Genomic DNA, 110,212 nt, shown 5'->3' on the forward strand with positions numbered 1-110,212 from the left:
GTGCGGGATGGTCGAGGCCGTCGGATTCACAGCCGCGGAGTTCACCGACGACACCCGCGTCGACACCACGGCCGAGGACGCGCATTCCCGAGACCTGTTCCGCCGTCTCGTCGTCGCCCTGGTTCTGTTCGTTCCGCTGGCCGATCTGTCCATCATGTTCGCCGTCGTGCCCGACACACGCATCACGGGGTGGCAATTCATCCTGCTGGCGCTCGCTGCCCCGGTCGTCCTGTGGTCGGCGTTGCCGTTCCACCGGGCAGCGTTGTCCGGATTCGCGCACCGCACCACCACGATGGACACGTTGGTGTCCACGGGCATCATCGCCGCCACCGGGTGGTCCGTCTACTCGATGTTCTTCCAGACCTCCACGGCGGATCAGACCCGGGGCATCTGGGCGGCCATCACGTCGAGCGATGCGATCTACCTCGAAGTGGCAGCCGGCGTCACAGTGTTCGTACTCGCCGGCCGCTACTTCGAGGCAAAAGCCAAACGCCGCGCCGGCGGCGCCCTTCGAGCTCTCGCCGCTCTGGGAGCTCGGGATGTCTCGGTGCTCGTCCGCGGTGGCGGCGAACTACGGATTCCCGTCTCGGAACTGAAGGAGGGGCAGCAGTTCGTCGTCCGTCCGGGGGAGGTGATCGCCGCGGATGGTCTTGTCGTGGACGGACACTGCACTGTCGACACCAGTGCCATGACCGGTGAGTCGCTTCCCGTCGACAAGGAGGTCGGCACGGCGGTGACCGGCGGCACCGTCGTGCTGGACGGACGTCTCGTCGTCGAGGCCGCCGCGGTCGGGGCCGACACCGCGCTGGCCGGCATGATCAGGTTGGTCGACGCCGCCCAGTCGGGCAAGGCCGATCTGCAGCGCCTGGCGGACCGCATCTCCGGCATCTTCGTTCCCGTGGTGTTCCTGCTCTCGGCCGCGACATTCGCCGGATGGGTTGTCGGCAGCGGCGACATGAACGCAGCGGTCAGCGCTGCACTCGCGGTCCTGATCATCGCCTGTCCCTGTGCGCTGGGCCTGGCCACACCCACAGCGTTGATGGTGGCCTCCGGCCGCGGGGCGCAACTGGGGGTGTTCATCAAGGGACATCAGGCGCTGGAGGCCACACGCACGGTCGACACCGTCGTCTTCGACAAGACCGGGACCATCACCACCGGAGCGCTGACGTTCGAATCGATCGTCGTCGCTCACGGGGAGAACGAGGACGATCTGTTCCGACTCGCCGGAGCCGTGGAGGTCGCATCCGAGCACGCGATCGCGGCCGCGATCGTCGGCGCCGCTCGTGACCGACTGGGGACACTTCCGTCGGTCGACGATTTCGTCGCGCTCCCCGGACTGGGGGCACGAGGGCTCGTGGACGGCCGAGCCGTGGAGATCGGACGGCGGCGATTGTTCGAGGACAGGCAGTGGCCCGTTCCCGGAATTCTCGCCCGTGCACAGCACGAGAGTGAGCAACTCGGAGCGACAGCCGTCTATCTGGCAGTCGACGACCGAGTGCGGGCAGTTCTCGTCGTCTCCGACACGGTCAAGCCGTCCGCCGCGGCGGCCGTCGCGCAGCTGCACGCGCTCGGGCTCCGCACTCTGCTCGTCACGGGAGACAACGCCTACGCCGCGCAGGCAGTCGCCGACGCCGTGGGCATCACCGACGTCGTCGCCGAGGTGCTCCCCGAGGGCAAGGTCGAGATCGTCTCGTCGCTGCGCGAGAGCGGCCGCACGGTCGCCATGGTGGGCGACGGCATCAACGACGGACCGGCCCTCGCCACAGCGGACCTCGGTCTGGCGATCGGTGCGGGGACCGATGTCGCCATCGGTGCCGCCGACATCATCGTCGTCCGGGACGACCTCGGCGCCGTGGTGGATTCCCTGGGCCTGGCGAAGGCCACGCTCGCGACGATCAAGGGAAACATGGTGTGGGCGTTCGGCTACAACGTCGCCGCCATCCCCGTCGCAGCGGCCGGACTGCTCACTCCGCTGCTGGCCGGGGCGGCCATGGCGTTCTCCTCGTTCTTCGTCGTCTCGAACTCTCTGCGACTACGCCGTTTCACAACCTCCAACTCGGTCACCGGCGAGCGGGAATCGCCGCGCTGAGGGTTCGCGGGAACTTTCTCGATGGAGCGGCCGACTTCTCTTCCATCACCACTCCACGAAAAGAGAGAACCACATCGTGTCCAAGACCGACCGTGTCCAGCGTACTGCGCTGGCGGAAGCCGAACGCAGACGTTCGGTGCTCATCCGCGCCGGAATCACCGCCGCCCTGGTCGTTTTCGCGCTGGTCGTGGGCATCGTGGTCATCTCCGGCCGCGACACCCCCGGCGCAGCGGCTGCGCCGGCGTCGGTCACCGACACCGGCGCCCTGCGCGCAGCCGAGCCCGACGTCGAGACCCTCGGCGGCGGGCAGACACCCACACGAGTCCTGACGATCTACGAGGACTTCCAGTGCCCGAGCTGTCGAGCCTTCGAAGCCACCTTCGGTAGTGCTCTCGACGAGCTCCGCACGAGCGGGGCCGCGGCGATCGACTACCACCCGATCGCAATTCTCGACAGGATGTCGACCACCGACTACTCCACACGCGCTGCCAACGCGTCCCTGTGCGTGGCTGATTCGTCGATGGACAACTGGCTGCGCTTCCATTCGTCAGCCTACGAACAGCAGCCCGCCGAAGGTGGTGCCGGACTGACGGACGATCAGCTCACCGAGATGGCCGTGGCGGCGGGTGCACCCGAGACGGTCGGCGAGTGCATCGCCGACGGAACCCACACCGACTGGGTCGCCTCCTCCACCCAGTCGGTGCTAGAGACCAACGTGAATTCGACTCCGACCGTCCTGCTCAACGGCGAACCCCTCCAGCTGACAACCCCCGAGGCACTGACCGCCGCCGTGCTCGCGATCTCGTGACCGACGTCCTCGCGAGCACCGAGGTGTCCGGACGCCCCCCGCTCGGCCGCATCGCGGGCGGGGGGATCCTCGTCGCCGGGGCGATCGGACTCCTGGCGGCGCTGGTGTTGGTCATCGAGCGATATCGGCTGTTGCTCGATCCCAGCTATGTACCGTCCTGCAGTCTCAACCCGGTTCTGTCGTGCGGGTCGGTGATGACCACGCCGCAGGCCGAGCTGTTCGGCTTCCCCAACCCCATCCTGGGAATCCCCGCGTTCACGGTGGTGGTGGTGACAGGCGTCCTCTGTCTCGGCGGTGTCCGTGTCCCGCGGTGGTACTGGGCAGGGTTGGCGATCGGACTGTCGGCCGGGGTGGTGTTCGTGCACTGGTTGATCTTTCAGAGCCTGTACCGGATCGGCGCACTGTGTCCCTACTGCATGGTCGTGTGGGCGGTCACTGTGCCGCTGTGGGTGGTCGCGGTCTCCCGCGCGACGCAGTGGGCACCGTTCGTCAGATGGAGATGGACCATCGTCGCGCTCTGGTTCACCGCAGTGATCCTGTTGTGCGGGGAACGATTCCTCGACTACTGGCAGACCCTGCTCTAGCTCGGATACGGCACTGTCCCAGCCGCATCGACGCCGACGACGACCGCGAGCAGGGCAATCGCCAGGATTCCGACCAGTCGCGCGTCCCGCCGGTGTTCGACCCGTGCTCCCAACCACGACGCCAACGCGACGAGAACGACGAGAACCACGAGATGGACGTCGATCATGCGCGCACGTTCACTTCCGCGTTCTCGACAACTGGGCCAGCATCGCGTTGTAGGCCGCGAGCTCGTCGTCGTCGGTGCGATCGGCTGCCCGGTCCTCCCGCACCTCGGTCTTCCTGTCCTGGCGCGCCCACTGCGTCACCAGAGCGAGGACGACCATCACCAGCGGGACCTCGCTCGACGCCCACGCCAAGCCCCCGCCGAAGCGCTGATCACTCGCGAGGTCCTGGACCCAGGGGAGGTCGAGGTACCGATAGAACGTACCGCCGATGAGACGGTCCATCGTCATCACCGCGATACCGAAGAACGCGTGAAAGGGCATGGCCGCGAACAGCAACGCCAGCCGACCGAGGTGCGGTAGACGCTTCGGGCCCGGATCGATCCCGATGATGACCCAGTAGTAGAGGTACCCGGTGACGATGAAATGGATGTTCATGAGTTCGTGACCCCAGTGGTACCGCACCAACTCGTCGAACAGTGGGCTGAAGTACACCGCGAACGGTGAGAGCACGAACAGTCCGACGGCGACAGCCGGGTTGGACAGAACTCGAAGTAGCGGTGAGTGCACGACCATGACGATCCATTCGCGCGGCCCGGGGGCGTTGCCGTCCCGCGCGGCCGGCAGTGCGCGGAGCGCAAGAGTGACCGGCCCGCCGAGAACGAGCAGCACAGGAACGAACATGTTCAACGTCATGTGCACGCCCATGTGGACGCCGAACATCGCCGAACCGTAGGCGCCCACCCCGGAACTGGTCGCCACCAACAGGGTCAGGCACCCTGATGCCCAGGCGACGGTGCATCCGAGCGGCCACGGGTCGCCGCGCCTGCGCAGGCGGACGACGGCCCACCCGTACAGCCCGGCCAACAGGACCGCGCCTGCGCCGGTGACGAAGTCGAAGCGCCAGAACGAGGCGAACTGCGAGAGCGACGGGGGACCAGTGGGCTGAAACCCGAGAAAGACGTCATAGACGGTGGACGCGGTGACCAGAAAAGCCGGAGCAGGCCGCACGGCCATGAGCACGACCAGCGCCCAGACGAACACCAGGATCACCGACGACGCCTGTGCCGACACTCGCATGTACCGATCGGACGGAGGACGCCGAACAGCCGCAGTCACGGCGAGGACCGCGGAGACCAGGACGAGTGCCCCTGCCACGAGGGCGAATCGGCCGTACTCCGAATTGAACACAGCTCCCGACGGAAGGAGGATGACGGCCACCACGATCGCTGGTCCCACGGTGAGAACCGCCGCGCACGAGGCGACGACACGATGCCGGGACACGGCCAGGTCGCATTCGCGCGCGTCGCGTCCGTCCACGCGCAGGATCATCGAGCGCAACGAGATCGCGGCGCCGGTCCACACGGAGAAGGCGACCATCGCCACGATGACTGCGCTGGTACCGATGTCGTGATCGCGGCCCTGCCCGGCGTTGCCGATCACCCAGGCCGGGAGAATCCCGATCACGGAGACAGCGGCCGACGCGGCTAGCGGTACCCAGTTCAGAGTCCAACGCGTGAGGACGACCACGGCGAGAGCGGCGACTGCGCTCACCATCCACGCCTTCGGTGCCTCGTTCGGCGCCACGAGGTCGAGAAGTGCGCCGCGCCGCACGGCATCGCCCAGACCGATCCCGGTGGCATCCGCCGCGGACACCGGAATCAATGCTGCGGACGACATCAGCCAGACGGAGCTGGAACGCGCGGCGATCAACAGTGCCGCATAGCCCTCCGGGCCGATGCGCCCGGACTTGGTGACCCGTGTGCAGGTGAGTGCGTGCACCAGCGCCCCGAGCGTGACCGCGCCGGACAGGGCAGCGACGAACCGCAGCACCACGTACAGCTGAGAGGTGACGATGCCGGGATACGAGTCTCCGCTCGCGAGGTAGCGGGTGTCACCGGAGACCGCGGTGACCGACACGACGAGGCCGACTGCGACGACGATCGTCGCAGTGAGCACATGGGTCGAGAGTGTGCGAGAGGGCCGCGACGACGCGTCTCCTGACGAACGCATCCCCGGTGTCATCGGCCGCTGCACTGGTCACGGTGGGTCGAGGAAGACGTCACATCACTCCCATCATGATGGCCATCCCGCCGGCCATGGCCACCTCGCACGCGGCGGCGACGGTCTGCGGCTGGTACACGCGTCCCACGGTGGCCACTGCACCGCGCTCCGCGGTGGTGGGGGCCAGGGCGGCGTCCTGTTCGACTGCGAACATGCGGTGGAGCCAGAGGATCGCGGCCGCGGCGAACGCCAGCGTCAGAGCGAAAGATACGAGGGAGACCCACTCCGAACCCGCGCTCGTCCGAGCAGAAGTCTCCATCGCCGCGTGATGGGCGTGCGCGGACGCGTCACCAGCCATCGAATCGCCACCGGAATGATCGTGTGCGGCGGTGTCGGGCAACCACCCGGCCATGACGACCACCATCCACACCATCGCGGCCATCATGAATGCGTGATAAGCGGCCATCACGGGACCATGACGACCGACGTCCACCCGTCGCCGCACACTCGCGAGAACACCCTGCGCGGCCGTGAACACGAACCACAGGGTGGCCGCACCGAAGAAGACACCCTGGGGGAGCAGGGGTACAACAAGGCCCCACGGCCACGCCATCGCGATCATCGCCACACACATCGCCAGGTGCAGGCCGTGATCGATCACACCGCGGGTCCGCCCGACGTGGGCCAGCCGCGACACGCAGTAGCCGGCGGCGGCGACGAACAGGGCCGTACAGATCCAGCGCAACGTGCCATCGGCGATCACGACCGGTCCTCGTCCACGATCGAGGTGGGCATCACACGTGGCTGCATGCGCGGTTCGTTCCTCTGCTCGGGCCGCACGGGCGCGTAGGCCCGTGATCGTCCACCAGTGGTCGGGTGCCGCGTACCGAAAGTTCCCGACAGTCCCGGTTCGACTCGACGACCGCGCTCTCGAAGCCGAAACCGATGCACCACAACCGCACTCGTCCGGACGAATTCCCGACGGAGGGGAACCCGACCGCGCCCACAGCCGACTACCGAGGCATGAACACTCGTACCTTCTCGACGGCGCTCGTCGCTGTGGCCCTGGTGGCGTCCGCGTGCACACGGACCGTGGACGCACCCGATCCGACGGCGGACGGAGGTGCCGTCCGGCCCGCGCCTTTCCCCGTCACGGTGGCGGACTGTGCCGGTGAGCCCACCACGTTCGACGGGCCACCGGCGACGGTGGTGACAGCCAATCTGGCCGCACTCGAGCTGGTGATCCGTCTGGGGCGGGCGGACAGTGTCGCCGGAACCGGGTGGGCGTCCGGAGTGTCCACGCTCCCGGACGACGTCCGCGAGGCCGCGGAGACGGTTCCCGTGTTGTCGACCGGTGGCATTCCCAAGGAGGTCCTGCTCACCACCGGAGCGCAGGCGTACATCGACGCCTTCGGATCGATGCAGATGATGGGGGGAGACGGATTGTCCGAGGAGGAGATGACCGCTGCCGATATGCGACACGTGGTGCTGTCGTCGAGTGCCTGCGCAGCGACACTCCAGGGTGCCCGCACGGACCTGGACGCCGTCTACCGCGACATCGAGAGCATCGGCGCGATCCTCGACGCATCTGCCCCCGCAGCCGACCTCGTGGCCGACATGAAGGACACGATCGCCGAGGTCGCCGTCGCACATCCACCGCGGGACGACCGACCGACAGTGTTCTACTACTCGCCGGACCACACCACGCAGGGGATGACCACGGTCGGCGGTAAGCAGATCGCGAACGCCATCTACGAATTGGCCGGAGCCCGTAACGCATTCACCGACGATGCGACGAGCATGCGACCCGTGTCCTGGGAAGACGTCATCGCCGCCGACCCTGATTTCATCCAGATCGCTGTCAGGAACAAGGCATCCGCCGCGGAGCAGTCCGCCGCGTACGCTGCAGCGCTCGAAACTCTCCGCAGCGATCCGCGAGCGCGTGACCTTCGCGCCGTCCGCGAGCAAAGTTTCATCGACCTGGGTGCGGAGGAGACCACGCTCCCCGGCATCGCCAACGCGGCCGCCGTGGCGACCATCGCGAACGCCGTCGATGGTTCGTGACCGCGGTGCCGCGCTGCTCACCGGCGCCACCACGGTCCTGCTCGTCGCGGGATTCACACTGGCGGTGAGCTACGGATCGACGTCGGTTCCCGTGTCGACCGTGTGGTCGACCGTTCGAGGAGGTCTGCTCGGTACACCCTTCGCCCCCGGCACGATCGATCTCATCGTGTGGCAGGTGCGCATTCCACGCCCCATCCTCGCCGTCGTCGTGGGTGCCGGTCTGGGGACGGTCGGGGTCGCCGTGCAGGCGCTGGTGCGCAACGATCTCGCGGATCCGTACCTCCTCGGTATCTCCTCGGGAGCCTCCGTCGGTGCCGTGTGGGTGTTGGTGTTCGGGGGTGGCGTCGTCGGGACGCTCGTCGGCATCATCGGATCCGCGGTGGTCCTTCCCGTTGCGGCGTTCCTCGGTGCTCTCATCGCCCTCGCGGTCGTGTGGTCGGTGACCAGAGCCGCGGGCGGCATCGGCGGAGCCTTCGGGCCCACCCGACTCGTCCTGACCGGAGTCACCGTCGGCCAGATCCTCACCGCGATCACCAGTTTCATGGTGCTGCAGACCGACGACCAGGCGCAGACCCGCAGTGTCCTGTTCTGGCTGATGGGCTCGCTCGGCGGGGCCACCTGGTCGCAGCTACCTGTCACCGTCATCGGGGTCGCACTCGGCGCGGCAGTGCTCTACGGCCGTGCCCGCCACCTCAATGCTCTCGCGCTCGGCGACGAGACCGCGTCCTCTCTGGGCATCTCCGTGCTCCGTGTCCGCCGGGAGGTGTTCGTCGTCGTCAGCCTGATGACGGGGGTCATCGTCGCCGTGTCGGGAGCGATCGGATTCATCGGGTTGCTCGTCCCTCACCTGTGCCGCTTCGTCGTCGGCGTCGACCATCGCCGGCTGCTTCCCGCCGCGGCTCTGGTCGGGGCGACGCTGATGGTGTTCGTCGATCTGTCGTGCCGTGTCGCAGCGCGTCTGGTTCATCAGGAACTGCCCGTGAACGTGGTCACCGCCGCGCTCGGAGGCCCGGTCCTGCTCGTACTTCTCATGACACGGACCGGCCGCCCATGACCGACACCGGACCACCGCCAGTGTCGCTGTCGATCGAGAAGTTGTCGGTTCGACTGTCCGGCAACGACATCGTCTCCGATGTCTCCGTCCTCGCTCGGGCAGGGTGCATCACCGGGATCATCGGACCCAACGGCAGCGGCAAGTCGACCCTGCTCCGCACGGTCTACCGCCACGTGTCACCGACGCACGGGCGCATCGTCGTCGGTGATCGCGACCTGTCGGCCATGTCCACCGAGGCGTCGGCCCGCCTCGTCGCCGCGGTACCGCAGGAACGAGAGGGCGCACCGGGTGCGACCGTACGTGACGTCGTCGCGCTCGGCCGGATCCCGCACCAGTCGAGCTTCCGCCGCGAGTCGTCGGAGGACCGCGCGGTGATCGATCGAGCTCTCGCCGATGTGGAGATCGAGGATCTCGCAGCCAGGACCTTCCAGTCGTTGTCCGGCGGGGAGAAGCAGAGAGCGCTGCTGGCTCGATGCTTCGCTCAGGGGGCCGGGGTGTTCGTGCTCGACGAGCCGACCAATCACCTCGACCTCGCGCACCAGGTACAGATGCTGGCGTTGCTCGAGCGCACGGGCTGCACCTGCCTGATCACGCTGCACGATCTCGGCGTCGCCGCTGCGGTGTGCGACGAGGTGCACGTGTTGTCGAAGGGCGCCATCGTGGCGTCAGGTCCGCCCTCGGCGGTCCTGACCGGTGCGCTGCTCCGAGACGTGTTCGGCGTGCGTGCGGCAATCGGAAGACATCCGCTCACCGGAGGCGTGCAGATCTCGGTGGACTACCTGAGCGAAGCGACATGACGGTGAGCCCGATCGTCCGTAGCGGTGACCGTTGGATCGTCGTCGTCGCTGCCGGGATTCTCTCGTTCACGGCGATGATGGAGATGTCCGCGTTGAATCTTGCTCTGCCGGCGATCGCTCGACACACGGGGACGACGACAACGGTCGCGCAGATCGCCATCATCGGATATCAGGCGATGCTGACGATCTGCCTGATTCCGGCCGGGCGTTTCCTCGCCGCGCACGACGCGCGCCGCACTGTCCTCGGCGCACTGACTCTCTTCGCCGCCACCGGAGTGCTCGCCGCGTTCGCGCCCGGCGACGAGATCGGCATCGTGTGGACCACGGCGTGGCGAACGCTGCAGGGTGCGGCGGCGGCGGTTCTGTTCGTCTGCATGCCGCTGCTGTCGACGGGAGCGGTGTCCCCGCAGCGTCGAGCTCGTGCCCTGAGCGTGACCACAGGACTCGGGTCACTCGGGATCGTGATGGGCCCGGTTCTGGCCGGTCCGCTCATCGACAATTTCGGTTGGCAGTCCGCGCTGCTCCTCAAGATTCCGGCGTGTGTCGCCGCCGGGTGGATTCTCGCGCGGACGCCGCCGGGGTCGCTCGCCGGGGCACGTGGCCGACCGCCGCGGAGCGACGGTGGCCGGCCGGAGGACGAGACACCGACGAAACACATCGTGCTGGCTGTGGGTCTGGTCGCGAGTGCTGCATCCGTGGTCCCGCTAGGGGTGTCGATCGCCCTGCAAGCGGCAGGCGGGTCCGCCACCGACGCAGCGATGGTCATCATCGTCCAGGCGGCCGCCATGGCTGCGGTCGGTCTCGTCGCGGGCATGCTCGCCGATCGCATCGGACCGTCTCGACTCGTCGTGATCGGGGTTGCGGCGGTGACTGTCGGACTCGTCGCGATGGTCCTGCACCGCGGCGACTGGAGCATCGGCGAGCTGGCATGGCGATTGGCGCTGGTCGGGGTAGGCATGGGGCTCTACGGAGGCCCTGCGCAGGCATGGGTGATGTCCTCGGTCGCTCCGGCACGGGCCGCGATCGCGGCATCGCACATGCAACTCGCCAGAACCACAGGCTTCATCGTCGGGCCTCTCGTCGCGGCGTCGCTCTGGACGGCGCCCGTCGTACCCAATCCCGCTCTCACCGTCGCCGCCGCGGTCGCCGCGTGCGCCGCCATCCTGCTTGCCCACCACCGAACTCACCATCGCACCACGTCACGAGAGGACACCCGATGACAGACCGCACCCTGCTGGACGGATCTCGCTACCGCGCCGACCCGTATCCGCTGTTCGCAACCCTGACCTCGTCCGGGACCGTGCACGCGGTCTCCTTCCCGGCGCTCGACGCCTGGCTGATCACCGGACACGCCGCTGCACGACGCGCGCTGACGGACCAACGACTGGGGAAGGACCACGCCAGAGCGAACTCCGAGTTCCTGGCCAAGGCGTCGATCATGCCCGAGCCGCAACGATCCCGGCTGCAGAAGCACCTGCTCCACAGGGACGAACCGCACCACACACGGATGCGATCACTGGTCACAGACCACCTCTCGGCACGCCGATCCGAAGCCCACCGCGATGCGATCAGAGCCGACATCGATGCTTTGATCGACGCGATGCCGGCGACGGCGGACGATCGACCGGTGGATCTGGTCGCTGCCGTCGCCGAGGCGCTGCCGATGCTCGCCCTCGCTCGCGCGATCGGGCTACCGGATCATCTGCGGGACCGATTCGAGCCCGAGTGGCGGACCGTGGTCGCTCCGGTTCCGCCAGGACACCCGCGACGAGAGCGCTACGAGAACAACCTCGTGGAACTGCAGGACTACATAAACGACGTGGTACTCGAGTCCCGTGACGAGACCGTGCTCGGCGACATCGTTCGCGCCGCCGACGCAGCGATCATCACTGTGCAGGAACGAGACTCGATGATCTTTCAACTGTTCGCCGCCGGCCAGGATCCGGTGGCCGCACAACTCGAACTGGCCCTCGTCGGAGTGCTCGAACGCCCGGTCGTTCTCCAGCAGCTTCGGAACCATCCCGACCTCGTACCGTCCGCCGTCGAAGAGCTGCTCCGCCACGATTCGGCCTTCAATCTGACGACGTGGAGGTTCCTCGAGGCGGACGGTCACATCGACGGTGTGGCGGTGCCGGCCGGTGACTCGGTCATCGTGGCTCTGGGAGCGGCCAATCGGGACCCCGAGGTCTTCGAGTGTCCTCACGACGTGCGCATCGACCGATCGCCGAATCCGCACCTCGCATTCGGATACGGGCGTCATGCGTGCCCGGCAGCGGGTCTGGCGCGCGTCGAGCTGCAGGAAGCGTTGACGGCATTGATCATTCGCTTGGACGGGCTCAGGCCTGCTTACGACCGCAACGACGACCTCGACTGGTCGAGTTCACCGATCACCCGGGCTGTCGCCGCGCTGCCGGTGCACTACTCGTGCCGACGGAGTGCGAGCGCATGACCGTCACGCTTCCCCGTCATCTGAGAGACGACGTGACGATGGCGGAGAACATTCTCGAGATACTTCTCGGTCGCCGCCGCGCGGTGCCCGGCGAGGCACCGACCGCGGTTCCGGCAGCGCTCGAGGCGTCGACGCAGTTCGCGCAGATCATGGCTCACGTTCTGCAGCAGCGTCCCATTCGGATGACGCTGCCCGCCTTTCCCTGTAAGTCGCCGAGTCCGGACAAGGTGTGTGGAGTTCTGCCCGACGAAGGAGAACGTCTCGCCCTGATGGAGCTCGATGATCTGTGTCGGCGCATCGGCGAGATCTACGAACCGGGGGCGACACTGACCATCTGCTCGGACGGTCACGTCTTCGCCGACCACATCGGTGTGGACGACGGCGCCATCACCGAGTACGGCACCGCCCTGCGTGCACTCCTCGACGCCCAGCGCCTCGGCCATCTCGAATGGTTCGATCTCGGCGCACTCTGGCCGGGTCGCACCTTCGAGGACAAACGAACACTGCTCGACACCGCCTGGTGTGACGGACCCGAGGAAGTTCGAGCACGCGCCCGACACGACGAGGCAGCCGCGCGGCAGCTCAGAGGGGTGATCAAGTTCCTGGCCGAGGACGCTCCGAGCGGTGACGGCCACACCAGGTCGTACCGACATCGCCGAGCGAAGATCGCTGCGCGACACGTCGTGTCGCGAAGTCAAGGGTGGGGTCGGGTGATCGCCGCGCACCTCCCGAATCACGTGCGTCTGTCGATTCACCCGCAACCGCGCGGAGCGGACAAGCTGGGGATTCGACTGCTCGACCATGCTGATGCGTGGACCACGCCGTGGCATTCCGTGGTTCTCTACAACGCCGATGGAATGCCTGAACTGGTACGCCACGAACACGCGCGGCGCTGCGGCATCCCCCGATTACGCGACGGACGCATCTCGCACTACGTCGTCACGTGACTCAGACAACCCCTTCGGCCGGTCCTGCAGCCGCCCCCTGCGGCGGTTACAGGACCGGCCGAAGGGGGCGTTCGTGACAATCCGCGAGGATGTGCTGTCAGGAACCGGCCCAGACGCAGTCGATGAAGAACCGCCATCCGCCATCGGATCCGCGGTGCGCCACGTCTGCGCTCCGACCCGTCGTCTCGGCCGAAGTTCCGTCCGGCCCTACTACGGTGATCGCGTAGTCGTTGAGAACGAGGGCGTGGTCACCCACCTGTTGAACCCACGTCACGTTCGACTTCACGCTCGGTGGCGGATCGACCATGGCGGTCACCACTGCCCTGATCTCATCTGTTCCTCGTGCCACAGTCCCGAACTCCGGTGAGAACGTGGCATCGTCGTCGTACATCGACATCAACCCTTCGACGTCGCCTGCATTGAGGTACTGCGAGTAGATGCGCACCAGGTCGGTGGGTGTCGCAGCCTTCTCGTATGTGACTGGGGGGGGTGGACATTCTGATCCCTCTCTCATCGGGTGGACGGTGTAGGTGGTCGGCTCAGAAGTAGGGGTCACGGGTGGGCGGTTCCAGGCCGAGTTCGAGGCGACCGTAGAACTCGCCGACGGTCTGGAAGTTGAAGACGACATGGGTGGCGATGGCATGGGCGTCTCGCCATGCTCGCTGGATCGGGTTGCTCACGTACATTCCGCGCGCCCCGGCCATGCGCTGCATTCGATCGAGGGCAGAGAGGATCACCTTGACCGAGTAGACGTTGTCTCGTCGGCACTCGACGCGCGTCTTCAGATCCAGAGCGGCGGGATTCAAAATTCGACGGCCGGTGCGCTCGAGCAGCAGCTGGGCGGAGTCGAGTTCGACTGCGGTCTCCGTGAGTTCCGCCTGTGTGGAGGGATGCTCGGCAACCCCGGCGCCGGTCACGCTGGAGGCGCGGGACTTGGTCCATTCCCGGAGGTACTCGTAGGCGCCGCGGGCCGCGCCGAGTGCGACGTACGCGGCGTTGTACGAGAAGCCGGGGGCCAGGGGAACCTGGTACAGCGAGCTTCCGAGGGACTCGACGCCCGGTCCGACGCCGTCACGGGCCCACTCGAACGGCATGACCCGGTGGGTGGGAACGAACGCATTCTCGACGACGGTGTCGTGGCTGCCGGACGCGGACAGGCCGACGTTGTGCCACGTGTCCTCCCACGTGAAATCGCCCGGGGCGATCAGGAACATGTGGAGCTTGGGCGGTGTCTGGCCTTCGATGAAGGCCCCCAGGATGGTCCACTCGTCGTGGATGATGCCGCTGCTCCACGGCCAACGGCCGTCGAGCACGTAGCCTCCGTCGACGGCTTTCGCCTTGCCCATCGGAGCGAAGATTCCGCCGATGCTGACATCGGGTCCGTCGGACCAGACGTCGGCCTGTGCCTGCTCGGGGAAGTGGGACAGAAGCCAGGAGTGGGCACCGAGGAACGAGGCGAGCCATGCAGACGAGGTGCAGCCTCGGTACCCCCGACGGGGGACTGCTGCGCGGCGGTGTCCGAGGAACACGACACGGCAGCGACAGCCAGAACGGCGAATGCCGCTGGGAGAGGGGCGCGTCCGGCGGCAGTGCGCGAGGAGGGAGTGGGAACGGTGACGGGCGGTGTACACCGGTACGCACAGGTGTTCCCAGGTGCTCAATGGCGACCGAAGTCGGGACCACTCGGGTGCCGTAGATGCCCAACCTGCCGTGCGACGGTTGGGCAGCTCGTGACGATCAAGCCCACGCTCAGAGATCGGCCACCAGCGGTGCGACCTCCGTTCCCAGTAGCTCAATGCCGCGGAGCAGATCACTGTGAGCCAAGCGGGGATTGGTCATCTGCAGGGACAGCCGATCCACACCGCCGAGCTGTTCGCCCACTCGCGCGATCTTGTCGGCCACCGTCTGCGGGTCACCCATGAAAAAGGCACCGTTAGGTCCGGACGTGGCATCGAACTGCGCTCGGGTCGGTCGCGCGAATCCTCGCTCCCGCGAGATCTTCGTGAACATCTCGTTCCACCCGGGGTAGATGGTGTCCGCCGCCGCCTGCGTGCTCTCCGCGACGAACCCGAACACGTGCAGGCCCACCTTCAGCTTCTCCGGCGCATGACCTGCCTGTGCACCCGCGCGGCGGTACAGATCGACGAGCGGCGCGAACTGGCGCGGCTCACCGCCGATGATCGCGATCATCAGCGGCAACCCCAACAGACCTGCGCGAGCGAATGATTCGGGACTGCCGCCGACACCCACCCAGATCGGCAGAGGATCCTGCATGGGACGCGGATAGATGCTCTGCCGCGTCAGCGCCGGCCGGTGCTTGCCCGACCACGTCACCTCGACGTTGTCCCGGATCTGCAGCAGCAGCTCGAGCTTCTCGATGAACAGCGAGTCGTAGTCGGCCAGGTCCAGACCGAACAAGGGAAACGACTCGGTGAACGAGCCGCGGCCCACGACCAGATCCGTCCGCCCCTTCGAGATCAGATCCAGGGTGGCGAATTCCTGGAAAACTCGCACCGGATCGTCCGCGCTGAGTACCTTGACCGCACTGCCCAGCCGGATTCGTTCCGTGCGAGCTGCCGCGGCCGCGAGGATGATCGATGGAGCGGAATCGAAGTACTCGCTGCGGTGGTGCTCGCCGATCCCGAACGAGTAAAGACCCACCCGGTCGGCGAGGGTGATCTCCTCGAGCAGGTGCTCCATTCGCTCGGCAGCGCCGATCACGCGGCCGTCGGTCGGGTCGGTCACGGAGGACACGAAGCTGTCCACACCTACATGCATTGCTGAACCTCTCGGTCGGGGCCACGACGTCGACCCTGGTTTAGTTTACAAGTCAACCATCTCGACCGAGAAACTGTTCCCAGGGCAGGGACTCGCACCCTGGACCTTTACTGACACTCGACGGCTGTGCCGCCCCGCAACCTGGCACCCGGGGCGCCAACTGGGACAAGAACACAACACAGCTCGACGAGCACCACCTCGCGCAGTACAGCCAGACACAGCTACCTCTACCGAGCCGGAAGAAACACTCCATGACCGAGCCTCTCAGCTTCAAGGTCGTGGTATCGAGACGGCGGCGATACGCCGCAGCGACGGATGGACCGTGTACAGCCCTTCTCGGGCTGAGCGCACTGATCGGTCGGTTCCCCGAGCAACGCCACAGCGAAGGACAAGTGTTCTACGCCTGCTGCGCCAGTTGGTGTTCACCTTCCACGCAGCCGCTGCACCGCTGAAAGGTCAGGTCAGATCAGGCGGTGGCGTGGTGGGACGGCCGGCAGCAGTGTCGCGAAGCCACTGCGGTACCTCTCGTCCGCTTCGCTCGCGGATGGCGATGGAGGCGCGGGCAGCGGCAGCAGCCACCCTGGGCCGCTCGGCCGGTCGGTCACTGCGTTCCTCGGTGGCGGTCATCGGGGGTCCTCCTGCTGCTCGCTCTGGCTGTCAGTGTCCTCGGTTTCGGTCGGCGGCACCAGCGCCCGCCGTGCCGCTGCACGGTCGGTGACAGCGACCAGAACGTCTTCCTCGGTCCTGGTGGTCAGCGCCGAGTCGGTGACCGTGGCGTAGATGTCCCAGCCGAGTTCGGCCTCGTCGCCGTTGTCACTGGTGTGCGTTCGAGGCACCATGTGATGCGTTGCCAGGCCTGGGCGCGCTTGTCTGCGACAGTGCGTTGTCGGACGGTGAGAGGAACGCCGACGACGGCGAGGACCAATAGACGAGATGTGGTACGTCGTCTCTATGCACGTCGCTGGGGTCCGGTCGTACCCGAGGGTGTCGGCGTGGTCATGGTGGCGTCCTGTATTCACTTGGCCGCGGCCCGAATGACTTTGCTCGCAGTGCGTTTGGGTGGTCTTGCTGTTCCGTCTGTGGGCGATCGCCTTGATGATCGGAGCTGAGCTGCGAGTGATCGGCACACCGGGATGCCGGACGGCGGTTCGCCGTCCAGGGTCTGTTGTATTCGCGAGGAAAGTAGGGTTCGCGCCGCGGCTCCGTCGTGGCTCACTGCGCTGCACTCGATCGTGTCATGGTGCTCGCCACAGGGAGTCTCGATCGATGCTGTCGGGTGAGCAGTGGCCGGCGAGTGCCATGACGAGGTCGAATTCGGCAACGATATTGGCGACGACGTCGGCGGCACCGGCGGCACCGGCCAGAGCGAGTCCGTACATGTGCGGTCTGCCGATGCACACGGCGTCGGCGCCCAGGGCGAGTGCCTTGAACACATCCGACCCTGATCGGATTCCGGAGTCGAACAACACCCTCACGCGTCCGTCGACTGCGTCGACGACCCCCGGCAAAGCGTCAGCGGCTCCGATCGCTCCGTCGATCTGTCGTCCCCCGTGGTTGGACACCATGATTCCGGCGACGCCGAGATCGACGGCGCGTCGGGCGTCGTCGGGATGCAGAACGCCTTTCAAGACGATCGGCAGGGACGTGCGGTCCTGCAGTCCGGCGATGTCGTTCCAGTTCAGGCTTTTCGCGAGTAGATGTCGGTGAACGTCGTCCCCGCGGTGCGCGGCTCGGGCGACAGGAGATTGGCCACGGTGCTGCCCGGTGCGTTCCGTGCGATCGAGAACAGGGTGGACAGCGCGGACAGTGCACTCGACGGGCCCGTGATGGGGAGCTTCGGCTTTTCGGCGCCGGCCGCCAGGCGCTCCGCGACGATCGAACGGAACCGAGCATCCGAGGTGTACTGGCTGATGCCGATACCACGTGAGAACGGTAGCGATCCAAGGTTGAGGTCCTGTGGTCGCCATCCCAGCAGTGTCGTGTCGAGGGTCACCGTGATCGCGCTGGCACCGGAGCGCTCGGCCCGCGTGAGCAGGGAATCGACCAGGTCGTCGTCGGTCGACCAGTAGAGTTGGAACCACCTCGGGGACCCGGGCGCGATCCGGTCCATGCCGGCAGCGACCTCCTCCATCGCGACGGACCCCTGGTTGGAGAAGATGTAGGGAAGTCCCAGTGTGGCGGCGGCTTGGCCGATCAACAAATCTGCCTATCGATGCACTGCGCCCCCGGCTCCGACCGGAGCGAACAACACGGGTGCCGGAAGCGTGAGGCCGAGGAGTTCGCTTTCGGTGGTTCTCGCAGACACGTCCCGAAGGACCCGAGGCACGATGTTCCATCGGTCGAGAGCGCGGCGGTTGTTGTCCATCGTGGTGCCGGAGCCGGCCCCACCCGCAATGTAGGCACGCGCTCGGTCGGACATCTTCGTGAGTGCACGCCGTTCCAATCCAGGGAAATCCGTGGGAACAGTCGGTGTTCGTCCGGCCACCCCCGCTGTGTAGATGTGGTTCTGGCGTTCGCGTCCGGTGGAGAGTGGCATGTGCGGATCCGTTCCCGAGTCGTGGCCCACTTGGTCGGCATTGCCGTCGACCGATCGATGGTGCGTCGGCATGGCGGGGACGGTACACGAGCTCGGATTAGCGAGGAATGCGCAGCTCAAGGGTGTGCAGCGGCACAAATTCGGTGAGGTGCCCGTGTGCGCGGTTGCCCTTGCGTCCTCGTCCGCCTCGTCGTTCACCTACAAGGTTGTGCGCCGTCTCGTCATGAAAGCCGTTGCCCGTGCGACCGGGGCAACTGACAGCAATGATTCCCGACTGCTATTGCGGTCTCATCGGAACCGTGATGGTCATGTGACTCTTGATCCACGCTACTGAGGTGGGATTCATGGTCCCACTGGATTACCGAGTTCGGCCGGGGACAGTCACTGGGTCCGGGGTCCGAGTCCCTTCTGGTTCAGATGCTACTCACTACTATTTTTCGAGACCGTGGACCACAGGTCTGACGGCGAGGTGCCGATGTGACGTCGACACGGCGTGCCTGTCCGGTGATGAGTTCGGCAGCGCACCCGAGTCGACACGGCATGACTACACACACGCTCGCCGTTTCCGGCGCCACCATCACCTACGACGTCCATGGTCCACTGACCTCGGATACACCCCTGTTGCTCATCGGTTCACCGATGGATGCGAGTGGGTTCACTACGCTCCGTACGCATTTCATCGATCGACCGGTCGTGACCTACGACCAACGCAACACCGGCCGCAGCGTCTGTGGCGAACCCACGGCTGCGGTCACGCCGTGGCAGCACGCCGCCGATCTGGATGCGTTGATCACAGCGCTGGGGTCCGGACCTGTCGACGTGTTCGCGTCGAGCGGCGGCGCGGTCAACGCCCTCGTCTGCGTCGAACGCCGGCCGGGCGCGATCCGAACTCTCGTCGCCCACGAGCCACCCGCCGGTGGTGCACTCGCTGACCACAACCACATCTCGGCTGCCTGCACGCACATGGTGGAGTCCCACGACGCGGCGGGGACGGGGCCGGCGATGGCCGAGTTCATCCGCCTGGTGATGCACCGCGGTCCTGTCGACGACGCGTACCTCGCAGGGCCGGCGCCGGACCCGGCGCAGTTCGGACTCCCGACCGAGGACGACGGTTCTCGTACCGATCCGCTGATGTCGAACATGCGTGGACTGGGCGTCGATTACGTGCCCGACGTGGAGCGTCTGACGGCAGCGTCGACTCGCATCGTCATCGCAGTAGGCGAAGAGTCCGGTGGGCCTGAGGACGGCGAGATGGCCGGTCGTGCAGCGTATGCGGTGGCCCGTCTGTTGGGCCAGGACGCTGTCGTCTTCCCCGGCGGACACCAGGGGTTTCTCGGTGGTGAGTACGGTCAGACGGGCCGGCCCATCGAGTTTGCCGCAGCGCTCCGGACGTGGTTGGACTGTGCTGGATGAGGCGTGCCCGAGTCTGGGTGCGGCAGCAACGGCAACTGCAGCACAGTCGGATTCTCGGAGCGAAAAGCACGCGAAGTGACCCGGCAGTCGGAGAACCTGCGCACGAGGTTCGCGCTCATTGCCGAGTGATCGTTACCGCTGCGAACAATATCGTCGAAACGTTGACTCGGTCCCGATACGAGGTCGATTCTGAGTAGATGACAACCACCAACGAATCGGAGCATCTCGCGGCGGTGCAGGACCGGCTCACCGCCGCCCTGCCCGGGGTGAGCCGACACGACATCGAACAGACCGTGGCGGCCGAGTATGCCCGCTTCGAGGGACGCTCGGTGCGCGACTTCGTGCCGCTGTTCGTCGAGCGCAACGCACGAGAGGCACTGCGCTCCGTCGCACCGCACTGACACCACCTGTCGCACAGCAGTACACGGCCGCCCAGAACGTGGGCGACCGTGCACGGTGCGGCCATTCACCGATCGGATCGCGCTTGCTGCGGCGCGGATCAGATCGGCCCGGGGTGTGTCAGCTGAAGAAGCTGAGTCCGTCGAGGAAGTCGCCGCTGCCGCCGAAGATGTCGGACAGGGCGCCGAGGAAGTCGACGAAGCTTGCGAGGTCGGTGATCATGGGAGCTCCCGTGGTCGAGTGGTGGTGGCAGGAATGCCTGTTCATTGGTACCGAGCATTGGTGAACGAACGGTGGATCGTCGGTTGTCCCAATGGGGTTGCCGCCGTGAACGGTTCCGATCAGACCGGGGTGATCACCAGCAGCTGAGCCCAGTACGCGGCGGTATGCTCACCGAGGTAGGGGAGCAGGGTGTCGAAGAGGATGTAGGACAACGGGGGACTCCTCGGGTCGGGTCGTGGTGGGGCTGCGCCGAGTGAGGGGTGCCCGCTCCGCGGGTAGTCGGAGTGGCGGTGCGGTGAACAGCGGGTGTCGACTCGGCTCACCGCCGGGTGGGACGGCTCGTCGGCCGCGATGATGGTGCGATGAGCACGAGTCAGGCCGAGGGCCTTCGCGGGATGATCGAGTTCGCGCGTCGGTGGTTGCCCTACGGCGGCGGTCCTGACGAGGAGATCCTCGTGACGTTCGGTGTCCCCGGGTACCAGTTCCACGAGCGGCTCGCTCGTGTCCTCGACAGCGGCGACCCGACGGTGGCGCAGGCGTTGTCGGCGCCCGAGATCGCGGCGCTGCGCCTGCAGTGCCGTACCCGCTCGCTGCATCGTCACAACGTCCCCGCCTGGCAGTGACCCACTGGTCCTCGAAACGCCTCGTCAGCTGCCGCTGAGTCGTCCTCGGCGAGACTCACCGCGACTGCGCGAGGTGGGATGCTTCCGGCCATGACCGGTCGACATGTGGGACTCGCGTTGTTTCTGGTGGTGACGGTTGCTCTCGCGTCCTACGGCGTCCTGACCACTCCTGACCCGAGGTCGGTCGCCGAGATCGGTTCGGCCGATCACTTCGTCTGCGCGTTGCCACAGGACGTCGGCGGCTATCTGGCGGCCCCGCCGCCGCAGCAGAGCGTCGCTCCCCGTCCGGCGCGGGGCACGGTGCCCGAGGGGTTCGAGCCGGTGGCAGCCGTGGTGTGCGACATCGGTATCGGAGACCACGTCGATGCCGACGGGACCGTGACCTATGTCGAACGCCGCTACGCCGGGGACTTCGGCAGCGCTGTGCGGGAGCTGAACGGGCCGCCCACACGTCGCTCGATCTTCGACGCCGAATGTCTGGCGTCCGTGCTCGCTGCGGCGCCGGTCGACATGTGGCTCGTCGACGTGGACGGCCGCGCCGTACAACCGTCGTACCCGCGTGGTGACTGCGGCCTGGACAATACCCTGGGACTCGCCAAGATTCTCGAGCTCCCGGAGGTAGAGGCCACCGAACACCGCGTCCGCCTCGATGCTGCCGGGATCACCTACTTCTACTCGTGCTCGCCGATCGTCTCGACACCGGTGCCGGGGTCTCGGTCGCTACTCGACCTGACGTTGACACCGTCCGGGTTCTGCCGCTTCGACACCGCCGGACCCGATCTGATGTTCACCGGGGCGGATCGGTACGAATCCGAGCCGTACCTCGACTGGAACGCCGCCCTCATCGACGTCGAGCCCGCCGGTCCCTGCGGTGAACGCGCGACGTCGCTGGCGACCACCTCGACGCAGTCCACGATCGGGGACGAGTTGGTCATGATCGACGTCCTTATCGAACTCGACGGGTGCCGGCGCATCCTGGGCGACGGCTTCACTCCGTTGTCGGCGCCCGCCTCTGTCGTCGACTCGATCGTCAGCGCAGCGTCGTGACCTGACGTCTGTCGGCCACGTCGGGTCGAGCCCTGACGGCCGTGGTTTCCGTTGATCGCCGTTCACAGAGCAGAACGTGGTTGGGGCGCACGTTTCACCACTCGACGCCTGCATGGTTGCGCGTCGACCACGACCGTGGCATCGGATCACGCCAGTCCGGCCAGCAAAGCTTTCAGTCGAAGATCCGCCGACGGACATTGGTGTCCGCGAGGTCCACGAGTTCGTCGGCCCGGCCGGACAAGATCGTCCGAATGCCGTACAGCGTGAAGCCTTTTGCCTGTTCCAGAGTGATCTTGGGAGGGATGGAGAGTTCCTGCGCCGCGGTGACGACGTCGATGACGGCGGGACCGTCGTACGCGAACGCGTCGGTCAGAGCCGCCTCCAAATCCTGCGGCTTCTCCACTCGTCGGCCGAACATCCCCAGAGCCTGTGCCACAGCAGCGAAGTCGGGGTTCTTCAAATCGGTGCCGTAGTTGACGATGCCGGCAGCCTTCATCTCGAGTTCGACGAAGTTCAACGACGAATTGTCGAAGATGATGACCTTGACCGGCAGACCGCTCTGCATCAACGTGATCAGCTCACCGAAGCCCATCGTCAACCCGCCGTCGCCGGCGAAGGCCACCACCTGCCTACCCGGCTGAGCGGTCTGCGCACCGATCGCCAACGGGAGAGCGCAGGCCATCGACCCGTGATTGAACGACCCGAGCAGCCGGCGTTTGCCGTTCATCGTCAGGTATCGGGCGGCCCACACGACAGGCGACCCCACGTCGACGGTGAAGACGGCATCGTCGTCGGCCAGCTCGTTCGCCATGCGCGCCAGATACTCCGGCCGGATGGGTGTGCGGTGCCGGTCGTCCACAGCGAACGAATCGAGATTCTTGCGTGTCTTGCGGTAGTGCTTGACCGATGTGTCCAGATGCTTGCTGTCCGTCTTGGCGTGGACACGGGGGAGCAGAGCGTCCACGGTGTCGGCGACGGTACCCACCAAGCCGACGTCCAGGGTCGCTCTGCGGCCCAGGTTCTGGCCACGGATGTCCACCTGGATGATCTTCGCGTCGTCGGGATAGAAGTTGCGGTACGGAAAGTCGGTGCCCAGCATGAGAAGAACGGCGGCATGCGAGATCGCGCGGTACCCCGAGGCGAAGCCGAGCAGCCCCGTCATCCCCACATCGTAGGGATTGTCGTACTCGACGTGCTCCTTGCCGCGCAGTGCGTGCACGACAGGAGCCTGCAGCGCGCCGGCGATCTCGAGCAGTTGTCGATGCGCACCCGCCACACCGGCGCCGGCCAGAATGGTGATGTTGTCGGACGAGTTCAGGATCGACGCGGCCTCGTCGAGCGAGGCATCGTCGGGTCGCACGTGGGACGTGGTCGCGCGGATGGCCGGGGTGGCCTTTCTCTGTTCGGCATGCGCCAGCAGCACTTCGCCCGGGACGACGACCACTGCGACACCGCGTTCCTCGATCGCCGCCCGCATCGCCATCGCGAACACGTGTTCCGCCATCTCCGGGTCACTGACCAGTTCGCAGAAGACGCTGCACTCCTGAAAGAGGTTCTGCGGGTGAGTTTCCTGGAAGTACTGCGATCCGATCTCGCTGCGCGGGATGTGCGCCGCGATCGCGAGCACGGGAACCCGGCTGCGATGTGCGTCGAACAGCCCATTGATCAGGTGGAGATTGCCGGGACCACAACTGCCGGCGCACACCGCGAGTTCGCCGGTGATCGCCGCGTCACCGGCTGCGGCGAAGGCGGCAGTCTCCTCGTTGCGGACGTGCTGCCACGTCATGCCGTCGTTCCGGCGGATCGCGTCGGTGAAGCCGTTCAACGAATCGCCCGGAAGGCCGTAGACGTGGGTCACGCCGCTCTCGGTCAGGGTCTGCACGAAATGGTCTGCCACGGTCGCCATGGCGAACAGTATGCGCCGGATCCGCACCGGAAGCGTCGTGGAACGGGTAACCGATCGTCCTGGCTCGGACACTCGTGGAGATCGGTGAGGACCGGCGAAAGCGCTGTGTTCGAATACTGCAGCAGGTGCCCGGGCGAGCTCTGGGGACAGCCGGGCCTGTGTCGTCCCGGGGAGCGTCAGAATGGATCCATGCAGAGAAAGACGACGAGCGGAAGGCGGTGAGCAGCATGACGGACGACGCGCCGACCGATCGTGGGCCCGTGTTCGACGGTGTCCGCATCGGTAGGCCTGCGACGGGCGCGTTGATCGACGCCGGGTATCGCACGGTGCTCGACCTTCCGGCGGACCTCGCGGTGTTGTCCGCGCTGCACGGAGTGGGGCCGTCGGCGATCAGGCGGTTGGCCGAGGCGCGCGACGATCGGCGTTGACGGGAACGATCCCTTCCACCTCCAAGGTATAGCGCACGGTGGGGCTTGCGGCAAGCCCCCGCGGTCGGCGCAGAATGGCTCGCTCGATGCCATGACCTGCACGTTTCCCCGATCGGAGCCGACCTGTGGACACCGTGTTCGCCCTGCCCCCGCACCGCCGAGCCAAGGCCGACCCCGCCTCGATCGCGGCGGATGATCGACATCTCGCCAGAATCGACGCGGCCCTGCGTCGGTCCCTCGCGGATCTCGAACGACGCCTCGCCCGGACTCGCGCCGCCCCTGGCCGATCCGGCCAGGACGCGATGGAACGCGACCTGGAGACACATCGACTCACCGCTGAGATCCGCGCAGTGCGTCGTGTCGGGCGGGACATGTGTCTCGGGCGACTCGTGCCGGCGGACGGAACGGAGCCGGTGTACGTCGGGCGGCGCGGACTCCTCGACGAGGCCGGTCATCCTCTGCTCGTCGACTGGCGCTCACCAGCAGCAGCACCGTTCTTCGCCGCGACCCCGGCACGTCCGATGGGTGCTGCCTGGCGGCGTCGTTACCGGTGGACCGGAGGACGAGTGAGCGATTACTGGGACGAGGTGTTCACCGCTGAGATCCCCGACGGCGCCGTGGCATTGGACGATCGGTCGGCCTTCGTCGCCGATCTCGGGGCGGCGCGGTCGTCCCGCATGCGCGACGTGCTGGGCACCATCGCAGCGGACCAGGATGCGATCGTCCGCGCCCCGTCCAGAGGAGTGCGTGTGGTGGACGGCGGCCCCGGAACGGGAAAGAGCGTGGTCGCGCTGCACCGTGCGGCCTACCTTCTGTATGCGGATCCGCAGGTCGGGCACCACCGCGGCGGGGTCTTGGTGATCGGACCGCACGGGCCCTACCTGTCGTACGTCGCCGACGTGCTTCCTGATCTCGGAGAGGACGGCGTCCGGGTGTGCCTGCTCGACGAGATGGTTCCCGAGGGCCGGAATGCAGTAGCGGAGGCCTCACCACGCGCCGCCGCGGTGAAAGGCTCCGCGTCGATGACGGAGATGATCGATCGCGCGATCCGCTTCTACGAGACTCCGCCCGCGAACGACATGGTCGTCGAGACCGAGTGGGGTGCAGTGCTGCTCCGGGCAGCCGACTGGGCGGAAGCCTTCACGGCACCCGACGCGGAGACTCCGCACAACGATGCGAGAGAGGAGATCTGGGCGGCGCTGAGCGATATCGTCGTCGACCGCCTCGCCGGCGACGTGTCGGCCGCCGAGCTGACGTCGTCGCTGCGGGCGATCGACGAGCTTCGCGACAGCGTCGAGTCGTCGTGGACGGTGATCGATGCTCCCGATCTCGTCGCCGACCTCTGGGCCGTGCCGGCATACCTACGCCATTGCGCGCCCTGGTTGGACGAGGACGACAGGGCCGCGGTCCGCAGAGACCTCGGTGCGCCCTGGACGACTGCGGATCTCCCTCTTCTCGACGTCGCTCGTCGCCGCCTCGGAGACCCACGGGCGACGACAATGCGCGTGCGCCGTGCCCGGACGATCGCCTCCGAGCGTGCGCGCCGACGCGCGGTGGTCGACGATCTCGTCGAGTCCGACGATTCGGAGCTTCGTGTCATGTCGATGCTCCGCGGCGACGACTTGCAGAATATGCTGGACTACAACGAGTTTCCGACGGGCGAACCGGATCGGCTTGCTGGTCCGTTCTCCCACGTCGTCGTCGACGAGGCCCAGGAACTGACGGATGCGCAGTGGCAGATGATCCGTGCCCGCTGCCCGTCGGGCAGTCTCACGGTGGTGGGTGACCGCGCGCAGGCCCACAGCGGTTTTCCGGAATCCTGGGAGGCGCGGCTGGCGCGTGTCGGATTCACCGACGTGGCGGTGTCCACGCTCGACGTCAACTACCGCACACCGGCCGAGATCATGGCCGCGGCCGAACCGGTCATCAAAGCGGTCCTCCCCGACGCGAACGTGCCTCGTTCGGTCCGCAGCACCGGGGTGGTCGTTCGCCACGCCGGAGTGGACGACCTGGACGCGATTCTCGACGAGTGGGCCGCGGCCGGCGAGGGCGTGGCATGCGTCATCGGTATGCCGGCTCGGCCGGACACCGAGCGGATCCGTTCTCTGAGCGCACGGTCGGTCAAGGGGCTCGAGTTCGATCTTGTCGTCCTCGTCGAGGGGCCGGGTGTGGACAGCGCCGTCGACCGATACGTGGCGATGACGCGGGCGACGCGGCAACTCGTGGTGCTGAGCTGATCGACTGGTGCGGGTGGGATGGTTCCGAGACGGCATTCCTGGTGTCCCTCGTCGGTCGAGACCTCGTCTGTCTCAGGGTGGGGTCGGGGTGTTCCCGGATGTTCGGGCGAGCGGAACGTTCCTAGTGTCGATCGTGTGCAGACACCCTCGGAGACGACGCGCATGAGTATGCCTGCGGCGGTGGCCTTTCTCCTCGCTGCGGCAGCCGGGCTGCTGCATGCGGCCGCGAGCGCGTACTGGGCGGTGGGAGGTCGATGGCAGCTCGCCTCGGTGGGGGACTGGGCGGTGACCCTGGCCGACGACCGACCGGTGGCGAGCGGTCTCGCGCTCGGTGTCGTCGCTGTCGTGAAGGCCGGCGCTGCTGTCCTCCCGTGGGTGACCGAGCGGGTCCGAGGCCACCGTTATCGGCAGGTCCGCGTGTGCGGGTGGTGCGCGGGCGGTGCGCTGTTCGTGTGGGGCGCAGTGTCGACGGTGTCCGCGGTAGCGGTGCTCGTCGGCGTCATCGTGCCCGACGGCGGGTACGACCGGACCGCGATGATCGGGCATGCCGTGGTCTGGGATCCGCTGTTCACGGTCTGGGGAGCAGCGCTGCTGACCGGGTTGTGGTCCACCACGCACCGGGCCACAGCGCTGACGGGAGTACGACGATGACCGCGGCACGACGAGTCGTCGCCGTGTTTCTGGGCGCCCTGACACTGCTCGCACTGTCGATCTGCCCAGCGGCCGGTCGAGGGCACGACGAGGAGTCGTTGCAGGGCCTCGTCACTCGGTGGGCCTCGGAGATCGGTGCACCGGGCATGGCCGCACGGATCGTCGACAGCGACGGTGCACGGTCTACGGCATTCGTGGGAGTCGACGGGGACGGTCACGACATCGACGGGTCGACCCCTTTCGTCTGGGGGTCGGTGTCGAAGCAGTTCGCGGCAGCGACAGCGAGGGGCCTCGAGCGCGAGGGCGTTCTCGACGCCACCAGCCCTGTCGTCGAGGTGGTCCCGCAGGCTCGCCGAGTGCTCTCCGACCCCGCAGTGACCGTCGACGACCTCGTTCATCACACCAGCGGGCTGCCGCACGACATCACCGTCACCGACGAGTGGACCCGAAGGGGTTCCGCGACAGACGCCGTCACCGCCCTCGACGCGCCGAAGGGGGCCGGTCCTCGTGGTGAGTTCCGGTACTCGAGTCTGAACTACCTGCTCCTGCAGGCTGTGATCGAGCAGGCGGGAGGGTCCTCCTACGCGGACGCCGTGCGCCGCGTCGTACTCGATCCCGCCGGCAGTGACGCCATCACCGACCCGCAGTTGTTCGTCGACAGTGTTCCGCGGGGACACGTTCCGTTCTTCGGTTCCACCCGCCCGGTCGACGTCGGTGTCGATTCGGCGGGGTTGGGATACGGCTACCTCGCCGGCTCCATCGATGACCTGGGACGCTATGCGTCGTGGCGACTGCGGGAACGTCACGACGACGAAGCCCGGTATCGCGAGGTGCCGACAGCTCAGGGTTCGACCTACGGTGACGGCCTGTTCCACGAGAGGATCGATGGCCACGATGTCTGGTGGCATGCGGGTGCGGTGCCCGGCTACTACACTTACGTCTCTGTGATTCCGTCGCTGGACACAGCAATCGTGGTGGCGGCGAACCGATACGGTGAGATCGAGGCCGATCGACTCGCGGCCGTCGGCCGGAACCTGACGACGTCGGTGACGGGTGGACGGACGAGCGAGCTACCCGAGTCCTCGGCGTCCACCGTGCTCGGAGCGCTCGCTGCGATCATCGCGACGCTGGTGGTCGGCATCGGCGTTCACGCGGTCCGCATCGTCTCGGGCAGGACGCCCCAGCGGACCAGAGGAGTCGCCGTCGTGCGCGGGGTCGTTGCGGTCGGGGTAGGGACAGCGGCCGCTGTCGCCGTCCTGTTCGGACTGTCTTCTTCGACCGGCGCGGGGTTGTCGGTGGCAGGCAGGTGGGCGCCGGACGTGGCTCTGTTGGTGTGGGTATTGCTCGTGGCGATCGCTGCGGCCGCCGTGGTCGACGTGCTCGGGCAGGTCGTGGGGTGCCGACGTGTCCGTGGGGCGCAGTGAGGTCAGACATCGGGAGTGTCGCTGGTGTGCACTCGCCGACGCCCTGTCCGGCGTTCACACGAGGTCGCGGCGGCGCAGAGCCCACGATGCGGTGGCCAGAAGTGCTGTGGCCACGATGACGAGGATGAACGCGGCAGAGTGGAACCGGCGCGCCGACGTCGGCGGGAAGATGCGTGTGCGGTGCTGTGTCGCGCAACCACTGGGGAGCGCCGATGAGGGTACCGAGCGGCCCCAGCAGCAGGTCGAGGACGACTGCCGCCCACCCGACTGCGATCCACCGGCTTCCGAATCCGTATGCGGCGTAGGCGATCGCGGCGACGGCAAGGGTTGCCGGCAGCTGCGACACCGCTCCGACGAGCACGTCGACGACACCGGGGCCGTCTCCGCCGACGGCAGCAGCCCCGGTGACGAGCCCGACACCTGCCAGAAGCAACACGAGGGTTGCCGTGACTGTCGCCGTGGCGGCAGCGGCGAGCAAACGGGACACAGGGGAGACGGCGGTAGCGAGGAGTATTTCCGCGCGACCCGTCCGGTCGTCCTCGCGCAGGTGCCCGACCACGGTGTCACGCCGAACTCGTGGGCGAAGGCAGCGATGAACCCGCTGCTGGTGCTGTAACCGACTGCTGCTGCCGTGTCGGCGAGGTGTGTCCCCGCCCGAGAAGGTCGGCCGCAGCGATCATGCGAGCGCGTGTCCGCCAGCATCCGTAGGTCAGTCCCGTATCGGCGGCGAATGCTCGCAGGATCGTTTTCTTTCTGACTACGGCACCAACAGGAGCTTTCAGCGCTACACGAGAGCGATCAACGCTTTCGCCGCGGCCCTGGACAATTCCACCGTGTCGGAAGGACAGTAGAGCCGGACTGCCCGGACGCACCGATGCGTCACGTACGGCGTTCGCTCTGTCCGAACACACGTCGACGAACGACGGCGCCGGCGACACTACACACCGCAGCGCAGACAAGGCCGCTCGCGACGGCGACGCCCGGTGCGAGGGAGGTCAATCCCGCAACGAGTGACACCCATGCGAGGACCACTGCGCCGGTCTCCAGGCGCGCCGCCAGGACTGGCCCTGTTCTCCGTCTGTGCGCCGACACCGCCTTCAGGTACAACCCGTAGGCGGCATAGACCGTGGTGTACGCACCGATGCAGAACGCGAACACACCCATCGCGAACCACCCGGGGACAACGTCGTAGGGAGCGTCGCCGAGGGCGGACATTGCGGCGACCGAGATGGGCACCACCAATGCCGTTCCGATGTACAGGAGGACGGCGAGGCCCAGCACCGAATCCTTGGGCGACGACGTCCACGACATCGCACCACTGTAACCAACTGATCGGTCTAGATCGTGCTCGCCGCTGCCGCGCACGGGCGGGTCACGGCGTGTCCGTGCGAGACCTGACCGAGAGAATCGCTGCGACCAGGGCTCCGACCAGCAGGAGGAGCACCACGTCGTCGCTGCGATCGGCCGCCGACGTGCCTCCCCACGTCGCCACGCGCACGATCACCGCGAGCAGGTAGAGGCCGATCGCGGCGGTGCGTGGATTTCCCATGACGGCACCGTATGCCTGTATCGACGCCGCATCAACGCCGAAGACGAACAAGTGGCAGCGCACGAATGGTCTATCGCTCGACGGTGTCAGGTCCGGTGCGCTGCCCCTCTGGAGAACTTTCAGCCGAATGTGCCGATCCTGCTGCGGGTATCGGCACCGACTCTTGCGCTGCGTCGCGGGACGTGTCATTCTCGGACGCATGACAACCGGAAAGGCGGACACCGCCACCCTCGCGTGAGCGCCGCAGCAACACCCTTCGCGGTCAGGGCAGGAACCGCATCGTCATCGATTCATCAGATGGCATCCGTACCCACGTTGCGGGACACGTGGCTCGCGCTGGGTGTGTCCACTCTGCCGTCCGACAGGCCGACCGCCGAGGCCGCCGTAGCGGATCTGTACAGGCATGCAGGGTTCCGTTGTCCCGAGTTCGTGTGGGTACCGTCCCCACCGGCTGGCGCCGAACTGGTTGTCTCCGAACAGTTGTCGGGTACGAACTCCCTGACGTCCGGTGCTGCCGCTCGAATCGCGTCGACCGTCTCACGGTCACGCGAACGCATGGACAACCGCACGGGCGGGGTGTCGCGACGATGGCCTTCCGACAGTCGCTCCCTCTGGGCTGCACGCACGCAGCCACTGGCGGAGTCCGCGCGGCAGGGGATCGCGCCCGACGAGTTGCTGCGAATCGCGGTGTGGGATTCATTGCGCACCAGCCTGTTCGATGGAGTGGCGGCCGCTGTGCGGTCACTCGTTCAGCGACCGACGGGAAGCGTGGCGTGGTACGGGCAGCAGGAAGCGCACCGGCTCGCGTACTACGACATCCATCGCACACTGGGCATCTCTGCCTTCCGCGGTACGGATCACGCATCCTCGATACTCAGACAGCCCTCGCGGGGGCGACCGGCTGGTGGTGGGCATTCGACAATGTCTGCGTCATGTCCGAGCGACCTGGAATTCTTCAGACCGAACCTCTTCCGGGAGCGGTGCACAACGAACGGCGACTGCACGGACAGAACGAGCCCGCCGTCCAGTTCGCCGACGGACGATCCGTTCATGTCGATCACGGGACCATCGTTCCCGAGTGGGTGATCGCCGAACCCACCGTCGAGCGCATCGCACGCGAACGCAACATCGAGGTACGCCGGTGCGCCATCGAGCGCATCGGGTGGGACGTCTACATCGACGAGGCCGGACTCGAGCTCGTCGACCGGACGGACGATCCGGGGAATGCCGGCGCCCCGCTGTCGCTCTACGCCACGCCGACCAGCTGGGTGGACGACGGCGGAATCCTGCTAGTGGTCAACGGTTCTGTCGATCGGGACGGTCGGCGGCGACGCTACGGGTTGCCGGTTCCGAACGGCATGACGTCCGCGCTCGACGCCGCCGGATGGACCTACGGCATCACCGGCGACGACTACTCCTGTCTCGTGCGCCGCACGTGACCACATTCCGACGACCGAGGTGACTTCGATGACCACGACCATGACTTTGTCCACACTCACGGCCCTGACCGGCCTCGACGTCTTCGACTATCTCGATCGAGACGTGTCGATACCCGTCGTCGACGGGCTTCAAGCTCAGGGCGATCTGATCGTCGTGCCGCGCCCGATGATCGTCCACGTGCAGGCAGTTCGGGGCACGCGGGCCGGCGACGTGCCCCTCACCGGCGTCGAACTGCTTCGCAGCGCCGCCGGCGGCAACCCTCACAGCCTCGTCTGCGAGGAAGGCCATTGCATGTGGTCCACTCCGGTGTTCGATCCGAACGGCCTTGCGTTGGGCATCCTCGACACCGAGGTCACGGCGTACCTGATTCATCCCGAACACGGTGCGACAGGAATTGCGCCCGGCTCCTACGTCATCAGCAGGCAACGCGAGCGTGGAGTGGGTCGACACTTCCGATCAGCGCGGTTGGTCGCGGATTGACGCACGCGACCAGCCAGGGGCGCGGCTGACACCGCGCCCCTGGTGACGACAGGATCAGTCGGTGACGGCCACGAACTCGTTCGGAGTGACGTCGAGTTCGCTGCTGACGGTGACGTCACCGGTGGTCAGATCCACGGCGTGGATGCTGTCGGTGTCCGGTTCGGTGACGTAGGCGGTGTCGCCGGTGATGGAGATGCCGGGGTGTGCGTCCTGGTACTCGCTGGGGCCTTCCCACTCACCGATGACAGGGTAGGAAGCGGTGAACTCGCGCGTCTCGGGATCGAAGACGTGCAGGGCGCCGTCGGTTCCGATGATGTAGGCCTTGTCGTCGGGTCCACGGGAGACCCCGCGCCAGGTGTACTCGGCACCGTCGGGCATCTGGACGACGTCCAGCGTCTTCGCCACGGTGTCGATGACGGTGACCGCCTGCAGCAGTGAGCCTTCCGCGTCTGCGTCGTTCTTGTAGTCGCCGACGACCAAGGGGCTGGTCTCGCTGACGTACGCGTTGCCCGTACGCCCGTAGGGCTGGTCCGGAGCGTCGAGCTTGGTGATCTCGCCCTTGTCGTAGACCAGGACACCGTTCTCGCAGCCGAATACGACGATCTCGTTCTGTGCCGTTCCCTCGCCGTGGACGCCGGGGCACTGATCGTTGCGCGCGATGACCGCACCGGCGGCATCGCGCACCTCGATACCGGTGCGTCCGTTGGCATTACCAACGGTGGTGAGGAACGTGCCGTCCTCGAGAACGACCGAGACTCCGTGATGCGCCTCCACACCGGGAATGCTCTCCACCTCGGGGAGACCGTCGCTCGACTCCAGTGCTGCCGTGTCGAAGATCGTGGTGTCGCTGGTACCGTCGGCGTACAAGATCGTCTTGCCGCCGTGCCGGACGACATGGCCCGCCTTCTCCGCCTCGAAGACCGTGTCCGTGAGCTGTGGTGCGTCCGTGGTGCCCGCGGCGGTGTCGAGTACTTGGAAGCCCTTGCTCGTGGTCACCATGACGTTGCGCCCGTCGCCGGCGAGGTTGAGGCGTGTGTAGTCCTCGGAGTCGAAGTCCGCGACGGTCTCGAGGGTGGCGGCGTCCAGCACCTGTACGCCGCCGTCGTAGGAGACCGCGACACGAGGGCCGGCCTGCATCGCTGCGGTGGTGCTCGTGGTGGAGTCGGCGGCGGTCGTGGTGGTTCCGGAGGAGCACGCCGCGAGAGTGACGACCGCGCCGAGCGCGAGCACAGTGGAGCCTGCCCGCCGGAAGTGATTGAGACGCATGTGAATCCTTTTCTGTGTGGGAACGATACCGATCAGGGGGAGAGGCCGGCGGCGATGCGTTCGGTGTTGACGCGCATCAACGTCAGATAGTCGGGGGCGCCGCCGTCGGGACCGGTGAGCGACTCGGTGAACAACTGCACGACGTCCACGCTGATGTCGGCTTCACTGGCGAGTGCCTGAACGAGTCGGTCGGGCGAGGACGATTCTGCGAAGACGGTGCGGACACCGGTGGAGTCGACGGCATCGACGAGATCGGACAGGTCGGACGCCGACGGTGCGGCGAGGGTGGTGCCGCCGGGAATGACCGCCCCGACGACCTCGAAGTCGAAACGGTCAGCGAGGTAACCGAAGACATGGTGGTTGGTGACGAGCGCACGCCGTTCGTCGGGGATCGCGGCGAACAAGGCGGACATCTCCTCGTCGAGACTCTGCAGCTGTCCTCGGTACTCGGCCGCTCGTGTCGACATGGTGGCCGGATCCACTCCGTCGAGATCGCCGAGCACCGGTTCCAAGGAATCGACGACGGCGATCATGCGGGCAGGATCGGTCCAGAAGTGGGAGTCCGGGCTGCCCGCCGCGTCGCCCTCCCGGTAGTCGAGCACGTCGATGACGTCCCCGGCGACGAACGTCGGAACCTTCTCTGCGGCTGCGGCGTCGAGATGCTGCTGTAGTCCCTCCTCCAATCCCAGCCCGTTCGAGACGACGAGGTCCGCCGAGCGCAGACGCGCGCCCTCCTGCGCGGAGATCTCGAACGAGTGTGGGTCGGCGTTCGGCTTCATCAGCGTCACGACCTCTGCCTCGTCGCCGACGAGTTCCTCGACGACGTCGCCGAGGATGTTCGTGGAGACCATGACCACCGGACGGTCGTCGGCTGTCGCCGAACATCCAGCGAGAAGGGCCACCACAGCGACTGCCGCCGCGGCCAGGAGACTGCCCGTCCGGTGTCCTCGCATCATCAGCGTCCCGTCTCGGCCGTGAAGGCCGGTTCGGACGCGGTCTCGAACGTGCGGGAGACGCGGGCGTCGTCGGCGTAGTCGATCTCGTACAGCTTCCGTTCGGTGGGCGCGCTGAGGTAGGCGCGCTGCTGGTCGGCGATCAGAGTGGGTGTCTCACCGGCGGCCTGTGATGCGGCGACGAGCGCGCCCGTCTCGGCAACGACCGAACCGTCGGCTCCGTCCAGCACGAACACGCGGCCGTCGGCCGAGAGGCCGAGAAGATGGTCGTCGCTGTCGTCGACCGCCGACACATGCGTCAAGCGAGTGGGAGCGGGAAGGAGCGTCCACGACCTCTGGCGGGTGTCGAGTAACCAGATGCCCTGATCGCCGGCGAGGCCGGCGACGGTGGGGCGGCCCTCGCGATTGTCGAACGACGTTGCGGGAGGGGCGGACACGTCAGTCGGGTACGGGATCTTTTCCACTGTGAGTTCGTCTCCGGTGGCGGACGCGAGCAGCGCGCCGTCGAAGCAGCCGATCACGGTGCCGACACGCGTGGTGATGGTGCCGGCGGCGTCGGGGCACGACTCGACGAGACCGGTGCGCTTTCCGTCCGAGGTGTGTCCGACGACTGTCCGTGAGGGGCCGACCCCGTCGGTGACGAGGGCGAACGATCCGACGGGCACGACCATGCCGTCTCCCGGCGGGTTCTGCAGCCGGAACGACTCGGAGATCTCGCCCTTCGACAACGCCGCGGTGTCGAGCAGGACGGCGTCGCCGGAGTCGGGGAAGTAGAGCCCGGTTCCGCCCGAGGTGGATTGATTCGACGTGGCCACGGTCGCGTCGCCGGCGCCCTCGACGGTGCCGAGGAGCCGGGGTTCGGCGCGGTAGTAGTGGAAGTGGTCGACGTGGTCCCAGGTCCAGACGCCACTGTCCACGATCTCGATTCCCGCGTCCGTCCCGGCGAACAGGTAGCGTCCGTCGGTGCTCATCGCCTCGGGTGCACCGATGGTGCCGAGGTCGGACACCGATTCGTCCAGTAGGTCCAGGTGCGAGATCGAGCCGGTGGGATCGATGGTCGTGAGGCCGAGTCGTGGCTCGGCGAGTTCCGCGGCGTCGGCGATCGCTCCGTGGCCTTCGGCGGGTACCTCGTCGGCGGGGATCGTCGGAGCCTGCTCGGTGGAGCACGCGGTCAGGCCGACGACGAGGGCGAGAGCGGTGGTCGTGATGTGTTGTCGCACAGTGTCCTTTCGGGTGGATCGGGTCGGCCGGTGTCAGACGGAGAGCGCCGGCGCTGATGTCGTGCGTCCGATCGACGCGGTCGCCGCCCTTGCCGCCACCGACAGGCCCGACAGCGCGATCGCCGTCGCGGCGACCGTGGCGCCGGCCGCCGTGGCCGCGTGCCACGAGATGAGCAGACCGACGAACACCGACAGCACACCGATCGAGGCGGCCGCCACCATTCGAGTCGGTATCCGAGTGGTCCACTGCCCGGCGGCGACGGCAGGTGCGAGCAGGAGTCCGACGACCAGAAGCGAGCCGACAGCCTGGTAGGAGGCCACGACAGCAAGCGTCACCAGGGCGACCAGAGCAGCCTGTGCCGCGCGGGGAGCAAGGCCCAGTACCGACGCGATGCGGGGATCGAGCGCGAGCGCCACCAACGAGCGGTGGAAGCCCGCGGCCACCGTCATGCCGACCACCACAGCGACGGCCAGGAGTGCGATGTCCACGGACGTGATGGCCAGGATGTCTCCGAACAGGATGGACGTGGCATCGGTGGCGAAGCTTCCCGAATGGGAGATGATGATGACTCCCAGTGCCAGCATCGAGACGAACAGCATGCCGATGCTCGTGTCGTAGGAGAGGGATCCGCGACGCTGGAGCGCAGCGATGCCGAGGCTCATCACGACCGCGCTGAGCGCGCCGCCCACCAGCGCGGGCGCCCCCAGGACCGTCGCCAGGGCGACCCCGGGCAACATCCCGTGCGCGAGGGCTTCTCCCAGAAAAGCCATGCCGCGGATGACGACCCACGTACCGACGACCCCGCACAGCACCGCCACGAGTGCGCCCCCGACGAGGGCGCGTTGCACGAAGGCGAGCGAGAAGGGCTCGACGAGCGCCTGAATTGTCACGCTTGGGATCGTAACGATAGTGATAGTGGTTTTCAAAGTCGTTAAGGTGAGTCCATGAGCCAGATCGACACGACCCGACTCGCTGCTCGGCTGCGCAGTGCCCGCGTGGAGTTCGACAAACACGTGGCCATCGACGGGGTCGACCTCGATGTCGTCGCGGGAGAGGTGACGGCGATCGCAGGTCCGAACGGTGCCGGCAAATCCACACTGCTGGAGATGATCGCGGGAACGCGTGCGCTGACGTCCGGCACCCGAGTCGCGACGCGGGCACTAGGATTCGTTCCACAGCGCGCGGCGGTCCCGGACCGACTGCCGGTGACGGTGCGGGACGTCGCGACAGTCGGCGTCTGGGGCGGGAGGCGGGCGTGGCGCCGTCTCGATGCCGAGTCTCGCCGTGTCGTCGACGACGCGCTCGATCGCCTCGGTATCAGCGAGCTCGCAGACAGGCCCTTCTCCGCGTTGTCAGGCGGTCAGAGACAGCGGGCGTTGCTCGCGCAGGGCCTTGCGCGTCGCGCTGATCTTCTGCTTCTCGACGAACCCACGACGGGTCTGGACGCGACGAGCGGGGATCGCATTCGGGACGTCATGAGGGCTGAAGCCCGGCGCGGCGTGGCAGTCGCCTGCGTGTCTCACGATCCGCTCGTGATCGACATGGCCGATCGGGTCGTGAAGCTCGAGGCGGGGCGGGTGGTCCGCTGATGGGCGTTCGAGTGTCACCGATCGACCGTGGATGCCGAACGGGTCATCGATTGTGGACTGTCGCCCCCGTCCACCGGGGTCGGAAGTCCACGACCGCTACGACTCAGGAGGCGCTCTGCTGCTTGTGGTTCCGACGGTCGACACGTGCTGCAACCCCCGCTGCGACGACGGCCGCGCACATCGCCACCACGACCGCGAGTACCGAGCGGGAACCCACGGTCCCGGGGTCGAGAACGAGAATCCGGTCGGCACTACCCGTCCATCCGAACTCGTACGGACGGTCCGGAGGAGCGGACAGTGTGACGACGGCGAGCATGGTCGGGATCAGCAGGCCCACGGAAGTGATCGTCGGATCGGACGGTCGGGACGACAGTAGCGAATAGACGATGGCAGCAGGCAGGACCACGGCATACCCGACGGTGGACACGAGGCCGTACGGGAACAGAGCCGACGCGCAGACGAGCGCGAGGATGCAGCAGCCCACCGGAGTGGAGGGTGCCCACCGCGCTGCGAGGGCGCCGACGGTGAAGCCGGCGATCGCGAGGAGAACGAGCCACCACGCGTTCCACACCATTCCTCCGACGAAGGTGCAGGCCACGGCAAGCCCTGCGCACAAGAATGCACCGCTGTCCGCGGAACCGATGGCTGCCCCGACGATCACGACGACCGTCGCTGCCGCGGCCACTGTCCACTGACCGACGGACGCACTGTAGTCACCGAGGAGCGCGTACACGACCCACAGCAGACTGACCGCAGCGGCCATGCGCCAGTGCACAGTTCGGGGACCACGGGTCACGACGTGCGGCATCGAGATCGTGCTCGCGAGTAGCACTGCGGTCACCACGAGCACCGGGATCGGCACGACCGGCTCGGGGAAGAATGCGTCGCCCGGCAGACTCACCGACCATCGGAAGTGGTCCGGATACTGCTGCGCAACGAGTGGGGAGAAGCGGTAGGCCGATGCGGCTCCGAGAGCCAGAGCGACGAATGCGGTGCGACTGGTGTGGGCCAGTGTCACCGCCGTGACGAGGATCAGTCCGGATCCGACACCGGCCACAGTCACGGACCACGCCGTGGAGATGTCGACCGCCGCCGGCGTTGCCAGGACGGCGGTGCCCGCCGCGCCGACACCGGTGATCAAGCCCCGCCGCGAGTGAGTGAACGCCACACGGACAGCCGTCAATACCACCACGACTGCGACGACGCCGGCCCACGCGGGACTGAGGAACACAGAGCTGACAGGAGAGTCGCGCTCTGCCACCATCAGATCGGTGGGCGGGGTGGACATCACCGCGAGACACGCTGTGTAGGCGCCCGTTCCGGCGGCGGCGCTCGCCCGAGGGTCGTACTGTCGCCACTGCACGGCGACCAAACTACCGCGGTGACACACGGAGGCAGCGATGAGTACCGACCACGAGCAGCCGGACGACCCACGCGCCCACTGGCGCGTTCTGCCGGAGACGGTGTCACCGACCGACGACGGAGTGCAGACGCAGACGACGCAGGTCGATCTCGATGTGCCGCCGTCGTTCGATCCGATTCAGGGAATGGTGCGCACGTACCGCTGACGACGGCCGCTGCCGCCGGCCGACTCAGTCCCGGCGACCCACCACCGGGTTGAGCTCGGAGTCCGCGAGTCCGCCCGGCTCGATGCCGGGGAGGAACTCGCGCCACGTACCGCTGATCAGGGTCGGCGATTCCACGACACGGGTGCCGTCGGCGAAGTAGGTGGTGGCGAGTGCTCGACGCGGCTGCGTCGTCCGGTTCGGGCCCGCAGTGTGGAAGCACAGCGCGGAATGGAACGACACGTCTCCCACTGCGAACGGCTCCGCTTCCACCGCGACGTCACGCTGGAGGAAGCGTTGGGTGACGGCCTCGTCGTACGACGTGCCGACCTTGACGAACTCCAGATCGGCGACCTCGTCCAACACGTCCCGACCGCGGGCGAAGGACAGCGGACCCATCCGGCCCGGGATGGCCGACATCGGCATCCACGCGGTGACGGCGTCGGTGGTCTGCAGGGGGAAGTGTTCGGCGTCGTGATGCCACGGCGTGCGCCCGCAGCCGGGCTCTTTGGACAGCGCATTGTCGTGGTACAGGCGCACTCCGGGCACGTCGAGCAGTGCCGCAGCCAGACCGCCGATGCGGGGCGAGAGCGCCACGGTGCGCATCAGATCGTCGTGGAGCCACATCTGCTCGAGCGCGGTGAATCGCCCGGCGACGTCGTCACCGTGCTCCGCGCGCAGCAACTCCTCGAGTCGCTCGGCGAGGCGGCGCACCACCGCCGGCGACAGCACTGCGGGCAGTCGCACGAAAGCCTGCCGTGCGAAGGCCTCGACGGAAGCGGGATCGAGGGCGTAGGGCTCGGCCAGCTCGCGCTCGATCTGCTCGTCCGTGGCGGCCTCGACATCGGGCAGGCCGGGACCCTCGACCAGTTCGGCGGGCGCCGCATCGTTCGCGGCCAGGGTGACGTACCAGTCCCACCAGTCCTGATCGTCGCCTGCCCAGTCCTGATCGATACCGCCGTCCCGGTTCTGTTCGGGCAGGCGATCATTGGTGGTCGAGTCGTTCAGAGCCACAGCAGCGCCGCCTCGTGTGAGAAGGTGTAGGAACCGGACGCGTCGCGGCATGAGGCCAGGTACTCGCCCAGCACCGGAGCGGCTTCCATCTCTTCCAGCGACACCGAGTCGTCGAACGCGCAGCGCTGGAGAAAACCTTCGGCGATGCCACGGTCGGAGGTACCGGTCGTGTAGGTGACGCGCTGATCGCGTACGTCCGCGCCGGCTCGTGTCAGTGCGTCGCGCACCTGCTCGGCGGTCGTGTACGGCGTCGCCTCGCGCACCCCGGCGCGGAAGGCGTCGTAGAACGCGAGGTAGTGCGAGGCCGCCGTGGCCTGTGCGACCAGGCCCAGGCCTCCGGGAGCCAGTGCGGCCACGAATCGTTCTGCCGCAGCGTCCAATTCGTCCGGCGGCAGTGCGTAGAGAGCGTGGGTGGCCCAGACGACGTCGTAGCCGGCGTGATCCGCGGGGAGGTCCTGCAGGGTCATCACCAGGTCATGCCGGGCCGCGAACGGCGCGCCGAGCGCGCCGCGTGCCTCGGCGACGGAGAACGCGGACGGGTCGAGAAGGTCGTAGGCCAGCTCGGGAACCGCCGACAGGTCGGTGTAGCGGCGCAGCGCGGTGGGGAACTTTCCGCTGCCGCACGCCACGTCGAGCAGCGACCAGCCCTCGTGCGCGCGGTCGCCGAGGAGCGTCGGCCAGTCGGCGGCCAACGCCAGCTGCCGGTAGTCCTCGGTCGCGAGAGCGTAGAACGCCTCCATGCCCGTGCGACCGGCTTCGCTCCAGTGCTCGAGGCTGCGCTCTGCTGTGTCTCCGCTGCTCATGTCACTCCTCCTGAAAGGAGCCGACCGCAACACACCGGATGAGGCGTCGTGATTGACTCGTATCTGATGTCCAACATAGCTGCGCCACCGCCCACCGAGCTCGCCGCAGTGCTTCTCGACGGTGTGCGCGCCGTGCGGCGGGGAGCTCCGGCCCTGGCCGGCCTCGAACCCGACTCCTACGCCCGCCTGCATTCCGCTTTCGAACTGCTCTCCGATCAGCGCGATCTGATCGCCGAGCACCTTGCCGGCAGGCTGGGTACCAGGGGGGACGGACCGATCTCGGTGCTGTCTGTGGGATGCGGTGACGGCGTGCTGGACGTCCGTCTCGCCGCCGGTCTGGTGTTGGCGGTGCCAGGGCGCCCCGTGCGGTACGTCGGAATCGATCCGTGGATCGGCAGTGTCGAGCGCTTCACCGCCACGATGGCCGCGCTGGGTGCCGACGAGCTGAGTGCCGACGGCCACGTGGCGTCGTTCGGTGACTCCCCGGTGGACGACGAGACCTTCGACGTCGTGATGTTCGTGCACTCGATGTACTACGTCGCCGACGTCGGGGCGACCCTGCGCGCTGCTCTCGCGCTGCTACGTCCCGGCGGCGAACTGTGGGTGGCCGTCGCACCGTCGGCCGAGCTGAACGCGCTGGTGGGAGTTCTCGCACCTCCGCTCGAGGGTCATCGACAGTGGTTCAGCGGTGACGTCGGAGACGCCTTCGTCGACGCCGGGATCGTCGTCGACGACGTGGCCACTCTGCACGCGCTGGTCGATCTGGCGTCCGCGAGCGACGAGGTGCTCGACTTCGCGGTGCAGGCCAGGCTGACCCCCGATCTACAGGGCCCGGTGCGGGCCTACCTCGACGCGGTGTCGGTCGCCGGCGCGGACGGAGGCCTTCGAGTGCCGCATCCGGTGGACGTGTTCACCGCGTCCCGTCACTGACCCCGTCCCGCAGTGCGTCGTCGATCGTCTCGCCCACGGCAGCCGCGCCCACGGCGGTCATGATCGTGCCGGCATGATCGAGGCCGTCCAGTGCTCTGACGGACGTCAGCTCGAGAGCGTCGATGTCCTGCGGCGAGTACATCGGCGGAGACCCTGCCCCGACGCTCCACTGCGCGTGCAGAAATCGGATCGGCACCGTCAGGTCGCGGAACCGCGAGTCGCCGAAGAAGACGTCCGTGGCGTCCGCGACGACCGCATCGGTCGACAGCCGGATCGCACCGTCGGCCAGATCATGAGCGGCGTACTCCCGGAGGAGCGGATCGTCACGGTCCAGCAGCGGTAACGACGTCGACACCAGGAAGTCGAGGTAGTCGTCGAGGTCGTCCCATCGCTGCCGCGTTCGCGCGATCCTGTCCTCGAACACGGCCGCGACGGTGTCTCGGGTGAGACCGGCAGGCGGTTCCACCGGCACGCCTCCGTCGACGAGAACGAGACTCTTCGCTCTGGACGGGAACCGGGCTGCGAATTCCACTGCGGCGAATGCACCCATCGACATGCCGCACACGTGCACGGAGTCGAGTCCCAGGGCCTCGAGAACGGCGTCCAGATCGTCCGCGTGACGGGCGAGCGACGACGCGCCCGTGACGTCGACGCTGTCACCGCGGCCGCGGAGGTCCGGCGCGACGAGCGTCAGGTGTGGCGCCTCCGCGTGCAGCCAGTTCCACAGCATGCGCTGGCTGGACACCCCGTGGATCACGAGGATCGGATCGGAGCTGCCCGTGAGTGTCTCGACGGTGATGTGTCCGCCCGACACCGGTACTCGTTCGACGGTCATGGTGCAGACACTAGGAGGTCGGACCCCGTGATGACGGTGGAAGTACGTGCGCTGCACGTTTCGCTGTCCGATTCGGGTCACGGTTGTACCGTCGCAGAGTCACGAGGCCACGAGGGATGCACCTCGACGGCCACACACCGTCGAAGAAGGGGCCTCATGCCCGACACGTCACCGCGCAGGCACCACGAGATCGTCATCGTCGGCGGAGGCTTCTCCGGCCTGGGTACCGCTATCGCGCTCCGCAAGGCCGGTTTCGACGATCTTCTCATCGTCGACGACGGTGACGGTCCCGGCGGCACGTGGCAGTGGAACACCTATCCGGGCGTGGCGGTCGACATCCCGTCCTTCAGCTACCAGTTCTCGTTTGCTCAGCGATCCACCTGGTCGCGCAGCTACGCCCCCGGCCGCGAGTTGCGTGCCTACGCCGAGCAGATCGTCGACGAGTACGGCCTGGCGCCTCATCTGCAGTTCGGCACGCGCGTACACGGGGCCTCGTTCGATGCGCCGTCCGCGACGTGGTCGATCTCGACCAGCGCCGGCGACGTGACGGCACGCTGGTTGATCCACGCGGGCGGGCCGCTGAGCCAGCCCAAGCTCCCCGACATCGAGGGCATCGACACCTTCGAGGGCGCGACAATGCACACCAGCCGGTGGAACCACGAGGTCTCGCTGGCCGGTAAGCGGGTCGGCATCATCGGTACCGGCGCGACGGCGGTGCAGGTGGTCCCGGAGATCGCACCGGAGGTGGACCATCTGACGGTGTTTCAACGCACGCCCATCTGGTGCCTGCCGAAGCCGGACTTCCCGCTCGGCCGGATGGGACGGGCGAGTCTCGAGGCAGTCCCCGGAGTCCGGCAGATCGCCCGCCTGGCGAGCCAGGCGTTCGTCGAGGCGACGTTCCCGGTGCTGGCGCACTTTCACAAGTGGGTTCCCGCCACCGCGGCTCTCCAGGTCGCCGCGCGTCGGTACATCGCCGCACAGGTACACGATCCGGCCACACGGGACGCCCTGACTCCGACCTACGCGCTCGGGTGCAAACGGCCGAGTTTCCACAACTCGTATCTCTCGACGTTCAACCGGGACAACGTCTCTCTGCAGACGACGTCCATCGAGGCGATCACGCCCGGCGGCATCCGCACGAGCGACGGCGTGCAGCACGAGCTCGACGTGTTGGTCCTCGCCACCGGATTCAAGGTCACCGACAGGGACGCACTGCCGACGTATCCGCTCACCTCCGCCGACGGCACCGATCTGGCGGAGCACTGGGACGCCGAGAGGTTCCACACCTATCAGGGCGTCGCGACTGCGGGCTTTCCGAACTTCTTCACCGTCTTCGGCCCCTACGGATACAACGGCGCCTCGTTCTTCACCCTGGTCGAGAACAGTGCCGCGCATATCGTGCGTGTCCTGACCGAGGCTCGTCGACGCCGGGCCACCTTCGCCGAGGTGACCTCGGCGGCGCAGGAGCAGTACATGAGCGCGATACTGGCACGTCGGTCGTGGCAGGTCTTCACCGATCCGACGTGTGCCGGCGCCAACAGCTACTACTTCACCGCGAACGGGGACGTGCCGTTCCGGGCGTCGACCACTCCCGAGGCGGCATGGCGCAGCCGCCGATTCCCCCTGGCCGACTACGCCTTCGGTGGACGGGCGGGCTGATCGCCGCCGAGGTCGAACTCAGCTCGCGCGCAGAGCCGCGACGACCGGCGCGAACATGGTGGTCTTGATCGCGCCGAGGGTGCCGCGGTCCTTGCCGGCAATGGGCGTGATCCGCTCGATCGCGGCACCGACGACCTCGTCGTCGGGGGCGATGGCGTCGACGAGTCTCGCGGCCAGTGCGTCGTCGCCGCCGTAACGGTGCCCCGTGGTCATCGCGACGACGGCGTCCTGCGGTGACAGCTTCGCCTGGATCAGCGCCGCCATGCCCGGGGTGAAAGGAATGTTGATGTCGACCTCGGGGAAGCAGTAGTAACCGCGATCGGCTCGCATGGTGCGGAAGTCGTGCGCCAGAGCGAACATCGCGCCGGCGCCGAAGGCATGGCCGTTGACGGCGGCGACGGTGGGGAGCGGGAACGTCAGGATGCGGGCGAACAGAGCGTGCACGCGGCCGACGTACCAGTCGGCGCGCTCGCCGTTGGCCATGAGCCAGTCGAGGTCGAGTCCGTTGGAGTAGAACTTTCCGGTGCCGACGGTGACGAGTCCGCGGGCGTCGGCTTCGACCGTGTCGAGCTGGGCGCCGACGGTGTCGAGCCAGTCCGGGGAGAAGCGATTCTCGTCGTCCCCGAGGGTGAGGACGGCGATGCCGTCGCGGAGGTCGAGGGTGGCGGTCATGAGGAGGCCTTTCGTGTGGGCGGGGCGTGATCCGTGGTCGGTGGGGGCAGGGCGAGAATGCCGCGGACGGCGGCGGCAAGTCGTTCCCGGGCGGCGATGTCGGGTGATGTGGTGCCGCGCAGCAACAGTGCTGTCGGGAGCCCGACGACGCAGTCCTTGACGACGGCGACGCTCTCACGATCGGCGCGGTTCCACAGGGCTCGGGAGAGTTGGACGAGCAGTGCGGCCAGTGTCTCGTCGAGGGTGCGCAGGTCTGCGGCGACCTCGTCGGGCAGGTCGTCGGTGCCCAACAGCTCTCGCCGCGAGACCGTCATGAGAAACCTTGCTGCGACGGGTGATTCGGCGAGGAAGGCAGCCGGTGCGTCTGCGGCTGCCACGACGGCCCGGACGGCGGAGTCACGTCCGGGTCGGTGCTCGAGTGCCGTGGTCACCGCATCGTTCTGCAGAGTGAGCATCCGACGTGCGTCACGGACCCACACTCGTCCGAGGAGGCCCGCTCGTGACCCGAACGCATGATAGATGGCGCCGTTGGAGATCGAGGTGCGCTCCGACATCGCGCGGATCGTGACGGCGGAGGCGCCGGAGTCGACCGCCAGCGACTCGGCGGCGTCCATCAGCGCGTCGAGGTCGTGGAGGCGGGGGCGAGGCACCACCGAACCATACCAGAGCATGTGCTCTGTTACGGCACGGTGGTCGCCGGCGGGCTGCCTCAGGCGGGTGGTCGGTAGCCCGGGGGATTGGGCTCGTCGACCCAGATGTCCACTGCGAGTTCGCCTCCCGGCGTGCAGTCGTATGCCGACAGGTCGGTCACGCCCGACTCCAGCAGGACGTCCTCGCACAGCAGAGTCTGTCCCGTGTAGTCGCGGGCCGGTCTGCTCAGCACCGCGTACGCCGCGTCCGCGTAGATCTCGGGCTTCCGTGCCTCGCTCATCGCCTTGTCGCCGCCGAGCAGGTTCTGCACCGCGGCGGTCGCGATGAACGTGCGAGGCCACAGCGTGTTCGATGCGATGCCGATCTCCCGCATCTCCTCCGCGATTCCCAGGGCGCACAACGTCATCCCGAACTTGGCCATCATGTAGGGGGTCGGCACGAGCCACCGTTGTTCGAGGCGCAAGGGCGGTGAGAGCGTGAGGACGTGCGGGTTGTCGCGGCCCTTCATGTGGGGCAGGCACGCCTGCGACACGGCGTACGTCCCGCGCACCTGGATGCCGTTCATCAGATCGAACTGTTTGAGAGCAACCTCGTCGATGGATCCGAGGTTGATCGCCGAGGCGTTGTTGATGCAGATGTCGATGCCACCGAACTGCTCCACGGCGGCGCCGACGGCGGCCTGCACCGCCTCGCCGTCACGAACGTCTCCGACGATGGGCAGCGCCTGCCCGCCCGCCTCCTCGATCTCCGCGGCCGCGGTGTGCACGGTCCCGTCGAGCTTGGGGTGGGGTTCGGCAGTCTTGGCCAGCAGCGCGATGGTGGCGCCGTCCGCTGCGAGGCGCTTCGCGATGGCCAGCCCGATTCCGCGGCTGGCCCCGGAGATGAACACGGTCTTACCCGAGAAAGTCATGAGGCATCCGTCCTTCGTCGATGTCGCGGTGAACGGTGAGTACCGCGGACACCTCGGACCGTAGCAGAGCGGATGCTCGGTTACTCGAACCCCGATCAGCGTCCCGACATGCGCAGGACCCGTAGGCTGGGGGTGATCACAGTCGCTCCGTAGTCGAGCGGCGGCGGACCAACCCCGGAAGTCCGTCGGAGAGGGTGGCGTGCAGCGCATCGTCGATCCCGAATCCCGCGCGGTCGAGGCCGTCCTGGCGGACGTGTGGGGAGCGCGATCGGTGTATCAGCCGATCGTCGACCTGGACTCCGGGGTGGTGGTCGGTTACGAGGCATTGGCTCGGTGGCCCGCGGTACCCGGTGTGGATGTCGGACGGGTATTCGACGAGGCGGCGGATCGAGGTGTGGTGCGTGAGCTCGACTGGGCATGCCGACTGGCCGCACTCTCCGGTGCCGCGGAGGCCGGTCTGAGTACCGAGTACAGCGTCTTCATCAACGTCGAACCGCACAACGGGCCCGTCATACCCGACTTCGCACGGAGAATGCTCGACAGCTTCGACCGGCCGATCAACGTCGTGATCGAACTGACCGAGAGGTCGCTGCTGTCCGATCCCGCCACGTTGCTGGCGGTGGTCGACGCTGCTCGACGACTCGGGTGCTCGGTGGCCCTCGACGACGTCGGGGCCAACGAGGCCACGGTCACCATGCTGGAGTTCGTGGCACCGGACATCATCAAGTTGGACTGCACGCTGGTGCAGTCCGATCCGAGTCCGGCACAAGCGCGTGTCATCGCTGCGGTGCGTGCGCACGCCGAGTTCACCGGCGCGACGATTCTCGCCGAGGGTGTGGAGAACGAGGAGCATCTGGCCCGTGCCAGAGCGCTCGGTGCCACCCTGGGGCAGGGCTGGTTGTTCGGCCGACCCGCGGCGTTGCCGTCCGACACGTCGCGACGCCGCGACGTTCTCGACCGGACGCCGTCGGTGGTGTCACGTAGACGGTCGTCGGCCGGTTCCGCAGTGCCGGAGGTGCCGTCCGACCTGTTCGGGGAGATCCCACCCCTGGTGGGGCGAAAAGCGTTCGTGCTGAGCATGGCTCGTGAGATCGAGGACCACGCCCGCGGCGCTGTGGACCCACTCATCGTGCTCTCGGCATTCCAACGTGCCCGGTGGTTCGCGCCGAACGTGGTCGACCGGTACGCCGATCTCGCGGCCCTGCACCCGTTCATCGCCGCGCTGGGGGTGGGCCTGCCGGACGAGCCGGCCCCCGGAGTGCGCGGTGCCGCACTGGATGCAACAGAACGATTCTCGGGCGAGTGGACGGTGACGGCGGTGGGCCGGCACTACTTCGCGGCGCTGATCGCTCGCGACCTCGGCGATGTCGACGTTCCCGACGCCGATCGGCGATTCGAGTTCATCCTCACGCACGACCGTCGTCTGGTCGTGTCGGCGGCACGGTCGCTGATGAGGCGCGTGCTGCCGTCTCGCGGATGATCCTCACGCGTCCTCGACGTGACCTTCCGCGTCGGAGACCCCCGGCAGCACATCGGCGAATCGAACGAGGAATTCGCTGATCGCGTCCACGGTGTCGGCGTCGTAGTCGCCGAGTGCAGTGTCGAGCGCCGCCGAGGACCGTCGAAGAAAGGGGTCGATCCGCTCGTGGGCGGCCTCGGTGGCCCGCAGCGTCACCGATCTGCGGTCTCTGCTCTCGCGGTTGCGGGAAACGAACCCCCTCTCTTCCAGCCGGTTGATCAACGCCGTGGTGGCACCGGAGGTGAGGCCCACCCGCCGCGACAGCGCCGCGGGAGTCAGCGGGCTGCCTTCGCGTTCGGCCCAGATCACCTCTCCCAGTGCGGTTCCGTCCGTGGTCGGCAGGTCCATCCAGCGGGCGAGGAGATGCGCCGATTCCTGGTACCTCACCGCGTACAGCCGGAGGGCCTGGAGAACGCGCGTCTGGGGTGAGGTCATCGGTGGGTGGTCTTTCCCGCGTGGGCGATGTCAGGCACGGAGACGAGGGTATTCCGCGAGGCGGGGAACATGCTTCTCGCTCGTCAGGAGGGTCGACTGGAACAGTCTGCGCACCGGCGCCGAAGCCGCCACGCGGTGGCCGACGCGGAGTGCCCGCACTCCCGTGGGAGACATCGGATGCAGCAGCTTCGCGCCGCCGCGGGGGAGTCCTTGCGCGCTGTCGGCATAGCCACGCATGAGCTCCTCGTAGCGAGCGAAGGCGAGGTCCGGTCGATCGGGGTGCGCGGCCAACTCGCCGGTGAGGATGTGCGCTCCGACCAGGGAGAGTGTGGTGCCCATTCCGGTCGGACCCGAGCCCCACGCGGCATCCCCGACGAGCGCCACCCTGCCCTTGCTCCAGGTGGAGACGAGTACCTGTTCCATGCGCTGGGTGTAGAACTCGTCCGGCCGGGCCGCGAACCCCGCCACGATGCGGTCCGTCTGCCATCCGGCACCGCGGAACCGTTCACGCAGAATCTCCACTTGGGTTGCCACGGGCAGTTTCTCGAAGCCGAACGGCTCGGACCGGAAGGACATGCTCGCTCTGATGGTGCCCTCGTTGTCCGGCCTGACGGACGCGACGCGTCCGCGGGTCGCCGTGTACCAGTCCCACGTGTTCACGTCCTCGGGACGCCGATCGAGGGTGCCGTAGGTGATGCTCACACCGAAGTCGCGCAGCTCGGTCTCGGCTCCGAACATTAGGCGCCGTGTGCGAGAACTGCGTCCTTCGGCGACGAGCACCAGGTCGAAGCGCTCGGTGGATCCGCTGTCGAAGGTCACGTCGACACCGGAGGCATCCTGCTCGATGGCGGAGATGAAGTCACCGAAGCGGCGTTCGACACTGTCGGGGACCGCGTCGACGAGGATCTGCGCCAGTCGGCCCCGCAGGATCTCGATCTCCGCGGTGGGGCCGTCGCGACCCTCCTCGCGAGGGAAGACTGCGGAGGGTTCTCCGCGCTCGTCGACGAAGCGGGTGCCTTCTTCCCCGGTGAGGTGCTCCATGATCGAGTGATCGACACCCATGCGTCGGACGATCTCTCGGCCGAGGCCGCGAATGTCGATGTTCTGTCCCGTCTCACGCGGCGACGCCGACCGTTCGAGCAGGGTGACGTCGAAACCGGTGCGTGCAAGCCCCCATGCGAGGGTCGGGCCGGCAACACTCGCGCCGGTGACGAGGACGCGGACGGGGTGCTGCTGTGAGGCGGTCACGGTCGAGCCTTTCGATGGGGGGTCGAGGCCGACCCGCCACCACTATAACTTCACTGTGAAGTAACTTCACCATGAAGAGTGTTTTGCGGCCTCGTCTCGGTCAGTCGGCGATGCGTCGACGACTGCGTTCCACTCCGTCGACGATGGTCGCCGTCAGTTCGTCGTACGCCTCCCGGGTGTCCAAGTTTCCCGCAGCTGCTTCTGCCGAGAGTGCCTCCGCTGCACCGAGAACGGCCGTCATGGTCGACGCCGGAAGCGCTCCCTCGGCGAACGGTTCGAGGAATGATCGACACCGATCCGAGTAGGCGGCGTCCGACCGGCGCTTGTAGCCGGCCAACTCGGGTGCGCCTTCCAGGGCCGCGGCGACGCCCGCCAGTTCGCGCCCGTGGGTGACCACGCAGTCGACGTGCGCCGTGGCGATGGCGCGCGCTCGCTCGGCAAGTGAGTGCTCGACCGCGTCGAGCGCCTGCTCCAGTGCGAATGTCTGCGTCGCGTCGTACGCCTCGAACAAGGCCACCAGCAAGGCTGCGCGTGAGGGAAAGTGACTGTAGACAACAGGTTTGGTGATACCGGCCGCGTGCGCGAGTCGACCCAGCGTCAGTGCGTCGGTGCCTTCCTCGCGCACGATCGTCCAGGCGAGGGCCACCAGTTGCCCGTGGCGATCCTCTCTCGTCATTCGCACCCGTGCCATCGACACCGCCTCGTCTCTTATGTACCGTTGGTAACCTACCATCGGTAACTTACTGATGGTACATCCCGACCGAGAGGATCGTCATGACCGCGCTCGTCGTCGTCGCCCACCCCGACCCCACGTCGTTCACCCAGCGTCTCGCTCGCTCCGTCGCCGACCGACTCACCGAGGACGCCGTGTCCACCGCTGTTGCCGACCTTCATGCCGAGGGCTTCGATCCACGGTTCTCGCTCGAGGACCGCGCCGGATATCCGGCGGGTGGGACTCCTCCTGCGGATGTGCTCGCCGAGCAGCGTCGCCTGGACGGTGTCGACGACCTGGTTCTGGTCTTTCCGGTCTACTGGTGGTCGATGCCCGCGCTCCTCAAGGGGTGGGTCGATCGCGTCTTCACCGACGGGTGGGCATTCGACACCGGAGTCACGCCGACCGGACGCAGGCTCGACAACCTGACCGTGCATCTGGCCATGGTCGCGGGGGAGGACGCCGAGGGCTTCGCGAAGCGCGGCTACGACACCGCCCTGTCCACCCAGATCATCACTGGCATTCTCGGATACACCGGCGCGCGAACCGGGCACACGGGAATCGTCCACGACGCGGAGTCGCGCTCACGTGACTCCCTCGCCCGGGATGCGCGGGCGATCGTGGACGGCGTGGCGGCCCGGGTCCGTTCCTCGGCGGCGGAGGCTTCCGGTGCGCGGGCGTGAACTCGGTGGCTAGGCCACCGTGAAGCGAACCGTGTTGCCCGCGGGGTCGAGCAGGGTGGTGTTGAGTGGAGCGTCCGTGGTGAGGGTCAGTCCCGCTCGGCCGGAACCGATGTCGATCGCGATCTGCTCGGTCCACTTCCTGCCCGCGGGTGGGACCGTGCCGATGGCGGCCGACTCGAGATGGACCATCCAGGTCCCGCCTGTCGGCTTCGCGCCGCTGTAGGGATCCACGCGAGGTGCGTCGGTGTTGTTCAAGTTCACGTAGATGGCCAGTGGGCACGCGTCGGTGACGAACGTCCTCCAGGTCAGAGTGACTACGGCGATGCCGGGCCTTTCGTGGGGTGTGTACACTTCGCTACCCACCTCGCCGGCGCACGGCAACGACATTCCCCGGCCCAGTGAGATGTTGTACGGGAAGGGTGTGAACTCCTGGTGGTGGGCCGATGCGAGGCCGGGTTATGTCGCGAGTACGCCGACGACTGCGGAACCTGTGACGGCCAGACGTCTGAACCACGAGGAAGACGCGAGTGGCACGATACGGGACGAAAGGGACCAGGGTGGTGGGTGAGCGCGAGTCCGGTCGGCGTTGCGGTGTCGTTGACGCATCGTGACCGTTCACACATGCTCGGGCCCGAGCTGGCACCACAATGCTGTCGGCCACCTCGCTACGGTGAGGCGTGCATTACCAATCCTTTACCAAAGTCTTCGCAGTTGCCGGTGCCGTCGCGGTGCTGACCGCCTGCAGTGCGGACGTCTCGGCCGACGACGCCACGGGCCGCACGGTCGACACCAGCCTGGGGGCCATCGTCGTCCCCGACGAGATCCGGTCGGTCGTGGTCATCGACGGGCGTCGGGATCTGGACATCGCCCTGTCCTTCGGCCTCCCTGTCGTCGGCATGCCCGTCGAGTCCGAGGCTCCGCCGGAGATCCCGGGGCCGTTGACGGCACCGACCCGAGACCTGCTGTCGCGGGGAGTCGCGGAGCTGTTCCCGCGCAACAGCATCGACATCGAAGCCGTGGCCGCAGCGGATCCCGACCTCATCATCGCGCGTGACGAGGTGGTCGAGGAGATCTACGACCAGTTGAGCGCCGTCGCGCCTGTGCTCCCCGTGGGGTCGACCGATTCCGGGGTGTCCTGGCAGGACGACGTGACCAGGGTCGGTGCGGCACTGGGTCGCGAGGACACGGCCGCCACCCTGCTCGACGAGTACTCGGACCGCGTCGCCGCGCTCCGACAACAACTCGCAGGACCTCTCGGTGACACGACGGTGCTGTCGATCGCCACCGGAGACGGCGGTGGCATCTCGATCAACAGGGAGCGAATCACCTCGCTGGTGCTGGAGGACGTCGGAGCTCGATTCGGACAGGCCTGGCAATCGGCTCGTCCCGAGGCCGACTTCGCAGCGGAGAACATCCCTGTCGCAGCGGATTCGGACGTTCTTCTCGCGGCCATCACGTCGAGTGACGATCTACGAGCACTGGAGTCGAATCGACTCTGGGCCGATCTGCCGGCTGTGCGGGACGGGCGGGTGGTGCGAACGGACAAGTTCACCAACGACGGTGGGCCGATCACAGCGCAGTGGTCACTCGACCTCGTCGAGCAGATGTACGGGTCGGCCGGCTGAGCGGTCACCGGCGCGGAGTGCTCGGCACAGGCGTCGTCGACCAGCTGCACGGGTCGCAGCGCACCACACCCCCTCCAGCCGGCTGAAGGGGGTGTGGACGACGTGGAACCCGTGCGGCGTCCCTCATGTCGAGCGACACTGCCGACTGGAAGCCCTACAGCGTCTCTCGCTGGAGGTCTTTCGCATCAGCGGCAGGCGCGTCTGCCTCCGTCACGAGTCTCGCAGCGATTCGTCGGGGGTCGTCGGCGGGCAACGAGGCGATGAGGGTGCGGACGGGGTGCGAGGACGGTCCTGTCACCAGGTACTTCTGGCCCGGCCGTATCCGCTCCGCCTGCTCGATCATGTCGTCGGTCACGACGGTGTTCGGGGTGGTGTCGTGGAGTGCGTCGCGCACGATGCGTCGTGGGTCGTACTGCCGTAGGTCGAGCGACTCCCACTCCGAACGGTGAAGCGGCACGCCCATTTCCCGCTCCGCCGTGGCGCGCGTCGTCTCGACGAACTGCTTCAGCGTTCGAATCGCGCGGGTGAGGTGGTGTGCGTAGCCGGGCAGCCGGCTCGGTCCGAGGACGAGGCCGGCGATGACGGCGACGAAGAACAGCTTCTCGAGAGTCAGTCCGAACATGGGGTTCTCCCGATCGTGGTGGGGTTCGAGGTGAGTGCCCGCCGGTCGTGCACGGTGGTGATGGCCACGGCGGCTCCGAAGAGCGCCGACATCGGCAGTGCGACGAGAAACATCGACAGCACGTCGGCCGCCGGCGTGACGAGCGCGCTGAAGAGGGCGATGACGACGACGATGATCCGCCAACTGCTGCGTAGCCGGTGGGCGGACAGGACCCCGAGGCAGTTGAGCATCACCAGCAGTACGGGGAGGACGAACGCGACTCCGGTGGCGAGGACGATCTTCATGGTGAAGTCGACGTAGTAGGAGGCGTCGAGGATGGTGCTGTCCTGATCGGAGGAGAAGCTCGCGAGGACGGTGACCATGCGGGGGAAGATGAGGAAGCCGAAGGCGCATCCGGCGGCGAACAGTGGCACCGCCGCCGCGGTGAAGCCGAGAACGTACTTCTTCTCTCGAGCCGTGAGGCCGGGGGTGAGGTAGGCGAACAGTTCTCGCAGCCAGACCGGGCTCGACAGGATGATTCCCGAGAAGAGGCCGATCCTCATCTGCAGGTCGAAGGCCCCGGTGACGGTGTCGTAGTTCAGGCTGGCCTGACGGGACTGCGCGAGTTCCTCCACCGGTGTGCGCAGGACGTCGAGGATCTGGTCGGAGAGTACGAAGCCGAGAATCACTCCGACGACCAGCGACACCGCCGCGCGGGTCGCGCGGCGGCGTGCCTCGCTGACATGCCCGGCGAGGGGCATCGTGCCTCGCGCGGCGGTGGTCGTGGTCATGAGGCGTGTCGGTACGGCACCGGGACGCCGTCCGCGGCGGTCGTGGTCGAGTCGACGGCGTCGACGCGTCCCGTCGACGGCGTGGGGGTGTCGTCGCGGACCTCGTCCTTGAGGATGCGCATGGACTGCCCGACGCCTTTGGCGAGGGAGGGGAGCTTGGTCGAGCCGAAGACGAGAAGCAGGATGGCGAGGACGATGAGTGCGTGCCAGCCGGTCAGGTTGTGCAACATGATGATTCCTTCTGTGTGAGTGGTCAGTTGGACGGTGCGGCGGGAGGGGTCCCGCCGCCCATGGGAGGTTGTCCGCCGCCGCCGGGCCCGCCCCCTGCGGGTGCTGCGCCGGCGGCGGGTTCGGTGGTGGTGTCGACGGCGACGGCCAGTGATCCGACGTAGCCGGAGGTGGGGTCGCCGGTGAAGGTGCCCATCTCGAGGCTGTGTCCGTCGCCGAACACGTTGTCGTTGTCGAGACTGCCGATCTGCGCGAGGTTCTCGGTCGACCCGGCGTAGGTGTCCAGCTGGTAGACGGCGTCGAGCATGTCCCGGGGGAAGGCGACCTGGGAGGTGGCTATCGCGTTGTCGGCGGTGGTGGCGGAGGCGACGTCCGGGTAGACCTCGAAGTGGATGTGCGTCCAGCGGCCGGAGTAGCAGGCCGGGACGATGGTCGTGAATGTCACGACGCCGGCGGCATCGGCGACCTGGACGCCGCGCAGATATGTTTCGTCCTCGATGCCGTCGGAGTACATCGAGTACTTGCCGGCTGCGTCGCAGTGCCACAGGTAGACGGCGGCGCCGGTGAAGGGGTTGTTGTCGTTCGCGAGGTCGGTGACGGTGAAGGTCATCGACAACGGGACTCCGGCGGCGACGGTGCCGCCGTCCAGGCTCGAGGTGACGTCGGCGCGGACGATTCCCGATTCCTCGAGGACGTTGACGCCGTTGCTTCCGTCGGCCGGGTAGGGGCCGTTGGTCTCATCGGGGATCTCGTTCGTGGCGACTGCGGCGGTGGCGACAGCGGTGGCGGTCGTGGTGCTCGCGGTGTCGGACGACCCCGAGCACGCGGCCAGGGCCAGTGCTCCGGCTCCGGCGCCGACGACGCTGAGGACTCTGCGGCGTGTGACGAGAGTGGCGATGTCGAAACCAACTCCCTGATCGACGACGTCATCGTCGGGCCGGGGGAGTGGGCGCCCGGCGTAGGTGGGCCCGTCGGGTGTGGGGGTGGGTTCCGGAACGGTGCTCATTGCGGTGGCTCCTCGGTTGTCGCGGTGTGCGTTTCGGTGTGGAGTCGATACTTCGTGAGGTTCCGGGGAGCGGCCTGCACGCCAGCTGTGAGGCACCCGGGAGTGTGTGTGGTCCGGCCACCACTTGACCTTCACCTCGGGGCAGGGCTGATTCTCGACGCATGACCACCACAGATGCTCCCGACGTCGTTCTCCGCTACCTCGACGCCGCCGACCGCGACGACAGCGACTCACTCACGACCTGCTTTGCTCCGGACGGAACTGTGACGGACGAAGGCCACACCTATCGGGGCCGCGACGAGATCCGCGCGTGGCGTGAGACCGTGGCCGGCCGCTACACCTACACCACGACTGTGACGGGGTCCGAGCTCGTCGATGCGAGGAATCATCGAGTCTCGGTTCGTATCGCCGGGAACTTCCCCGGTGGGGTGGCCGACCTCGTCTACCGATTCGAGCTCGCCGACGGCGTGATCGCACGGTTGACCATCGGTGGATGAGAGACTGGGTCCGTGGCGGCGCGGGTGACCATCGGCGAGTTCTCGACGATGACGAGACTGACGCGAAAAGCGTTGCGGCTCTATCACGATGCTGGCCTCCTGGAACCGGTCGACGTCGATCCGTCGAGCGGGTACCGCTATTACGACGTCTCCCAGGTCGCGAGTGCACAAGTGATCAAGCGACTGCGCGACCTCGACATGCCGCTTCCTGATGTGCGGTCCTACGTCACCGCCGAGAACGACAGTGTTCGGCGCAGTGTGCTCACGCAGCACCTCGATCGCCTGGAGTCGGAATTGCGGCGGACGCACGACGCGGTGTCGTCTCTCCGTGCACTGGTGAACGAGTCGACGACGTCGCCGTCGATCGAGATGCGGACCGACCCCCCGATCGTCGCCGTGGCCGTCAGCGGCACCGTGACGCTGTCCGGCGTCGCGGACTGGTGGAATACCGCGCACCACACCCTGATCGAGCGCCTGAGTAGTGCTGGGATCGAGGCTGTCGGGCCGCTCGGGGCCGACTTCGACAAGGAACTGTTCGCGGACGAGACGGGCTCCGCATCATTGTGGTACCCCGTCGACGCGGCGCGTGCCGCTCGGTGCGCTCTCGACGTGGTGACGGTTGCCGGAGGCCACTTCGCCGTGGCGCTGCACGACGGTCCGGACGCCCGGATCGACGAGACGTACTCTGCGCTCGGCACCCATGTCGCAGAGCACGGCATCAGACGAGAAGGACCCGTGCGTGAGCGCTATCCGCGAGGCGTCGTCTTCGAGGGTGAACTGGTGACGGAGATCGGCTGGCCGGTCCGGGACCCCACCGCGCTGTGACCGCGACCGTCAGGGTCCGGTTGCGCGCGTTGCGTGATGACGATTGTGAGTGGTGGTGATGACCACGCTACGGAACGTAGAGGGCGAGGACGTGTGGCCGACATTCACGGCGGACACCTGGAAATCGGTCCAGATGCGCACCGCCGCAGCGACGACGAGGACGAGTGCTGCCGCGATCACGAGGTCACCCGACCCTCGACGGCCGAATTGTGGCGGCGTGTGATGACGACGTGGGGAAGAAAGTAGCCGATCGTCAGCACTGCCGCGCTCAGCGCGATGGGTCCCGCGAACGAGTGTGGCCACAACGCCGGTCCGAGGTAGAAGCTGCCGAGCATCAGCGCGAAGACGCCGAACGCGCGAAGCAGGCGAATTCTCGTCGTGATCCGAGTCGCGGTGTTCTCATGTGTGAGCGACAGAACGACTCGCGGGTTCTCCCGAGCCGTGACCTTGGCACCCACTGCAGCAAGAGTGCTGCCGATGACGACGAGCGCGACGGCCGGGATCACGGTCATCTGCTTCTCCTCACGTGGCGGATCTCCTCAACGTACCGATCGGTTCGTACGGCGGCTCCTCATGGCCCGTCTGTGGGCGGACGCCGCGCGGCGTCCACCAACAGCGATGCCTCGCGTAGCCCAGCCCGGGGGGCGTCTCCCTCAGTGCTTTCACTGCCATCACTCTGGACGGCGCCGACGCCACGGCAGTATCGACGTCAGCACGCGGAACCTCGGCTGGATCGAGGGCAGGCGTTCGCCTCGTCGACCGGGCGCTGCCACCGAGGAACCACGCCCTGACGAGAGCCGTACCGGCGTAGGCGACGAGGACGACGCACGCTGCTGCTTTCGCGACATGCCACCACGACGGCGCCGAGACGAGCTCGGAGACCGCGTCGGGGAGGACGAGCGCGGCGAAGAACACCAGGAAGAACGTCGTGCCCGCTTTCTCCACAGCAGGTCGTTCGAACCACGGGCGATCTGTCATACGTCCACCATCACACACGGCATCAGGTTCGCGCGGCGGGTACGAGCCTCGGAACCAGTCGCACGTAGACCACCATGCCGAGCAGCTCGACCAGTGTCTGTGTCACCACCACGACGGCAGCGAGGTCGAGTGCCGGCGGAAGGGCGAGGGCAAGGGGGAGAACGACGAGAGAGTTACGAGTCGCACCCGAGAAGACGAGTGCCCGTGTCGACGGCACGTCCTGACCGAACACCCGACCCACGCCGATGCCAGTCGGCGCCATGACCACGAGAAACGCGACGAAGACGAGGGCCGCGACGATGAGTCGGTCGAACTCGCCTCGGACCGAATCGATCTGCGACGCGACGACCACCGCGAGCGTCGCCATCATGAGGGGCACCATCGCGGCGGCCATCACGTCCATCAGCTGCAGGCCGACCCGATGCCGTCGGGCGAGTGCTTGCGTCAGTGCGGCCACCGTCAGAGGGACGACGATGAGCAGGATGAAGGCCTCCACGAACGGTGCCACGTCGATGACGGCCACCGTCTCGGATCCGGCGAACACCCACAGCCAGAGGGGAAGCAAGGCGACCTGCAGCAGCATCAGCAAGGGAGCGGCAGCGAGAAGCCGCGTCGACGCGGCACCCGCGAGCCCACTGAACACGATGACATAGTCGATACACGGAGCCAGCAGGACGAGCACGATGCCCACGAGTACCGCCCTCTCGTCCGCGACGACCCGCGTGAGGGCGAGGACGACCACCGGGACCACCACGAAGTTGAGGACCCCGACGGCTGCGAGGAAGCGGACATCGCGGAGGGATCGACCGATCTCCGCGAACGGGACTGCCAGGAACGTCGCGTAGAGCAGGGCGACGAGTACCGGATCGATGGCGTGTTCGAAGGTCGGGGCTCTCTGCGGGAAGGTCAGCCCCACAATGGCTCCGACGGCCAGTGCCGCGAGATACAGGCCGATCTGGTGTCTGTCCCACCACTGTGCGGCGGGGCTGTTCGCCCAGTCGGTCATGCGTCGACACTAAGCGAGGGAATCACTGATCAGCAATCCATGAATTCAGAATCAGCTGTACTGTGTCGCCATGGACGTTCTCACCCCGGTGGCCGCACTGGCTCGTTTCGGCCAGGCTCTGTCCGACGAGACTCGGACACGCGTGTTGCTCGCGCTTCGTGACGGACCCCGGTATCCCGCTGAGTTGGCGGACGAACTCGAGGTGAGTCGACAGAAGCTGTCCAACCACCTCGCCTGCCTTCGTGGCTGCGGTCTCGTCGTCGCGGTGCCGGACGGACGGCGATCACGGTACGAATTGGCGGACGCCACCGTCGGCGCGGCGCTGGGAGAATTGATGACCGTGGTTCTCGCAGTGGACCCCTCGCTGTGCGCCGCCAGCGCCGAGGACGGGTGTTGCTGATGGACACGAACGCCGACACGCTGTCGCGACGGCAGGTGGTGACTCGACGCGTCCGGTGGCTCGTCGCGGCCACCATCGCCTACAACATCGTGGAAGCCGCTGTGGCCGTCACAGAGGGTGTCCGGGTCTCGTCGACCGCGCTCATCGGGTTCGGGTTGGACTCCGTCATCGAGGTGTCCTCGGCCGCGGCGGTGGCATGGCAGTTCTCGGCGCGCGACCCCCGTGCGCGCGAGGCGATCACGCTCAGGGTCATCGCCTTCTCCTTCTTCGCGCTCGCGGCCTATGTCGCGGTCGACGCGGTGGCATCGTTGCTGGGTTCGCGTGACCCCGAACCGTCGACGGTCGGAATCGTGGTCACGGCGGTGAGCGTCGTGGTCATGCCGATGCTGTCGTGGGCCCAGCGACGAGCCGGTCGCGAACTCGGTTCTGCCACGGCGGTGGCCGATTCGAAGCAGACCCTTCTGTGCACGTACCTGTCGGCCGTCGTCCTCGTCGGGCTGGCGCTGCATGCGACTCTCGGATGGTCGTGGGCCGATCCCGTTGCTGCTCTTGTCATCTCGGTTCTTGCGGTGCGTGAGGGCAGAAATGCATGGAGGGGCGACGTCTGCTGCGAGTCACCGCGGTCGGGGTGTGGCGCAGCCACCAGCAGATGACCGCCACCACACCCTCGAGGTCGACGCAGTCCACCATCCTTCCGGCCCGATCGGACCTTCCGGTCAGGCCGGGAGGTGCGCCCGATCGCGTGAGGTGAAGTGGCGGCGGTACTCCGACGGCGTGGTCGAGAAGGAGACGGCGAAGCGTTGACGAAACGTCACCGGGCTACCGAATCCGCACGCGGACGCCACGGCGTCGATGGACCAGTCCGTCGTCTCGAGCAGCCGCCGGCTCTCGTCGAGCCGACGTTCGAGAACCCACCGCGCGGGCGTCGCGCCCGTCGAGCGCGCAAAGTGACGAACGAAGCTGCGGCGGCTCATGCGCGCATGATCGGCCAGGCGGTCGATCGACATCTCCGCGTCGAGATGGCCGAGGATCCACTCCTGGACATCGGCGATGGTCGTGTCGGCGGCAGGTTCGCCGAGAGGCCGTTCGATGTACTGCGCCTGCCCACCCTCGCGGTGCGGTGCGATCACCAGCTGCCGCGCGACCCGAGTGGCGGCGGCGGCGCCCAGATGTTTTCGGACGAGGTGCAGACACGCGTCGATCGAGGAGACGGTTCCTGCCGAGGTGACGACGTCGCCGTGATCGATGTAGAGAACGGACGGGTCCACGGTGCTGCCGTCGCTGCGCTCCGCGAGGTCGGCGAGTGCAGCCCAGTGCGTCACGACGGAGCGTCCTTCCAGGAGGCCCGCATCGGCCACGGCGAAGGCGCCCAGACACAGGCCGATGATCACGGCGCCGCGCGAGTGTGCCTCGCGGACAGCGTGTCCGACGGTGTCGCCGAGACGCGGGAGCGACGTGTGCCAGGACGGCACGATCACGATGTCGGCCGTGGTGGTGACATCTGGACCCACCACGTCACCGAGCACGTATCCCTCGGAGGTCCTGATGCTGCCGGGCGAGTCCGACCACAGCGTCGTCTCCCAGTCGGATGCCAGACCCAGCCGCTGCACCTCGCCGAACACCATGAGCGGGGCGGCGAGGTGGAACATGGTGACGTCGTCGAACGCGTAGATCGCGATACGCACGGGTGACTCCTCCGATACAGAACTCGAGTTGGCTCGAATCCATCGTAAGCGTGCATACGTGCCACTGTTCTGCGACCGAAGGCGGGAGAACACTGAGGTGGTGGGTCGGCCCGGTCGGGCAGACCACGTGACACACCGTCAGGAAAGAGGAGACATGACACCACGCCGGGCACTGATCGTCGTCGATGTGCAGCAGGAGTACTTCTCGGGGCCCCTCGAGATCGCCTACCCGCCTCGCGCCGAGTCGCTCACCAACATCGTGTCGGCCATCGAAACGGCCGTCAACGCAGGAATTCCCGTCATCGCGGTACAGCACAGCATGCCCGTCGGTGCACCGGTCTTCGCCCCGGGCACCGACGGCTACGCCCTGCACCAGGACATCGAGTCGGCGCTGCCTGCGGGCGTCACACGCGTGCAGAAGCAGTACGGCAGCGTCTTCGCGGGAACGGACGTGGCCGAACAGCTTCGGGCCCGAGACGTCGACACGATCACGATCGTCGGCTTCATGACCAACAACTGTGACCTCGCGACTGCCGTCGAGGCCGAAGGTCTCGGCTTCGCGGCAGAGATCCTGTCGGACGCGTCCGGTGCGATCGACCTCTCCAACGCGGCGGGAACCGCGTCCGCGAAGGTCGTGCACACGACGCTCATGACGCTGCTGCACTCGAACTTCGCGGCGGTGGCCACGACGACCGCATGGTCCGACGCGGTGCGCGCAGAGACGCCGCTCGACAAGAGCAATCTCGTCGAGTCCGCGATGACCGGCCGTGACGCCGTGCGAGTCTGATCACCGACCACCTTCCTCGAGTCGGGAGCAGACATGACGCAGTTGTCGAGAGTGCAGAACTTCACCGTGTCCCGCGACGGGGTGGCCGCCGGCGTCGAGCAGAGCCTCGAGAACCCGTTCGGCCTGGACCATCGTGAGCTCATGTCGTGGTATCTCGGCACCGCGAGCATGCCGGGACGCCCCGGATCCGGCGGTACGCGCGGCCTCGACGACTACTTCGCTCGGGACTTCGCCAACAACATCGGTGCCGAGATCATGGGGCGCAACAAGTTCGGCCCACAACGCGGACCGTGGGCCGATCACGAATGGCAGGGATGGTGGGGTGACGAGCCGCCGTTCCACACGCCGGTCTTCGTGATGACGCATTATGTGCGGCCGTCCCTCACCCTGTCCGACACCACGTTCCATTTCGTCGATGCCGGCCCGTCCGATGTCCTGACGCAGGCGAAGGCTGCGGCGAACGGTCGAGACGTCCGGATCGGTGGCGGTGTCACCACGGTCCGGGAGTTCCTCGACGCCGACCTCGTCGACACGCTGCACGTCGCGGTCGCACCCGTCGATCTCGGACCGGGCCTGGCGCTGTGGGAGTCCGCGGACGATCTGAACGATCGCTTCGAGCACGAGGTCGTTCCCAGCGCGAGCGGTATCGTGCACCATCTGTTCTGGAGGCGCCATCAGACGTAGGGTTCCCGCCGACCCGGGATAACTTACAACTGTGTCGCTTCCTTCTCGTGCCGTGATCCGGCTCATCGGATCGCCGCGGGTGGAGAGCGACGCGGGCGTCGTCGACGTCCGGGCCTTCGGCGGACCTCGGTGTGCGACGGTGTTCTCGTATCTGGCGATGAATCACGGACGCGGTGTGGTGTACGGCGAGCTCGCCTCAGTGATCTGGTCGACCGATCAACCCACCACCTGGTCGTCGGCCGTTCGGAGCGTCCTGTCCAAGGTCCGCGAGCTGCTGGCGACGAGTGCAGCGCTGGCGGGCACCACCGTGTCCAGTCGATCAGGAGCGGTGACACTGACGCTCGGCCCCGCGGTGATCGTGGATCTGGACCTGGCGCGTCGGCACCTGGATCCCGATCACCACTCGGCGGATGCGCGTGCCGATCGCGCCGGTGAGTTGCTCGGCCTGCTCGACGCTCCACCTCTGGACGGCCTGCACGGAACCTGGGCCGACGAGGTTCGCACCGTGTTCGGCCGCATCCGTCTTCGTGCACTGGAGGTGGACGCCGCCGCCTCGCTCGAACTCGGTCGCCACGAGCACGCGCTGGCCCGGGCGCAGGAGCTGCTCGACTCGGACCCTTTCTGCGAGGCCGCCTACCGGGTCGCCATGCGTGCGCACGACGCCCTGGGAAACCGCGCTCGCGCCCTCGGTGTCGCCGAGCGGTGCCGCACCGTGCTGGCCACCGAACTCGGCGTGGAGATGTCCGCGGAGACCCAGCGAGTGTTCGTCGAGTTGCTCCGAGATCCCGACGCGATCGAGGTGACGACACCGTCGTCGTCGCAGATGGTCGTCGTCCCGGCTCGACGAGCGGAGGTGGACCGCGTCGGGGCCACTCCTCCGGGCGATTCGCCCTTGCTCGTGGGACGTACCAGGGAACTCGACGTCATCGCGTCGGCCGTCGAGGCGGCGGCGGGTGGGGCCGGTCAGCTCGTCGTCGTCTCCGGTGACGCCGGCGTCGGCAAGTCGACGGTGGTGACCGCGGCGCTGAACCGTGCCGACTCCGCCGGCGCCGACGTGCTCTACGGGCGGTGCAGCATGGACACGGTCGTCCCGTTCGAACCGTTCATCGACGCACTCGGGCGCGAGAACGACCGGAACGACGATGCTCCCGCCGCCTCCGCCGTCCGCGAGATGCTGACGACCGGGTGGGTCGACACGGATCGGTGGTCGGCCGAGGGACCCGACGCGGATCATCGCGCGATGCTCTCGTCGGCGATGGAACGGTGGTTGACCGGTCCCACCCGTCGTCGGGTGACGGTGTTCGCGATCGACGATCTGCAGTGGGCGTCGCAGGCCACGCTCTCCGTGCTGCGATTCCTGGTACACGCGGCGGGGCGCCATCGCCTCTGTGTGGTCGTGACGATGCGCGGAGCGCAGCTCGACGGTCCTGCGGCGGACCTGCGGTCGGCCCTGCCGCCGTCCTCGGTACACACGGTGTCGATCCCGGCCCTCACCGTCGAGGACGTGCAGGACTGGACGCGCCGGTGCGGCAGCACCTTGGACCCGATCTGGTTGCACGGCTGGACATCCGGATCACCGATCTTCCTCGAGGCCGTGTTCGACGCGCATCGGCGCGAGCCGGACGGACCGTCACCGGCGTCCCTGGCGGACGCCGTGCTGTGGGTCCTGCACCGCTTGACTCCGACCGCGCGGGAGATCGTGACGCTGTGTGCCGTCGCGGGAGTCAGCGCCACGCGCGTCGTCGTGCGCACCGCGCTCGCCACCCTCGACGACCGTTCCTTCGCTCGGGCGCTCGACGAACTGGCCGCCGCCGGTCTGGTGATCGAGGAACGAGCGCAGGACGTCCTGCACCTACGCCACGCGCTGATCGTCGACGTCGTCGACGCCACGCTGTCCGGGGCCGATCGCGCGGCGGCGCATTCTGCCGTCGCGGCCGCACTCATCGGCTCGGGGGCCACGTCCACCGTCGACGAGCTCGCCAGGACCGCAGGTCACCTCGAACGCGCGCTCGACGCCGACCGGTCGGCGGCAGCGGAGTATCTACGTCGTGCGGGCGAGAGGTCATACGCCGTCGCGGCGTACGAGGACGCCGCCGAGTTCTTTCGGAGGGCGTCCGAGCGCAGCGTTCCCGGGGGCGACACCCGCGCACGATGCGAACTGTTCATCCGGCAGGGGCGTTCGCAGCGGCGTGCTCTGGACCGCGGCTACGGCGCGACCCTGCTGGACGCCGCCGAGATGGCGCGCCGACTGGGCGATCTCGATCTGCTGCTGGACGCGCTCACCGCGGACGTCATCGACGGCATCGCCCTGTTCCAGCTCTACGAACCCGACCCGAGGCGGACGGAGCACCTGCGGACAGGGCTCGATGCTCTCGAGAGGGCGGGTCGCGGTGCTTCCGGAGCTGCCTCCGAGCTCCTGACCCAGATGGTGGAGGAACTGGCATGGACCTCGACCGGATGGTCGGGTCGTGCTGCAGACCTCGCGCGCGCGGCCGACATGGCGCGCGGTGCAGGAGACGACGACGCCCTCGCCCACGCTCTGCGCGCCGTTCTCACCGGCCTGCGGCTGCCTCGCTTCCGGCAGCAGCGGGCCGAGGCGCTCGCCGAGCTGGTGCGACTGGTGGACCTCGGACCGGGGCACCTCGATCCGTCGCTCGCCGTCACCATGGCGCGGGCGCACATCGAGTCCGGCGAGCCGCGCGAGGCCGCCGCGGCTCTCGACGCCGTGTCGGCCACGCGGCTCGCGCTGGACGAGGAGGCACTCTGGACGGTGCAGTGCATGCGGGTCGGACTTCTCGTCGCGACGGGTGAGTTGCGCCGTGCCGCAGAGGTTCTCGAGGGCGACGTTCGCCGCCCGCCGCCGGCGCCGATGGGGCGGCACACGTGGGGCCGGGAGATGAATGCCGTCTTCCTGCTCGGGATGTTCCGAGACGGGCTCGGCGAGTTCGCGGCGATGAAGCGGGACATGGAGCCACTCTTCGAGGCTCTCCCCGCCTATCGAGCAGCCTTCGCGTTGTCCGCCGTGGACAGCGGCGACACGGACGGCGCCCGATCCCTCGTGCAGTGGTTCGAGAACGGCAGACTGGCGGCGCTCTCCGTCGACACCTTGTGGCTCATCACCGTCGTCCTGGCGGCGCGCGCGGCCGCGGCGACGGCATCCACCGCGGTGTGCGAGGACGCGCTCGCACTGCTGGCTCCCTACGCCGATCACACCGTCCTGCTGACTCCCGGTGTCCTCGGAGTCGTTCACCACCATCTCGCCGACCTCTGCGCGGCACTCGGACGGTGGGACGACGCGCACGCTCACGTCCGGCGTGCCCGCGCCGCGCACGCCGCTCGCGGCTATCGGATGTGGGAGGCCGAGAGTGTGCTCCTCGCCGCTCGCATCGCGGTGTCCCGCGGCGAGCCCGTCGACGCGGTCGACGTTCGTGCGGCCCGGTCGACGGCGCGAGAGTGCGAGGCGGCGGCGTTGCTCGACCGTTTCGAGGAGATTCCGCTCGGCCCGGGCACTCCCGACCGACGGCCCCGACAGCACTGAGGACCACGTCGGACTTGATAGCGTGTCGCTGATCGGGCAGTCGCGCGGCGCAGTGCCGTCGTCACCTCAGGAGCAGCAGTGGCGCATCGTTACCGGGTCAGAGAGATCGCGCAACAAGCGGAGTTGAGCGAGGCCACGGTCGACCGTGTGCTCAACGATCGACCCGGTGTCCGCCCGTCGACACGGGAGATGGTGGCGCGGGCGATCGCCGATCTCGACGGCCAACGAGAACAACTGCGGTTCAGTGGACGCAAGTACATGCTCGACGTCGTCATGTCTGCGCCCGATCGTTTCTCGAAGACCTTCAAGCGTGCGGTCGAGGCCGAACTGCCGAGTCTCGAACCCGCCACGGTGCGCGCACGGTTTCATCTGCAGGAGAGCGCCACCGCCGAGGCGGTGGTCGCGCGGCTGAACAGGCTGTCGGGCAGCGGATCTCAGGGCGTCATTCTGAAGGCGCCTGCCGTACCGGACGTCGCCGCCGCGGTCGATCGCCTCGTGGCCGCCGGGATTCCCGTGGTGACCTACGTGACCGACATTCCGGGGAGCCGACGGTCCGGGTACGTGGGAATGGACAATCGTGCAGCGGGGGAGACGGCCGCGTATCTGATCACCACGATGATGGCCGATCACCCGGGTGACGTCCTGATCACGCTGAGCAGCAACGCGTTCCACGGCGAGGAGGAGCGGGAGATGGGCTTTCGCACCGCGCTGCGACGACTACCCGGACCTGTGCGGACGGTCGTCGAGATCGCGGAGAACGACGGGCTCGACGATCGCGTGGAGTCGCTGGTTCTCGACGCCCTCGATCGGCACCCCACCATCTCCGCCGTCTACTCGTGTGGCGGCGGGAACTCGGCCATCGTGCGGGCCTTCCGGACGCTGGATCGACCCTGCCGGGTGTTCGTCGCGCACGACCTCGATGCGGACAACCGGGACCTGCTGTATCGCCGACAGATCAGCGCGGTGCTCGAGCACGACATGCGCGCGGACGCTCAGCGTGCGTGTCGGATGGTGCTGCACGCGCGCGATGCCTCGACCGCGGTCCGCGGATCCTCGTCACCCATCCGCATCGTCACCCCGTTCAACATGCCCTGACCGCTCGGGCGGGTCCCGTCTCGAGGGGAAACTGAGGGTTCGAAGCCTTGTCTCGAGGTGTCCGCGCCCGGCAGGCTCGACCATGACGACAACGGCCATCGGGACCGAGGAGCAGGTATGACCAGCAACATCAGCAGCCACTCGCACCGCGCGGATCGCCTCCGCGCGGCCGACTGCGACATCGAGGAGTTCCGGGCACTGGTGTCCGAGAGCACCCAGCTCGCCGACCACCCCCACGCGTCCGACGTGGTGCAGAACGTGCTCGTGTACGACGGACCGGAGCTCGCGCGGCGAGCGACCGACGACCAGGTGCGTGCCGACATCCAGGACGAACTGGCGAATGCACTCCTGAACGGCCCCGGCATCGTGGTGTTCCGCGGTGCCTTCACGGCCGACCACGCGGTCGCGGAGACCACCCGCACGTACCGGGACGTCATTCGTGGCCAGCGCGAGAGCGGTGTGAGCAACGGTGACCACTTCGCGAAGCCGGGAGCGAACGATCGCATCTGGTCGGCCCTGCAGAAGTTGGCGGTCGCCGAGCCCGAGCAGTTCGCTCGGTACTACGCCAACGATCTCCTGGCGCTGGTGGCGGAGGCGTGGCTCGGGCCGATGTATCAGGTCACGTCCGCCATCAACGTCGTCAATCCCGGTGGCGCCGCCCAGAATCCGCATCGTGACTACCACCTCGGGTTCATGTCGACCGACACGGCCGCGGCGTTCCGGGCGCACATCCACCGCCTGTCACCGGCGCTGACACTGCAGGGAGCGGTGGCGCACTGCGACATGCCGATCGAGAGCGGCCCGACGATGTATCTGCCGCACTCACAGAAGTTCGAGGCCGGCTACATCGCCTTCAACCTCCCCGAGTTCCGGGAGTACTTCGCCGACAACCACGTTCAGCTTCCGCTTCGGGAGGGCGACGCCGTGTTCTTCAATCCGGCGCTGTTCCACGCGGCAGGGCACAACACGTCGACCGACATCTTCAGGATGGCGAACCTGCTGCAGATCTCCTCGCCGTTCGGCCGCGCGCTCGACAGCGTCGACCGGCAGGCGATCGTGTCCGCCCTGTATCCGACGCTGATGGACTGGGCGGCGCAGGGTCGTGAGCGGGACGTCGCCAACGTGATCGCGGCGTCGGCTGAAGGCTACGCGTTCCCGTCGAACCTGGACCTCGACCAGCCGATCAGCGGTCTGGCGGGGGAGACGCACGCCGAACTGGTGCGGCGCGCGCTGGCGAGCGGGCTCGACGCCGCCGAGTTCGACGCCGCCGCGGCGGATCTGTTCGCCCGCCACCGGGCGTGACTCACACCTCGGTCGCGGTCCCGCAGATTCCGCACACCTCGAGCACGCGCCGCTTCCAGCGTGCGACGGGGATGAAGAAGACGCTGAGCTGCGTGTACTGCCGCATCCGCTCCCACTGGGTGGTGTTGTGGCAGCGGGGGCACGTCCGGGTGCTGCCGGCGCCGAGCGAGGACCGTTTCGTGCCGTATCCGAAGAGGAAGAACATCGGACCAGCCTAGAGGCCACCGAATACCCATGTGTGCGCACGTGCGCACACATGGGTATGGTCGTCGGCATGGCCGTTCTGCAGGTTCGATCCGAGTCCGTTCTCGCGGTCCCGGCGTTTCGCAGGCTCTTCACCGCGCAGGTGGTGGCACTGGTCGGCACCGGTCTGCTCACCGTGGCGCTGGGACTTCTTGCCTACGACATCGCCGGTAGTTCCGCCGGCGCTGTCCTCGGCACGGCGCTGGCCGTCAAGATGGTCGCCTACGTCGGGGTGGCTCCGGTCATGTCCGTGCTCACCGGTCGTCTGCCACGCACGACCGTGCTGGTGTCCGCAGACGTCGTACGGCTCCTGATCGCGTTACTGCTGCCGTTCGTGACGCAGGTGTGGCAGGTGTACGTCCTCGTGTTCGTCCTGCAGGCGGCCTCGGCCACCTTCACGCCGACCTTCCAGGCCGTCGTTCCTGCGGTGATCTCCCGCGACGATCAGTACACCCGCGCGCTCTCGCTGTCCCGGCTCGCCTACGACCTCGAGTCGCTGGTGAGTCCGATGCTCGCCGCGGCGCTGCTCACCGTCGTGTCGTATCACTCGCTGTTCGTCGGCACAGCAGTAGGTTTCGCGCTGTCGGCCGTCCTCGTGGTGAACACCCGAATTCCGGACAGAGAGCCCCGGTCCGCCCTGGACGGGGCTCGGTCGTTCGGTGACCGACTCGTGGCCGGAGTGCGCCGCTTCGGTGGCCGTCCGTCGCTTCGGGGGCTGCTCGCACTGAACCTCGTCGTCGCGGCCGGAACGGCGTTGGTGATCGTCAACAGCGTCGTCTACGTGCGCGACATCGTGGGTGGGCCGGCCAGCGCCCTGGCCGTGGCTCTCGGCGTCTTCGGCGGCGGGTCGATGATGGTGGCGTTCGCAGTTCCCCGCATTCTCACAGTCGTCGACGACCGTCGGCTGATGCTCGCCGGTGGTGTGGTCGTCTCTCTCGGGACGACGGGTGCTGTCGCGCTCGCCGCCCTCCGTCCGAACGGTGCCGCGGGCTGGGCGTCACTCGCCGTCGTCTGGGCCGTGGTGGGCGCTGGAACGTCGATGATTTCCACCCCGTCTGCTCGCGTGATCACCCGAGAATCCGACGACGGTGACCGGGACGAGCTCTTCACGGCGCAGTTCTCGCTGTCTCATGCGTGCTTCCTGCTCACCTATCCGGTGGCGGGCTGGGTGGGCGCCGAGGTGAGTCAGGTCGTCGCCGCGTCGATCATCGCCGTCCTCGCTACACTTGCCGCGCTGGGTGCCGGTCGGCTCTGGACTCCGGCATCGACGGTGGGCGCGCCACCGACCGAGTAGACGGAAGCGGCGATCATGACGGCATCGGACGAGAAGCGGGCTCACGCGAGTCTCGACCACGCCGACCGCCCGGACCGCGCGCGTCTCGAGGCCGCCGGCGACACGTTCCGCATGCTGTCCGATCCCACTCGGCTGCACCTGCTCTGGACGTTGAGCCACGGCCCCGCCGACGTCACGGCGCTCACGGAGGAGACCGGCGCGTCCCGCACCGCGGTGAGTCAGCATCTGGCGAAGCTGCGCTTCGTCGGCATGGTCGAGACCGAACGCAGCGGCCGCAACGTCATCTACCGACTCGCCGACGGCCACCTGGCCCGGCTGGTGCGAGAGGGTCTCAACTTCGCCGATCACACCGTGACCGGCGAGCCTCCGCATCACTGATCGGGTCTAGATCCACCCGTGGCGCCGGGCGATCGCGCATGCCTCGTGGCGATTGGCGGCGCCGAGTTTGGCCGCGGCGGCCGAGAGATAGTTGCGTGCCGTTCCCGGTGAGAGATGTGCGCGCTGGGCGATCTCGGCGATCGTGGCTCCGTCCGCGGCGAATTCGAGCACGTCCGACTCGCGCGGTGTCAGCGGCGAATCGCCCGCGCCGATGGCCTCGGCCGCCAGACTCGGATCGACGTAGCGTCCGCCGCTCACCACCGTTCGCACCACCTCGGCGAGGGTCGCCGCGGACGTGGTCTTCGGGAGGAATCCGCCGACGCCGGCAGAGAGCGCCTTCTTGAGGTATCCGGGCCGACCGTGGCTGGTGACGATGATCGACCGGCAGTCGGGAAGCAGCGCGGCGATGCGTTGGGCCGTCTCGATACCGTCGATCCCGCCGAGCTGCAGGTCGAGCACCGCGACGTCGGGGGTGGTCCGCGCGGCCTCGGTCACCGCCGCCTCGCCCGAGTCCGCATGTCCCACGACCTCGATGTCGTCCTCCAGATCGAGCATCGTGCCCAGGGCCACCCGGATGAGGTTCTCGTCGTCTGCCAGCAGTACCCGGATCATGATGTGCCCTTCGTGGGGGATGTCGTCGTCGGTGCGAATTCGACAGCGAGGGTGAAGGTGTCGGCTCCGGCCTCGACGGTGAGGGAACCTCCGACCGCAGCCAGACGCTCACGGAGACCGGCGAGACCGGTGCCGTCGCCCGCACGTTCCGGCGACGTCGGCCGGTCGTTGACGATGCGGAGCCGGTCGTCACCGAACTCGATACGGCAGTAGGTGGCACGCGAGTGGCGCAGGATGTTCGTGACGCCTTCCCGCACCACCCACGCGGCCTGTTCGGCTACTGCGCCGGGGATGTCGGCGACCGTCCCCGTCAGCTCGGTCCGGATACCGGCGGCGGACAACAGGGACTGGGCGCCGCGGAGTTCCGCCGCGACGTCGACGGAACGGTAGCCGCGCACCAGCTCCCGAGCGTCGGTCATCGACTCCCGGGCGAGCACACGTACCTCGTCCATCTGCGCGGCAGCTCGGTCGTCTCCTCGCCGAGCCAGCGCGGCGGCGAGCTCGCTCTTGACCGCGATGGCGGACAGCGCGCGACCGACGACGTCGTGCAGGTCCCGGGAGAAGCGCAGTCGTTCCTCGGCGACCGACAGGGCGGCGGCGGCGTCGCGGGTGGTGGCCAGCTCGGTGACGATGCGCAGCAACCACATCGACAGGCGCACCGTGGTGGCCATGGCGACGATGCAGAAGGCCAGGAGTGTGATCTCGAGGGCGGTCGAGCCCGATGCGGCGGCGACCACCGGGGCGACCACCGCGGCGCCGAGAGACCAGCGCAGGTCCACCAGTGCCGCGATCGGTGTCGTCACCAGGATGGCCACCCACAGGAGGTTCGGTGCGGCGCCCACCACGACGAGCACGGCGGCCGCTGCGATCTGTACGCACAACGGTGCCCGGACGTCCGCACTCGAAGCGCCACCGAGTGCGGGAATACGGTGCAGCACAACGAGTGCAGACACCACGCACACCAGCGCGGCGGCGGTGGAGATCGCGTCACTCGCCTGCGCCGAGGCCGCCATCGAGGCCACCGCGACCGCGACGACGATGAACTGGAAGGACTGCCGGGTGTAGGTGCGGACCTTCTCGACGTCGCTGCTGCCCCGCCATCCGAGTGTCGGGTCGAGATGATCGCGCAGTCTCATGGTCTCCAGCCTTGCAGATCTGACGGTCGGTGGCGGGACGTCAGGAGCGCGGTTCCCAGCGGAAGTGGGTCCGGGCGATCAGGACGCTGCCCGCGATCCAGGCGAGCATGACGAGAGCCGGCTGACCAGCCTCCGCGAACGTCGACGCGAAGCCCACCGAGTCGGCGCCACCGGCGGCATCACCCACCGAGGTGGTGCCGAACCACCCGAGGTTCAGGAGATCGCTGACCGCGGCCATCGGTGTCAGAGCCACCACGTCGGCGAGGGACTCGGGTACCACGTCGCGTAGGAGTGACGATCCGAGCATGGCCAGCAGGATGACGGGCAGGCTGGTGATCTGTGCTGCTTCCGCGTTGCGGGTGAAGGCGGACGTGATGAGGGCCAGTGCGGCGAAGAGCGCCGCACCACCGACCAGTGCCGCCGCGATGAGCAGGACGTTGACGGGAGTGCCGCCGCCGAGGACCACCACGACCACGCCGACGATCACTCCGAGGAGGAGGGTCAGGAGGAACGACGGCACCGCGGGTCCGAGGAGGATCTGTGCGTCCGTGCTCTCCCCGGTGCGGAGACGTTTGAGCACCAACTCGTCTCGACGCGTCGCGTAGACCGACAGGAGGTTGTAGTAGACCAGGAACACCAGCAGGAACAGGGCGAAGATCTCCAGCGCGGCCGACACGCCGGCGTCGGTGAGCCCACCGTCTCGACCCGCGACGACCAGAAGGACGATCGGCAGGACGAGGGGCATGACCAGAGCGTTGAAGAGAAGGACGCGGTTGCGTCCGAGGAGCGTGAATTCCGCTCGGGACAGTGCGGTCATCGTACTCATGCCGTGATCACCTCGGGGTCGTCGAATGTGTCTGCGATGGAGAGGAACACGGTTTCGAGGGACGCGGCTCGCGCGTCGAGACCGTGCAGGGTGACGCCGCTGTCGCGGGCCCACACGAGCAGCTCGGTCAGCGTCTCCTGTACCGAGTTCGTCGTGATCGACACCGTGTCGCCCTCCCGGTCGACGTCGGCTCCCGGGAGTTGCGGCAGTGCGGTCCGCGGGTCCTTCAGCTCGATGCGCGCCGGGTGACCGGCGACCACGTCGTCGACCGTTCCGCTGCGAACGACGCTGCCGCGGTGCATGATCGCCAACCGATCGCACAGCGATTCCGCCTCGTCGAGATAGTGCGTGGTGAGCATGATGGTCACCCCGGAGTTCTTGAGCTCCTGAATGAGCTGCCACGTGTTGCGCCGACTCTCGGGATCGAGTCCGGTGGTCGGTTCGTCCAGGAACAGGACTCGCGGTCGGCTGATGATCGCGCAGGCGAGATCGAGACGACGCTGCTCGCCGCCCGACAGGAACTTCACTCGGGTGTCCGCACGGGCTTCGAGATCGACGCGCGCCAGGACGTCGTCGACAGGCAGTGGATCGCTGCACGTGCCGGCCCACATCCGCAGGCTCTCGGCCGCGGTCAGGTCCTGCGGTAGTCCACCCTTCTGCAGCATGATGCCCAGGGCGGGCCGGACCTTTCTCCGATCCGCGACGGGGTCGAGTCCCAGAATGCGGACCGTGCCCTCGCTGGGACGCGACAGACCCTGGATGACTTCCAGAGTCGACGTCTTGCCGGCGCCGTTGGTGCCGAGCAGTCCGAACAGTTCGCCCTCCGCGATGTCGAGGTCGAGGTTGCGGACCGCGTCGTACGCAGTCTTGCCGGAGCCGTAGCGGCGGGTCATTCCCGACACCTCGATGACGGTCATGACGCTCGCCCCCAGTGCCGACGCCCGACGGCGACGCGGACGGCGAGGAACACGGCGACGACGGCAGCCGCTGCCACGGTCGGCACCGAGACTCCGACGATCGCGATGAGCACCGCGATGAGAGCCACCGAGATGACGGCCACCACCAGTTCGCGGGCCGGGGTCGGCGCGGGTCCGATCTCCATGAGGTCGGTGAAGAGGTTTCCTTCGTCTGGTTGCTTCATGAGAACAATTCTTCGGATCGTGCGGCAGGACCGGCAGTGCCAGGATGCATCGGTCGAGATGACACCGTCACGGTCGAGCGATGACAAACGTCATGAACCGGACGGCCGAGTAGCGTGTCGACCATGAACGGATGGTTCGTCGTCGCGCTGCTCGGGGTGCTCGGTCTGGCGGCGATCGTTCTCGGCGGCGCCGACGATTCACCGGGACTCCAGTTTCTCGGTCTGATCCTCGTCGTCAGCGCGGTCGTGACGGCGGTTCGTCGTCGCCGTATCTCCTGATCGCGATTCCTCGACGGTTCGCGCTCCGTCCGCGGCGTACGCGCCGTTTCCGCCGACGGTCCGCGGGTAGCCGACACCGACGCGATCCGTGCGACGAAGGAGCAGCGATGACGACCGTGACGGACCTACTGGCCACCCATCCCCTCGATGGTGATCGTGCACTGGTGGCGGCCTGTGTGGAGGCGTGTCTCGACTGTTCGACGGCGTGCACCGTCTGTGCCGACGCCTGCCTCGCCGAGGATTCCGTCGCGCGACTCAGGTCGTGCATTCGACTCGATCAGGACTGCGCCGACCTGTGTGCCGCGACCGCCCGGATCATCACGCGGAGCGGTGCCCGGTCCGAGACGGCACGCGCCGCGCTGATCGCCTGTGCGTCCGCGTGCGACGACTGTGCCGACGAGTGCGCCCGGCATGCGGGGATGCACGAACACTGCGCCGCGTGTGCGGACGCATGTCGGCGATGTGCGCGGGCGTGCCGCGACCTGCTGGCCGCGCCGGGCACACCGATGTGAGGAGCCGGCGAGGAACAAGCACATCGGGTTTCGGTCACCTCTGGTGTTCGGTGACGCGGTCGGGCACGGGTACCGCGGTCGGACCGACCGAAACTCCCTGATCGAGGATCTGACGGCGTGTTTCGACGCGACGATCGCGGGAACACGGGCGCCGCAGCACCACCGTCGGGTGGGGCTCGGTTGTCCGGTGACCCGTGGAGGAACTCAGTGTCCGATCTTCAGCCGTTCTACGACGACGTCCAAGCTCACTACGACCTCTCGGACGAGTTCTTCAGGCTCTTCCTCGATCCGACGCAGACCTACAGCTGTGCGTACTTCGAGCGCAAGGACATGACACTCGAGGAAGCGCAGCTCGCGAAGATCGACCTGTCGCTGTCCAAGTGCGACCTCCGTCCAGGCATGCGTCTGCTCGATGTCGGCTGCGGGTGGGGCGCGACGCTTCGGCGAGCGGTGGAGAAGTACGACGTGAACGTCGTCGGTCTGACCCTGAGCAGGAACCAGTACGAGCACGTGTCGGCGATGCTGAACGGGCTCGACACGGGACGCACCACCGAGGTGCGGCTGCAGGGGTGGGAGGAGTTCGACGAGCCGGTCGATCGCATCGTCAGCATCGGCGCCTTCGAGCACTTCACCTCCCCCCGCTACGACGACTTCTTCGCCCGCGCTTACTCGATCCTGCCCGGGGACGGCCGGATGATGCTGCACACCATCGTGCAACTCGGCCGCGACATGTTCCGGCAGAAGTCGCGCGTGACGCGGGCGGACATGGACTTCGCCGACTTCATCGGCCGCGAGATCTTTCCCGGCGGCGAGCTCCCGATCCCGCAGGTGGTGATCGAGAAGGGCGAGCGAGCCGGCTTCCGCGTGGAGAAGGTCCAATCGCTGCAACAGCACTACGCTCGAACGCTCGATCTGTGGTCGGCCGCGATGGAGGAGAGGAAGGACGAAGCCGTCGCCATCGCCGGCGAGGCGATGTACCAGACCTACATGCGGTACCTGCCCGGCTGCGCCGACTTCTTCCGGCGTGAGCTGATCGACGTCCGCCAGTTCACGATGGTGAAGTAGACGGCGTCGCCTGGTCGGGGGCGTCGATCTCCGCGATCACGACGCCGATGTCGTCGGCGCTGTAGGGAAGTCCGAGGACATCCGTCAGAGCGGCAGCTGCCCGGCTCGCGACGAGATCGCCGGCCTCCTGGAGATCCGTGCCGTAGGCGGCGATCACCGTCACCAGACCGCCCGTGCACCGGTGACCCTCGGTGTAGAGCGAGATGTCGGCGGGCTCTGTGCCCGCCACCTCGGCGACGGCGCTGCGGACGGCGATACGTACGACGACGTCACTGACCCGAAGGGTGTCCGCGTCGACGTCCACTCCCTCGACGACGCCCTCGACGACGCCCTTGTCGGGGTAGCGGGCGTCGAGGGGCCACGTCCGGACCCCGACGGCTCGCACGCGTGAGAGGGCGGCGGCACTGATGTCCACCCACCCGTGGACGGGCGCATCGCGCAGCACGCTCGCGGCTCGACGGAGCGTCGAATCCGTCTGCGGCGGTGTCGAATCAGGCTGACCCGACGTCATCTCCACGTCTCCAATCGTGTCTCGAGTGTGGCGCGTGCACGCGTGAGGTGGCCGCGGACGGCACCGGGGGAGAGGGCCATGACCGTGCCGATCTCGGTGTGCTTCATGCCCTCGACCTCACGGAGCAACCAGCAGGCCCGCTGGCGATACGGTAGCTCAGCGAGGGCATCGTCCAACGCGGACAGGAAGTCGGCGTCGGACACGGTGCGCGACGGGTCGTCCCTCGGGTCCTGGCTCGGCCTCTCGAACACCCAGTCCTCGACGGGCGCGATGCTGCGGCGCCGCCGATGATCCGTCACCTTGTGGGAGACGACGCTGAACAACCAGGTGCGCAGCGACGAGTCGGAACGGAAGTGGCGCAGTCCGCGCCAGGCGTCGACCAACGCGTCCTGGACGATGTCCTCGGCAGCGCCTCGGTCGGACAGGAGGTGGGTTGCGTAGCGAAGCATGTCCGGTCCGAGTCGGCGCACGATTTCCTCGAACGCGCGTCGGTCGCCCATGCCCGCGGCGGCGGCGAGGGCGCGATCGCCGAGCTCGCGGTGGTCGGCGGCGAACGTCGGACGAGTGGACGTGTCGCGGTCCGCCGACGGTGCTGCGATGGACGGGAGGCTGACATCACCGGCCACGTCGGGACTACCGGGATCGGGCGCGATCGACGGACGACTGAGCACTGTTCCCCCCCGAACCGCCGTCGGAGTGACCCACCCCGAAGATTGATGAAGCAACTACTTTCCCCGACGTGACTGTTCCCGCGCAGGATCACGCGCAAACCGATGTGATGCGCATCACTTGATTTCCGACGTGCGTTTTCGTGGTGAGGACCCGACTCAATGACTGTGACGAGCCGTCACAGTCCAGAGAGAGGACCTGAAGTGAACGCCCCGCAGACTGCGACAGGAAACGCCGTGAGGACGTCCGTCGCATCGACCGTCGACCACAGTGACGACCGAACCGACCGCAGAGATCGCGGCCGCACAGTCGTCGCGGATGCCGTGGTCGCCACCGTCGCCGGCATCGCCGCACGAGAGGTACCGGGCCTCCACGCCCTGGAACCGGCCGGTTCTCGTGCGCTGGACGTACTCCGGTCCGCAGTGGGCGTCGACGGGGCGAGGCACACACAGGGGGTGTCGGTCGAGGTGGACGACCGCACCGCAGTCGTCTCGCTCGATCTGGTGGCGGACTACGGAATATCCATCGCCGACGTCGCAGCGGACGTCCGCCGCAACGTCTCCAGTGCGGTGACGGCACTGACCGGACTCACCTGCAGCCGTGTCGACGTCGTCGTGCACGACGTGAAGGTCGGTGGCCACCGCACGGCCGCCTGACCACAGTTTCGTCCGACCACACACACCGACTCGCGCTCCGCGGGCCGGTCGAAGAAGGGAACCATGATGACCACGATCGAGAAATGCACCGACGAGGTGCGCGCATGAGCGCCCGTCGGAGCCTGTCCAGCCGACTCTTCGAGGGCCTGGGCCGCGTGACGTGGGGCTACGCCAAGCGCAAGATCGACGAGCGCCGCACCCGACGAGGAGGACGACGATGACCAAGTTCACCGTCTACATCGCCGAGGCCATCGGCACCGCCGTTCTCGTGATCGGAGGTGTGGGCACCGCCGTCCTGGCGGGCGACGACGTCGGCACCACCGGAATCGCGCTCGCCTTCGGCCTGACACTGCTCGCGATGGTGTTCGTGCTCGGACCCGTGTCCGGTTGCCACATCAACCCGGCGGTCACGCTCGCGTTCCTCGTAACCGGCCGCATGACGGCCGCCCGCGCCGCCGGATACGCCGCCGCACAGGTGATCGGCGGACTCGTCGGCGCCCTGGTGGTCTACGCCATGGCGACGGGTCGACCCGGATACGACCGAACGGTCGACGGTCTCGGCGCCAACGGATACGGCGACGCCTCGGCAGGAAACTACTCGCTTCTCGCCGTCGCGATCGTGGAGATCGTGGCAACGGCAGTTCTCGTGCTGGTCGTACTCGGCGTGACAGGGCCGCATTCCGTTGCGGCAGCCGGGGTTCCGATCGGACTGACGCTCGCGTTCGTGCATCTGCTCGCCATCGGGGTCGACTCGACGTCGGTCAACCCGGCGCGCTCCATCGGGCCTGCGCTGATCGCCGGCGGAAGCGCACTCTCGCAACTGTGGGTGTTCCTGGTCTTCCCGCTGATCGGTGGTGTGGTCGGTGCACTCGCCTACAAGGCCGTGCGGCCCGCCGAGGCGGTCGCCGCGCACTGACTCTCGTGTGCGACGAGCCCGTTGCTCGCCGGGTGCACCCGGGGCATGATGCGACGGTCGGTCGTGGGGGCCGTCGCACATGGGGGTGGGTCATGAACACGGTTCGTCGTACGCCAGGTCTGCGCGCGATCCTGGACGACTATCGACGCTGGCGCGCGATCGGGCCGGGCGGGCTCCCCGACAATCCGGTCGGCTGGGTGGTCATGACCGCTCTACGCCCCCTCTGTCGAGAGACCATTCGACTGCGCGACAACGATATCCGGGCCGCCGTCGGTGCGCTCGAGTTGCCGGACCGCGGCAGTCGACCCGTCATGGCACCGTTCCCGATCCCGCACCGGCAGGTGGTGTCCGACGGCGATCCCGTCAGCGTCCGGTCGTTGCAGGATCACCTGACGATCCTGAGCTCCACCGACGGATGCCACAGCGCGCGTAGCCATCTGGAACGTCGAGGCGACGCGCTCCACGTCGATCACCCGCGCAGCGCCGCCGCTCGGCGTGCTCGCGGAGAGATCGCCCACGTGCACGACGCGCAAGGGTCGATGCACGTGGTCGCCGATCCGCGGGACGTCGCCGAGATCGTCTCGCGTGGCTGGGGAGAGCGGCATCCGCTGGCCGGGCGTTCCCTCGTGGGACTGCCGGACAGCTATCTCTACCTCTACGCACCTCGGAACGAGGCAGAGCAGCAGCAGCTGCGGCGCGTCGTGGACCGAGCGATCGTCTCTGCTGGAACGTGATCGGTTCCCGGGGTCACAGGCCGTGCGGTGTCCAGACTTCGACGACACCGGCGCTCGCGGGCGGCACTCGCACCTAGTCTGAGCGCCATGAGATTCGACGAGTACCGGGCCCACGACGCGACCGGGCTCGCCCAGCTGGTCGCGTCCGGCGACGTGACGGCCGCGGAGTTGGTCGAGGTCGCGATCGCGCGAGCGCGCGAGGTGGATCCCACCCTGAACGCCCTCGTGCAGTGGCAGGAGGATGCCGCGCGAGTGCGGGCCGCGGGCGCCTTGTCCGGTCCGATGGCGGGAGTGCCGTTCCTGCTCAAGGATCTCTTCCAGGCTCAGGCCGGGATCGTCGAGACGTCGGGGTCACGCTCGGGGGCGTCGTCCAGGCCCCGGGTCACGGACACCGTGGTGCAACGGTGGCTCGACGCCGGGGTCGTCGTCCTGGGCCGCACGGCCGTACCCGAATTCGGCGCCAAGGGAGTCACCGAGCCGCAGGCGCACGGTGCGACCCGCAACCCGTGGGATCCCGCCCGCACACCCGGTGGCTCCTCCGGTGGTTCGGCCGCCGCGGTGGCGTCGGGCATCGTGCCCGTCGCCGGCGCCAGTGACGGCGGCGGCTCCATCCGCATCCCCGCGGCGTACTGCGGCCTGTTCGGACTCAAGCCTGGCCGGGCAGTCGTCCCTGCCGGGCCCCGCGCCGGGGAGATGCTCTTCGGGAGCGCCGTCACCAGTGTGCTCACCCGCTCCGTGCGCGACTCGGCCGCGTTCCTCGACATCGTGCGCGGCTCGGACGACGACGCTCCCTTCGAGTTCGCGGCCCCGTCGACGCCCCATGTGGAGGCACTCGGCCGGCCGGGTCCTCGGCTCCGGATCGGGGTCGCGGCGCGATCGGCGCTGAACGACGCACCCCACCCGGACGTCCTCGCCGCGCTCGACCGCGCCCGCGACCTGCTCGTCGAACTGGGCCACACCGTCGAGGAGGTCGCCTCGCCGTTCGACGAGGAGCAGCTGGCCAGAGACTTCCTCGTGCCGTGGTTCGTCCACCTCGCCGCCGAGGTGTCGTCCGCGTCGGCCACGGCGCGGCCCACCACGACGCAGTTCGAACTCGACACGCTGGTCCTCGCCGAGATCGGGCGCGCCACGAGAGCGGTGGATCACGATGTGGCACTGGCACGCTGGCAGGACCACGTCCGCGCCATCGCTGCATTCCACCGCCGCTTCGATCTGCTCATGACACCCACGACGGCGGGTCCCGCGCCGCTGATCGGCGCCTTCGACACCCCGTTCGTCGAGAGGGTGGGCGCCCGGCTCGCGCTCGCGCTGCGACTCGGACCGATTCTCGGACGGCTCGGCGCGGTGCAGGACGCGGTGATGCGCAGCCTGTCCGCTGTCCCGTACACGCAATCGGCCAATCTGACCGGGCGGCCGGCGATGAGTGTTCCGCTCTCGGCGACAGTCGACGGTCTGCCCGTCGGCGTGCACTTCCTGGCGCCACCGGGTGGGGAGACTCGGCTGCTGGTGCTCGCCGCGGAGCTCGAGGTGGCGCGGCCGTGGTTCGACAGGATCCCCGCGGACGTGGTCAGTGAGCGAGTCGGATGACGCCGTCGACGATCTCCACCTGCGCGGTGGTGAGCGGTACGGCGCGTCCGACGGCGGCCACCACTGCGGAGTAGGGCGGGAAACCGAAGATCACTCCCTTGGGCCCGGACACCATGGACCCGTCGGTCACGTCGAATTCCGCCCTGTGCCAGGGGCACTGGAGGCAGCCGTTCTCGGTCACCCGCCCGCGCCCGAGCTTGGCGAGTTGGTGTCGGCACGTGTTCGCGACGGCGAACGGTGTCCCGTCGGGCCGGATGCCGACCGCGAGCACCCCGTGGTCGTCGGTGCGCACCTCGGCCACGCCCCTCTCGTCCAGATCGGCGACACGCACGAGGTCGCGCCCGCGTGCCCGGATCGGCTGATCGTGGAGCACGGGTGGGAGCACGCTGCGCGGTCGCGGGGCGGGGGCGTGGTCGTCGGCCATGGGCGAGGGTTACCCGGACGGCGGCCGACTACGCGTCGTCGGTACCGGGCCTCGGGACGTCGGTCTCCCAACGCGCGCGGCGTTCGTCGTCGGACTGTTCCCACCACGGCGTGCCACGTTCGCCGAGAGCGACCTTGGCGGCCTGTACACCGGCGCGGGACTCCGCGGCGCCGCCGGTCCGGCGGACGTCGCGTCGCCACGCCATCAGGATCGACCGCAGTTCGGCGCCGCGCTCCTCGGGAATGTCGGGATCGGTGGCGCGCCACTTCCGCCCGTCGATCACGATGTGGTGGCCGTCCTCGGTGTACTCCCGGCCGTCCGTCATGACACCGATGCTAGCGACGACTCCGGGATGTCCCGTCGGGTTCCGGCCCGGGGACGCATCGTGACGACAGTGATGGCCACGAAGGTCAGCGCCAGACCGATCGCGGTGAGGGCGGTGAACGGCTCGCCGAAGAGCAGGGCGCCCCACACGGTGGTGACGGGCGGTACGAGGAACATCAGAGCGTTCACCCTCGTCACCCCCACCCGGTCGAGCAGATACCAGTACAGCCCGTACCCACCGAACGTCGCGAACACCACCAGTCCCGCCGTCGCCGCCCAGAAGTCGAGTGTCGTCGGCGGTACCGCGGTGCCCGTCGCGACCGCGCCGGCGGTGAAGACGACGGCCGATGTGGCGCAGTGGATTCCGAGGGCGCTGACGGGTGCCGGTCGCTGGGCGCGACGGTCGACGAAGGTCGCGGCGACCAGAGACATCATTCCCACCAGCGGAACGAGGTAGGCCCACGCCGGGGTGGTCGCGGTGGTCGCCGTGGCGTCCGCAACGGTGGCGAGCGCGACGCCGAGAGAACCGATCAGGAGCCCGATCCATTGTCGGCCCGAGGCCGCCGCGCCCAGCAGGGGGCCCGCCAGCGCTGCCGCGACGAGTGGCTGCACTCCGTCGACGAGGGCCGTGGTGCCGGTGGAGACCCCGAGGCCGATGGCCCAGTACACAGTGAGGAGGTAGCCGGACTGTGACAGAAAGCCCACGATCACCTGCCGCCGAAGGTCCGGGCCTCGAACTCGGCGAGACCCGAGGAGCCACGTCGGTGCGAGCAGCAGGGCGAGGGGGAGGAACCGCCACATCAGGACGGTGGTGACGGCAGCGTGCTCACCGCTGATCTTCGCGCCGATGAAACCGGACGACCAGCAGAGTACGAACGCCGCGCCCGCCAGTACCGACCCGACGGCAGTGCGTCGATCCACAGGTATACCGATCTGTCTACTCATGACAGCAGACTACACAGATCGGTATAGTTCGAAACATGACATCCGAGGTCGCCTGGACGCCGAAGGCGCGTGCCGTGCTGGCCGCGGCCGACGAGCTGTTCTACGAGCAGGGCATTCACGCGGTCGGCGTCGACACGATCGCGGCGCGAGCCGGCGTCACGAAGAAGACGTTGTACGACCGCTTCGAGTCCAAGGAACGGCTCGTCGTGGAGTACCTGCGGGAACGTGACCGTCAGTGGCGCGAGTTCCTCGCCGTCCGGCTGGGTGCCGTCTCCGCCGACGACGCCGGCGATCGGATCGATGCGGTGTTCGTCGCCTCGGCCGAGTGGACGGCGCAGCGAAGTGGCAAGGGATGCAGCATGGTCAACGCGCACGCGGAGATCAGCGACCCCGCCCACCCGGCCTTTCCGGTGATCATCGGCCAGAAGCGCTGGATGGCCGATCTGTTCGTCGACATCCTCGCGGCCGCAGGCGTGCCCGACCCGGTGGGCACGGCCGACCTGCTGATGCTCGTGCACGAGGGCGCGCTGGTGTGCGCGGGAATGGGAGTGGTCGAGCGGCCCTTCGACCGTGCGCGTGCTGCCGCGCGTCTACTCCTCGAGCCCACCGGCCGGTGACCACCCGAGCGCCGGCCCGAGCGTCGTCGCCATGTCGGTGAGAATCTGCACGTAGTCGTCGGGGTCGAAGCTGAAAGGCAGAGCGAACGCCACCTCGTCGATCTCCCGGAAGGCTGCGCGCGCCTGCAACTGCTCCACGAGCTGCTCGGTGGTGCCCACCAGATCGGGAGCGAACAGCAGGCGGGCCGGGCCGACCGGTGACCGGGTGCGGCCCAGACGGGCATCGGCGTACTCCTGGTAGCGGGCACGCTGGCTCGATGTGGCCGAGTCGGTCGGAATCACCACCAAGCCCTGCGAGACCCGAGCACCGTTCCCCGCCGAGTGTGCCGAGCGGAAAGCCTCGATGTGGGAGAGCTGGATGCGGTCGAAGTCGTCGTCCTCCTCGGCCTTCACGACGCTGCTCGTCAGGAAGTTCATACCGTTCGCGCCGGCCCAGCGAGCCGACCCGAGCGACGCTCCGCCGTACCACATCCGGGACGCGAGACCGGGCGAATGAGGCTGTGCGCGTGAGGAATGCACCTCGATGCCGTCCATCCCCTCGAAGTCCGTCAGACGATCGCCTCGGATCGCGGCGAGGAGCCGCTCGACCCGGGCGTAGCTGAAGTCCTCCCGATCGGCGGTGTCGGGGTACAGCGCATCCCTGAGCCGGTCGAAGTTCATCGGCGGGCCCACGCTGACCCCGGGATTCAGGCGCCCGCCGGACAGGATGTCGACGGTGGCGAGGTCCTCGGCCAGCCGCACCGGGTTCTCCCACCCCAGCGGAGTCACGGCGGTGCCGAACTCGATCCGCGAGGTCCGCTGCGATGCGGCGGCCAGCACGGCGACGGGGGAGGAGATGCCGTACTGCAGGTGGCGATGCCGCAACCAGGCGCTGTCGAAGCCGAGACGTTCGCCCAGCTCGATGATCGCGAGCGTCGACTCGTGCCCGGCCGCGGGGTCGTCCCCGTCGAACAGTCCGATCGTGAGAAAACCCATCCTGCGAAGCGGTCTCGGGTGCATGGGTCCATGATCCCCCCGTGAGCCTTTCGCGCATCCCCGAGTACGCAAACCGCGCACGGGGGCGAAGCCCTATGATCACGCGATGACCGATCACGATCATGTTGCCGCTCGCCGAGAGATCACGTCCGCCCTACTGGCGGCCTTCGAACGTCGTCACGAGGTGCTCGACGTCATCGTCGAGGCCGAGACCCGGCCCGACGCCGTGGAGGCGATCGCCACCCTGCTCGGCACGTCACGGTTGGGCGGCGAGGCCGTCATGGGCATGTCGTTCGCCAGCCTCACCAAGGACGCCCGCCGGAGCAACGCCGCCGAGCTCGAGGACTTGGACAGCCGCCTGAACTTCACGTTGGCCGAGCGTCCCGCCAGCGCGGGAGAGACCCTGGTGCTGGAAGCGTTCTCGGACGACGACCGCGACCTGTTCGCCGCCCGCCTCGCGGACGTCGGTTCCGCGGGTGACGGATCCGGCGGAGCGGCCGGTGATCTGGACACCGAGCTGGCGGCGGCACGGGACCGCCTCGACTCCGAGCAGGCCGCGTGGTTCGTCGCACGCGAGGGCGCGGAGAAGGTGGGCATCGTCTTCGGCGAGCTCGCCGGTGGCGACATCGACCTCCGGGTGTGGATCCACCCCGGACACCGGAAGAAGGGCTACGGCACTGCGGCGCTGCGGAAGTCGCGCGCCGAGATGGCGGCGGTGTTCCCGGGGGTGCCCATGATCGTGCGCACCCCCGGGGTCCAGCCGTCCTGACACATCTCGTGAGAGGCGATCAGGCCCGGTACTTCTCGACGTACCGGGTCATCGTCTCGAGCTGGTAGCGGGAGACGTCGTGGGCGTTCTCGTTCTCGGCGAACACACTCGACACCATGACGGTGTCGTTGTCGTAGAACCCGAGTGAGCCGAGGCCGCCGAAGAACCGGTCCCAGTCGACGTCGCCGTCGCCGATCTTCAGGTGCTGGTGCACCCGCACCGCGTTGCCGGGTGGGTTGGTGATGTACCGCAACCCGTGCGAACGGTGATGATCCATCGTGTCCGCCACGTGCACAAGACGCACCATGTCCCCGGCGGCGGCCATGATCGCCGGCAGGTCACCACCCATGTGGAACTGGTGGCACGCCACGATCACCATCCCGATGTTCGGGGAATTGACCCCGCGGATGGTGCGGATCGCGGCGAGCCCGTCCTCGACGAAATCGTCCGGATGCGGATCGATCAGGACGTCGAGACCCTCGCGCTCGATGATGGGGACCAGTTCCTCCATCGACCGGTAGAACGCCCGCTCGGACTCCTCCGGCTTCTCCGGTCGACCGGAGAACTCGGTGTTCATCGTCGACACCCCGAGGTCGACGGTGATCTGGATGGCCCGCTTCCAGTACCGCACGGCCGCCTCGCGGGCGTCCTCGTCGGGACCGGACCACCGCAGCACCGGCAACACCGACGCGATCCCGACGCCGGCGTCCGAGCACGCCTTGCGGAACTTCGCGACCAACCCGTCATCGGCCTTGGGATGGTTGAAGAACGGGATCATGTCCACGTGCGGGGTGAGCTGCAACCACTCGTACCCCAGATCGGCCACCACGGCGGGCAGCTCGAGCAGCGAATGCGAATGATGAAACGGCGTCGGATCGAGCGCGATCTTCATCTCAGGCTCCGACGATGGACGAGCGCTGCACCATCTCGACGGCGACCGGGGCACCGGACTCGAGCGACTTCACGCCGGCCTCGCACACCGCGGCTGCAGCGTATCCGTCCCACGCTCCGGGGCCGTCGACGTAGTTGCCCGTCTCGGCGCCGGCCTTCACCGCGTCGACCCAGCGCTGGATCTCGGTGTCGTAGGCCTGGCCGAAGCGCTGCACGAAGCCGGGAGTGATGGTGCCGCCCCAGGTTCCAGGAGCGGACTTGCGGACGAGGCCGACGTCGAGACCGATCATCGCGCTGCCGTGCTCGGCCACGACCTCGGTGCGCACCTCGTAGGCGACGCCGGTGGTGACGAACACCTCGGCGTCGACGTGTCGACCGGACTCCGTGGTGAAGATGGCGATCTGCGGATCCCGCAGGCCCTGCGGTGCCGACGGATTGGCCGACGGGCTGATGATCTGCACCGACGTGATCTCCTCGTCGAGGAGGAAGCGCGTGACGTCCACCTCGTGCACCAGCGAGTCGCGCACGATCATCGCGCTGTCGAAGTGCGGCGGCACGGCGGGGTTGCGGTGTGCGCAGTGCACCACCAGCGGACGGCCGAGCTCGCCGGAATCGATGAGTGCCTTGAGCTGGTCGTACTCGGTGTCGAAGCGGCGCATGAATCCGACCTGGATGAGCTTCTTGCCCAGCGCGGCCTCGGCTTCCACGACGGCGAGGGACGTGGCCACATCGGTGGTCAGCGGCTTCTCGCACATGACGGGCTTGCCGTGCTCGAGACACGCGAGAAGCTGCTTCTCGTGGGTCGGGCCGGGAGTGGCCAGGACGACGGCGTCGACCTCGGGGTCGGCGATCGCGTCGAGGGGATCCTCGACGACGCGGCAGCCGGGGATGGTCGCGGCGAGTTCGTGGGCCTTCGCGCTGACGTAGTCGTTGATCACGGCGACGCGGGCGCCGGTGATCTTCGAGGTGATGCGGGCGACGTGATCGGCACCCATCATGCCGACACCCAGGACCGCGATGCGGAGTTCGGTGGTCATCGTGTCAATCCGTTTCTGTAGGTGCGAAAGTGTGGTCAGGCGAACGTGACGGCGGGAATGCCGCAGGAGCCCAGGTACTTCCGGGTGCGCTGCGCGATCGGCAGGGGAGCGTCGACGGCGCACGGGTACATGTCCTGCTCGACGATCGCGAAGATGTCCGCGGTGAGCTTGCCGTCGTCCGCGAGGCGCTCGATGGTCTTCAGGAGCGGGGGCATGTCCGGGATGCCGAGCGGCGGTTCCGTCATGGCGCCGAGCTTGACGGCCTCGCCGAACGGCAGATCCTCCGCTGCGACCCTGGCGCGGACCTCCTCGTTCACCTGCTTGAGGTGGAGGTACCCGATGCGCTCGGGCGCCCGCTCGATGATCGCGATGTTGTCACCGCCGCAGTAGCTGATGTGGCCGGTGTCGAGGCACAGGTTCACGAACTCGCTCGAGGTGCCGTCGAGGAAGCGGTACACGTTCTCCTCGGTGTCGACGTGGCTGTCGGCGTGCGGGTGGTACTGCGCCTTGACGCCGTACTGCTCGAACATGCGCTTACCGAGCTCGTTCATGCCCTCGGTCTTCTTGCGCCACTGGTCCGCCGTGAGGTCGCGGTCCTCGAGCACCGCGCCGGTGGAGGGGTCACGCCACATCTCGGGGATGACGACGACGTGCTTGCCGCCGGCGGCGGCGGTCAGCTTGGCGACGTCCTCGATCTGAGTCCACACCGCGTCCCACGCGTCGTCCTGATGCAGGTGTTCGAACACCGTGCCGGCCGACAGCTTGAGACCCCGAGAGCCCAACTCCGACAGCAGCTTCTGCGGATCAGTGGGCAGGTAGCCGTACGGGCCCAGTTCGATCCACTCGTAGCCCGACGCCGACACCTCGTCGAGGAAGCGGCCGTACGGGGTCTGCTGAGGATCCTCGGGGAACCACACTCCCCAGGAGTCGGGGGCGGATCCGACGCGAATCGTGCTCATGTCTCGGGGGTTCCTCTCGAAGAATGTCCGGCGCTCGTGCTGTGGCACTAACGCGCTTAAGTAACGCGCTTAAGCTACTATGAGGTGGATCACGCTTCCGTGTCAAGCCCCGTCCCAGAGGAGTGCCGGTGTCCACGCCGCCCCGCAGCCGCAAGACGACGATGAGTGACGTCGCCGCTCTGGCGGGAGTGTCCCGGACCCTGGTGTCGTTCGTCCTCAGTGGCAAACCGGGTGCGAGTGACGACACTCGCGACCGTGTCCTCGCCGCTGCGCGCGAACTCGACTATCGACCCGACAACGCTGCGCGACTCCTCGCGCGCGGGCGGAGCAGGACGTTGGGGGTCGTGATCGACGTGCGACAGCCGTTCCAGGCCGATCTCGTGACCCACATCTATCCCGTGGCCGAGGCGGCCGGGTACGAGGTGTTGCTGTCCGCGAGCGCGCCCGGCCGGGACGAGACGAAGGCGATCGAGGCGCTGCTCAGCCATCGCTGCGAAGGCGTGATCCTGCTCGGTCCGTCGTCCTCACCCGAGTACGTCGCGCATCTCGAGGAGCGGGCGGTGGTGGTCATGATCGGACGGGCCCTGCCCGCCACCGACTTCGACATCGTGCGCAGCGCCGACGACCACGGAGTGCGTCAGGCGGTCGACCACCTCGTCGGTCTCGGGCACGTGGACATCCACCACGTCGACGGTGGTACCGACTCCGGTGCGACCGAGCGTCGCGCCGCCTTCCGTGCCGCGATGGACGAGCGCGGTCTTCCCGCCGTGGTGTGGCCGGGTGCGCACACCGAGGAGGCGGGCAGTGCCGCCGGAACGCGCATGGTCGCCGAGCGGCGGGTGCCCACCGCGGTGATGGCCGGCAACGATCTGTGCGCGGTGGGACTGATGGACGCGTTCCACCGTGCCGGAATCGCTGTGCCCGATGATGTCTCGGTAGTGGGATACGATGACAGCGAGCTGGCGCACCTCTCGCGCATCGATCTCACGACCGTCCGGCAGGACGCCGAGGGTCTGGCCGCGACGGCGGTGCGGTTCGCCATCGCCCGCCTCGAGGACGAGAGCCTCGCGCCCGCCGAGCTGGTGGTCGAGCCGTCACTCGTCGTGCGCGGGAGTACCGGGCCCGTGCGCACGGTCGCGCGTCAGACGGCCCGGCGCACCTGACGCCGTTCGCGGGCGGTCAACCCGCCCCACACTCCGTACGGTTCGGCGGACTCGAGAGCCACTTCGCGGCACCGAGCGATCACCGGGCAGTGTGCGCACAGCCTCTTCGCGATCTCCTCGCGTTCGCGGGCAGCTCGTCGTCCCTCTCCGGCGGGGGAGAAGAACAGGTCGCTGCGCTCGCCGCGGCACACCGCGGCGAGACGCCACTGCCCGGAGTCGGTGGAGCTCGTCTCGACGGAGATCGTCATGACACACGATGCTGTCGCAGTGAGAGGGGTCGGCACAGGGTTCGACTCGAGCAGGTCGCAACTCCGCAGAGGCACCCTCGTTTCGACGCGGCCCTCGTCGGTCACCCTCTCGAAATGCAGACGTTCCTCCCCGACCCCGGCTTCGCCCGCAGCGCACAGCTGCTCGACGACAAGCGGCTCGGGAAGCAACGCGTCGAGACCTTCCAGATCCTGCGCGCCCTGGTATGGCCCTCCTACGGGTGGAAGAACCACCCGGCGGTGGTGATGTGGCGGGGATTCACCCCGGCGCTCGTGGCCTACGGGATCGCGACCTGCCGGGAGTGGGCGGCCCGCGGGCGGGCGGAGGCCCTGGAGGCACGGCTCCTCGACTACAGCGACGGGCGTGCGTGGACGTACGACGAGTTGCGCGACGACGGCCGACTGCCGCCCTGGCTCGGTGACGACTCGGTGCACGCGAGCCATCGTCGCGCCCTGGCCGCGAAGGCGCCGCAGGCGTACCCGGCCGACTGGGCGGGGGAGACCGGGTACGTCTGGCCCGGATCCCTCTTCCCGCGCTGGCCCCTGACGGTCGGCGACACCACGCCCAGTGCCGTGGTGTCCTCGATGATCGAGATGGGCGCGCCCGCAGAGCTGTTCGACCCGGGTACGGAGGAGTGGTCCGCCCTGCGGGCCCTGCACCGTGGCCGATCCGCGCAGGTGCGGACGACGAACCACCGTCTGCTGACGGTCGCTGCAGCGCTGGTGCGGCCGGGCCGCACGGCTCTCCTGCTGGACACCGACCCGCTCGCTCCCGACCTCCCGCTGCCCGAACCGTCCGCCGAGCCGGGCGGCACGGTGTCGGCGTCCGTCGCGCGCGAGCCGACCCCCGAGGACGTCGAGGCGATGCGGGCCGAGGGCCGCGATCCCGGGCGTCTGCGCGTGTTCCGCCGTGGCGCGACCGTGCGCGATGCCGGGGAGTACGCGCTGGTGGTCACGTCCGGTGCCGCGGTGCCGGGCGAGTTCGCGGCTGTTCCGTCGCTCCGTCTGACGACGTGAGGACTAGCGCCCTCGCCACGCGGACCAGAGTTCGGAGTACCGGCCGCCCGACTCCACCAGGTCCCGGTGCGGCCCCTGCTCGACGATGCGGCCGTGCTCGAGCACCACGACGCTGTCGGCGCTCGCCGCCTGGGTGAGGCGGTGGGCGACGACGATCGTCGTCCGTCCGCGAGTGGCGGCCCGGGCGGCCTCCTCGAGGTCGCGCGCGCCGGCGCTGCCGGCTTCGGCGGTGGCTTCGTCGAGGACGGCGACCGCCGGATCGGCCAGGACGATACGGGCCAGTGCGATCTGTTGCGCGCGAGACGGAGTCAGCTCGACGCCGCCCTCGCCGACCACCGTGTCGAGACCGTCCTCGAGGGTGCTCACCCACGAATGCGCGCCGACCGTCCGCAGCGCGTGTTCGACCGTCTCCCGATCCGCGTCCGGTGCCGCGAGCCGCAGATCGTCGATGAGCGGTCCGGCGAACACGTGCACCTCCTGGCTGACGATCGCGACGTGCCGGCGCAGTCGATCGGAGCCGATGTCGTCGAGCGACACCCCGCCCACCCGGACCGATCCGGAGTCCGCTCGCATCGAGCCCGCCACGAGCGCGGCGATGGTGGACTTGCCGGCGCCGGTCGAGCCGACCAGCGCCACCGTCGTGCCGTCGTCGATCCGCAGATCGATCCCGTGCAGGACGTCGTCGACCCCGTCGTAGGAGTGGCGGAGGTTCGTCACGACGACGGTGCCGTCGGCGGGCTCCGCCTCGGTCCCGGGAGAGCGGTCGTCGGGCAGATCGATGACGCCCACCAGTCGTGCGAGGGAGGCCCCGGCCGACTGGATGTCGTCGAACGAGTACAGCAGCATGCCGATCGGGTTGAAGAGCCGGTGGAACAGCAGTGCCGCCGCGGTGGTCTGACCGACGGTGACGGCGTCCTCGCGCACCAGCAGGAAGCCGACGGTGAGGATGACCGAGAGGCCGACGCACTCGGCCCGGTTGCTGCGCGAGCCGAACCGGGTGAAGAGACGGAAGACGGTGACGGCGACGTCGCGAGCCTTGCCGGACGATGCGTCGATGCGCGCGAGGTGCTCACCCTCCATGCCGTACGCCCGCACGGTGCGGGCCCCCTGCATGCTGCTGACCAGAGACTGGGCGCGCTCGCCCATCGCGACGCGCTCGGCGGCGTACATCGGGGCGGACCTCGGCAGATACCAGTGCAGGGCCATCACGTACATCGGGATCGCCACCATGCCCGCGAGTCCCAGACGCCAGTCGAGCCCGAGCATCGTGATCAGACTGAGCAGGACCAGCAGCACGGCGGCGAGGATGTTCGGCACCACTTCGCCGAGCGATTTCGCCATCACCGCGATGTCGTCCCCGACGCGGGAGAGCAGGTCTCCCTTGCCGACTCGCTCCAGTGTGCTCACCGGGAGGTGGAGTGCGCGACCGAGGACCCGCTCGCGCAGCGAGGCCAACATCTTCTCGCCGAGCAGACTGACGGTGTAGGCGCCGATCCCGGTGAAGACACCGCCCGCGACCGCCGCAGCGCCGATGACCGTCACGACACCGACGATCGTGGACGTCGGTGCGCCCTCGGTCACCCGATCGACGAGCATGCCGAAGACGTACACGGGAATCAGCGCCATCGCCGCCGCGACCACGCCGATGGCGACGGTGAGCGCGACCGATCCCCGCCGCGCACGGAGTTCGCCGCGAAGGAACGTCCAGCATCGCCGTCCACTCGCGATGGGCAGCAGTGCGGTCGGTTCGGTCATCGCAGAACCGCCTCTCGGTAGCGCTCGTCCGTCTCCGCCAACCCGTGGTGGGTGCCGACGGTCGCGACGCGCCCCTCGTCGAGCACGACGACGCGGTCGGTGACCGCGAGGAGCGCGGGGCTGGTGGTGATGAGCACCGTCGTCTGGGTGCGGGCGTCGCCGTCGTGACGCAGTCCCGCGATGCCGGTGGCGATGGCGTGTTCGGTCACCGCGTCGACGGCGGTGGTCGGATCGTGGAGGACGAGTACCGGTGGCTGCGCCGCGAGTGCGCGGGCGAGGGCGACTCGTTGGCGTTGCCCACCGGACAGGCTGGCACCGCGGTCGGTCACCGGATGGTCGAGACCGCCGTCGTGCATGGCGACGATGTCGGTGACGGCGGAGGCGGTCACCGCGGCGTCGAGGTCGCTCCCGCGGTCCAGAGCGATGTTGGACCGCACCGTGCCGGCGAACAGATCCGACGTGTGCGGTTCCACCAGCACGGTGCGGCGGACCTCGGGGAGCGCGAGCTCGGCCACGTCGACGCCGCCGACCGTCAGCCGTCCGGTGACGTCGTCGGGCGACACCTGGCCGGAGAGGACGGCGGCCAGTGCATCGGCGTCCTGCGGCCGGTAGGCGACGACGCCGACGATCTCACCGCGCTCGAGATGGAGGTCGAGATGCGTCAAGGTCCCGTAGGACAGGTCGTCGAGTCCGACGGACGAGGTGTCGGGGGACCGCGTACCGGTGGAGGTGACCACCGGGTCGGCGCCGAGAACCAATGCCAACCGGTCCGCTGATCCGCGGATGACCGCGAGGAAGCCGGGAAGTCGGGAGAGCGAACTCAGCGGCTCGATGAGGAACTGCGCCAGTCCGACGACAGTGATCAGCTCGGCGACGGAGATCCGGCCCTCGAGAGCGAGGAACCCGGCCGTGCCGGCCACGGCGGCGGACAGCAGCGCGCCCACCGTCGCCGAGACACCGAGATACACGCTGTTGCCACGGGCCAGACGCATCGTCGCGGCCAGTGCACGTCGGCTCGACTGCACGAACCGCCGGGACGCGACGTCCTCGGCGCCGATACCGCGGAGGGGCCGTACGCCGCTGACGAGATCGGTGGCGAGACCCGAGACGCGGGCCACCTCCGCCTGCTGATCGGTCGCGGCGCGGGTGAGGAACGGCGCACACAACTGGAGGAGAAGGAGAAGGACAGGCGTGCCGATGACGACGGCCAGCCCGAGCGGCACATCGATGACGAGAAGTGCCACCGCCGTGACGACGAGGGCGGTGACAGCGGCGGCGACCCGGGCGATGGCGTCGAGCGCCCACGAGGTCTTCTCGGCGTCCGAGGTGCTGACCGTCAACAGCTCGCCGGGGCCGAGATCGACCTGGACGCCGCGCGGGTCGAGCACGCGTCCCGCGACCTCCACGCGTAGCAGGTGTGCTTCCCGCTCGATCGCGACGACGATGATGCGGGCGCCGATGCGGTACGCGTAGGAGAGGACGACGAACAGGCCCGCCAGCCCCAGCAACGAGACGATCATCGCGGTGACGTCGCCGGTCTCGACCGCGCGGCCGATGATGAGACCGATGGCGACCGGCACCATCGTCTCGCAGAACTGGTGCACACAGAACAGGGCCGACGAACCGACGAGTCGCACACGGTGGCGCCGGGTGGTGCGGCGCAGGATGGCCCCGCCGGTGGACGGAGGTGCGTCATGCATTAGCCGACCCTAACCCACGTGGCCGACCGGTCGGGACGACGCGTACGCGTCAGTCGTGCTCGGGATTCCTGGTGCGACGGGCGGCGTCGCGCTGCTGCTGAGCGCGTTCCCGGCACCGACGCAGGAACTCCTCGTCGGACTCGGAGTTCGTCGCGACAGCGCGGCCGGGACGGACGTCGTACTCGGGGAAACGGGTCGCCCTCGGTCGGCGTCCCGCGTCGGGACCGCCCCAGATGCCGCCGCCGACGGGCCGGCCCGCCACGAGCCAGGCCACGGACCCGGCGAGAGGAAGAAACACGACGAGCAGGAGCCAGACCGTCTTCGGGAGGTGACGGATGCCACCTTCGTCGGCCGTGATGACGTCGATGAGGCAGAAGATCCAGAGCACGGCGACGATCAGGCCGAGATAGGGCACGGGCGCGTCCTCACGTAGAGCGGTTCACGTCCCGATTCACGAACCGCATGGTCTGTTGACGCGCTCACCCTAGCGCCCGACGTCGCCCTCGTCACTCCGTACGAGCCGTCGCGGGGGTAGGTGGTTCCGAATGCCCTCTGTGAGCGCCCACCGACCGGGTTTCCCCCGGCGGTCCGACGGGCATGCACGGATGTATCGACGAAAGGACAAGTCGTGGTCGCGCAGAACGAGAACGAGCAGCCGCAGGATTTCGCACGCACCACGCGTGCGCACGCCGGTGAGGCCATCACCGACAGCCGCGCATGGCCGGGCTACTTCCTGATGGCGCTGGGCTTCGTCGCGCTCGGACTGGGCCTGACCGCAGCGGGCGGCGGCTTCGAGGGATGGGTGCTGGTCGCCGGCATCGCCTGCCCGGTTCTCCTGCTCGCCGGCCTCGCCGTGGTCCTGCTCGAGCGCAAGCGCGTCAAGGCGGCCGAGGGCAAGTCCCTCACTGATCCCGGTGGTCACTGACCACGATCACGTGACGGGTTCCGATGCGTCGGAACCCGTCGTCTCCGTGCCGAGAACTCGCACGCAGTACTTCCGTGCGTGGTCCGAGCTGCACGGCGGGTACGACGTGCACTCGTCGGCACTGGTGCACGGCTGGCTGACCATCACGTACGTTCTGGCCCGCCCGCTCGCGCGGGCGCGCGTCGCCCCCACCGCGGTCACCGCTGTGGGGGTTCTCTTCGCTGTCCTGGCTCTCGCCGTCGCGGGTTCCGGTCCGTGGGGCGCCGGCGCGGCGGCACTGCTTCTCGTCCTGTCGGCGCTGGTGGACAGCCTCGACGGCGCCGTCGCACTGCTCCGCGGTCGATCGACGGCATTCGGCTACGTTGCCGACTCGGTGGCCGATCGACTCTCGGACATGCTCGTCTTCGCGGTTCTCCTGGTGCTGGGAGCACCCGCACCCCTGGTGGTCGCGGTCGCGCTGCTCACCCTGTTGCACGAGACGGCGCGGGCTCGCGCGGTGTCCGCGGGGATGGCGTCGATCGGAGTCGTGACGGTGTGGGAGCGCCCGTCCCGCGTGATCGCCGTCGTGGTGACTCTCCTGGGAGCCTCGGTGGTGGACACCGGTCCGCTGTTCGGCACCATCGGTGCCGCCGTGTCCCTGATCCTCGCCGTCGTCGGCTTCAGTCAGATCAGCGTGTCGATCCATCACGCTCTGAGTGCGCTTCCCGCTCCGCGACCCGGTCGCACTCGAGAGTGAACACCCAGCCGATCAGCACGATGATGTGCAGCAGGAACAGCCACAGCACCGTGGCGACGGCCGCTCCGACGGGTTCGAGGCCGCCGAACGGGCCCGACCAGTCGATGGGTATCGCGAGGAACAGCACGTAGCCCTGCAGGAATCCCGAGACGAAGGACGCGGTGGTCAGGGCACCGATCGCGACTGCCGTACGCGAGAGGGTGGTCGGCGCGACCACCCGGTACGTCCATCCGATGGGTACGGCGAGCACCAGCCAGACGGTGACGAATCCGAGCCAGACGCGGAACGCTCCCGCGCCGATGCCGCCGTTCACCGAGGCGAGTGCGTTGCCCACCACGAGAACGGGGATGGTGAGCAGCGGCGTGACGATCAGGACCGGGAGCGCCGACGCGCGACCGCGCCAGCCGACGAACGATTCGCGCACGGGCTCGTAGACGAGCAGGGCCCGTCGCATGCCCTCGCCGTAGAAGGTGGCGGGCAGGATCGCGACCAGGCCGCCCAGCCACCCGAGGTGGGTCCCGGCGTCGAACAGGGTCCGCACTGCACCCGGGGCGCCCGCCGCGCCCGGCAGAAGTCCGGCGATGGCGTCTCCGTACCCGACGACGGTCTCCTCACCCAGCAGCAGCGTGGTGAGGCGCAGACCCAACAGCAACATCGGCACGACGGCGATGCCGCCGTAGAACGTGATGCCCGCCGCCACCAGGGCCGTGTCGCGCGCCGCCAGCCGACGTCGCATTCCCGCCGCGACGGCCGTTCGTTCACGCACGATGCGTCGAGTCGTGCGGACGCCCGTCATGGGGCATGTCTACCCGGTGGCCCGTGCGCTCAACCTGCACCGTTTCGTCCGGGCGGTGCGCGGGTAAGAACGCTGGGACCCGCACGACTTCCGTGGGTGACTTCCGGTCCCTCCACGAGCTGGACCTACGACAGAGAACTGGTGCCATCAGTGACACGACAGCCTTCCACCCCCTACCCCCCGGGTGTCAGTCTTCGACCCGACGGGAGCGCGAACGTCGCGGTCTACACCGAGACGGCCGAGTCGGTGACCGTCGTCACGTACGACGAGAACGGTACCGAACTGTCGTCGACGACACTGCCCGAGTACACCGGCCACGTGTTCCACGGCATCGTCGAGAACATGTCCGTCGGAACGCGATACGGATTCCGGGTCGACGGCCCGTGGGATCCGGCCGCCGGGTTGCGCCACAACGCCGCCAAGCTCCTCCTCGACCCCTACGCTAAAGCCGTTGCGGGGTCCGTGGAATGGGACGAAGCGGTGTTCTCCCACCATCACGACGAGCCCGAGACCCGCAACGACGCCGATTCCGCGCCCTTCATGCCGCGGTCCGTGGTCGTCGACGACTCGTTCGACTGGGGAGACGACGCCGCGCCGAGAATCCCGTTGTCCGAGTCCGTCGTCTACGAGGTGCACGTCAAGGGGTTCACCCAGATCGACGAGAACGTGGACGAGGCCGTCCGCGGGACCTACGCGGGCCTCGCGCATCCGTCCGCCATCGAGCACCTGACACGGCTGGGCATCACCGCCGTCGAACTGCTGCCCACGCATCAGTTCGTCCAGGACTCGCACCTGCTCGAGGAGGGTCGCCGGAACTACTGGGGATACAACTCGATCGGCTTCCTCGCGCCGCACAACGAGTACAGCAGTGCGGGCGACACGGGTGGGCAGGTCACCGAGTTCAAGTCGATGGTCAAGGCGCTGCACGCGGCCGGCCTCGAGGTGATCCTCGACGTGGTCTACAACCACACCGCCGAGGGCAACCACCTCGGACCCACCCTGTCCCTCAAGGGAATCGACAACGCGTCCTACTACCGGCTGGTCCCCGAGGACCACAGCTCGTACTACGACACGACGGGAACGGGCAACAGCCTGAACGTCGGCCGTCCCGCCGCACTCGCCCTCATCATGGACTCGTTGCGCTACTGGGTCACCGAGATGCACGTCGACGGCTTCCGCTTCGACCTCGCGAGCACCCTGACCCGTCAGGACGAGGACCTCGACCGACACAGCGCGTTCCTCGACATGGTGCATCAGGATCCGGTGCTCGCCCCGGTGAAGTTGATCGCCGAGCCGTGGGACACCGCCGGCTATCAGGTCGGCGGCTTCCCGGCGCGCTGGTCGGAGTGGAACGGTAAGTTCCGCGACGACGTCCGCGACTTCTGGCGCGGCGAGGAGGGTAGCCTTCCCGCTCTGGCGCAACGTATCTCGGGTAGCCCCGACGTCTACGAGAACGATCGCCGGCCCACCCTCGCGAGTGTCAACTTCATCACCGCGCACGACGGCTTCACTCTCGCCGACCTCACGATGTACGACGAGAAGCACAACGAGGAGAACGGCGAGGACAGCCAGGACGGCGAGTCCGACAACCGGTCGTGGGGATGCGGCGCGGAGGGTCCGACGGACGATGCGGACGTCAACGCGCTGCGCGATCGCCAGCGCCGCAACTTCCTCGGCACGCTGCTTCTCTCGGCCGGCGTTCCGATGCTCCTGGGAGGCGACGAACTCGCGCGCTCGCAGGGCGGCAACAACAACGCCTACTGCCAGGACAACGAGATCTCGTGGTTCGACTGGGCGGTCGCCGACGACGCACTCGTCGAGTTCACCACGGCGCTGATCACACTCCGCCGCGAGCATCCGGCGCTGCGTCCGGTGTGGTTCCGCCACGGCGAGAACGACACCACCACCGACACGAGCGGCGGTCGACCCGACACGATCGACTTCCAGCGCGCGGACGGCGTCGCGATGGGTGACGACGACTGGACCACCGGATCGAACAAGTCGATCGCCGTGCTGTTCAAGTCGTCGGCCGAGGACACCGTGTTCCTGTGGCTGATGAACGCCTCCGACACCCCGGTCGAGTTCACCCTGCCCGACGAGACGTGGTCACTCACGATCTCGAGCGACCCCGAGCAGCAGGTGGGCGAGGACCCGACGTCACTGCTGGTACGAGACAGGTCGTTCACGCTGCTGCAGGCTCAGTAGCCGGTCGCGGCACGGCAGATCCGACGCGGGCCCCGATCACCGATGTGGTGATCGGGGCCCGCCGTCGTCCACACCCAGCATCGCGGTGATCACCGCGGCGAGCCGGCGCTCGTCGACGTGCCGTGACAGGTCGTCCACCACCGTGAACGCTGCTTCGACGAGAACCGACGACTGTGCCCGCGAGCGTCCCGGCATCGTCGACGCGAGGAGGTGCACCCACTCTCCGCGCTCCTGGCGAGCCATCACGGTGAGTTCGCGTGCCGTCGCCGGACCGGTCGAGAGGCCGTGGCGCCGGAGTACCCGCAGTGCCGGCGCCCGCGTCGCGAGGGCCACGCGCCGCCGCGCCAGCCCGGCCAGCGCCTGGTGCGGCGTGTCCGACCGGGCGAGCACACGCGCCGTCTCGTCCGCCGCCCGGCGCGCGGCGCCGAGGCACACCTCGTCCAGCACCACGGTCTTGCCGCCGAACCAGCGGTAGGTGCTCGACGCCGCGATGCCCACCGAGGAGGCGATGGCCGCCATCGTCACGTCGGCGGGCTCGCTCTCGTCGAACAGCGCCGCGGCCGAGCGCAGGAGTGCGTCCCGTCGCCCGACGGGCGGGACGCCGTGCGGGAGTTCCGGATCGTCGACGGCGTCCGGCAGGTCCGCCGAGAGGACCGCGGCGCACGCGGAGTCGAGAACCTCGAGCACCGCGGCGGCGGGGACGGTGAGGCGGTGCGTTCCGATGCTGGAGAGGGTGGAGAGCACCGCCCGAGTCGTGACGTCGGAGTCGCGAGAGGGCCGAAGGATCGGATCGGCACGACGTGCTGCCGCGGTGACGGCATCGAGAACCGTGGTCACCGAACCGATGTCGGGGTCGTGCAGATGCGGGCGGTCGCGGCGCAGCGTGCCGAGCGAGCGGCGCACGGTGAGGGCGCCGAGAGCAAGCGCGTGGTGATCGGCGGGAGCGCCCTCCCGAGCGATGCGCCGTTCGAGGCGTTCGACCGCGGTCAGATGCAGCGTGCGGAGCAGGTCGTACTTCGAGTCGAACCACCGATACACCGACGGCCCCGAGACGCCCGCGGCCGCCGCGACGTCGTCGATGCCGACGGCCGCGTAGCCGCGGGCGCCGAACAGATCCGCTGCCGCGTCGAGCAGTCGCCGCGGCCGGGGCGACCCACCGGTCACCGCGGTGTGGGCGCGCCGAGAGCCGCGGCGTGCAGTGCCACCTCGCCGGCCTTGACGACGAAGTGGACGCGACGGCCGGGCACGAGGTCGAGTTCGGTGGCCGCCGCGACGGTGACGTCGGCGTGCAGCGCGGGCAGACCCGCGGCCGCGGTGGACGTGATGCGGACCGACGATCCGGTGGACTCCACGTGGCCGATCTGCACGGGCAGCACGTTGCGGGGGCTGCCCCGCGGTGGGTCGACGAAGACGGAGACGGCGGTGGGATGCAGCAGGGCCACCGCCGATGAGCCCGCGTCGAGAGGGTCCGGGGCGCGGCCCTGCACGGCGACACCCGACGCGGTCGTGAGCGTGTCCGGAGCGGTGATGGTGCCCTCGATCGAGTTCACTCCGACGAGGGCGGCCGCGAACCGGGTACGCGGAGCCGTCAGAACGTCGCGGACGGTGCCGTGTTCGACCACTCGTCCGGCGTCGACGACGGCCACCTCACCGGCGAGCGTCAGGGCGTCGACCCGGTCGTGGGTCACCAGCAGGGTGGTGCGCGAGGTCTCGGCGAGCACCTCGCGGAGCACGCGGCGCATGGCTGGTGCGGACTCGGCGTCGAGCGCCGCGAACGGCTCGTCGAGCAGGAGCACGTCGGGGTCCGCCGCGAGTGCGCGGGCGAGGGCGACGCGTTGGGCCTGTCCGCCGGACAGTGCGCGCGGCCGCCGATCGGCGAGGTCTGCCGCGTCGACGGCCTCGAGCCATCGGCGCGCGAGTCGCTCGGACTCGGCTCGTCCGGCACCTCGTGAGCGGGGCGCGAAGGCGACGTTCGCCAGCGCGGACAGGTGTGGGAACAGCAGCGCGTCCTGGGCGAGGAGAGCCACCCGTCGGCGATGCGGCGGGACGTCGATGCGCTGCGCGCTGTCGGTGAGGGTGCGCGCTCCGATGCGGACCACGCCGTCGTCGGGCCGGACGAGTCCGGCCACCATCGACAGCAGCGTCGACTTCCCGGCACCGTTGGGCCCGAGGATCGCCACCACACCGCCCGACGGCACCGTGAGCGTGAGGTCGGCGCCGCGTGCTCGGTGACGGACGTCGAGGACGACCGAGGTGTCGGTGGGTGTCACAGCACGCCTGCCGGACGCCGACTGCGAGTGAGGATCACGATGACGATCGCGACGACGATGAGGACCAGCGAGAGGGCCACCGCCGCATCGGGATCCGTCTCGCGCTGGAGGTAGATCTCGAGCGGGAGGGTGCGGGTGACGCCCTGGAGCGACCCGGCGAACGTGAGGGTGGCGCCGAACTCGCCGAGCGCGCGGGCGAAGGAGAGCACCGCACCCGACGCCAGCCCGGGCAGGACCAGGGGAAGGGTGACCCGCAGCAGGACGGTGCCGGGTGAGGCTCCGAGGGTCGCGGCGACGACCTCGTACCGCGTGCCCGCCGTGCGCAGTGCGCCCTCGAGACTGATCACGAGGAAGGGGAGGGCGACGAACGTCTGCGCGAGGACCACCGCGGTGGTGGTGAAGGCGATGTCGATGCCCCACGCCCGCAGGTGTTCACCCAGCAGTCCCTGCCTGCCGAACGCGTAGAGCAGGGCGAGCCCACCCACCACCGGGGGCAGGACGAGGGGGAGCAGGACGAGTGCGCGCACGACGGCGACGATCCGCCCGGTCGACCGCGCGAGGACCAGGGCCATCGGCACCCCCAGCAGGATGCAGAGGACAGTGCTGGCGGCCGCCGTGCGCAGGCTGAGCAGCAGCGCGGCCCGGGACGACTCCGAGGTGACGAGCGGAACGAAGCGAGCCACGTCGACCGAGAGCAGCATCGCCACGAGAGGGAGCACGACGAGCGCCGTGCCGAGGCTGGCCGGCACGAGGATCCAGGCGGGCGGACGCACCGCGTCGCGGTGGCCGCGCGTCCCGCCCGCGAGGACGGAGATCACGGTGTCTCGACGATGACGGTGGTCGCCTTGACCACCGCGACGGCGACGCTGCCGGGTTCCAGTCCGAGTGTCCGCACCGATTCTGCGCTCATCAGCGACGTCACGGTGAACGCGCCGCACTGCATCTGTACCTCGGCCATCACCGTGTCGACGACCACCGAGGTGACGAGTCCGGCCAGACGGTTGCGCGCGGAGCTGACCGTGCCGCTCGGATCCGGCGGTGCGGCGGCGCGGGCCCGAGCGTGCGCCGCGAGCGAGGCGCCGTTCACGACGGTGCGTCCGGCCGAGTCCTTCGACGTCTCGACGACACCACTCTCGATCCACCGGCGGACGGTGTCGTCGCTGACACCGACCAGGGCGGCGGCGTCTCGGACACGCAGATCACTCATCGGGTCGCACGCCGGAACGAGACGGGGCGCGGCGCAGATGCGGACGACGTGGGACCGAGGGCGCGCATCCACGTGATGCTAGCGGCCGGGAACAGACTCGGGGGTGTCGGCGTTGCACAGCTCGACGGAGTCGGATCCATGCCCCGGGTACCACCCCTTTCGCCGCTACGAGCGGCCTTCTGCCGAGAGGCGCACGGCCGACTCCGTCCTCGACGCCGCCGAGTTCACGCTCGGCGGCATCGTGCTGTCCGGGGTCGCTTGTGACGCACACCAACAGCACCCGCGATCATCGAAACGGGACGCCTGGTCCGCATTCCCGCTGGCAGAGGCTCCGGACCGCTGGTGAGGAGCCGGGTCGATGCTCGATCGGTACTCGACCGTGACCGTGTTCCCCAGCTCCGGAGTGGTGAGAAATCCCAGGTGGGTGGCATCATGTGCGTGATAGCTGATGGTTCGGGCGCAGGTGAGTGGAGTCGAGAGAATGACGATGTCGTGGGGTAGGACCCGTCGCGGGCGCTCGACTCTGGTGGCCGCGATGACGGTGCTCGCACTCTCCGCGGCCGGGTGCACCGCGGGGTCGGGTCAGTCACCGGCGGCGGCTCCCGCACCGATCGACTCCAACCCGCTGTCGGAGCTCATGAAGCCGAAGGTGTCGTTGCCGGCGCCCGACGCGTCCGTCGGATTCTCCCCGAGTGCTCCGGTCGCGGTGACCGTGGCGGACGGCACCCTGTCCGAGGTGACGCTCACCGACGACGCCGGCACCCCTGTCCCCGGAGCACTGTCCGAGGATCGGTCGTCCTGGACGAACAGCGAGGTGCTCGACTACAACGGCGCCTACACGTTGCGTACGCGGGCCTACGGTCTGGGCGGTGAGGCGTCGTCCGTCTCGTCCTTCACCACCAGTTCGCCGGACAACGTCACCAAGCCGTACCTGCTGCCGTCCGAGAACGAGATCGTGGGCATCGGCCAACCGGTCGCCGTGCAGTTCGACGAGCCGATCCCCGACAAGGTCGCCGCGCAGAACGCGATCACCGTCGTGACGGACCCGCCGGTCGAGGGTGCCTTCTACTGGGTCAACCAGAAAGAGGTGCGGTGGCGCCCGCAGAACTACTGGGCTCCCGGCACCCGCGTCACCGTGACGGTGGACGTCTTCGGTCGCGACCTCGGCGAGGGACTCTTCGGCCAGGAGAACGCGTCGTCGTCCTTCTCGATCGGTGACGCCGTCATCGCCACCGCGGACGACGCCACCAAGCAGGTGACGTTCTCCGTCAACGGAGTCGACGTCAAGACCATGCCGACGTCGATGGGCAAGGACAGCTCGCCCACCGACAACGGGGTCTACATCATCGGTGACAAGTTCGCGTCCATGGTCATGGACTCGTCGACCTACGGCGTCGCCGTGGACTCCGCGCAGGGCTACCGCACTCCGGTCGACTGGGCGACGCGAATGTCGTACAGCGGCATCTTCTTCCACTCGGCGCCGTGGTCAGTCGGATCACAGGGCTATTCGAACGTCAGCCATGGTTGTCTGAACCTGAGCCCGTCGAACGCGAAGTGGGTCTACGACAACACCAAGCGTGGTGACATCACCGTCGTGAAGAACACCGTGGGTGGAACGCTGTCGGGTACCGACGGACTGGGCGACTGGAACATCCCGTGGGACGAGTGGAAAGCCGGCAACGCCCAGTCCGTCTGAGCCGCTAGACCTTCAGGCCCAGAGCGGTGAGGTAACCGACCGGGTCCACGGCCTCGCCGCCGCGTCGCACCTCGAAGTGCAGGTGCGGGCCGTTGGAGTCGCCGGTACTGCCGACCGCGCCGATGGCCTGACCGGGAGCGATGGTGTCACCCACGGCGACATCGATGCGACTCTGGTGTCCGTAGAGGACCTCCGTGTCGCCCTTCTGGATCTTCACCAGGTTGCCGTACCCGTCGCCCGCGTCACCGGCCTGCGTGACGGTGCCGCCGGTGACCGCGTAGATCGTGGTGCCCTGCGCGGCTCCGAGGTCGATGCCCTCGTGGTTCTGCCGTCCGCCGCCGGTCGGGTTGTTGCGCCCGCCGTAACCGGACGTGACCTCGAAGGTGCCGGGCGTCAAGGGGAGTCGTGATCCGCCGACGCCCAGCGGGGCCGCCTGGAAGGGCGACGTGGCGTCCGGCGCGGCGTCGGGAGTCACCGGGGTGAGGGTGATGTCGCCGAGAACGAGCCCCGCGACCTCCTGCACCAGCACGCCCGTCGCGTCGAAGACGGCGGCGAGGATCGCCGCCTGCTGCTTGGCGCTCAGCGGAACACCGGGAATCTGGAACGCGGGCAGAGCGGGGAGCGGCGGAAGCGCGGGTGCCGCTGCGGCCGTGGGTGTCCCGGCGAAGAGCAGAGCTCCGGTGGCCGCGACGCCCACCATGGCGGCGGATCCCCAGCGACCACGGCGGCGCACCGGTGACGGCGATGCGTCCACGGTGTCCTGTGATGCGGTGTTCGAGTGTGATGTTCGGTGCACGAGCTACCTCCGTATGCGCCCACGGGCGTCGCCATTCGGTCGGCGCCGACCCGGGGGAGGAGTCCCGTCGCTGCTGCGCTGTCCACGGCGGTACGGCCGTCGACGTCCCTCTGTCCCGTACCGGTCTCACCGACCGGTACCGGACGAGCAGTCGCCCACGGCGCACCGCTCGGCGAAGTCGAATGCCCTTCCCTTGGCATTCACGTCCGTCGAGCGAACAACACGAGTAACACACGGCGCACCTTCCCCAAGAGCGCCACGGGTCACTCTACGGGACAGCAGTATCGCTCGGTAACACGAATGCTCAATTACACCAACGTAATTCGGTTGTGCCGGCCTACCTGCGAAAACACATACGTGTAATTCGTCGGTGGGGCCGTCACGGTGCGGAGATCGGACCTGTCCGGACTGGTACCTTGCGTTCGGGGGCGGGTTACTGCCGCGTGTGGCGCGACTGTGGGGGATGTTCTGTATGCGACGACAACGGGCGATGGCGGCTGCGCTGGCACTGGTGGGGGGAGTGAGCCTGGTGCTCGCGCCCGTGGCGGCGGCCGAACCGTGTGGAGGACTGCCCGGTACCGGGATCGACGGAACAGGTTTTCCCGGTCAGCCACCTGCGGGACGGCAGGGTCTGGTGCCCGCCTACAACGGGCCGTCGACGTCCACCGTGGGGTGGGTGACCGGTCAGGAGAGTGTGAACCGGACGTTCGATCGTTTCGGAATCTCGGGGACCGATCTCGGCATCAGTTGGGACAACGGAGCCGGTCAGACCCTCATGGCGTTCGGCGACACCTTCGGGAACTGCGCGGTCCCGGGCGGGCAGTGGCGGCACAATGTTCTGTTGCGCAGCAACGACACCGACCTGTCGGACGGCATCACGTTCGCCGACGGTGTGCCCGGTGACGTGAACTCCGGTGCGGTGGTGGCCGGGAACGATCCGCGATTCGCCACCCAACTGCTCTCGGCTCTCGGGCTCTCACCTGTCGAGTACACGATCGTTCCCACGTCGGCGATCGCCGTGAACGGCGTGCAGTATCTGCACTTCATGTCGGTCCGCGAGTGGAGCGGCTCGGTGTGGTCGACGAACTACGCGGGAATCGCGACGTCGCGCGACAACGGGCAGACGTGGTTCCCCGAGCCCGGCACGATCCGGTTCAACAGCGGCGTGGCCGTCCCCGGTACGGAGCAGTTGGACGCCCGCTTCCAGCAGGCGGCGTTCGTCCGCGGCCAGGACGGGTTCGTGTACCAGTACGGGACACCGAACGGCCGTCTCGGTGCGGCCTACCTGGCCCGCGTCGCACCCGACGCGATGCTGGACCTCACCCGGTACGAGTACTGGAACGGTGGGTCCTGGACCTCCGACCTGGCCGCCGCCGCTCCTGTGGTCGGCCAGCCGGTCGGGGAGATGTCCGTCGCGTGGAATGCGTATCTCGGTCGCTACATCATGCTGTACGGCAACGACGTCGAGGGCCGCATCATGGCGCGGACCGCGTCGGCACCCGAGGGGCCGTGGAGCGCTCCCACCGCGCTGGTGGTGAACAACGACATCGGCAACTACCCGGGCGGTGGCCTCTACGCGCCCTACATCCACCCGAGGTCGGCCGGTGACTCGCTGTACTTCACGGCGTCGCAGTACTCGTCCTACAACGTCATCCTCATGCGGACGGACCTCGACGCGCTGCCCCGCTGAGCCCCACGCACGACGAAGGCCCCCGACTCGCGAGTCGGGGGCCTTCGTGTTCGGGGTGGACGACGGGACTCGAACCCGCGACAGCCAGGATCACAACCTGGTGCTCTACCAACTGAACTACGCCCACCATTGCTGCACACCCTGCGGCGATGCAGCGCGTTCGATACTAGCGTGACCGATACGCGGGAAGCCAATCGGTTCCCTGTGTCACGCGTCGCCACCGGTCAGCGTCGTCACGACGACGCCGATCTCCTCGGTGGTCGGTCCCGGAGCCGCCACGAAGGCCGTCTGCCGGTAGTACTTCAGCTCCCGGATCGACTCCTCGATGTCCGCGAGTGCCCGGTGCGCGAGGCCCTTGGGAGGCTGACCGAAGTAGATGCGTGGGTACCACCGGCGGCACAACTCCTTGATGGAGCTGACGTCGATCATCCGGTAGTGCAGGTAGTCGTTCAGTTCCGGCATGTCCCGCGCGATGAAGCCGCGGTCGGTGCCGATCGAGTTGCCGGCGAGCGGCGCGGTGCCGGCAGGAACGTGCTGCCGGATGTACTCGAGCACCTTCTCCTGCGCCTGCTCCATCGTGACCGTCGACGCACGGACCTCCTCGGTGAGCCCCGACTTGGCGTGCATCTCGGTGACCACGTCCGGCATCGAGGCCAGTGCGTCGTCGTCGCAGTGGATCACGATGTCCACGCCGTCGCCGAGAACGTTGAGGTCGCTGTCGGTGACCAGGGCCGCGATCTCGATGAGCTTGTCCGAGCCCAGCTCGAGGCCCGTCATCTCGCAGTCGATCCACACCAGTTTGTCGTTCACGCACATCCTCGGTATCCGTCGTGTCCATCGGTACCGCTGCCACAGTAGACCCGCACGTGTCGGTACCGGCGATAGAGTTCAGCCCGTACCGCCGGCGACACGAGAACGGGAGCACGAGTGACGATGACGGAACCGACGGAGGGTGGCCGCGCGGCCGCGATCGCAGCGGGGTACGCCACGGAAGGCCCCGCCATCGAACTCGGCAGTGTGGTGCTGGACGGCGTCGCGGATCCGACCGCACGGGTCCGGTTACCGCTGAAGATGGTCAACCGTCACGGCCTCGTGGCCGGCGCCACGGGAACCGGCAAGACGAAGACCGTGCAGGTGATCGCCGAACAGCTCTCCGCGGCCGGTGTTCCGGTGGTGCTGGCCGACGTCAAGGGCGACCTCTCGGGACTGTCCGCTCCGGGCGCGGACTCGGACGGCCTGCGCGGCCGGGCCGGCGAGACCGGCGCGGACGGGTGGGCGCCCACGGGATTCCCGGTCGAGTTCCTCTCCCTCGGTACCGAGGGTGGCGCGGTGCCGGTACGCGCGACCATCACGGCGTTCGGCCCGATCCTGCTCAGCAAGGTGTTGCAGCTCAACGCGACTCAGGAGTCGACCCTCGGACTGATCTTCCACTGGGCGGACACGCAGGGGCTCGCGCTGCTCGACCTGAAGGATCTGCGTGCCGTCATCACGCACCTCACGAGCGACGAGGGCAAGGCCGACCTGAAGGGCATCGGCGGCGTCTCGTCGTCCACCGCCGGTGTCATCCTGCGGGCACTGGTGAACCTGGAGGCCGACGGCGGCGATACGTTCTTCGGTGAGCCGGAGATGCGGACGGAGGACCTGATCCGCACCGCACCGGACGGACGCGGCATCGTCACCCTCTTCGAACTCGGCGCTCTCGCAGCGCGTCCCGTCATGTTCTCCACGTTCCTGATGTGGGTGCTGGCCGATCTCTTCCAGACCCTGCCGGAGGAGGGGGACCTCGACGCACCGAAGCTGGTGTTCGTGTTCGACGAGGCACATCTGCTCTTCGCCGACGCGTCGAAGGCCTTCCTCCAGCAGGTCGAGCAGACCGTGAAACTGATCCGCTCCAAGGGTGTCGGCATCTTCTTCTGCACGCAGCTGCCGTCGGACGTTCCCGGGCCGGTGCTCTCCCAGCTCGGCGCGCGGGTGCAGCACGCGCTGCGCGCCTTCACCCCGGACGACCAGAAGGCGCTGACCAAGACGGTACGGACCTATCCCAAGAGTGCGGACTACGACCTGGAGGAGGCACTCACCACCCTCGGGACCGGCGAGGCGATCGTCACGGTGCTGTCCGAGCGGGGCGCGCCGACTCCCGTGGCCTGGACCAGGATTCGTCCGCCGCAGTCGCTGATGGACACCATCGGAACGGACGCGATCACGGCCGCCGCGACCGCCAGTCCGTTGTACGCGACGTACGGCACCACCGTCGACGGCGAGTCCGCGTACGAGTTGCTGAACGCACGGATGGCCCCCGAACCGACGCCGCAGCAGCCGGAGTTCCCGCCGCTGCCGCAGACCTACGACCTGCCGCCGCTGCCCGCGCCGGAGCCGGAAGGGCCGTCGGCCGCAGAACGCATCATGGCCAACCCCGCCGTGAAGAGCTTCCTGCGGTCGGCAGCCAGTGCGGCCGGTCGCGAGATCTCACGGAGCATCTTCGGGACCGGACGCCGCCGTCGGAGGTAGAAGGTCAGGAACCGCCGAGCTTCTTGTAGAAGCTGCCGATGATCGGAGCGCTGATCGAGCGCGGACTGTACTGGCCCGCAACGGACATGCCCTTGCTGAGGATTCCGGGAACGATGCGCATCTTGTTCTTCTCGAGCCCGTCGAGAGACAGCCGTGCCGTGTACGCGCTGTCGATCCACAGGAAGTCCGGCACCAGCTTGTCGACGATGGAGGCGTCCGCGGGATCGGGCGTCTCGGTGCGGACCGGGCCGGGTGCGAGGAGCGTGCAGTGCACGCCGGTGCCGGCGAGCTCCGATCGCAACGACTCGGAGAACGTGTTGACGAACGCCTTGGTGGCGGCGTAGGTCGCATTGTTGGGGATGGCCATGTTGCCCGCGGCCGAGCCGGTGACGAGGATGCCGCCGGCGCCGCGCTCGATCATGCCGGGCAGGACCGCCAGCGTGAGATCGTGCACCGCAACAGCATTGAGCTGCACCTGGGCGCGCTCGTAGGCGGGATCCAGCGCCGACACCGGACCGAAGGTGGCAATGCCGGCGTTGTTGCAGAGCACCGAGATGTCGCGGCCGGCCAGTTCGTCCGCCAGGGTCTGGCGTTGAACGGGATCAGACAGATCGTTCACGCGGACCTCGACGGTGACGCCGTGCTCGGCGGTCAGCTTCGCCGCCAGCGCCTCGAGCAACTCGCCTCGACGGGCGACGACGATCAGCGAATGACCACGGGCGGCGAGTTCGGTGGCGAGTGCTTCTCCGATGCCGGACGACGCTCCGGTGACGACGGCACGGGACTCTACGGTGGGTGCGGGGAGGCTCACGGTCACCGAGGCTAGCGTGACGCTGCGGAGCACGCGACGTCAGAGGGCGGCCGCGAGGCGGGTCCCTTGTTCGATCGCCCGCTTCGCGTCCACCTCCGCCGCCACGTCGGCGCCGCCGATGACGTCGACTACTGTTCCCGCAGCTGTGAGATCGTCCAGAAGATCGCGCACCGACTCCTGACCGGCGCACACGACGATCGTGTCGACCTCCAGTGCGCGTGTCCGTCCGTCGACGGTGATGTGAAGTCCGTCGTCGTCGATCCGGTCGTACCGCACCCCCGACAACTGCGTCACGTTCCTGTTTCGCAGGGCAGCGCGATGCACCCAGCCGCTGGTCTTGCCGAGTCGCGTCCCGATCCGTCCCGCCGTCCGCTGCAGCAGGTACACCTCGCGAGCCGCGGGGGGAGCGACGGCGGTGGCCACGGCACCCGCGGCCGCCGGATCGTCGGTGACTCCCCATTCCCGACGCCACTCCGCGGTGTGCAGAGTCGAGGAGTGTTCCGTGGTGAGGAACTCGCAGACGTCGACACCGATGCCGCCGGCCCCGATGACGGCCACGCGCCTGCCGACGTCGCGGTGGCCGAGCACCGCCTCGGCGTACGTGACGACGCTGGGGTGATCGATGCCGGGAATGGACGGGATGCGCGGCACCACACCCGTGGCCAGGACGACGCGATCGAAGTGCACGAGGTCCGCGGCGCCGGCCGTCGTGCCGAGCCGAACGTCGACCGTCGCTGCGGCGAGTGCGTGGGTGAAGTAGCGGACCGTCTCGGCGAACTCCTCCTTGCCGGGGATGCGCTGCGCGATCGCGAACTGGCCGCCGATCTCGTCGCGCGCCTCGAAGAGGGTGACGCGATGACCACGCTGCCCCAGTGCGACCGCGGTGGCGAGTCCCGCCGGGCCGGCGCCGACGACGGCGACCGTTCTCGCGGAGCGAGTCGGGGACAGCACGAGTTCGGTCTCCCGCCCGGCCCGCGGATTGAGCAGGCAGGACGCCTTGCGGTGGACGAAGACGTGGTCGAGACAGGCCTGGTTGCAGGCGATGCACGTGTTGATCTCGTCCCGTCGGCCGTTCCTCGCCTTGAGCAGCCAGTCGGGATCCGCCAGCATCGGGCGGGCCAGCGACACCAGGTGCGCGCTGCCGTCGGCGAGCAGGCGTTCGGCGACCTCCGGCATGTTGATCCGGTTCGCCGCCGCCACCGGCACCGTCACCACCTCGGTGAGGCGGCGGGTGAAGTCGATGAACGCGGCCCTCGGTACGGACGTCACGATGGTGGGCACGCGCGACTCGTGCCAGCCGAAGTCGGAGTCGAACAGATCGATCCCGGCTCCTTCGAGTTCGGTGGCGAGTGCCACGATCTCGTCCC

General features: G+C 68.1%; 118 protein-coding genes, 1 tRNA gene and 1 pseudogene (2 of these 120 only partly in view). 55 read left to right on the forward strand and 65 right to left on the reverse strand.

The window, feature by feature from the left end; all coding sequences use genetic code 11:
• The 3 genes from BR07_RS24190 to BR07_RS0111140 form a co-directional block, all read left to right on the forward strand.
• Window positions 1-2,089, forward strand: the 3' portion of a protein-coding gene (locus BR07_RS24190; RefSeq protein WP_037185681.1) for a heavy metal translocating P-type ATPase. The gene continues 209 nt to the left of window position 1, outside the view; 2,089 of the gene's 2,298 nt are visible here — the last part of the coding sequence; its start codon lies off the left edge, out of view; it ends in the stop codon at window positions 2,087-2,089.
• A 76-nt stretch (window positions 2,090-2,165) separates the two neighbouring features.
• A complete protein-coding gene (locus BR07_RS0111135; RefSeq protein ID WP_231476298.1) occupies window positions 2,166-2,897 on the forward strand; it encodes a DsbA family protein in 732 nt (243 codons plus the stop codon).
• 50 nt (window positions 2,898-2,947) lie between these two features.
• Complete coding sequence (locus BR07_RS0111140) at window positions 2,948-3,481, forward strand: vitamin K epoxide reductase family protein (protein ID WP_027505520.1); 534 nt, start codon at window positions 2,948-2,950, stop codon at window positions 3,479-3,481.
• On the opposite strand, the gene BR07_RS26970 is transcribed toward BR07_RS0111140, so the two are convergent.
• The 3 genes from BR07_RS26970 to BR07_RS26225 all read right to left on the reverse strand — a co-directional run bounded on the left by BR07_RS26970 (window position 3,478) and on the right by BR07_RS26225 (window position 6,410).
• Window positions 3,478-3,648: a hypothetical protein gene (locus BR07_RS26970; RefSeq protein ID WP_155957002.1), complete on the reverse strand. Its 171-nt coding sequence runs from the start codon at window positions 3,646-3,648 to the stop codon at window positions 3,478-3,480. The genes BR07_RS0111140 and BR07_RS26970 overlap by 4 nt on opposite strands.
• A 10-nt stretch (window positions 3,649-3,658) precedes the next feature.
• A complete protein-coding gene (locus BR07_RS0111150; RefSeq protein WP_027505521.1) occupies window positions 3,659-5,602 on the reverse strand; it encodes a cytochrome c oxidase assembly protein in 1,944 nt (647 codons plus the stop codon).
• 103 nt (window positions 5,603-5,705) lie between these two features.
• Window positions 5,706-6,410 carry a DUF5134 domain-containing protein gene (locus BR07_RS26225; protein ID WP_051613296.1) on the reverse strand — a complete coding sequence of 235 codons (705 nt, stop codon included), beginning with the start codon at window positions 6,408-6,410 and terminating at the stop codon, window positions 5,706-5,708.
• Between the two features lie 260 nt (window positions 6,411-6,670).
• On the opposite strand from BR07_RS26225, the gene BR07_RS0111165 reads away from it, so the two are divergent.
• Genes BR07_RS0111165 through BR07_RS24200 form a run of 6 tightly spaced genes read left to right on the forward strand, consistent with a single transcriptional unit; the run spans window position 6,671 to window position 12,958 of the window.
• The gene (locus tag BR07_RS0111165; protein WP_037185744.1) at window positions 6,671-7,711 is read left to right on the forward strand and encodes an ABC transporter substrate-binding protein; all 1,041 of its coding nucleotides are present in this window, start codon (window positions 6,671-6,673) and stop codon (window positions 7,709-7,711) included.
• A complete protein-coding gene (locus BR07_RS0111170) occupies window positions 7,701-8,765 on the forward strand; it encodes a FecCD family ABC transporter permease (protein ID WP_037185682.1) in 1,065 nt (354 codons plus the stop codon). The genes BR07_RS0111165 and BR07_RS0111170 overlap by 11 nt, the downstream gene beginning before the upstream one ends.
• Window positions 8,762-9,562: an ABC transporter ATP-binding protein gene (locus tag BR07_RS0111175; protein WP_197027777.1), complete on the forward strand. Its 801-nt coding sequence runs from the start codon at window positions 8,762-8,764 to the stop codon at window positions 9,560-9,562. Before BR07_RS0111170 ends, BR07_RS0111175 begins: the two co-directional genes overlap by 4 nt.
• Window positions 9,559-10,782, forward strand: coding sequence for an MFS transporter (locus tag BR07_RS0111180; RefSeq protein ID WP_027505525.1), 1,224 nt, complete (start codon window positions 9,559-9,561; stop codon window positions 10,780-10,782). The genes BR07_RS0111175 and BR07_RS0111180 overlap by 4 nt, the downstream gene beginning before the upstream one ends.
• Window positions 10,779-12,011, forward strand: a complete 1,233-nt coding sequence (locus tag BR07_RS0111185) for a cytochrome P450 (RefSeq protein ID WP_027505526.1) — start codon at window positions 10,779-10,781, stop codon at window positions 12,009-12,011. The genes BR07_RS0111180 and BR07_RS0111185 overlap by 4 nt, the downstream gene beginning before the upstream one ends.
• Window positions 12,008-12,958, forward strand: a complete 951-nt coding sequence (locus BR07_RS24200) for an isocyanide synthase family protein (protein WP_051613298.1) — start codon at window positions 12,008-12,010, stop codon at window positions 12,956-12,958. Before BR07_RS0111185 ends, BR07_RS24200 begins: the two co-directional genes overlap by 4 nt.
• Window positions 12,959-13,055: 97 nt before the next feature.
• Here the strand turns inward: BR07_RS24200 and BR07_RS27345 are convergent, their stop codons facing one another.
• The 7 genes and pseudogenes from BR07_RS27345 to BR07_RS27850 all read right to left on the reverse strand — a co-directional run.
• On the reverse strand, window positions 13,056-13,403 hold the full coding sequence (locus BR07_RS27345) for a YybH family protein (protein ID WP_027505527.1): 348 nt from the start codon (window positions 13,401-13,403) through the stop codon (window positions 13,056-13,058).
• A 94-nt stretch (window positions 13,404-13,497) separates the two neighbouring features.
• Window positions 13,498-14,487 (reverse strand): acyl-CoA dehydrogenase family protein, encoded by a 990-nt coding sequence (locus tag BR07_RS0111200; RefSeq protein WP_027505528.1) that lies wholly within the window; start codon window positions 14,485-14,487, stop codon window positions 13,498-13,500.
• Between the two features lie 220 nt (window positions 14,488-14,707).
• The gene (locus BR07_RS0111205; RefSeq protein ID WP_027505529.1) at window positions 14,708-15,736 is read right to left on the reverse strand and encodes an LLM class flavin-dependent oxidoreductase; all 1,029 of its coding nucleotides are present in this window, start codon (window positions 15,734-15,736) and stop codon (window positions 14,708-14,710) included.
• 456 nt (window positions 15,737-16,192) lie between these two features.
• Window positions 16,193-16,363: a hypothetical protein gene (locus BR07_RS26975; RefSeq protein WP_155957004.1), complete on the reverse strand. Its 171-nt coding sequence runs from the start codon at window positions 16,361-16,363 to the stop codon at window positions 16,193-16,195.
• Window positions 16,360-16,575, reverse strand: a complete 216-nt coding sequence (locus BR07_RS24205) for a hypothetical protein (protein WP_231476300.1) — start codon at window positions 16,573-16,575, stop codon at window positions 16,360-16,362. The genes BR07_RS26975 and BR07_RS24205 overlap by 4 nt, the downstream gene beginning before the upstream one ends.
• A 396-nt stretch (window positions 16,576-16,971) precedes the next feature.
• Window positions 16,972-17,703, reverse strand: coding sequence for an alpha-hydroxy-acid oxidizing protein (locus tag BR07_RS27595; RefSeq protein WP_231476301.1), 732 nt, complete (start codon window positions 17,701-17,703; stop codon window positions 16,972-16,974).
• Window positions 17,655-18,344: pseudogene (locus tag BR07_RS27850) on the reverse strand (alpha-hydroxy-acid oxidizing protein); the annotation flags it as partial. The pseudogene BR07_RS27850 and the gene BR07_RS27595, both read right to left, overlap by 49 nt.
• Window positions 18,345-18,965: 621 nt before the next feature.
• On the opposite strand from BR07_RS27850, the gene BR07_RS0111220 reads away from it, so the two are divergent.
• From BR07_RS0111220 to BR07_RS0111245, 4 genes are all read left to right on the forward strand, one after another.
• Window positions 18,966-19,685: an alpha/beta fold hydrolase gene (locus tag BR07_RS0111220; protein ID WP_442970317.1), complete on the forward strand. Its 720-nt coding sequence runs from the start codon at window positions 18,966-18,968 to the stop codon at window positions 19,683-19,685.
• A 197-nt stretch (window positions 19,686-19,882) separates the two neighbouring features.
• The gene (locus BR07_RS0111225; RefSeq protein ID WP_027505531.1) at window positions 19,883-20,086 is read left to right on the forward strand and encodes a three-helix bundle dimerization domain-containing protein; all 204 of its coding nucleotides are present in this window, start codon (window positions 19,883-19,885) and stop codon (window positions 20,084-20,086) included.
• A gap of 582 nt (window positions 20,087-20,668) precedes the next feature.
• Window positions 20,669-20,929, forward strand: coding sequence for a hypothetical protein (locus tag BR07_RS24215; RefSeq protein WP_155957006.1), 261 nt, complete (start codon window positions 20,669-20,671; stop codon window positions 20,927-20,929).
• Between the two features lie 90 nt (window positions 20,930-21,019).
• Window positions 21,020-21,976, forward strand: a complete 957-nt coding sequence (locus BR07_RS0111245; protein WP_155957007.1) for a hypothetical protein — start codon at window positions 21,020-21,022, stop codon at window positions 21,974-21,976.
• 172 nt (window positions 21,977-22,148) lie between these two features.
• Here the strand turns inward: BR07_RS0111245 and poxB are convergent, their stop codons facing one another.
• Window positions 22,149-23,882 (reverse strand): ubiquinone-dependent pyruvate dehydrogenase, encoded by a 1,734-nt coding sequence (gene poxB / locus BR07_RS0111250; RefSeq protein ID WP_027505533.1) that lies wholly within the window; start codon window positions 23,880-23,882, stop codon window positions 22,149-22,151.
• Window positions 23,883-24,109: 227 nt separating this feature from the next.
• Here poxB and BR07_RS0111255 point away from each other — a divergent pair, with 227 nt between their 5' ends.
• The 5 genes from BR07_RS0111255 (at window position 24,110) to BR07_RS0111275 (ending at window position 29,238) form a co-directional block, all read left to right on the forward strand.
• Window positions 24,110-24,310, forward strand: a complete 201-nt coding sequence (locus tag BR07_RS0111255) for a hypothetical protein (protein WP_027505534.1) — start codon at window positions 24,110-24,112, stop codon at window positions 24,308-24,310.
• 125 nt (window positions 24,311-24,435) lie between these two features.
• The gene (gene helR, locus BR07_RS0111260; RefSeq protein WP_027505535.1) at window positions 24,436-26,547 is read left to right on the forward strand and encodes an RNA polymerase recycling motor ATPase HelR; all 2,112 of its coding nucleotides are present in this window, start codon (window positions 24,436-24,438) and stop codon (window positions 26,545-26,547) included.
• Between the two features lie 162 nt (window positions 26,548-26,709).
• On the forward strand, window positions 26,710-27,198 hold the full coding sequence (locus tag BR07_RS0111265) for a DUF3995 domain-containing protein (protein WP_027505536.1): 489 nt from the start codon (window positions 26,710-26,712) through the stop codon (window positions 27,196-27,198).
• Window positions 27,195-28,622, forward strand: coding sequence for a serine hydrolase domain-containing protein (locus BR07_RS0111270; protein ID WP_037185684.1), 1,428 nt, complete (start codon window positions 27,195-27,197; stop codon window positions 28,620-28,622). The genes BR07_RS0111265 and BR07_RS0111270 overlap by 4 nt, the downstream gene beginning before the upstream one ends.
• Before the next feature lie 124 nt (window positions 28,623-28,746).
• Window positions 28,747-29,238, forward strand: coding sequence for a hypothetical protein (locus BR07_RS0111275; protein WP_155957008.1), 492 nt, complete (start codon window positions 28,747-28,749; stop codon window positions 29,236-29,238).
• 263 nt (window positions 29,239-29,501) lie between these two features.
• Here BR07_RS0111275 and BR07_RS0111280 read toward each other — a convergent pair whose 3' ends face one another.
• Entirely contained in the window at window positions 29,502-29,933 is a 432-nt protein-coding gene (locus tag BR07_RS0111280) for a hypothetical protein (protein WP_027505539.1), read from the reverse strand.
• A 61-nt stretch (window positions 29,934-29,994) separates the two neighbouring features.
• A complete protein-coding gene (locus tag BR07_RS0111285) occupies window positions 29,995-30,171 on the reverse strand; it encodes a hypothetical protein (RefSeq protein ID WP_155957009.1) in 177 nt (58 codons plus the stop codon).
• 587 nt (window positions 30,172-30,758) lie between these two features.
• On the opposite strand from BR07_RS0111285, the gene BR07_RS27855 reads away from it, so the two are divergent.
• Complete coding sequence (locus tag BR07_RS27855; protein ID WP_331280450.1) at window positions 30,759-31,610, forward strand: DUF6745 domain-containing protein; 852 nt, start codon at window positions 30,759-30,761, stop codon at window positions 31,608-31,610.
• 28 nt (window positions 31,611-31,638) lie between these two features.
• Window positions 31,639-32,091, forward strand: coding sequence for a hypothetical protein (locus tag BR07_RS0111295; RefSeq protein WP_027505541.1), 453 nt, complete (start codon window positions 31,639-31,641; stop codon window positions 32,089-32,091).
• A gap of 54 nt (window positions 32,092-32,145) precedes the next feature.
• Here BR07_RS0111295 and aztD read toward each other — a convergent pair whose 3' ends face one another.
• Genes aztD through aztB form a run of 4 tightly spaced genes read right to left on the reverse strand, consistent with a single transcriptional unit; the run spans window position 32,146 to window position 36,421 of the window.
• Entirely contained in the window at window positions 32,146-33,357 is a 1,212-nt protein-coding gene (gene aztD / locus BR07_RS0111300; protein ID WP_027505542.1) for a zinc metallochaperone AztD, read from the reverse strand.
• A gap of 32 nt (window positions 33,358-33,389) precedes the next feature.
• Window positions 33,390-34,313 carry a zinc ABC transporter substrate-binding protein AztC gene (aztC, locus tag BR07_RS0111305; protein ID WP_331280451.1) on the reverse strand — a complete coding sequence of 308 codons (924 nt, stop codon included), beginning with the start codon at window positions 34,311-34,313 and terminating at the stop codon, window positions 33,390-33,392.
• Window positions 34,313-35,530, reverse strand: a complete 1,218-nt coding sequence (locus BR07_RS0111310) for a hypothetical protein (RefSeq protein ID WP_027505544.1) — start codon at window positions 35,528-35,530, stop codon at window positions 34,313-34,315. The genes aztC and BR07_RS0111310 overlap by 1 nt, the downstream gene beginning before the upstream one ends.
• A gap of 33 nt (window positions 35,531-35,563) precedes the next feature.
• Entirely contained in the window at window positions 35,564-36,421 is an 858-nt protein-coding gene (gene aztB, locus BR07_RS0111315; protein ID WP_231476305.1) for a zinc ABC transporter permease AztB, read from the reverse strand.
• Window positions 36,422-36,475: 54 nt separating this feature from the next.
• Between aztB and aztA the strand changes: the two genes are divergently transcribed.
• On the forward strand, window positions 36,476-37,120 hold the full coding sequence (gene aztA, locus BR07_RS0111320) for a zinc ABC transporter ATP-binding protein AztA (RefSeq protein WP_027505546.1): 645 nt from the start codon (window positions 36,476-36,478) through the stop codon (window positions 37,118-37,120).
• Between the two features lie 103 nt (window positions 37,121-37,223).
• Here aztA and BR07_RS0111325 read toward each other — a convergent pair whose 3' ends face one another.
• Window positions 37,224-38,483, reverse strand: coding sequence for a hypothetical protein (locus BR07_RS0111325; protein ID WP_155957010.1), 1,260 nt, complete (start codon window positions 38,481-38,483; stop codon window positions 37,224-37,226).
• A gap of 37 nt (window positions 38,484-38,520) precedes the next feature.
• On the opposite strand from BR07_RS0111325, the gene BR07_RS26985 reads away from it, so the two are divergent.
• Entirely contained in the window at window positions 38,521-38,688 is a 168-nt protein-coding gene (locus tag BR07_RS26985; protein ID WP_155957011.1) for a hypothetical protein, read from the forward strand.
• A 24-nt stretch (window positions 38,689-38,712) separates the two neighbouring features.
• On the opposite strand, the gene BR07_RS24225 is transcribed toward BR07_RS26985, so the two are convergent.
• Both BR07_RS24225 and BR07_RS26605 read right to left on the reverse strand, forming a co-directional pair.
• Entirely contained in the window at window positions 38,713-39,699 is a 987-nt protein-coding gene (locus BR07_RS24225; protein ID WP_051613301.1) for a phytanoyl-CoA dioxygenase family protein, read from the reverse strand.
• Entirely contained in the window at window positions 39,690-40,502 is an 813-nt protein-coding gene (locus BR07_RS26605; RefSeq protein ID WP_162246788.1) for a class I SAM-dependent methyltransferase, read from the reverse strand. The genes BR07_RS24225 and BR07_RS26605 overlap by 10 nt, the downstream gene beginning before the upstream one ends.
• 48 nt (window positions 40,503-40,550) lie before the next feature.
• Here BR07_RS26605 and BR07_RS26235 point away from each other — a divergent pair, with 48 nt between their 5' ends.
• Window positions 40,551-41,432: a class I SAM-dependent methyltransferase gene (locus BR07_RS26235; protein WP_197027778.1), complete on the forward strand. Its 882-nt coding sequence runs from the start codon at window positions 40,551-40,553 to the stop codon at window positions 41,430-41,432.
• Here the strand turns inward: BR07_RS26235 and BR07_RS0111350 are convergent.
• On the reverse strand, window positions 41,413-42,267 hold the full coding sequence (locus BR07_RS0111350) for an alpha/beta fold hydrolase (protein ID WP_027505550.1): 855 nt from the start codon (window positions 42,265-42,267) through the stop codon (window positions 41,413-41,415). The genes BR07_RS26235 and BR07_RS0111350 overlap by 20 nt on opposite strands.
• A gap of 156 nt (window positions 42,268-42,423) precedes the next feature.
• Between BR07_RS0111350 and BR07_RS0111355 the strand changes: the two genes are divergently transcribed.
• Window positions 42,424-43,926, forward strand: a complete 1,503-nt coding sequence (locus tag BR07_RS0111355) for a flavin-containing monooxygenase (protein WP_037185685.1) — start codon at window positions 42,424-42,426, stop codon at window positions 43,924-43,926.
• A gap of 18 nt (window positions 43,927-43,944) precedes the next feature.
• Here BR07_RS0111355 and BR07_RS0111360 read toward each other — a convergent pair whose 3' ends face one another.
• From BR07_RS0111360 to BR07_RS0111370, 3 genes are read right to left on the reverse strand one after another with little or no spacing between them, the layout of a single operon-like run.
• Entirely contained in the window at window positions 43,945-44,598 is a 654-nt protein-coding gene (locus BR07_RS0111360; protein WP_027505552.1) for an enoyl-CoA hydratase/isomerase family protein, read from the reverse strand.
• Window positions 44,595-45,248, reverse strand: a complete 654-nt coding sequence (locus BR07_RS0111365; protein WP_027505553.1) for a TetR/AcrR family transcriptional regulator — start codon at window positions 45,246-45,248, stop codon at window positions 44,595-44,597. Before BR07_RS0111365 ends, BR07_RS0111360 begins: the two co-directional genes overlap by 4 nt.
• A 59-nt stretch (window positions 45,249-45,307) precedes the next feature.
• Complete coding sequence (locus tag BR07_RS0111370; protein WP_027505554.1) at window positions 45,308-46,159, reverse strand: SDR family oxidoreductase; 852 nt, start codon at window positions 46,157-46,159, stop codon at window positions 45,308-45,310.
• Between the two features lie 199 nt (window positions 46,160-46,358).
• Between BR07_RS0111370 and BR07_RS24240 the strand changes: the two genes are divergently transcribed.
• Window positions 46,359-47,639, forward strand: coding sequence for a sensor domain-containing phosphodiesterase (locus tag BR07_RS24240; protein ID WP_051613303.1), 1,281 nt, complete (start codon window positions 46,359-46,361; stop codon window positions 47,637-47,639).
• 3 nt (window positions 47,640-47,642) lie between these two features.
• Here the strand turns inward: BR07_RS24240 and BR07_RS0111380 are convergent, their stop codons facing one another.
• The 3 genes from BR07_RS0111380 to BR07_RS0111390 form a co-directional block, all read right to left on the reverse strand.
• Entirely contained in the window at window positions 47,643-48,113 is a 471-nt protein-coding gene (locus tag BR07_RS0111380; RefSeq protein WP_027505555.1) for a MarR family winged helix-turn-helix transcriptional regulator, read from the reverse strand.
• Between the two features lie 30 nt (window positions 48,114-48,143).
• Window positions 48,144-49,361, reverse strand: coding sequence for an FAD-dependent monooxygenase (locus BR07_RS0111385; protein ID WP_027505556.1), 1,218 nt, complete (start codon window positions 49,359-49,361; stop codon window positions 48,144-48,146).
• A gap of 100 nt (window positions 49,362-49,461) precedes the next feature.
• On the reverse strand, window positions 49,462-50,037 hold the full coding sequence (locus BR07_RS0111390) for a TetR/AcrR family transcriptional regulator (protein ID WP_231476306.1): 576 nt from the start codon (window positions 50,035-50,037) through the stop codon (window positions 49,462-49,464).
• Between the two features lie 98 nt (window positions 50,038-50,135).
• Here BR07_RS0111390 and BR07_RS0111395 point away from each other — a divergent pair, with 98 nt between their 5' ends.
• Entirely contained in the window at window positions 50,136-50,756 is a 621-nt protein-coding gene (locus tag BR07_RS0111395) for an NAD(P)H-dependent oxidoreductase (protein WP_037185693.1), read from the forward strand.
• 9 nt (window positions 50,757-50,765) lie between these two features.
• Here BR07_RS0111395 and BR07_RS0111400 read toward each other — a convergent pair whose 3' ends face one another.
• Window positions 50,766-51,107, reverse strand: coding sequence for a hypothetical protein (locus BR07_RS0111400; protein WP_037185695.1), 342 nt, complete (start codon window positions 51,105-51,107; stop codon window positions 50,766-50,768).
• A gap of 326 nt (window positions 51,108-51,433) precedes the next feature.
• On the opposite strand from BR07_RS0111400, the gene BR07_RS24245 reads away from it, so the two are divergent.
• A complete protein-coding gene (locus BR07_RS24245) occupies window positions 51,434-52,381 on the forward strand; it encodes an ABC transporter substrate-binding protein (RefSeq protein ID WP_051613305.1) in 948 nt (315 codons plus the stop codon).
• A 154-nt stretch (window positions 52,382-52,535) separates the two neighbouring features.
• Here the strand turns inward: BR07_RS24245 and BR07_RS26240 are convergent, their stop codons facing one another.
• Genes BR07_RS26240 through BR07_RS0111425 form a run of 4 tightly spaced genes read right to left on the reverse strand, consistent with a single transcriptional unit; the run spans window position 52,536 to window position 55,007 of the window.
• Entirely contained in the window at window positions 52,536-53,003 is a 468-nt protein-coding gene (locus BR07_RS26240) for a preprotein translocase (protein WP_081821241.1), read from the reverse strand.
• On the reverse strand, window positions 52,991-53,773 hold the full coding sequence (gene tatC / locus BR07_RS0111415; RefSeq protein WP_027505560.1) for a twin-arginine translocase subunit TatC: 783 nt from the start codon (window positions 53,771-53,773) through the stop codon (window positions 52,991-52,993). Before tatC ends, BR07_RS26240 begins: the two co-directional genes overlap by 13 nt.
• Entirely contained in the window at window positions 53,770-54,003 is a 234-nt protein-coding gene (locus tag BR07_RS0111420; protein ID WP_027505561.1) for a twin-arginine translocase TatA/TatE family subunit, read from the reverse strand. Before BR07_RS0111420 ends, tatC begins: the two co-directional genes overlap by 4 nt.
• Window positions 54,004-54,026: 23 nt before the next feature.
• The gene (locus BR07_RS0111425) at window positions 54,027-55,007 is read right to left on the reverse strand and encodes an intradiol ring-cleavage dioxygenase (protein WP_027505562.1); all 981 of its coding nucleotides are present in this window, start codon (window positions 55,005-55,007) and stop codon (window positions 54,027-54,029) included.
• A gap of 161 nt (window positions 55,008-55,168) precedes the next feature.
• Here BR07_RS0111425 and BR07_RS0111430 point away from each other — a divergent pair, with 161 nt between their 5' ends.
• Complete coding sequence (locus tag BR07_RS0111430; protein ID WP_027505563.1) at window positions 55,169-55,504, forward strand: nuclear transport factor 2 family protein; 336 nt, start codon at window positions 55,169-55,171, stop codon at window positions 55,502-55,504.
• Between the two features lie 12 nt (window positions 55,505-55,516).
• Window positions 55,517-56,329, forward strand: coding sequence for a MerR family transcriptional regulator (locus BR07_RS0111435; protein ID WP_027505564.1), 813 nt, complete (start codon window positions 55,517-55,519; stop codon window positions 56,327-56,329).
• A gap of 176 nt (window positions 56,330-56,505) precedes the next feature.
• Here the strand turns inward: BR07_RS0111435 and BR07_RS0111445 are convergent, their stop codons facing one another.
• The 3 genes from BR07_RS0111445 to BR07_RS0111455 are packed head-to-tail and all read right to left on the reverse strand — an operon-like array spanning window position 56,506 to window position 58,313.
• Window positions 56,506-56,841: a hypothetical protein gene (locus BR07_RS0111445; RefSeq protein ID WP_027505565.1), complete on the reverse strand. Its 336-nt coding sequence runs from the start codon at window positions 56,839-56,841 to the stop codon at window positions 56,506-56,508.
• A gap of 10 nt (window positions 56,842-56,851) precedes the next feature.
• Window positions 56,852-57,307, reverse strand: a complete 456-nt coding sequence (locus tag BR07_RS0111450) for a hypothetical protein (protein WP_155957013.1) — start codon at window positions 57,305-57,307, stop codon at window positions 56,852-56,854.
• A 22-nt stretch (window positions 57,308-57,329) separates the two neighbouring features.
• Entirely contained in the window at window positions 57,330-58,313 is a 984-nt protein-coding gene (locus BR07_RS0111455; protein ID WP_027505567.1) for an arsenic resistance protein, read from the reverse strand.
• A gap of 70 nt (window positions 58,314-58,383) precedes the next feature.
• Here BR07_RS0111455 and BR07_RS0111460 point away from each other — a divergent pair, with 70 nt between their 5' ends.
• Both BR07_RS0111460 and BR07_RS0111465 read left to right on the forward strand, forming a co-directional pair.
• Entirely contained in the window at window positions 58,384-58,713 is a 330-nt protein-coding gene (locus tag BR07_RS0111460; RefSeq protein WP_027505568.1) for an ArsR/SmtB family transcription factor, read from the forward strand.
• On the forward strand, window positions 58,713-59,366 hold the full coding sequence (locus BR07_RS0111465) for a cation transporter (RefSeq protein ID WP_037185696.1): 654 nt from the start codon (window positions 58,713-58,715) through the stop codon (window positions 59,364-59,366). The genes BR07_RS0111460 and BR07_RS0111465 overlap by 1 nt, the downstream gene beginning before the upstream one ends.
• 63 nt (window positions 59,367-59,429) lie before the next feature.
• Here BR07_RS0111465 and BR07_RS0111470 read toward each other — a convergent pair whose 3' ends face one another.
• Complete coding sequence (locus BR07_RS0111470; protein WP_037185697.1) at window positions 59,430-60,398, reverse strand: GlxA family transcriptional regulator; 969 nt, start codon at window positions 60,396-60,398, stop codon at window positions 59,430-59,432.
• 154 nt (window positions 60,399-60,552) lie between these two features.
• Between BR07_RS0111470 and BR07_RS0111475 the strand changes: the two genes are divergently transcribed.
• The 5 genes from BR07_RS0111475 (at window position 60,553) to BR07_RS0111495 (ending at window position 67,804) form a co-directional block, all read left to right on the forward strand.
• A complete protein-coding gene (locus BR07_RS0111475) occupies window positions 60,553-61,185 on the forward strand; it encodes an isochorismatase family protein (RefSeq protein WP_027505571.1) in 633 nt (210 codons plus the stop codon).
• 33 nt (window positions 61,186-61,218) lie between these two features.
• A complete protein-coding gene (locus tag BR07_RS0111480) occupies window positions 61,219-61,869 on the forward strand; it encodes a dihydrofolate reductase family protein (protein WP_027505572.1) in 651 nt (216 codons plus the stop codon).
• A gap of 31 nt (window positions 61,870-61,900) precedes the next feature.
• A complete protein-coding gene (locus BR07_RS0111485) occupies window positions 61,901-65,407 on the forward strand; it encodes an AAA family ATPase (RefSeq protein ID WP_155957014.1) in 3,507 nt (1,168 codons plus the stop codon).
• 78 nt (window positions 65,408-65,485) lie between these two features.
• Window positions 65,486-66,502: a LacI family DNA-binding transcriptional regulator gene (locus BR07_RS0111490; RefSeq protein ID WP_027505574.1), complete on the forward strand. Its 1,017-nt coding sequence runs from the start codon at window positions 65,486-65,488 to the stop codon at window positions 66,500-66,502.
• 117 nt (window positions 66,503-66,619) lie between these two features.
• Window positions 66,620-67,804, forward strand: coding sequence for a phytanoyl-CoA dioxygenase family protein (locus BR07_RS0111495; protein ID WP_027505575.1), 1,185 nt, complete (start codon window positions 66,620-66,622; stop codon window positions 67,802-67,804).
• Window position 67,805: 1 nt separating this feature from the next.
• Here the strand turns inward: BR07_RS0111495 and BR07_RS0111500 are convergent, their stop codons facing one another.
• Window positions 67,806-68,009 carry a zinc-ribbon domain-containing protein gene (locus tag BR07_RS0111500; RefSeq protein ID WP_027505576.1) on the reverse strand — a complete coding sequence of 68 codons (204 nt, stop codon included), beginning with the start codon at window positions 68,007-68,009 and terminating at the stop codon, window positions 67,806-67,808.
• A gap of 69 nt (window positions 68,010-68,078) precedes the next feature.
• Between BR07_RS0111500 and BR07_RS0111505 the strand changes: the two genes are divergently transcribed.
• Together BR07_RS0111505 and BR07_RS0111510 are read left to right on the forward strand one after the other, a co-directional pair.
• Window positions 68,079-69,341 (forward strand): MFS transporter, encoded by a 1,263-nt coding sequence (locus BR07_RS0111505; RefSeq protein WP_027505577.1) that lies wholly within the window; start codon window positions 68,079-68,081, stop codon window positions 69,339-69,341.
• Between the two features lie 15 nt (window positions 69,342-69,356).
• The gene (locus BR07_RS0111510) at window positions 69,357-69,719 is read left to right on the forward strand and encodes an ArsR/SmtB family transcription factor (protein ID WP_027505578.1); all 363 of its coding nucleotides are present in this window, start codon (window positions 69,357-69,359) and stop codon (window positions 69,717-69,719) included.
• A 6-nt stretch (window positions 69,720-69,725) separates the two neighbouring features.
• Here BR07_RS0111510 and BR07_RS0111515 read toward each other — a convergent pair whose 3' ends face one another.
• Genes BR07_RS0111515 through BR07_RS0111535 form a run of 5 tightly spaced genes read right to left on the reverse strand, consistent with a single transcriptional unit; the run spans window position 69,726 to window position 73,434 of the window.
• Window positions 69,726-70,331 carry a response regulator transcription factor gene (locus tag BR07_RS0111515; RefSeq protein WP_027505579.1) on the reverse strand — a complete coding sequence of 202 codons (606 nt, stop codon included), beginning with the start codon at window positions 70,329-70,331 and terminating at the stop codon, window positions 69,726-69,728.
• Window positions 70,328-71,467, reverse strand: a complete 1,140-nt coding sequence (locus BR07_RS24255; RefSeq protein ID WP_037185698.1) for a sensor histidine kinase — start codon at window positions 71,465-71,467, stop codon at window positions 70,328-70,330. The genes BR07_RS0111515 and BR07_RS24255 overlap by 4 nt, the downstream gene beginning before the upstream one ends.
• A gap of 40 nt (window positions 71,468-71,507) precedes the next feature.
• A complete protein-coding gene (locus tag BR07_RS0111525; RefSeq protein ID WP_027505580.1) occupies window positions 71,508-72,293 on the reverse strand; it encodes an ABC transporter permease in 786 nt (261 codons plus the stop codon).
• Entirely contained in the window at window positions 72,290-73,210 is a 921-nt protein-coding gene (locus tag BR07_RS0111530; RefSeq protein WP_027505581.1) for an ABC transporter ATP-binding protein, read from the reverse strand. The genes BR07_RS0111525 and BR07_RS0111530 overlap by 4 nt, the downstream gene beginning before the upstream one ends.
• Window positions 73,207-73,434 (reverse strand): hypothetical protein, encoded by a 228-nt coding sequence (locus BR07_RS0111535; RefSeq protein WP_027505582.1) that lies wholly within the window; start codon window positions 73,432-73,434, stop codon window positions 73,207-73,209. The genes BR07_RS0111530 and BR07_RS0111535 overlap by 4 nt, the downstream gene beginning before the upstream one ends.
• A gap of 123 nt (window positions 73,435-73,557) precedes the next feature.
• Between BR07_RS0111535 and BR07_RS27350 the strand changes: the two genes are divergently transcribed.
• The 3 genes from BR07_RS27350 to BR07_RS0111550 all read left to right on the forward strand — a co-directional run bounded on the left by BR07_RS27350 (window position 73,558) and on the right by BR07_RS0111550 (window position 75,290).
• Window positions 73,558-73,713: a hypothetical protein gene (locus tag BR07_RS27350; RefSeq protein WP_197027779.1), complete on the forward strand. Its 156-nt coding sequence runs from the start codon at window positions 73,558-73,560 to the stop codon at window positions 73,711-73,713.
• A 107-nt stretch (window positions 73,714-73,820) separates the two neighbouring features.
• The gene (locus BR07_RS0111545; protein ID WP_027505583.1) at window positions 73,821-74,225 is read left to right on the forward strand and encodes a four-helix bundle copper-binding protein; all 405 of its coding nucleotides are present in this window, start codon (window positions 73,821-73,823) and stop codon (window positions 74,223-74,225) included.
• Window positions 74,226-74,432: 207 nt separating this feature from the next.
• Window positions 74,433-75,290, forward strand: a complete 858-nt coding sequence (locus BR07_RS0111550; protein ID WP_027505584.1) for a cyclopropane mycolic acid synthase family methyltransferase — start codon at window positions 74,433-74,435, stop codon at window positions 75,288-75,290.
• Here BR07_RS0111550 and BR07_RS24260 read toward each other — a convergent pair.
• Both BR07_RS24260 and BR07_RS0111560 read right to left on the reverse strand, forming a co-directional pair.
• Window positions 75,274-75,807, reverse strand: coding sequence for a hypothetical protein (locus BR07_RS24260; RefSeq protein ID WP_051613308.1), 534 nt, complete (start codon window positions 75,805-75,807; stop codon window positions 75,274-75,276). The genes BR07_RS0111550 and BR07_RS24260 overlap by 17 nt on opposite strands.
• Complete coding sequence (locus tag BR07_RS0111560; protein WP_231476307.1) at window positions 75,798-76,472, reverse strand: RNA polymerase sigma factor; 675 nt, start codon at window positions 76,470-76,472, stop codon at window positions 75,798-75,800. The genes BR07_RS24260 and BR07_RS0111560 overlap by 10 nt, the downstream gene beginning before the upstream one ends.
• A gap of 234 nt (window positions 76,473-76,706) precedes the next feature.
• On the opposite strand from BR07_RS0111560, the gene BR07_RS0111565 reads away from it, so the two are divergent.
• From BR07_RS0111565 to BR07_RS0111585, 4 genes are all read left to right on the forward strand, one after another.
• Window positions 76,707-77,126: an Asp23/Gls24 family envelope stress response protein gene (locus tag BR07_RS0111565; RefSeq protein WP_197027780.1), complete on the forward strand. Its 420-nt coding sequence runs from the start codon at window positions 76,707-76,709 to the stop codon at window positions 77,124-77,126.
• 217 nt (window positions 77,127-77,343) lie between these two features.
• Complete coding sequence (locus BR07_RS24265; RefSeq protein ID WP_037185699.1) at window positions 77,344-78,042, forward strand: aquaporin; 699 nt, start codon at window positions 77,344-77,346, stop codon at window positions 78,040-78,042.
• A 92-nt stretch (window positions 78,043-78,134) separates the two neighbouring features.
• Window positions 78,135-78,776: a luciferase domain-containing protein gene (locus tag BR07_RS26245; RefSeq protein WP_051613312.1), complete on the forward strand. Its 642-nt coding sequence runs from the start codon at window positions 78,135-78,137 to the stop codon at window positions 78,774-78,776.
• Between the two features lie 87 nt (window positions 78,777-78,863).
• Entirely contained in the window at window positions 78,864-80,363 is a 1,500-nt protein-coding gene (locus BR07_RS0111585) for an amidase (protein ID WP_027505587.1), read from the forward strand.
• Here BR07_RS0111585 and BR07_RS26250 read toward each other — a convergent pair.
• From BR07_RS26250 to BR07_RS0111600, 3 genes are read right to left on the reverse strand one after another with little or no spacing between them, the layout of a single operon-like run.
• On the reverse strand, window positions 80,344-80,787 hold the full coding sequence (locus BR07_RS26250; protein WP_051613314.1) for a Rieske (2Fe-2S) protein: 444 nt from the start codon (window positions 80,785-80,787) through the stop codon (window positions 80,344-80,346). The genes BR07_RS0111585 and BR07_RS26250 overlap by 20 nt on opposite strands.
• 28 nt (window positions 80,788-80,815) lie before the next feature.
• Window positions 80,816-81,112 carry a hypothetical protein gene (locus BR07_RS0111595; RefSeq protein ID WP_027505588.1) on the reverse strand — a complete coding sequence of 99 codons (297 nt, stop codon included), beginning with the start codon at window positions 81,110-81,112 and terminating at the stop codon, window positions 80,816-80,818.
• Window positions 81,109-82,056: a DMT family transporter gene (locus BR07_RS0111600; RefSeq protein WP_051613316.1), complete on the reverse strand. Its 948-nt coding sequence runs from the start codon at window positions 82,054-82,056 to the stop codon at window positions 81,109-81,111. Before BR07_RS0111600 ends, BR07_RS0111595 begins: the two co-directional genes overlap by 4 nt.
• 35 nt (window positions 82,057-82,091) lie before the next feature.
• Here BR07_RS0111600 and BR07_RS24280 point away from each other — a divergent pair, with 35 nt between their 5' ends.
• Window positions 82,092-82,673, forward strand: coding sequence for a TetR/AcrR family transcriptional regulator (locus BR07_RS24280; RefSeq protein ID WP_037185701.1), 582 nt, complete (start codon window positions 82,092-82,094; stop codon window positions 82,671-82,673).
• Here BR07_RS24280 and BR07_RS0111610 read toward each other — a convergent pair.
• Window positions 82,647-83,648, reverse strand: a complete 1,002-nt coding sequence (locus tag BR07_RS0111610) for an LLM class flavin-dependent oxidoreductase (RefSeq protein WP_231476308.1) — start codon at window positions 83,646-83,648, stop codon at window positions 82,647-82,649. The genes BR07_RS24280 and BR07_RS0111610 overlap by 27 nt on opposite strands.
• A 106-nt stretch (window positions 83,649-83,754) precedes the next feature.
• Here BR07_RS0111610 and BR07_RS0111615 point away from each other — a divergent pair, with 106 nt between their 5' ends.
• Window positions 83,755-84,417, forward strand: a complete 663-nt coding sequence (locus BR07_RS0111615; RefSeq protein ID WP_027505591.1) for a GNAT family N-acetyltransferase — start codon at window positions 83,755-83,757, stop codon at window positions 84,415-84,417.
• Window positions 84,418-84,436: 19 nt separating this feature from the next.
• Here the strand turns inward: BR07_RS0111615 and BR07_RS0111620 are convergent, their stop codons facing one another.
• From BR07_RS0111620 to BR07_RS0111630, 3 genes are read right to left on the reverse strand one after another with little or no spacing between them, the layout of a single operon-like run.
• On the reverse strand, window positions 84,437-85,309 hold the full coding sequence (locus BR07_RS0111620) for a sugar phosphate isomerase/epimerase family protein (protein WP_027505592.1): 873 nt from the start codon (window positions 85,307-85,309) through the stop codon (window positions 84,437-84,439).
• Between the two features lies 1 nt (window position 85,310).
• Window positions 85,311-86,345, reverse strand: a complete 1,035-nt coding sequence (locus BR07_RS0111625) for a Gfo/Idh/MocA family protein (RefSeq protein ID WP_027505593.1) — start codon at window positions 86,343-86,345, stop codon at window positions 85,311-85,313.
• Window positions 86,346-86,380: 35 nt separating this feature from the next.
• A complete protein-coding gene (locus BR07_RS0111630; RefSeq protein WP_027505594.1) occupies window positions 86,381-87,304 on the reverse strand; it encodes a sugar phosphate isomerase/epimerase family protein in 924 nt (307 codons plus the stop codon).
• 161 nt (window positions 87,305-87,465) lie between these two features.
• Here BR07_RS0111630 and BR07_RS0111635 point away from each other — a divergent pair, with 161 nt between their 5' ends.
• A complete protein-coding gene (locus BR07_RS0111635; RefSeq protein ID WP_037185774.1) occupies window positions 87,466-88,467 on the forward strand; it encodes a LacI family DNA-binding transcriptional regulator in 1,002 nt (333 codons plus the stop codon).
• On the opposite strand, the gene BR07_RS0111640 is transcribed toward BR07_RS0111635, so the two are convergent.
• Window positions 88,446-88,715 (reverse strand): WhiB family transcriptional regulator, encoded by a 270-nt coding sequence (locus tag BR07_RS0111640; RefSeq protein WP_027505596.1) that lies wholly within the window; start codon window positions 88,713-88,715, stop codon window positions 88,446-88,448. The two genes, BR07_RS0111635 and BR07_RS0111640, sit on opposite strands and share 22 nt — an antisense overlap.
• A gap of 114 nt (window positions 88,716-88,829) precedes the next feature.
• On the opposite strand from BR07_RS0111640, the gene BR07_RS27355 reads away from it, so the two are divergent.
• The gene (locus BR07_RS27355; RefSeq protein WP_027505597.1) at window positions 88,830-89,750 is read left to right on the forward strand and encodes an MSMEG_6728 family protein; all 921 of its coding nucleotides are present in this window, start codon (window positions 88,830-88,832) and stop codon (window positions 89,748-89,750) included.
• A 3-nt stretch (window positions 89,751-89,753) separates the two neighbouring features.
• On the opposite strand, the gene BR07_RS0111650 is transcribed toward BR07_RS27355, so the two are convergent.
• From BR07_RS0111650 to BR07_RS0111660, 3 genes are read right to left on the reverse strand one after another with little or no spacing between them, the layout of a single operon-like run.
• Window positions 89,754-91,505 (reverse strand): ABC transporter ATP-binding protein, encoded by a 1,752-nt coding sequence (locus BR07_RS0111650; protein WP_027505598.1) that lies wholly within the window; start codon window positions 91,503-91,505, stop codon window positions 89,754-89,756.
• A complete protein-coding gene (locus tag BR07_RS0111655; protein WP_037185702.1) occupies window positions 91,502-93,205 on the reverse strand; it encodes an ABC transporter transmembrane domain-containing protein in 1,704 nt (567 codons plus the stop codon). The genes BR07_RS0111650 and BR07_RS0111655 overlap by 4 nt, the downstream gene beginning before the upstream one ends.
• 49 nt (window positions 93,206-93,254) lie before the next feature.
• Window positions 93,255-93,620, reverse strand: a complete 366-nt coding sequence (locus BR07_RS0111660; protein ID WP_027505600.1) for a PLD nuclease N-terminal domain-containing protein — start codon at window positions 93,618-93,620, stop codon at window positions 93,255-93,257.
• Between the two features lie 213 nt (window positions 93,621-93,833).
• On the opposite strand from BR07_RS0111660, the gene BR07_RS0111665 reads away from it, so the two are divergent.
• Both BR07_RS0111665 and BR07_RS0111670 read left to right on the forward strand, forming a co-directional pair.
• Window positions 93,834-94,130 carry a hypothetical protein gene (locus tag BR07_RS0111665; RefSeq protein ID WP_027505601.1) on the forward strand — a complete coding sequence of 99 codons (297 nt, stop codon included), beginning with the start codon at window positions 93,834-93,836 and terminating at the stop codon, window positions 94,128-94,130.
• Between the two features lie 10 nt (window positions 94,131-94,140).
• The gene (locus BR07_RS0111670) at window positions 94,141-94,866 is read left to right on the forward strand and encodes a CDP-alcohol phosphatidyltransferase family protein (RefSeq protein WP_197027781.1); all 726 of its coding nucleotides are present in this window, start codon (window positions 94,141-94,143) and stop codon (window positions 94,864-94,866) included.
• Here the strand turns inward: BR07_RS0111670 and BR07_RS24285 are convergent.
• Window positions 94,799-95,662: a YhjD/YihY/BrkB family envelope integrity protein gene (locus BR07_RS24285; RefSeq protein ID WP_051613317.1), complete on the reverse strand. Its 864-nt coding sequence runs from the start codon at window positions 95,660-95,662 to the stop codon at window positions 94,799-94,801. The two genes, BR07_RS0111670 and BR07_RS24285, sit on opposite strands and share 68 nt — an antisense overlap.
• A 150-nt stretch (window positions 95,663-95,812) precedes the next feature.
• Here BR07_RS24285 and glgX point away from each other — a divergent pair, with 150 nt between their 5' ends.
• Window positions 95,813-97,867: a glycogen debranching protein GlgX gene (gene glgX / locus BR07_RS0111680; protein ID WP_027505603.1), complete on the forward strand. Its 2,055-nt coding sequence runs from the start codon at window positions 95,813-95,815 to the stop codon at window positions 97,865-97,867.
• 36 nt (window positions 97,868-97,903) lie between these two features.
• On the opposite strand, the gene BR07_RS0111685 is transcribed toward glgX, so the two are convergent.
• The 4 genes from BR07_RS0111685 to BR07_RS0111700 are packed head-to-tail and all read right to left on the reverse strand — an operon-like array spanning window position 97,904 to window position 101,344.
• Window positions 97,904-99,031, reverse strand: a complete 1,128-nt coding sequence (locus tag BR07_RS0111685; RefSeq protein ID WP_027505604.1) for a TetR family transcriptional regulator — start codon at window positions 99,029-99,031, stop codon at window positions 97,904-97,906.
• Entirely contained in the window at window positions 99,028-100,137 is a 1,110-nt protein-coding gene (locus BR07_RS0111690; RefSeq protein WP_027505605.1) for a sulfate/molybdate ABC transporter ATP-binding protein, read from the reverse strand. The genes BR07_RS0111685 and BR07_RS0111690 overlap by 4 nt, the downstream gene beginning before the upstream one ends.
• Window positions 100,134-100,952, reverse strand: a complete 819-nt coding sequence (locus BR07_RS0111695) for an ABC transporter permease (RefSeq protein ID WP_231476328.1) — start codon at window positions 100,950-100,952, stop codon at window positions 100,134-100,136. The genes BR07_RS0111690 and BR07_RS0111695 overlap by 4 nt, the downstream gene beginning before the upstream one ends.
• On the reverse strand, window positions 100,952-101,344 hold the full coding sequence (locus BR07_RS0111700; protein ID WP_027505607.1) for a TOBE domain-containing protein: 393 nt from the start codon (window positions 101,342-101,344) through the stop codon (window positions 100,952-100,954). The genes BR07_RS0111695 and BR07_RS0111700 overlap by 1 nt, the downstream gene beginning before the upstream one ends.
• Before the next feature lie 487 nt (window positions 101,345-101,831).
• Between BR07_RS0111700 and BR07_RS0111705 the strand changes: the two genes are divergently transcribed.
• Window positions 101,832-103,040: a L,D-transpeptidase gene (locus BR07_RS0111705; RefSeq protein ID WP_027505608.1), complete on the forward strand. Its 1,209-nt coding sequence runs from the start codon at window positions 101,832-101,834 to the stop codon at window positions 103,038-103,040.
• Between the two features lie 4 nt (window positions 103,041-103,044).
• On the opposite strand, the gene BR07_RS0111710 is transcribed toward BR07_RS0111705, so the two are convergent.
• Window positions 103,045-103,794, reverse strand: a complete 750-nt coding sequence (locus BR07_RS0111710; protein ID WP_231476309.1) for a M23 family metallopeptidase — start codon at window positions 103,792-103,794, stop codon at window positions 103,045-103,047.
• 514 nt (window positions 103,795-104,308) lie between these two features.
• Here BR07_RS0111710 and BR07_RS0111715 point away from each other — a divergent pair.
• The gene (locus tag BR07_RS0111715; RefSeq protein WP_231476310.1) at window positions 104,309-105,526 is read left to right on the forward strand and encodes a DUF4185 domain-containing protein; all 1,218 of its coding nucleotides are present in this window, start codon (window positions 104,309-104,311) and stop codon (window positions 105,524-105,526) included.
• Between the two features lie 54 nt (window positions 105,527-105,580).
• On the opposite strand, the gene BR07_RS0111720 is transcribed toward BR07_RS0111715, so the two are convergent.
• Window positions 105,581-105,653 (reverse strand) — tRNA-His (locus BR07_RS0111720).
• An 80-nt stretch (window positions 105,654-105,733) separates the two neighbouring features.
• Window positions 105,734-106,336: an oligoribonuclease gene (gene orn / locus BR07_RS0111725; RefSeq protein WP_027505611.1), complete on the reverse strand. Its 603-nt coding sequence runs from the start codon at window positions 106,334-106,336 to the stop codon at window positions 105,734-105,736.
• Window positions 106,337-106,459: 123 nt separating this feature from the next.
• Between orn and BR07_RS0111730 the strand changes: the two genes are divergently transcribed.
• Entirely contained in the window at window positions 106,460-108,034 is a 1,575-nt protein-coding gene (locus BR07_RS0111730) for a helicase HerA-like domain-containing protein (RefSeq protein WP_051613380.1), read from the forward strand.
• A 4-nt stretch (window positions 108,035-108,038) separates the two neighbouring features.
• Here BR07_RS0111730 and cmrA read toward each other — a convergent pair whose 3' ends face one another.
• Window positions 108,039-108,845: a mycolate reductase gene (cmrA, locus tag BR07_RS0111735; protein WP_027505613.1), complete on the reverse strand. Its 807-nt coding sequence runs from the start codon at window positions 108,843-108,845 to the stop codon at window positions 108,039-108,041.
• A 39-nt stretch (window positions 108,846-108,884) separates the two neighbouring features.
• A protein-coding gene (locus BR07_RS0111740) for an NADPH-dependent 2,4-dienoyl-CoA reductase (protein ID WP_027505614.1) crosses the window boundary here: on the reverse strand, window positions 108,885-110,212 show its 3' portion. It continues 685 nt past the right edge of the window; the window shows 1,328 of its 2,013 coding nt (coding positions 686-2,013); the start codon falls outside the window, past its right edge; it ends in the stop codon at window positions 108,885-108,887.

It is taken from the genome of Rhodococcus sp. UNC23MFCrub1.1 (assembly GCF_000686025.1).
GTDB lineage: Bacteria > Actinomycetota > Actinomycetes > Mycobacteriales > Mycobacteriaceae > Rhodococcoides.

Bases quoted from the DNA above. Each gene is read 5' to 3' on its own strand.
- BR07_RS0111430 (WP_027505563.1), top strand. From the start codon at position 55,169: ATGACCACCACAGATGCTCCCGACGTCGTTCTCCGCTACCTCGACGCC.
- BR07_RS0111615 (WP_027505591.1), top strand. From the start codon at position 83,755: ATGACCGATCACGATCATGTTGCCGCTCGCCGAGAGATCACGTCCGCC.
- BR07_RS0111700 (WP_027505607.1), bottom strand. From the start codon at position 101,344: ATGAGTGATCTGCGTGTCCGAGACGCCGCCGCCCTGGTCGGTGTCAGC.
- aztA (WP_027505546.1), top strand. From the start codon at position 36,476: ATGAGCCAGATCGACACGACCCGACTCGCTGCTCGGCTGCGCAGTGCC.
- poxB (WP_027505533.1), bottom strand. From the start codon at position 23,882: ATGGCGACCGTGGCAGACCATTTCGTGCAGACCCTGACCGAGAGCGGC.
- BR07_RS26975 (WP_155957004.1), bottom strand. From the start codon at position 16,363: ATGACCGCCACCGAGGAACGCAGTGACCGACCGGCCGAGCGGCCCAGG.
- BR07_RS0111390 (WP_231476306.1), bottom strand. From the start codon at position 50,037: ATGACGAGAGAGGATCGCCACGGGCAACTGGTGGCCCTCGCCTGGACG.
- BR07_RS0111295 (WP_027505541.1), top strand. From the start codon at position 31,639: ATGACCACGACCATGACTTTGTCCACACTCACGGCCCTGACCGGCCTC.
- BR07_RS0111505 (WP_027505577.1), top strand. From the start codon at position 68,079: ATGGCCGTTCTGCAGGTTCGATCCGAGTCCGTTCTCGCGGTCCCGGCG.
- BR07_RS26240 (WP_081821241.1), bottom strand. From the start codon at position 53,003: ATGTTCGGACTGACTCTCGAGAAGCTGTTCTTCGTCGCCGTCATCGCC.
- BR07_RS0111545 (WP_027505583.1), top strand. From the start codon at position 73,821: ATGACGACCGTGACGGACCTACTGGCCACCCATCCCCTCGATGGTGAT.
- BR07_RS0111715 (WP_231476310.1), top strand. From the start codon at position 104,309: ATGCGACGACAACGGGCGATGGCGGCTGCGCTGGCACTGGTGGGGGGA.
- BR07_RS0111515 (WP_027505579.1), bottom strand. From the start codon at position 70,331: ATGATCCGGGTACTGCTGGCAGACGACGAGAACCTCATCCGGGTGGCC.
- BR07_RS24200 (WP_051613298.1), top strand. From the start codon at position 12,008: ATGACCGTCACGCTTCCCCGTCATCTGAGAGACGACGTGACGATGGCG.
- BR07_RS24255 (WP_037185698.1), bottom strand. From the start codon at position 71,467: ATGAGACTGCGCGATCATCTCGACCCGACACTCGGATGGCGGGGCAGC.
- BR07_RS0111500 (WP_027505576.1), bottom strand. From the start codon at position 68,009: ATGTTCTTCCTCTTCGGATACGGCACGAAACGGTCCTCGCTCGGCGCC.
- BR07_RS0111420 (WP_027505561.1), bottom strand. From the start codon at position 54,003: ATGTTGCACAACCTGACCGGCTGGCACGCACTCATCGTCCTCGCCATC.
- BR07_RS0111530 (WP_027505581.1), bottom strand. From the start codon at position 73,210: ATGACCGTCATCGAGGTGTCGGGAATGACCCGCCGCTACGGCTCCGGC.
- BR07_RS0111610 (WP_231476308.1), bottom strand. From the start codon at position 83,648: ATGGGTTTTCTCACGATCGGACTGTTCGACGGGGACGACCCCGCGGCC.
- BR07_RS0111185 (WP_027505526.1), top strand. From the start codon at position 10,779: ATGACAGACCGCACCCTGCTGGACGGATCTCGCTACCGCGCCGACCCG.
- BR07_RS26250 (WP_051613314.1), bottom strand. From the start codon at position 80,787: ATGGCCGACGACCACGCCCCCGCCCCGCGACCGCGCAGCGTGCTCCCA.
- BR07_RS0111205 (WP_027505529.1), bottom strand. From the start codon at position 15,736: ATGCATGTAGGTGTGGACAGCTTCGTGTCCTCCGTGACCGACCCGACC.
- BR07_RS0111445 (WP_027505565.1), bottom strand. From the start codon at position 56,841: ATGACCGTGATCCCGGCCGTCGCGCTCGTCGTCATCGGCAGCACTCTT.
- BR07_RS0111360 (WP_027505552.1), bottom strand. From the start codon at position 44,598: ATGACCGCCACCCTCGACCTCCGCGACGGCATCGCCGTCCTCACCCTC.
- BR07_RS26985 (WP_155957011.1), top strand. From the start codon at position 38,521: ATGAGTACCGACCACGAGCAGCCGGACGACCCACGCGCCCACTGGCGC.
- BR07_RS0111650 (WP_027505598.1), bottom strand. From the start codon at position 91,505: ATGACCGAACCGACCGCACTGCTGCCCATCGCGAGTGGACGGCGATGC.
- BR07_RS0111655 (WP_037185702.1), bottom strand. From the start codon at position 93,205: ATGCATGACGCACCTCCGTCCACCGGCGGGGCCATCCTGCGCCGCACC.
- BR07_RS0111370 (WP_027505554.1), bottom strand. From the start codon at position 46,159: ATGACTTTCTCGGGTAAGACCGTGTTCATCTCCGGGGCCAGCCGCGGA.
- BR07_RS0111460 (WP_027505568.1), top strand. From the start codon at position 58,384: ATGGACGTTCTCACCCCGGTGGCCGCACTGGCTCGTTTCGGCCAGGCT.
- BR07_RS0111170 (WP_037185682.1), top strand. From the start codon at position 7,701: ATGGTTCGTGACCGCGGTGCCGCGCTGCTCACCGGCGCCACCACGGTC.
- BR07_RS27595 (WP_231476301.1), bottom strand. From the start codon at position 17,703: ATGGCGACCACAGGACCTCAACCTTGGATCGCTACCGTTCTCACGTGG.
- BR07_RS24215 (WP_155957006.1), top strand. From the start codon at position 20,669: ATGAGCACGAGTCAGGCCGAGGGCCTTCGCGGGATGATCGAGTTCGCG.
- BR07_RS0111395 (WP_037185693.1), top strand. From the start codon at position 50,136: ATGACCGCGCTCGTCGTCGTCGCCCACCCCGACCCCACGTCGTTCACC.
- BR07_RS0111625 (WP_027505593.1), bottom strand. From the start codon at position 86,345: ATGACCACCGAACTCCGCATCGCGGTCCTGGGTGTCGGCATGATGGGT.
- BR07_RS0111475 (WP_027505571.1), top strand. From the start codon at position 60,553: ATGACACCACGCCGGGCACTGATCGTCGTCGATGTGCAGCAGGAGTAC.
- BR07_RS0111225 (WP_027505531.1), top strand. From the start codon at position 19,883: ATGACAACCACCAACGAATCGGAGCATCTCGCGGCGGTGCAGGACCGG.
- BR07_RS0111630 (WP_027505594.1), bottom strand. From the start codon at position 87,304: ATGAGCACGATTCGCGTCGGATCCGCCCCCGACTCCTGGGGAGTGTGG.
- BR07_RS0111245 (WP_155957007.1), top strand. From the start codon at position 21,020: ATGACCGGTCGACATGTGGGACTCGCGTTGTTTCTGGTGGTGACGGTT.
- BR07_RS0111450 (WP_155957013.1), bottom strand. From the start codon at position 57,307: ATGACAGATCGCCCGTGGTTCGAACGACCTGCTGTGGAGAAAGCGGGC.
- BR07_RS0111730 (WP_051613380.1), top strand. From the start codon at position 106,460: ATGACGGAACCGACGGAGGGTGGCCGCGCGGCCGCGATCGCAGCGGGG.
- BR07_RS26970 (WP_155957002.1), bottom strand. From the start codon at position 3,648: ATGATCGACGTCCATCTCGTGGTTCTCGTCGTTCTCGTCGCGTTGGCG.
- BR07_RS27855 (WP_331280450.1), top strand. From the start codon at position 30,759: ATGGCCTTCCGACAGTCGCTCCCTCTGGGCTGCACGCACGCAGCCACT.
- BR07_RS0111465 (WP_037185696.1), top strand. From the start codon at position 58,713: ATGGACACGAACGCCGACACGCTGTCGCGACGGCAGGTGGTGACTCGA.
- BR07_RS0111510 (WP_027505578.1), top strand. From the start codon at position 69,357: ATGACGGCATCGGACGAGAAGCGGGCTCACGCGAGTCTCGACCACGCC.
- BR07_RS0111635 (WP_037185774.1), top strand. From the start codon at position 87,466: ATGAGTGACGTCGCCGCTCTGGCGGGAGTGTCCCGGACCCTGGTGTCG.
- BR07_RS0111425 (WP_027505562.1), bottom strand. From the start codon at position 55,007: ATGAGCACCGTTCCGGAACCCACCCCCACACCCGACGGGCCCACCTAC.
- BR07_RS0111535 (WP_027505582.1), bottom strand. From the start codon at position 73,434: ATGAAGCAACCAGACGAAGGAAACCTCTTCACCGACCTCATGGAGATC.
- BR07_RS26245 (WP_051613312.1), top strand. From the start codon at position 78,135: ATGAACACGGTTCGTCGTACGCCAGGTCTGCGCGCGATCCTGGACGAC.
- aztD (WP_027505542.1), bottom strand. From the start codon at position 33,357: ATGCGTCTCAATCACTTCCGGCGGGCAGGCTCCACTGTGCTCGCGCTC.
- BR07_RS0111275 (WP_155957008.1), top strand. From the start codon at position 28,747: ATGAACGCGGCAGAGTGGAACCGGCGCGCCGACGTCGGCGGGAAGATG.
- BR07_RS24265 (WP_037185699.1), top strand. From the start codon at position 77,344: ATGACCAAGTTCACCGTCTACATCGCCGAGGCCATCGGCACCGCCGTT.
- BR07_RS0111640 (WP_027505596.1), bottom strand. From the start codon at position 88,715: ATGACGATCTCCGTCGAGACGAGCTCCACCGACTCCGGGCAGTGGCGT.
- BR07_RS0111585 (WP_027505587.1), top strand. From the start codon at position 78,864: ATGAGATTCGACGAGTACCGGGCCCACGACGCGACCGGGCTCGCCCAG.
- BR07_RS0111705 (WP_027505608.1), top strand. From the start codon at position 101,832: ATGTCGTGGGGTAGGACCCGTCGCGGGCGCTCGACTCTGGTGGCCGCG.
- BR07_RS24285 (WP_051613317.1), bottom strand. From the start codon at position 95,662: ATGACGGGCGTCCGCACGACTCGACGCATCGTGCGTGAACGAACGGCC.
- BR07_RS0111620 (WP_027505592.1), bottom strand. From the start codon at position 85,309: ATGAAGATCGCGCTCGATCCGACGCCGTTTCATCATTCGCATTCGCTG.
- BR07_RS0111175 (WP_197027777.1), top strand. From the start codon at position 8,762: ATGACCGACACCGGACCACCGCCAGTGTCGCTGTCGATCGAGAAGTTG.
- BR07_RS0111480 (WP_027505572.1), top strand. From the start codon at position 61,219: ATGACGCAGTTGTCGAGAGTGCAGAACTTCACCGTGTCCCGCGACGGG.
- BR07_RS0111350 (WP_027505550.1), bottom strand. From the start codon at position 42,267: ATGACCGTCGAACGAGTACCGGTGTCGGGCGGACACATCACCGTCGAG.
- BR07_RS0111600 (WP_051613316.1), bottom strand. From the start codon at position 82,056: ATGAGTAGACAGATCGGTATACCTGTGGATCGACGCACTGCCGTCGGG.
- BR07_RS0111265 (WP_027505536.1), top strand. From the start codon at position 26,710: ATGAGTATGCCTGCGGCGGTGGCCTTTCTCCTCGCTGCGGCAGCCGGG.
- BR07_RS0111355 (WP_037185685.1), top strand. From the start codon at position 42,424: ATGCCCGACACGTCACCGCGCAGGCACCACGAGATCGTCATCGTCGGC.
- BR07_RS24280 (WP_037185701.1), top strand. From the start codon at position 82,092: ATGACATCCGAGGTCGCCTGGACGCCGAAGGCGCGTGCCGTGCTGGCC.
- BR07_RS27350 (WP_197027779.1), top strand. From the start codon at position 73,558: ATGAACGGATGGTTCGTCGTCGCGCTGCTCGGGGTGCTCGGTCTGGCG.
- BR07_RS0111255 (WP_027505534.1), top strand. From the start codon at position 24,110: ATGACGGACGACGCGCCGACCGATCGTGGGCCCGTGTTCGACGGTGTC.
- BR07_RS0111280 (WP_027505539.1), bottom strand. From the start codon at position 29,933: ATGTCGTGGACGTCGTCGCCCAAGGATTCGGTGCTGGGCCTCGCCGTC.
- BR07_RS0111285 (WP_155957009.1), bottom strand. From the start codon at position 30,171: ATGGGAAATCCACGCACCGCCGCGATCGGCCTCTACCTGCTCGCGGTG.
- BR07_RS0111525 (WP_027505580.1), bottom strand. From the start codon at position 72,293: ATGAGTACGATGACCGCACTGTCCCGAGCGGAATTCACGCTCCTCGGA.
- BR07_RS26605 (WP_162246788.1), bottom strand. From the start codon at position 40,502: ATGAGCAGCGGAGACACAGCAGAGCGCAGCCTCGAGCACTGGAGCGAA.
- BR07_RS0111165 (WP_037185744.1), top strand. From the start codon at position 6,671: ATGAACACTCGTACCTTCTCGACGGCGCTCGTCGCTGTGGCCCTGGTG.
- BR07_RS0111595 (WP_027505588.1), bottom strand. From the start codon at position 81,112: ATGACGGACGGCCGGGAGTACACCGAGGACGGCCACCACATCGTGATC.
- BR07_RS0111455 (WP_027505567.1), bottom strand. From the start codon at position 58,313: ATGACCGACTGGGCGAACAGCCCCGCCGCACAGTGGTGGGACAGACAC.
- BR07_RS0111180 (WP_027505525.1), top strand. From the start codon at position 9,559: ATGACGGTGAGCCCGATCGTCCGTAGCGGTGACCGTTGGATCGTCGTC.
- BR07_RS27355 (WP_027505597.1), top strand. From the start codon at position 88,830: ATGCAGACGTTCCTCCCCGACCCCGGCTTCGCCCGCAGCGCACAGCTG.
- BR07_RS0111495 (WP_027505575.1), top strand. From the start codon at position 66,620: ATGACCAGCAACATCAGCAGCCACTCGCACCGCGCGGATCGCCTCCGC.
- BR07_RS0111380 (WP_027505555.1), bottom strand. From the start codon at position 48,113: ATGACCTCACCCCAGACGCGCGTTCTCCAGGCCCTCCGGCTGTACGCG.
- tatC (WP_027505560.1), bottom strand. From the start codon at position 53,773: ATGACCACGACCACCGCCGCGCGAGGCACGATGCCCCTCGCCGGGCAT.
- BR07_RS24205 (WP_231476300.1), bottom strand. From the start codon at position 16,575: ATGGTGCCTCGAACGCACACCAGTGACAACGGCGACGAGGCCGAACTC.
- aztC (WP_331280451.1), bottom strand. From the start codon at position 34,313: ATGATGCGAGGACACCGGACGGGCAGTCTCCTGGCCGCGGCGGCAGTC.
- BR07_RS0111270 (WP_037185684.1), top strand. From the start codon at position 27,195: ATGACCGCGGCACGACGAGTCGTCGCCGTGTTTCTGGGCGCCCTGACA.